We start from the raw sequence: 81,915 nt of genomic DNA, 5'->3' as shown, positions 1-81,915 counted from the left end.
ACATACTTTCTACCTGCACTTGAAAGAAACCGAATTTCGTTTTAATCATCGCCGTGATAATCTCTATCATGAAATTCTTAAATTGTTACGTTTAAACCCGCTTTAACTTCCTAAGACCCTACTTAATTAACTTTATAATAAAAACTGCGAATATAGGGTGAAAGAGCACCATTTGCTTCTCTCGTTTAAGTAACGGGGGCTACAAATATCGAATATAGAGGTTTATCGCCCCGAAGACAATCAGTTAACCCTGTAAGCTGTGCTTTCCAAGCACTCGAATGCAAGGATGGGGTGCGGGCGAGCAGCACTACTGGAAGTTATGCGCGGTTGATATCGAATTATTACTTGCATTGCAGTATTCAAGTTCATTATCGAAACCCAGGACAGCATCAAAATGCCAATTGCAAATTTGCTCAGTAAAATTGAATTTCTCTCGCAGTTCATTACGGGGGGATGCGGGTATGGAATTTTGATTTGCATGGATGCAAAGAATTTATCGTGATTCGGATCACGCGGTTAGAAAAGCGCAAGATTTCGCTATCGGCATTAATTAGTATCTCAATCGCAATATTAAATTCCAATTGGATTACAATCAGACCCATTTCACGGGCGCCGCCGGTGGTGGAGCGAACCGGGCGGAAGAGAAAGTGTTGTTTTCGCGCATGCAAATTGCGTTTTGAGTTGTTTCTTACGGATGCAAATCAACCGGTTTTCACTTTCAGCTTCGGAATGAATGCGCTATAGTGAAATGGTTATGTTCCGGTATCACAGTTTGGTTATGATGCGCGGGCAATTGCATCACATACAAAAAGGAAAACTCATGGCAAATTGGTTTGAAAATAATTCATTATCGATTGGGCGTACCCCGCTGGTGCGGCTCAATCGGGTGACGGATGGTGCGGCAGCGCTGGTGCTGGGGAAAATCGAAGGGCGCAATCCGGCATACTCGGTGAAATGCCGCATCGGCGCGGCGATGATCGATGACGCTGAACGCAGAGGTTTGCTGGGTCCGGGAAAAGAGATTGTCGAACCGACCAGCGGCAATACCGGGATTGCATTGGCGTTTGTCGCAGCGGCACGGGGAATTCCGCTGACTTTGACGATGCCGGAAACGATGAGCGTGGAACGGCGCAAGTTACTGGTTGCGCTCGGCGCCAAACTGGAATTGACCGAAGGTGCGCGTGGCATGAACGGCGCTTTGGCCAAAGCTGAAGAAATCGTCGGTTCTAATCCTGGGCGCTATGTATTGTTGCAACAGTTCAAAAATCCGGCCAATCCGGCCATCCACGAGAAAACCACTGGTCCGGAAATCTGGGACGATACCGATGGCGCTGTCGATATTTTTGTCGCAGGTGTGGGAACGGGCGGCACGATTACCGGTGTTTCGCGTTATCTCAAGCAAACCAAAGGCAAAGCCATTACCTCGGTGGCGGTTGAGCCTACCGCGAGTCCGGTACTGTCGCAAAAGCGTGCAGGCGTGTCGCTGGCACCCGGGCCGCATAAAATTCAGGGGATTGGCGCCGGTTTTGTACCGGATAATCTCGATCTCTCGCTGGTGGACGAAATTGAGCAAGTCAGTAACGAAGAGGCCATACTGTATGCGCGGCGTCTGGCGCGCGAAGAGGGGATTTTGGCGGGTATTTCCTGCGGCGCTGCGGTAGCAGCTGCGGTTCGTCAAGCTAAAAGACCCCAAAATGCAGGTAAAACCATCGTGGTGATATTGCCGGATTCCGCCGAACGTTATCTGAGCAGTATTCTTTTTGAAGGTATGTTTGATGCGCAAGGCTTGGCAACAGAGTGAACAATAGTAAGCAGACAAGAGACCTTTTGCTGCGCAGCACGCAATTGGATGTGGACAGTATCGTAATGGAGCTGCGCGCGCTGCGGCTGGCGTCATTGGAGAGCCGCAACCGGCATGACCGGCCACCCAGATTGCCGTCGCGCAGGATTATGGCCAGTGTTGCGGAAGGCTTGAGCGCGGCTATGTTTCCGAACCGACTGGGTTCGTCGGAGCTGGCGGATGAAGGCATTGATCACTATGTCGGGCATATACTGAATATGACGTTGCGCGAGCTGATGGTGCAAATTCAAAATGAATTGCACTATAACTCGGGATTGGAAATGCTCAGCGATGAAGATCGTGCGCAATCGATTGCCATTACGCAGTCCTTTGCCAAACGGTTACCGCAAATCCGCTCGCTGCTGGAGAGCGATATCAAAGCGGCGTATGAGGGCGATCCGGCGGCGCGCAATGTCGATGAAGTACTGGTTTGTTATCCCGGCATCATGGCGATCATGCACTACCGGCTGGCGCATGTTCTGCATGGACTGGGGGTGCCGTTGATCGCACGTATGATTTCGGAAATCGCGCATTCGGTAACTGGTATCGAAATCCATCCCGGAGCGCAGATCGGAGGCAGTTTCTTTATCGATCACGGTACCGGCGTGGTGATCGGAGAAACCGCGATCATCGGTCAGAATGTCCGGCTGTATCAGGCGGTGACACTGGGTGCCAAACGCTTCCCGGTGGACGAGAACGGCGCCTTGGTGAAAGGGAATCTGCGTCATCCGATTGTCGAGGATGATGTGGTGATTTATGCTGGCGCTACGATATTGGGGCGCATTACCATCGGGCGCGGATCGACCATCGGCGGCAATGTTTGGTTAACGCGTAGCGTGCCGCCGGGCAGCAATATTTCTCAAGCGCAGATGCGGCAGGAAGTGTATGAAAATGGTGCTGGAATTTGATTGGTACGATTTTATTTTAAACAAGGGTAATGATGACGGCTCATAAACTCATACTGACGCTGGATGATGCGAAGAAAATAGCCGCCGGAGCGGAGGCGGAAGCCAAACGGAACGGCTGGCCGGTTGTCATCGCTATTGTCGACGATGGCGGGCATTTATTGCATCTGCAACGCCTTGATGGGACGCAGTACGGTAGTATCCAAGTCGCGATTGAGAAAGCGCGTGCGGCGATTGCATTCCGCCGTCCGACTAAAATTTGGGAAGAAAATATTGCTGAAGGGCATTTGCGCTATTTGAATTTGCCTGGAACACTACCGATCGAAGGCGGCCTGCCGGTTATGGTCGAAAATCAATTTACCGGTGCAGTCGGTGTCAGTGGCGTACGGTCGCATCAGGATGCGCAGATTGCTCAGGCCGGGATTGATGCTCTGTTATCGAATAAGTAAGCCGTAGTATCTGCGGGCTGTTTTTATATCGCACGGAGAAACCGACAGTCATTCAAATCTGCTGTTTATCATCCGCTTGGGTTAGATAAATGAGGATGACGGCAATGATCATTACTAAGCGGAATGCAGCCTGCTGCCCATTGGCTGTTTCCGATTGCCACATTAAAAACCATTCGCCGCCAATCGTCATGAATCCGGTAAACCACAGTAAAAAACCCAGTGTCAGTCCGAGAATTGCCAAACCTTTTGCTTGATTGAAAGCAGCGGGGTCTTGGATGCTCCGGTATAAACGTAAACCGCCCAGCCAGGACAGCGCGGCAATCATGATTTCGGTGCCTATGATGAGGCCGTAAACGGTGTGATGAATAGCCGGAGAATGAATGGCGCGCCATAACCCTTCATTACCGGGAAATGTGGTGTCCATCATCAGCACGTGTGCTACCAGCGTGAAATTCGAGTTGTAATCGGTGAGGTTATTGAATGCCACCAGCGAAGCATATAGTGCGAAAGCCAACACCATGACAAGTTTTGATATTCTCGTAGACATGGCTCTGACTGAAGTGGAAATGCTGAGAATTGATGAGAATTAGAAAAAAGAGATTCTGTTTTTGTTGAAACCCGGCCAGATTATAGTGTCAGAGGCATGTCTGGCCGGGGTTTAATTTACAGTGTTACTTTGCTAAAGAATTACGAAACTTGTTGAATTCCTGACAATAACCAAGTCGCGTTAGGATCTTTCAGATCTTTTTGCACGTGCCAGATTTCATCAAAGGCTTCCGGTTCGCCATTTGGAAGTTCACGCAGCTGGCCGGTGAAGCGCACGCTGGCAATCGCCATATCCTGGGTGGTTTCCACTTCCAGTAAGTTAGCATCGATAAACATGACTTCCGATTTTTGTTGCGTATCGCCTCTTTCCTGCATCTGTTCGCTTAATTTCGCCAGCATTTCTGCAGTTGTGAAATCACGGATTTCATTGATATCGCCACGATCATGCGCGGCCTGTAAGCGGATGAACGAAGCCTTGGCGTTGCGGATAAAAGGCTCTACTTTGAAATCTGCGGGGATATTCGGCTGCTGATATGCGCTTACGCTGTTTTCACCGGATGCAGTTTCTGCCGGTGCAGTGAAAGGTGGCGCATTGAAGCGGTCTTGCGTGTCCGCAGCACCCATGCCGGAATATTGCATTGAAGGAGCGTTCTCCGTCCTCGGTTTTCGCAGCATGCGGATGACGAAGAAAACCACGCCAATTAGTAACGCCATAATCACAAAATCCATCATGTTGATATTTTCAAACGCACCGCCCATGAAGAGCGCAGCCAGTAAGCCGCCTGCTGCCAGACCCGCTAATGCACCGCCCCATTTGCTGCCAGTGGAAGGAGCCGCGGCTGGTGTTGTAGCAGGTGCTGCTTTTTGTGTATTGGGTGCCGGATTGACCGATTGGCGTTGCGTGCCTATGTTTTTACCGCCGCCCATACGTTTTGCTTCCGCATCGAAAGCGAGTAATCCAAAACTAAGAAAAGCCAAAGTCAGAAAGGTGAGTGTCTGCTTCATTGTTTTGTCTCCCAAACTGTTATTAAAAGATTGAGTATAGCATCGTGCTTGTATTGCCAGCTATACAGAATTTTTCGACCTTGGATATCCTGAAAAATTTCAAGTTATTTTGTTACTGCAGGTAATGGATGAAATGCCTTACGCGACTAGCGCAGCAAGACAAGGCGGGGAATTGCGTCACGATCAATCCAGACAATCGCATTTTGGTTAAATTGCTGCCCCAATGATTTTGCGCTGTGTATATCGATTCCGGGAATAAAAAAACTTTTTTCTGCCGGCCATACGCCAGCCGGATCAGTGTGCACACTTTCGATACCTTGATAGGCATGACGCGCCAGGAAATGTCTGAGCGATTCATGCGCTGCTACGTTTTCCTCATCGCTGACTAATTGGCTGTAGGGGTTATAGGCGCTGATGATCGCCGCGCACGATTGATTTAATGTCACCAGGAATTGCACGAGCGGTTCGGAGTATTGATCGATTCTTAGCGTAATGCAGTCAGCCGCGGTGCCGATCCGGTAATCCGCGTGGGTGTAGTTTTCGATCAGTGAACCGGAGATCGTTGAGGAAATCGGATTTTTCCGGTTAATGTTCATGCGCATGGCTATGGTCATGCGCATGATCCTTGGTTGAATGGACGAGCTCATCGTATTGCTCGGGTGTCATATGGCTCATTTTGAGGATGAAGGCCGCCATCGCCCAGATCGAGTCATCGTCGTGACTGAGTCCCCAGGCTGGCATGGCGGTCATTTTCAAACCGTTTTTTATGACCCAGAAATATTTCTTGGCGCGATCCTGTTTTTCGGCTTGATCGATGACCGGTTCGCGCTGATGAAATATCGGCGGCTGGGGGTACAAACCGGCAGAGAGCTCCGTAGGCTTCAAGCCGGGTGCAAGATGGCAGACCGGGCACATGGCATCGTAGTGAACCGCGCCTGTCTGCAGCAGCTTTTCATCATCCAAAGGCGGTACTTCCAGATTCTTGGCGCGTGCTTCAATAGAGCTTTCACGTACCCATTCGATGATTTTTTCAGTAATGGCCCAATGTTTCTCGGTGGCTGCCATATTGTAAGCACCGGAACCAAGAGCGGTTATGATCAGAACGAGTAATGCCAAAAACAAACTCAGAATCTTTTTCATGTTTCACCTCATCAGATGATTGGGCACTAGTTGCTTGGGCCGGATAGCTTTGCGATCATCGTACTTTCAATTCCGGTGAGAATCAACTTGCATTCTCGGGATCGGCGGATTTGCCTCTTTCCAGTTTGCTTTGAATACTGGCGTGATCAAGATGAGGCGCAAACATTTCGATGAAATCAAGAATATAACCACGTATATAGCTATTGCGGCTGATGCCGATGCGTGTGGTGCTGGGTTCAAATAGATGACTGGCATCGATGGATCTGAGGGTTTTATCGCGTTTGGCATCAAAGGCCATGTTGGCAAGAATGCCAACACCCAGTCCCAGCTCCACATAGGTTTTAATCACGTCAGAGTCAATTGCGGTGAGTACTACATTGGGCTCCAATCCGCAGCTTGCGAATGCCTGGTTGATTTTTGAACGGCCGGTAAAAGCCGAATCATAAGTGATGATGGGATAGCGATTGATCGCTTCCAGCGTGAGTTTTTTTAATTTCAGCAACGGATGCTTGGGCGGCACAATGATGCAGCGGTTCCACTGATAGCAGGGCAGCATGACAAGTTCTTTGTATTGTTCAAGCGCTTCGGTGGCGATTCCAATATCCGCTTCACCTGAGGTGACCAAAGCGGCAATCTGTACCGGGCTGCCTTGCCGCAAAATGAGTTTGACCTTAGGGTAACGCGCGGTAAAACGCTTGATTACAGGTGGCAAAGAATAGCGCGCCTGGGTGTGTGTAGTCGCGATGGTTAACGTGCCGCCGGCTTCGTTGGTAAATTCTTGCGCTATTTTCTTCAGGTTGTCAGCATCACGCAGCATTTTGACGGCTGTTTTTATGATCAATTGTCCTGGCGGTGTTATTTTTACAATGCGTTTGCCATTGCGTAGAAAAATATCGACGCCGAGTTCTTCTTCGAGCAATTGAATTTGCTTGCTTATAGCCGGTTGAGAGGTGTGCAGATTTTTTGCCGCCCTAGATAAGTTCATGTCCTGATTGGCGGTTTCGCATAAATAGCGCAGTTGCTGAAGTTTCATAGGTCACGCCTGCTAATAGAAAATGGTGATATATATCTAATATAATATTATTTTGATTTATAAATAGGTATTGATATCATGCCATGCGGTTAAAAGGGAAAAATGCAGTTGCAAGATTTATTCTGTCAGGTTCTCTGGTCAGTTTCATTTATCATACACACTAGAATTGATTGTCGTGACAAGTTACAGGCGATTCCGCTTGGTTTTTTGATAAAATAACAAACTACGCTAAGCTCCAGTAGTAAAAATAATGTGGACAAGAACGGCTAAATACCGGTAACGGCTGATCAATACGATTGCAGTGTGTTCAATTTTAATAGAAGCATAGAAGCTGTTCCGTGCATCAAGCTGACAGATGAGCGGCTGGGGTGGCGGATTGCTGATCCATTGGCAGGTCTCGGCAATTTCCCATTAATGAAACTAGGATTGATTAATGAGTACAAATATTGAGAATAAACCGAAACAAGTAACATGGTTTAATGGTTGTGGCGGACGGATCGGTATCGTGGTGGGTGAAAGCGGTGAGCATGCCTATATCGGCATGGCATTGCGGCATGATGAAGACGATGATGTGGACCATATCATGAAGTATGGCGCCAAATTTCCATTGGATGCGGCCCTATTGCTGCCGGTGTCGAAACGGTATACGCAAGAATCCTAAAGGCATAATCCATTGGGTATCTTTGAATGAATAGGCGGGGAAATTAACGATGTATCGCTATGATGAATATGATCAGCAAATAGTGGATGAACGTGTCAGGCAGTACCGTGATCAGGTGCGCCGCCGTCTTTCCGGTGAATTGACCGAGCAAGAGTTTTTGCCGTTGCGGCTGCAAAACGGTTTGTACATGCAAATACATGGGTACATGTTACGGATTGCGGTGCCCTACGGCCTGATTTCTTCGCAGCAGATGCGTATGTTTGCGCATATTGCGCGTAAGTATGATCGCGATTATGGTCATTTCACCACACGTCAGAACATTCAGTTTAATTGGCTCAAATTGCAGGATACACCCGATATCCTCGCCGATTTGGCGTCGGTGCAAATGCACGGTATTCAAACTTCCGGCAATTGTGTGCGTAACATCACCTCGGATGAATTTGCCGGTGTTGCACAGGACGAAGTGGTGGATCCGCGCCCGTATGCCGAGATTTTGCGCCAATGGAGCACATTTCATCCGGAATTTGCCTATTTGCCGCGCAAATTCAAGATCGCCATCAGCGGAGGTAAAGAAGACCGTGCAGCCATTTATGCGCACGATATTGGATTGGCGGCTATCAAAAATGCGCAAGGCGAAGTTGGTTTCCGGGTTGTGGTGGGTGGCGGATTGGGACGTACACCGATTATTGGCAGTGAGATTTGTGAATTTGTGCCATGGCAGCATATTTTGACGTATGTCGAATCCATTCTGCGGATATATAACCAATATGGCCGCCGCGACAATAAATATAAAGCGCGTATCAAGATTCTGGTCAAGGCGCTGGGGATCGATGAATTCAAACGTCAAGTCGAAGCCGATTGGGCGGATCTGAAGGACGGTCCCGGCACGTTAACCGGCGAGGAAGTCGATCGGGTCGCATCATTCTTTACCGATCCGGTGTATGAAACATTACCCGATCATGATTCGAAGTTGAATGAATTCAAAGCGGACAGCCGCTCGTTCTCGAATTGGCTTTCGCGCAACGTGAAGCCGCACCGGGTTCCCGGTTATGCGATTGTCGTATTGTCATTGAAAAAACCGGGCAATGCCCCCGGCGATGCTACCGCTGAGCAAATGAATTTTGTTGCGGATCTGGCGGATCGCTACAGTTTCGGTGAATTGCGCATCACGCATAAACAGAATCTGGTATTGGCGGACGTCCGGCAAAAGGATTTGATCAGTCTGTGGCAAGAGGCTTCCGCTCAAGAGCTGACGACGCCCAATATCGGTATGCTGACTGATATTATCAGTTGCCCGGGCGCGGAATTCTGCACGCTAGCTAACGCACGCTCGATTCCACTGGCGAAATTGATTGCCGAGCGTTTTGAGAATCTGGATTATTTGTACGATATCGGTGAAATTACGCTGAATATTTCTGGTTGCGTCAATGCCTGCGGGCAGCACCACATCGGCAATATCGGTATCACCGGTGTGGAGAAGAAAGATCACGATGAGTGGTATCAAGTATCAATCGGCGGCGCGGAAGGTAACGATAGCTCGATCAGCAAAATTATCGGTCCTTCCTTTACTTTTCATCAAGTGCCGGAAGTCATTGAACGCTTGATTCATGTCTATTTGCGTGAACGCTTCGAAGACGAAAGTTTTATCAGCACGGTACGCCGCATCGGCCATGCGCCTTTCAAAGAACATGTCTATGCGACCGATTTCGTTGCGCAGGAAGATGAAGCCGCCGGCAAACACGTCGTGCTGCCCGCGCAATATGAGGTGCCTTATTATTCACCTAGGTTTTAATGGATATGATTATCAAAAATAAAGCTATTGTCGCGGATGATTGGACCGTGTTGCGGCTGCAGGAACAAGAAACACCTGAAAATGTTATTGTTGCAGCCGGTAAAGTCATCGTGCCGCTGCAAGTATGGCAAGCGCAGCGCGCAGCATTGCAGGATCGCAAGGAAATCGGCGTATGGCTGGCCAGCGATGAGCGGCCAGAAGAATTGAAAGGCGATATAGAAAAATTTTCCGTGATTGCGGTTGATTTTCCGAAATTCTCGGATGGCCGTGGTTACTCGATCGCCTTTAATCTGCGTGCGCGCTTAGGGTATAGCGGAGAGTTGCGTGCGATTGGCGATGTATTGCGCGATCAGTTGTTTTATTTGCAGCGCGTGGGTTTTGACGCGTTTGCGCCTCGCCCGGACCGGAAAATTGAAGATGTAATAAAAGGTTTGAGTGATTTTTCTGAAGTGTATCAAACTTCGTTTGATCAAAAACTGCCGTTATTCCGGCGTGTACAGCGCAAAGCAAATGAAGCGGCATCCGGTCAATGAGTGATTTGCAACAAAAAATCGAGCAGGTTGTTGCGGTTCTGACCGAAACAATCCGTGACTTTGCGCCGGTGACCTTTGCCAACAGCTTGGGCGCGGAAGATATGGTCTTGACCGATATCATTGACCGCTATCAGCTCGATATCGATATGTTCAGTCTGGATACCGGCCGCTTGCCGCAAGAGACTTATGATTTGATGCAAGTCGTGCGGGAGCGGTACAAAACACCGTTGCGCATCTATTTTCCCAATGTAAAACAGGTTGAGGCCTATGTCGCCGAGCATGGCGTCAATGGGTTTTATGACAGTATCGAGTTGCGCAAGGCATGTTGCCATATCCGTAAAGTCGAGCCACTGCGTCGCGCCTTGCAGGGTAAACGTGCCTGGATCACCGGTATGCGAAGTGAACAAGCATCGACCCGGTCGAATTTGAAAGTATCGGCTTACGACATGGATAATCGCATGCAGAAGGTCAATCCATTACTGGAATGGTCCAATGCGGAAGTTTGGGAATATCTCAAGCACTATGACGTGCCTTATAACAAACTGCATGACAAATTTTATCCCAGTATCGGTTGCGCGCCCTGCACTCGTGCCATTACCCCGGGGGAAGACATCCGTTCCGGGCGCTGGTGGTGGGAAGCACCGGAAAACAAAGAATGCGGATTGCACAGCGGCAAGGTTGTACCCATAAAATAACATCTGCGATTTGTTTGATGTGCCATCGTTGTAAACCGTCTGAGTTCGGCTGGAATCAGCTTGACCGTGTATTGCATGACTCAAAGTCTATTCTTGAAGATCAGTTAGCCTCCATCACCCATACAACACGTAAACGCGGCGGCGAAGGTGTCTTTATCGTTACTGACTGACGGATTGCAGGCCGAACGTGAGTAAGGGATTACCATCGATGGGGCTTACCGCTATTTCGCCACGCCAAACGCAAATTCATCATCGCCGATACACCCGGGCATGAACAATATACTCGTAATATAGTTACCGGCGCGTCGATAGCAAGTCTGGCAATTACGAATAATTGCTGAATGACTGCTGCTGGATCTGAACGAAAATAAAACTGAACTTGTGGTTAATATTGCCGTGTCTTTCCCCTGTAAATTCGGGGGAGATTCATTGCGGCCGTGGTGCGTATTTCCGAGTGATATCAAATCAAGTATGCGATAAATTCGCAGATGCAGGTAGAATATCGACTGGAATCCATCGGGCTGGAAGTGCAAGGAAATATTAAATCAAGCTAACAGTATGAATTTAATAAAAGAACAAGATAAGAGACTGAAAGGATTTACTATCCTGGTGGTGGAAGATAACGAGTTAAACCAGCAAGTTGCAAAAGGCTTGCTGGAATATAATGGCGCGACTGTAGCGATAGCGAATCATGGGAAAGAAGCATTGGAAATGTTAAGTGAATTTCCCTTTGACTGCGTGTTGATGGATATTCAAATGCCTGTGATGGATGGCTTGGAAGCCACGCAATTAATCCGTGCCAACCCGCAGTGTCCGGATACTTTGATCATAGCGGTAACAGCCAATGCAGATCAGCATCACAAAGATTTATGCCAAAACGCGGGCATGAATGATTTTTTGACAAAACCAATTGATCCAGAGCGATTGGTGAATACACTATTAAAGTGGCTGATGCCCAAGCCGGATGTACGGATTTCATGAGCGCTAAGAGATAAAAATGAATGGTTTTTTCTTGCTGAATCGGCGGCATTTGATTGAGTATTAATTTTCTGGATGAATAACGAAAAGCCGATACGTGTGCTGGTGCTCGACGATGACAGATTTATGCTTGAATTTGTCAGTCATTTGCTCAGGGATCTGGGTGTCAGCGAAGTGCTGGTTGCTGAAGATGGCAAGGCTGGTTTATTTGTTATGTCTGCACAAGTCTCTGCGATTGACTTGCTGATTTGTGACATTGAAATGCCGGGTATGGATGGCATTGAGTTTTTGCGCAATATTGCGGATCAGTACTACAGCGGTAAGATTGTGTTATTTTCCGGTGTTAATCCCGATTTGCTCAAAGCAACAGAACGCTTGGCTTCCGTACGCGGATTGAATGTCATTGGCACGCTGGCTAAACCGGTGACGGTCGGTTCGCTGGCAGCCCTTTTGGCGCAACTATCGATACCCATCTCGAGGCGCCCTGATCCTGCCCGGATACGGCAGATTTTCACGGTGGAAGAGATTCAGCAGGCCTTGGCGGCGGATCAGATTGATTTATTTTATCAACCTAAAATCGCCGTTTCCAACCGCCGTGTTACCAGTGTCGAATGCTTGGCACGATGGCGCCATACGCAATACGGATATGTTTCACCGGATAACTTCATACCCGTGATTGAGCAAAGTGGATTGATTAATGACTTTACTCGCGATGTATTAAGAAAATCCGCGCAACAACTAGATTTGTGGCTACAGGAAGGGTTTGATTTAAAAGTTTCTGTCAATGTTTCAATGGAAAATCTGGATCGGTTTAATTTGCCGGAAATTTATGAGGCGGCCGTGCGCGAGTGTTATGTGCCGATTGACCGGATAACATTGGAAATTACCGAAGGCAAGCTGGGAAAGGATTTTGCGCAATCCTTGGATATCCTGACTCGGCTTAGATTGAAAGGGTTTGGATTGTCTATCGATGATTTTGGCATCGGCTATTCATCGATGGAGACGCTCAAACATATGCCCTTTACCGAACTCAAGGTCGATCGGATTTTCGCGCATGGCGCGGCAAAAGATCCGGCGACTCGTGCCATTCTGGAGTCGAGTATAAAATTGGGTAAGGCGCTGGGTTTGAATGTGGTGGTGGAAGGCATTGAAGTCGGAACAGATTGCCAGTTGGCGGTAGAACTCGGATGTGATGAAATTCAAGGATTTTATATTGCAAAACCGATGCCCGGTGGTGAGTTTACCGAATGGCTATCGAAACATGAAAAAACAATCGATGAGCGATTCTAAACCATCAGGGTTTCAGACAATAACCAAATACCGACTGGAAGTACATTCGTATAAAATTAAGCAATAAGAGACTAATTGATTAAGAATATGACAAAAATGGATGCAACGTTGCACACTCAAACAGAAACAATTGCTGATACTTCAAATTTTAGTTTTGGTTTTACTATTGCCGATTTCTACCGGCGTAGCGGCTTGGTAAAGCTGGATCAAGTATTTCTGGATTTTCTTCGCACCGGCGATGAAGCCCTGTATAAACAATTAGAGATTGCGCGCGCACATCCCGATGATTTGCTGCCTAAAGATGAGTCCGCCTTATTGATCGAGATTGCGCCTTGGCTGGAAGATTTCATTGCCCGGTTGTTCAACATTGAGACCGAAGTGCAACAATTGGCGGCGCGGCATCATGAATTGGCGCCGCTGTATTTTTGTAAGCGGCAATTTGTTCAGCGCCGCGCCAAAGGTAAAGTGAGTGATGAAGAGTTGGCAGGCATTGATGGCTTGGCACTGGAAAAAGAGTTGGCGGTGGAATTCGGTGAGGCTTTCTCAGAGCTGGCTTTTGCGACCAAAGTAACGCAGTGGATGGACGCGGAAGCAGAAAACGAGGCGCGCTTGAACAAGGCGTTGCACTATGCCGCTTGGGCGCTACGCACACCGGCGGGCCAGCAGCATACGCATCAGGGTATTTTGTTCAAATCTCCTGCAAAACTGGATTTTCAGCATCTGTTGTCGCTGCAAACGGACGACTCGGCCGGTTATACGATGCACCGGCTCGGGCATTTGCGTGAACGCAACGGTTTTGCATTGACCGATGACGGCACCGATCTGATGGGCGCGCTTGATGAGACCAATTACTGCATCTGGTGCCATGAACAAGGCAAGGACTCGTGCTCCAAGGGGTTGATACAAAAATCCAAGTCTCCGGATGAGCCATCCGCATTCAAACGTAGCGAACTGGGCGCATTGCTGGCGGGTTGTCCGCTGGAAGAGCGTATTTCGGAGTTTCATAAACTCAAATCGCAGGGTGTCGCCGTGGGCAGTTTGGCCATGATTACGCTGGATAATCCGATGTGTGCCGGAACTGGCCACCGTATCTGCAACGATTGCATGAAATCCTGCATCTATCAGAAGCAAGAGCCGGTTGATATTCCGCAAGCCGAGACCCGTACGTTGAAGGACGTATTGGCGCTGCCGTGGGGATTTGAGATTTATAGTCTGCTGACGCGCTGGAATCCTTTGAACCTGCACCGTCCGGTACCGAAACCGGCATCCGGACGCAAGGTTCTGGTGGTGGGCATGGGGCCCGCTGGTTACACGCTGGCGCATCATTTAATGAATGAAGGGCACACCGTCGTCGGTATTGACGGGCTTAAGATCGAACCTCTGCCGGGAAACATCTCAGGTGTTAACCAGAAGGGTGAACGTGTGCCATTTCAAGCGATCCGCCTTGCCAGTACGCTGGAAGAAAATCTGGATCAACGTATGCCGGGCGGTTTTGGCGGGGTGGCGGAATACGGCATTACCGTGCGCTGGAATAAAAACTTTCTGAAACTGATCCGCTTGTTACTGGAGCGCCGGGAAGAATTCGCATTGTTCGGCGGTGTACGTTTTGGCGGCACATTGACGACCGATGATGCTTTTGCCATGGGGTTCGACCATGTAGCCTTGGCTGCGGGTGCCGGGCGTCCGACTGTGCTGGACTTGCCGAATGGATTGGCGCGCGGTGTACGGGCGGCATCGGATTTTCTGATGGGGCTGCAACTGACAGGAGCTGCGCAGAGCGATTCTATTGCCAATATGCAGTTACGCTTGCCGGTGGTGGTGATTGGCGGCGGTTTGACCGCAATCGATACCGCAACGGAAGCACTGGCATATTATCCGGTACAGGTGGAAAAATTCTTGCAGCGCTATGAAATTCTAACGGCGGTGCAGGGGGAAGCGGCAATCCGTGCAGTATGGGATGAGGAAGAACAGCAAATTGCCGATGAATTTCTCGCGCATGCCCGCGCCATTCGCGCCGAACGCGCGGCGGCTGAACAGGAAAAACGCACGCCGCGTATCATCCCTCTGCTGCAATCCTGGGGTGGCGCAACCATCGCCTACCGCAAGCGATTGATCGACAGCCCCTCTTACACGCTGAACCATGAAGAAGTGGAGAAAGCGCTGGAAGAAGGAATCTGGTTTGCCGAGGGAATGACGCCAACGCGGGTCAATATTGATGCTTGGGGGCATACTCAGTCGGTGCAGTTTGCTGTACAGAAACGTGATGAGACAGGGCAATGGCAGGATAGCGGCAAGGTTGAGTTACCGGCGCGCGCTTTGCTCGTTGCTGCGGGCACCCAACCCAATACGGTACTGGCACGTGAAGATGAAAAAATTTATCAACTCGATGGCCGCTACTTCAATGCTTGCGATGAAGAAGGTAACCCCATCAAGCCGACGTATGCCAATCCCAAACCGGATTATCCATCGGTATTGCTGAGCCGCTACAAGGATGCGCAAGATGGCCGTTTCATCAGTTTCTTCGGCGATTTGCACCCTTCTTATTCGGGCAACGTTGTGAAAGCGATGTCCAGCGCCAAACAAGGTTATCCGGTGGTAAGCCGAGTACTGGAGAGGATCAAACCGTCGCTGGATCAACCCGCCGGGCAATTCTTCGCAAACTTGAACAACCGGTTGCGGGCAATAGTTCACAAAGTGGAGAGGCTTGCGCCGAATATTATCGAAGTGGTTGTTCATGCGCCGATGGCGGCAGAGCATTTTCAGCCGGGTCAGTTCTACCGCTTCCAGAATTTTGCCACGCTGGCGACACAGGCCGAAAATACCCGGCTGGCGATGGAAGGTCTTGCATTGACGGGAGCTTCGGTGGACATTGAACGCGGACTGGTTTCGCTCATTGTTCTGGAAATGGGCGGATCTTCCGATCTGTGCATGATGTTGAAACCGGGTGAGCCGGTTGTGCTGATGGGGCCAACGGGAACACCGACAGAAATTCCATCCAATGAAACCGTGGTGTTGGTGGGTGGCGGTTTAGGCAATGCGGTGCTGTTTTCCATTGGCGCGGCGGCACGTGCAGCCGGATCGAAAGTGCTGTATTTCGCCGGCTACAAAAAGCTGGTCGACCGCTACAAAGTGGCGGAAATTGAGGCTGCAGCTGACATCGTGGTATGGTGCTGCGATGAAGCGCCGGGTTTTACGGCGACGCGCCCGCAAGATAAAAGTTATGTTGGGAATATTGTCCAGGCCATGGTGGCTTATGCCAGTGGTGAACTGGGTGAGCAACCGGTGGCCTTGTCCGATGCGGATCATATTATTGCGATCGGCTCGGATCGTATGATGGCGGCGGTCGGGGTTGCGCGTCATCATCAGTTGAAGCCTTACTTGAAAGCAGATCATTTTGCGATCGGTTCGATCAACTCGCCGATGCAGTGCATGATGAAGGAAATCTGCGCGCAGTGCCTACAACCGCATGAAGATCCTGAGACCGGAAAAATTACGTATGTATTCTCCTGCTTCAATCAGGATCAGCCATTGGATCAGGTCGATTTCCCTGGGCTTGCAACGCGCTTGCGTCAGAATACGGTGCAAGAGAAACTGACCAGCCGCTGGATTGATCGTTGTTTAAAAACTGGAGTATGACGGGAAGTGATAAAACAAGTCGAAGCAGGGCCGGATCCGGAGTCGCCGTTGCCGGTTGATATTTCAGTGATGAGTCAGATGTTTCATAACAACCCAGCGTTGGTACGTAAATTCGGCCTCAAATTTATCGAAGTGGCCAATGTACGTTAGTGGAAATGAAAGCCGCGCAAGCTGAAAAAGATTTGCTTGCGCTTGGCCGCTTAGGACATAAATTGAAATCTTCGGCCAGAACAATCGGTGCTGCGAGTTTTGCCGATTTATGCGAAGCCCTAGAGGCAGCGGGTGTCAGTAATGACTGGTCCGGTGCGGAATCGTTACTAACGAAGATCCCACCCCTGCTGGAGCGGATTACGCAACAATTGGAAAACGAATTTAGCAAAATGGATGAGTGACTGCGCGGTAAAAATCGCATGTTTTGCTAGCAGCTTAAGAAAAATGCATTGAGGTGAGTGTCGGAGCAGCCGGTTTCATCCGCTGCTCTGTACGCTTCATGTGTTGTCATTATCACTACAATAAACTGGGTGAGTCATCAAAGAATCCAGTCATATCAAGTTTTTCCTGATCCAATTAATGGCATTGCGCGCAAATTGATTTATAATCCGCAATTCATTAAAAAATTAAGCACAATTTTAGTTTTTATTTGCAAGCAGGTTGGCAAGAAAAGGGAGATTATCAATGCATATAGGCATACCAGCAGAAATTCGCGGCGGAGAAACGCGTGTAGCAGCTACACCGGAGACCGTGAAAAAATATACTGCCAAGGGTGTTCATAAGGTTTCAGTACAATCAGGCGCTGGGGCTGGAGCCAGTATACCGGATTCGGCCTATCAAGAGGCCGGTGCGACGATTGTCGCTGACGCGGCTGAGTTGTATGCGCAAGCGCAAATTGTACTCAAAGTGCGTGGCCCGGAATCCGCCGAGCTGGCTATGATGCGCAAGGATGCGGTATTGCTGGGGTTATTGACGCCGCATCATAAGGAAAGTGTCGATGCGCTGACGCAGCATGGGTTGACTGCATTTGCGATGGAAAAATTGCCGCGTATTTCGCGCGCCCAGAATATGGATGTTTTGTCATCGCAAGCAAACATCGCAGGCTATAAAGCGGTGATCATGGCGGCCAATGTGTATCAAAAATTCTTTCCCATGTTGATGACCGCGGCGGGTACTGTCAAAGCAGCGCGGGTATTGATTTTGGGTGCGGGTGTTGCTGGTTTGCAAGCGATTGCTACGGCGAAAAGATTAGGGGCTGTGGTTGAAGCTTTTGATGTGCGTCCGGCGGTGAAAGAACAAGTGGAAAGTTTGGGCGCCAAGTTTGTGGAAGTGCCGCTCAGCGATGAAGAAAAAGCCAAGGCCGAGACAGCAGGCGGTTATGCAACCGAGATGTCGGATGATTACAAACGGCGCCAGGGTGAATTAGTGCATGAACGTGCGATCGCGGCAGATATTATTATCACCACCGCGCTAATTCCAGGACGACCAGCGCCTGTTCTGATCAAGGAAGAAACCGTTCAGGCGATGAAACCGGGTTCGGTGATCGTCGATATGGCGGTGGAAGCTGGCGGTAATTGCCCGTTATCGGAATTAAATCGAACTGTAGTCAAACATGGCGTGCATCTGATTGGTATTGCGAATCTGCCCGGTTTGGTGGCAGCGGATGCCAGCACTCTGTATGCGCGCAACCTGATGAATTTTCTGAATCTGATGCTTGATCCGGCAAGCGGTGAATTAAAAATAGATCGTACGGATGAGATCATTGCGGGAACATTACTGTGCGGCGGCGGAGAGATCGCCGCTACGTCATAATTTAAAGGAGTAATCATGATTGGTGAAGTCGATCCGGTGATTGTCAATTTAACGGTCTTTGTGCTGGCTATTTTTGTCGGCTACCATGTGGTGTGGAACGTCACACCCGCACTGCATACCCCGCTCATGTCGGTAACCAACGCCGTTTCCGGTATTATCTTGGTTGGTGCCATGCTGGCGGCCGGTCCTGCGGAAACCGACTGGGGTGTCTGGCTGGGCGCCGCAGCGGTTACGTTGGCTGCGATTAATGTATTCGGCGGGTTTCTGGTAAGTCAGCGCATGCTGGAAATGTTCAAGAAAAAAGATAAAAAAGGAAACGCCTAAATGTCAGCAAATCTGGTTGCACTTGCATATTTAGTAGCTTCGGTATTCTTCATACTGGCGTTAAAGGGGCTGAGCTCGCCCGAGTCTGCGCGCCGCGGCAATCTTTTTGGCATGATTGGCATGGCCATTGCTGTTGCCACAACACTGACGCTGACGCAAAACTGGATTTTGATTTTAGGTTGTATCGCCGTGGGCGGTCTAATCGGTGCAATCGTGGCGCAACGCGTGCAAATGACTGCAATGCCTGAGCTGGTTGCATTTATGCATTCGCTGGTTGGTTTGGCGGCAGTTTTTATCGCGATTGCAGCAGTCAATAATCCGGTTTCGTTCGGTTTGCCCGCGGTATTGCCTGCGGGTAGTAAGCTGGAACTATTTTTGGGCACGTTTATCGGCGCCATGACATGGTCAGGCTCCGTCATTGCATTCTTAAAACTGTCGGGGCGCATGAGTGGCACGCCGATCGTATTTAGCGGTCAGCATGCGGTCAATTTGCTGTTGGCGCTCGCGATGGTTGGTTGCGGTTTATGGTTCTTCTTCAGTGAAACGACCAATTGGACCGCATTTATTGCCATGACCGCAATCGCGTTTGTGCTGGGATTCTTGATTATCATCCCAATCGGTGGCGCGGATATGCCGGTGGTGATTTCCATGCTGAATTCCTACTCAGGCTGGGCTGCGGCAGGTATCGGCTTCTCGTTGGGTAATCCAATGCTGATCATTGCCGGATCGTTAGTGGGTAGTTCGGGTGCGATTCTCTCGTATATCATGTGTAAAGCGATGAATCGTCCATTCTTGTCCGTTATTCTGGGCGGGTTTGGCAGCGATGGCGGTACTGCGGCAGTGGATAGCGGCGAGCAAAAAACCCACCGTAGCGGTAGTGCCGACGACGCAGCTTTCCTGATGGGGAATGCCGATAGCGTGATTATCGTGCCGGGTTACGGTTTAGCCGTTGCCAGAGCGCAGCATGCGGTGAAAGAACTGGCCGAAAAATTGCATGAAAAAGGCGTCAATGTGCGCTTTGCCATACATCCGGTAGCCGGACGTATGCCAGGTCATATGAACGTGTTGCTGGCGGAAGCTGAGATTCCTTACGAACAAGTACAGGAAATGGAAGAAATCAACAGTGATTTCTCGAATACCGATGTGGTTTTGGTATTGGGCGCGAATGACGTGGTGAATCCTGCGGCTTATGTTTCCGGCAGCCCGATTTATGGCATGCCGATATTGGATGCGCATAAAGCGCGCACCGTTATGGTGGTTAAGCGCAGTATGGCGGTCGGTTACGCTGGACTTGATAATGACCTGTTCTATATGGATAAAACCATGATGATTTTTGGTGATGCCAAGAAAGTTGTGGAGAGTATGGTCAAAGCTCTATGATGTAACGGATTTTAGAATCTAAAAACAAAAGGCGCAATTATGGTTAATTGCGCCTTTTGTTTTTATCAATACTTAAAAAGCGCTAAGCAACTGACTCAAGATCATTGAATGGATGCGGCTTAGCAATACCAAATCCTTGTGCATAGTCCACGCCAATTTCCCGCAGCTTTGCTGTGATGTCATCCGTTTCAACGAGCTCAGCGATTGTTTGAGTGCCGGCCTTAGTGGCAAATTGGTTAATGCTTATTATTTTTGCTAAGTCATCCTCATCGCGCAGTATGTTGCAAACAATGCTTCCATCAATTTTCAGATAATCGGTTTTGATCTTATCGAGCAGGCTGAATGATTCCGGGGTTTCATTGAAGCTGCATAGTGACACTAGGCACCCTAACTCACGAATTTTATTGATAAACGTGCAAGTGTCATTAGTAAGCGTTTCCGCATCGGAAATTTCAACTTCAAAACAAAGGCTGGCAGCAGGAACTCCTGTTCTCTTTAATAAATCTTGAATGAAACCGGGGAAGGCCTGATCGCTCAAGGAATCTTTGGCTACATTCAAATAAAATACTGAATTGGCATTAGGGTGATCCGACAGCCAATGGATAATATGATTAATGATCCACCGATCCAGCTTGGGCATCATCTTGAATTGATCGACAAGCGGTAGGAACGAGCCCGGGGGCATAAGATTATTCTCTTCTTCGTGCATACGGATCAGAATTTCGTAATGGGAAGACAAAGAAACTGAGGGTTTGATGGGAATTATTTTTTGGCAATATAAATTAAATTCCCCGCCGTCAATGGCCTGAGCGATACGCGCCGCGGTTATGCCTTGCTGTTTAGATGTCTGTGTGCTTGACTGAAAGCTTGCTTCGTTCTTAATAGGTACTGAATCGGATTTCTTGGGTTCCGCTTTTGCTGCGTTTTCTTCTTTGGTATTTTTGGGTAAAACACGGGTTTTTTCTTGTGCCCGAGGTGTGTGCAATGTATAGAAGCCAATTGTTTTGCCTTTATTATCAAGATGCGGGAGGTACTGCTCCGTGAAAATGTAAGGAAAACCCTTGGTGGATTTAAGAACACGTTCGTTATGTATGGTTTTCCCGGTTAAGATTTCTTCAATACGATTTTGAATATCGGAGAAAAATTCTTCATTCGAAAATTCCTTCAGATACCGACCATCAATCTGATCGGGTTTTAGTCCAAACCAGCGGCGGAAAATGCGGTTATGGTAACGGCAACGCATATCGCTATTAAAATAAGCCAGCATGACTGGAATGTTTTCATCGATAAACTGCGATTTTACTTTATTCTCGGAAGCGGTTTTTTCCGCCCACAACCGGTGCTTGATCTCATTACCTAACCTTTCCTTGCTTACAATAAGTTGATCGGAAAGATTCCGGGTATTTTTCTCTGTGCGTGCTATCTGAATGATTGTAATCAATATTATGAAGATTAATGAAAACCATAATGCAGTTTGCCAGTGCGGCGCGATTTCGGCGATCAAGTATGGACCAGCTGCTAGAGTGACTGCCAGCGCGAATGCAGTGCTGATGGCCAAATAAGGCTTAACAATATTAAATAAAGAAGTTTTTTGCACGGTAATTCCTTATTCCTGTTAGCTGAAATTCTTGGTAAAGAGATTGGCTGTAAAGATATCGCAAGAATGTTTGTTCATAATCCGGCTAGTGTTTTTTACTGTGGATGGAAAGCGGTTTGATTATGCGCCAAAATTTCCATAGGTCGGAGCTTGTCAACGAAAAGTTTCGCGATGAAGTCTCATTTAGCGTCGTGATGGTCAATTGATCGATTTTTCCTGCCTTTAATGCTGCATTTAAAGGAGAGAACCAGCTTTGCTCCATATCCTTAAGTGTTTCACGCCAGCCATAAGCATTCCTGTATTGGGCTTTCCCTCGCAATGAATCCAATACTACAAGATGATCACCGTTTGGTTGCGTCATGAGCCATTCATCGGCATCGGCCGGTAACTTTGAATGGCTTGTACCATGGGCGAGTGCTAATGCGCGAGGAAAATCATCGTTACTCCACATATGCGTATAAGGTGATCGGGCAAATTGCGGCATGCTGCCGCCACCCCATAGCCAGATGCTATTTATGGTTAATTCACCACGCGATTCACGCGTTTGATTGACCGAGTGTTCATGCAACAGCATTTGAATTTCATTGAAAATTTTATGCCATAGGATGCTGTCGGCACCGGATGGCAAAAAATTATTGATGTTTTTACAAGTGACCAGGCTAAGCATATGCGTTTGCATGTCTGCTATTGCAGGTAAGCGGATGTACCACCGGTCCGGTTGTAATGACAAAAAAGTGAACCCATCGGGACTGAAATTGTGATTGATATCTTGTATCAATTCATTGGCTTCTTCTTCGGTGATTTGGAAAGCTTGACTATCAGCGAGCATGATATGATTTTGTTCAATGCGAAGGTGAACAGGATCGGCACGCATCCAGAAATCTTTACTGGCTTTTGCTAGATCAGGAGCGTCGGTGTGTAACATGATTGGTGCAATAGGCCAGTTATTTTGTTGTCGTGCGATATTAAACTGTTGGCACAGCCAAGCTTCCATTGTGTGAATTGGATTTGTCGAGGAGATGCTTTTTGATAACAGTGTTTCCAAGTGACGCATCGATAATTCATCATAAATGTTTTGCTGCAATGCATCAGGCCAGAATAGATCGGGTATGAGAAGATTTAAATTCATTATAGTGAATAAATCACACGAGGTGATTTTTTTAATTTGTTGATTTTGCTGAATTGAGTTTGAATGCTGATTTGAATAGTCAGCATTAATAAAGGTTATTGCTGATATTGTCTGTCATGGAAAGGCATCCTCTTTATAACGTATAATGCTCAACGAGTTTAAGTCCATTCCAGTGTAAGAGTGAGAATTTTTCTTGCGGTGCGGTTGGGAAAGGGCAGCCATATAGTTTTGCATAAAAACCCCCGATAATTGGCTCATTATAAATTGTATTTGAATACTTGGAGATGCTATGTATCAGCATGTAAAGATACCCAGTGATGGAGAAAAAATTCGGATTAGTACCGATGGTTTGTTGACAGTGCCTGATAATCCAATCGTTCCTTTTATTGAAGGTGATGGGATTGGTATTGATATTACTCCAGTAATGAAAAAGGTTGTTGATTCGGCAGTTGAAAAGGCCTATGGCGGGAAACGCAAGATTTCATGGGTGGAAATCTTTGCAGGTGAGAAAGCTACGAAAGTGTATGGGGCGGATGTGTGGTTACCGGATGAAACCTTACAGGCTGCAAAAGAGTTTGTGGTATCGATTAAAGGTCCGCTTACAACTCCGGTGGGCGGGGGTATCCGTTCGATTAATGTTGCGTTGCGTCAGCAGCTCGATTTGTATATCTGTTTGCGGCCTGTACGCTATTTTAGCGGCGTACCCAGTCCTGTGAAAAGTCCGGAAAAAACGGATATGGTCATTTTCCGGGAAAATTCCGAGGATATTTATGCCGGCATTGAATGGGAAGCGGAATCTGAGTCTGCTAAGAAAGTAATTGATTTCTTAGTCAAAGATATGGGGGTGACGAGTATACGTTTTCCTCAAACCTCTGGTATCGGTATCAAACCCGTCTCAAGAGAAGGTACCGAGCGTTTTGTGCGCAAAGCCATTCAGTATGCCATTGACAATCAGCGCAAATCGGTAACGCTGGTGCATAAAGGCAATATCATGAAGTTTACTGAAGGCGCATTTAAGAAATGGAGTTATGCAGTGGCAGCCAATGAATTCGGAGCAGAGTTGCTGGATGGCGGTCCATGGATGAAATTACCGCAGGAAAAGGGCGGAATTATCATTAAAGATGTGATCGCGGATGCTTTTTTGCAGCAAATCTTATTGCGCCCGGAAGAATATGATGTGGTGGCTACTTTAAATCTGAACGGTGATTATATTTCTGATGCATTGGCTGCGCAGGTTGGTGGGATTGGTATTGCACCGGGAGCTAATTTGAGTGATTCAGTTGCGATCTTTGAAGCAACGCATGGCACTGCCCCTAAATATGCCGGGAAAGATCAGGTAAATCCTGGTTCGATTATATTATCTGCGGAGATGATGCTGCGTCATATGGGCTGGGTGGAAGCGGCCGATATGATTATCAGAGCGATGGAAGCAACTATTCAGCATAAGATCGTTACATATGACTTTGCGCGATTAATGCCGGGCGCTCAGCAGGTTTCGTGCTCTGCTTTTGGGAATGCGATGATTAAATATCTAGCTTAATAAAGATAGGATTTGAAAAGGAAGGTAAAAAAATGCCTCTTCCTGTAACAGGAAGAGGCATTTTACTATCAGGCTAAAACTTTATTATTGTCAATAAGTCCTAAACCAGTATTTTATAAAAGTTAAGCGGATTGGATGTTAGAGGCTTGTTTTCCTTTAGGTCCTTGAGTGACATCAAAACTCACTTTCTGGCCTTCTTTAAGGGTTTTAAATCCGGACATGTTGATTGCTGAGAAGTGCGCGAATAAATCTTCACTGCCATCATCTGGAGTAATAAAACCAAAACCTTTGGAATCGTTGAACCATTTTACTGTACCTGTTGCCATTTCTACTTCCTATATAAAAACTGGGCCGGAAACCCTAATACTATTTGAATTTCAAGACCATTGACGGATAAAACCAGTACCGCTGAAAACTTGAAGTCAAACGCCATTTGCTGTTTTACGCAAATCAAGGGTTAAAGTCAAGAGGTTACGGGATATTTATGTTTGCGGATTTGGTAATTATCTTAAGAGACTTGAAAATTTTGTCGTAATCGTCAAATATGTCATTACTGGAAGGAAGTATTTTTATGCTAATTATATTTATAATTGGAGTCAGATAGGGAAAGCGTGATGACGGAAAGCAACACAGAAGCCGTTAAACTTGCAGAGGATAAGGTAAAGCATGAACCGCCCCCACTGTATAAGATACTATTATTGAATGATGATTTTACACCGATGGAGTTTGTGATTGAGGTGTTGAAGCTATTTTTTTCTATGAATCAAGAGCAAGCGACGCGAATAATGTTAAAGGTGCATACGGAGGGAGTTGGAGTGTGTGGCATTTACCCGAGTGATATCGCAAGTACAAAGGTTAAGCAAGTGGTTGAATTTGCCAGGAAGAATCAGCATCCACTGAGATGTGTAATGGAGGAAAACTGAAATGATCGCGCCAGATTTGGAAGTCAGTTTGCACATGGCGTTTGTGGAGTCCAGGCAAAAACGCTATGAATTCATTACGGTGGAGCATTTGTTGTTGGCAATGCTGGATAACGCAAGCGCCGCTGAAGTATTGAATGCTTGTCTAGTCGACATTGAAGAGTTGCGGTTGGTATTGCTGGATCATATTTCACGGCATACTCCGGTCATTAAAGGCAGTGAAGAAGTTGACACGCAACCGACCTTGGGTTTTCAGCGGGTGATACAACGCGCCATATTGCATGTTCAGTCATCGGGAAAAAAAGAAGTGACCGGTGCTAATGTACTGGTGTCAATATTCGGCGAAAAAGATTCACACGCGGTTTATTTCTTGCATCAAAGAGGTGTGACACGTTTGGATGTGGTCAATTACATTTCTCATAATATCCGCAAAGTACCGCAAGAGAATGATGCTAAAACCGGGAGTGAAGGAGAGACAGAGCACGAGTCGAATGCCGGTGGATTGCTCGAAAGTTATACAGTGAATCTCAATCACTTGGCGCTAATCAATAAAGTTGATCCATTAATTGGGCGTGAAAAGGAAATCGAGCGTGTTATTCAAACGTTATGCAGGCGCCGTAAGAATAACCCATTGCTGGTTGGTGAAGCGGGTGTCGGAAAAACGGCAATTGCAGAAGGCTTGGCAAAACGTATTGTCGAAGAAGATGTGCCTGATCTTCTGCTAAAGCATCAGATTTATGCACTGGATATGGGAGCATTGTTGGCCGGCACCAAATATCGCGGTGATTTTGAGCAGCGCTTAAAAACATTGCTAAAACAACTCACTGATAATCCAAGTGCAATTCTATTCATTGATGAAATTCATACACTCATTGGTGCGGGTGCTGCATCCGGTGGAGTTCTGGATGCATCGAACCTGCTGAAACCGGTTTTAAGTTCGGGGCAATTACGATGTATTGGCGCAACCACTTTCAATGAGTATCGAGGTATCTTCGAGAAGGACCATGCATTATCAAGACGTTTCCAGCAAATAGAAGTAAATGAACCCAGTGTTGATGAGACAGTGGCTATTTTACGCGGGCTGAAATCACGCTATGAGCAGCACCACAAGGTTAAATATACTGCGGGTGCATTAGTTTCTGCAGCCGAACTATCGGAACGCTATATCAACGATAGGCATTTGCCGGACAAGGCCATCGACGTGCTCGATGAAGCGGGGGCTGCGCAACGATTATTACCGAAATCGAAGAAACGTAAAGTTATCGGCAAAAGTGAAATTGAAAGTGTAGTTGCGAAAATTGCACGAATTCCGCCGCAGAATATCTCGACCAATGATCGCAATAAGTTGAGAACACTGGGGCGTGATATGAAAGCGGTTGTTTTTGGGCAGGATAATGCAATCAATGCATTAACATCCGCGATCAAGATGGCCAGAAGCGGACTTGGTAATCCACGGAAACCGGTAGGCTCTTTCCTTTTTTCGGGTCCAACTGGGGTGGGAAAAACAGAAGTCGCTAGGCAACTGGCCTATGCATTAGGCATTCATTTGCATCGCTTTGACATGTCTGAATACATGGAACGTCATGCAGTGTCGCGCTTGATCGGCGCACCGCCCGGGTATGTCGGATATGATCAAGGCGGTTTGTTGACTGAGGCGATGATTAAACACCCCTATTCGGTTCTATTATTTGATGAGATCGAAAAAGCGCATACGGATGTTTTCAATATTTTATTGCAAGTCATGGATTATGGGACGTTGACGGACAACAATGGCCGCAAAGCTGATTTTCGCAACGTCATTATCATTATGACTACCAATGCAGGCGCCGAGTCTTTGACTAAATCCTCGATCGGATTTACGCAATCGAAGTCTGCGGGTGATGAATTGGTCGATATTAAGAAGCTTTTTACACCTGAATTCCGCAATCGGCTTGATGCCATTATTTCGTTTGCGCCGCTAAATCAGGAAATTATTCTGCAGGTAACCGATAAATTCTTGATTCAGCTTGAAACTCAATTGCATGAGAAGAAAGTGGAGGCCACATTTACGGATAAATTGCGGAATCATCTTGCAAAACATGGCTTCGATCCGCTCATGGGAGCTCGTCCGATGGAACGGCTGATACAAGACACCATTCGCAGCGCGTTAGCCGACGAGTTGTTGTTTGGGCGTTTAGTCAGCGGTGGTAAAGTGACGGTTGACATCGATGGCAACGATAAGGTGGTGCTGCTATTTGAGGAAGAAGCCGCAATTATTTGAATCTATTTGAGTTCCGTTGCAACTAAATAAAAGCGTGATATTGATATTTTACGGAGAATAAATGAAATACTGTTACGCGCTTTTATTTTTGTTCCATCCTTATTACCGCTAATTCAGACGGCGTTTGTGTAGATTTATCAGTGATGATTGGCGTGTATTGGCTGGAAGGCGCGCTAATGTTGCATATCGAAGCAAGGGTTTTGATAGAAATTGCTGAGAAAATCTGGTTGCAAGGCAAGTTTCTGAGAGTTAAAAGCAATTTCCAGGAAAAGCCAAAGAATGATCTAAAATCATAGATGCGCACTATCGGTAATTAAGATAGATTAAACTTTGCATAAAGAATTTCCTTTCTTTTTTGTGCCGCTGCCATGAGATCAGCTATCAGCGTTTCGACAGGTAGTGGTAATATACAAATTTTCTCGGTTCCAAAAAATTTCAAAGGATTGGTATCACCATGTTTTCGCAGAAACACACAATAGAAAATGTCGACCCGGAATTATGGCAAGCGATTCAAGGGGAGATACAGCGTCAAGAAGAATATATCGAATTAATTGCTTCTGAAAATTATGCAAGTCCCGCAGTTATGCAGGCCCAAGGCTCTGTTTTAACGAATAAATATGCCGAAGGTTATCCTGCAAAACGCTATTATGGCGGCTGTATGTATGCGGACCAGGTGGAGCAATTAGCGATTGATCGCTTAAAAGCGCTGTTCGGCGCCGAATATGTCAATGTGCAACCGCACTCAGGATCTCAAGCCAATGCAGCGGTTTATCTATCCGTGCTGAAGCCTGGCGATACCCTGCTGGGCATGTCGCTCGCGCATGGAGGTCATTTAACACACGGTTCCAGCGTGAGCATGAGTGGAAAGATTTTTAATTCGATTTCATATGGTTTGCATCCGGATACCGAGCTACTGGATTATGACGAGGTTGAACGGCTGGCTCATGAGCATAAACCGAAAATGATCGTTGCGGGTGCTTCTTCATACGCTCGAGTCATTGATTGGGAGCGTTTTCGCAAAATTGCTGATGCCGCAGGCGCCTACTTGTTCGTTGATATGGCGCATTATGCCGGACTGGTTGCTGCCGGTTTTTATCCTAATCCCGTTGGCATCGCGGATTTCGTGACGAGTACCACGCATAAAACCCTGCGCGGCCCGCGTGGCGGCATTATCATGGCTAAGCCGGAACATGAGAAAGCACTGAATTCCGCTATTTTTCCGCAAACTCAAGGCGGCCCCTTGATGCATGTGATTGCTGCCAAAGCAGTGGCATTTAAGGAAGCGGCCAGCAAGGAATTCAAGGATTATCAAGAACAGGTGATCGAGAATGCGCGAGTCATGGCGAAAGTGCTGACCAATCGCGGTTTGCGCATTGTGTCCGGGCAGACTGATTGTCATATGTTTTTAGTTGATCTGCGGGCGATGAATCTGACCGGAAAACAGGCGGAAGCATCGTTGGAACATGCGCATATCACCGTTAATAAAAACGCTATCCCTAACGATCCGCAGAAACCTTTCGTGACCAGCGGTATTCGTGTCGGTTCACCGGCGATAACCACTAGAGGTTTTAAAGAACTGGAAGCGGAACAATTGGCCAATCTGATCGCCGATGTATTAGCGGCTCCGGAAGATGCAGTGGTTTTGTCGCGAGTGGCTACTGAAGCAAAAAAATTGTGCGCAAAATTTCCGGTTTATGGATAAGCCTCATCAACCTGGACGGAAGTGAATAATCCTCTGTTCAGGTTGTTATTGCTGGTTTAACTGCGTATGAAATGTCCTTTTTGTAATGCCGATGACACCAACGTCATTGATTCCAGGGTCAGCGAGGATGGTCACAAGATTCGCCGCCGCCGCCGCTGCCCTGCCTGCGATAAGCGTTTCACCACATACGAGACTGTCGAGCTCCGTTTGCCGCAAGTGGTCAAGCACGATGGCAGCCGGACGGAATTTGACCGAAACAAATTGCTTACGGGTTTTAAGCGGGCGCTGCATAAACGCCCGGTTCCTACCAGTTATGTAGACGCTGCGATTGATCGCATTGTGCAGAAGTTTTTAGCGATGGGGGAACGCGAAGTTTCCTCGCGCAGCATTGGCGAAAGTGTGATGGAAGAGCTGTATAAACTCGATGAGGTTGCCTATATCCGCTTTGCATCGGTTTATAAAAGCTTCCAAGATGTGGATGACTTTCGTGATGCAATCAAGGAAGTACAAAAACCGCATCAGCCGTCACCAACCAAGAAAGTATCCTGAATCAATAGAATGGCTCTGGACGTTCTATTGCCAGCACAGCCCATTACTCCACAGCAATAACAGTGCCGATGTTTTCTGCCGCAGATTATGCTTTCATGTCGCATGCCTTGCGCTTAGCCGAGCGGGGGTTGTATAGCACCACGCCCAATCCGCGTGTCGGTTGTGTGGTTGTGCGCGATGGGCGGATTGCGGGCAGCGGCTGGCATGAAAAAGCCGGGCAGCCGCATGCGGAAATTAATGCTTTGACTGCTGCGGGTGCTGCGGCGCGTGGTGCGACCGCCTATGTGACGTTGGAGCCTTGCAGTCATCACGGCCGAACGCCGCCTTGTGCCGATGCCTTGATTGCAGCAGGCATCACACGGGTTGTTATGGCGATGGAAGACCCCAATCCATTGGTATCCGGGCGTGGACAGGCTTTATTGCAGCAGGCTGGAGTTATCGTGCAGATGGGATTGCTGCAAGCCGAGGCGCATGCATTGAATGCCGGTTTTGTTTCTCGCATGACGCAAAAGAAGCCTTGGGTACGTCTAAAAACGGCGGCTAGCTTGGATGGTAAGACTGCATTGAATAATGGTGTCAGTCAGTGGATCACCGGTGAAGCGGCGCGACGCGATGGGCATCGGTGGCGGGCTCGTTCGTGCGCTATCATGACGGGCATTGGCACCGTCAAATACGATGATCCGCAGTTGTCCGTCCGGCATATCAAAACAGACCGTCAGCCCTGGAAAGTTGTAGTCGACAGCCATTTGGCGATACCTTTGGAGGCCCGCCTGCTGCAAGACCGGGAAGAAACATTCATTTTTACCGCCCATGTAGAGAATCTGGAAAAAAAAGCTGTACTGAGTCACATGAATGCACGAGTTATTGTTTTACCGGACGCTAAAGGCGCGGTTGATCTGCAAAAAATGATGACGGTGCTGGCTGAGTCCGGAATTAATGAAGTGCTGGTGGAAGCCGGCAGCGGGCTCAATGGCGCTCTGGTTGAAGCTGGATTAGTGGATGAGTTAATTATTTATTTTGCTCCGCACTTAATCGGTAGCGATGCGCAAGGTATGATTGCATTACCTGAACTGACCAATCTTGAACAAAAAAGAAAGCTTAAGATTCAGGATGTACGCATGATCGGTCAAGATATCCGGATAATTGCAGGGTTTCTATAAGGTTTTTTTGTTATTCACGCAGTGGCCGTTTGGCGAGCTTGCGCTGCAATGTACGGCGATGCATGTTTAAAATTCTGGCGGTGACTGAGATATTGTTGTCGTTCTCAGTCAGGATGCGTTGAATGTATTCCCATTCCAACCGGCCTACGGATAAAGGATGCGCGCTGATCGGAATATTTGCCTCCCCGACCGTGCGTTCAAAAGCCGCCATGATTTCGTTTGCATCGACCGGCTTGGCGAGATAATGCGTGGCGCCGAGCTTAATCGCTTCTACCGCAGTGGCGATGCTGGCATATCCCGTCAACATGACGATGCGGGTGCCCGGATCCAGGTTTCTCAATTTTTCAACTAAGACCAAGCCCGATTCACTGGATAATTTCAGATCGACAATTGCATATTCCGGTGTGGACGTTTCAGCCAGATTCAACGCGTCATCGATCGTGTGCGCGCAGGTGATGCTAAAGCCTCGTTTTGTGAGCGCTTTGGACAATACATCGCAAAAAACTTCATCGTCGTCGACGATCAGTAAACTCGGATATTCGCTATTATCCGTCAATGAGGGTTCAATCATGCTATTCATCCTATTAGCGGTAAAACAACCTGTGTGCAGGCTCCGCCGCCTTCGAGATTAAACAAGCGGACACTGCCGCCAAATCGTTCAATATTGGCATTAGCGAGGAACAAGCCAATGCCAAAGCCTTGCCCCGGTGCCTTGGTGGAAAAGAAAGCTTCGCCGGCACGTTGCATTACTTCCGCAGATAAACCTTTGCCGTCATCGTTAATTTCCAGTTTAAGCTCCAGGTTACTGTCCCAATGACTTTTAATTTCAATGCATTCGGACGATGCATCCGCCGCGTTGTTCAGCAGATTGAGCAGCGATTGGCTTAATAATTGATTGTCCATGATCTTGGGAGCTGGCAGATCACCTGTGCTTTGATAAGTGAACTTAACCGAGGGGCGTATCAGCTTCCATTTATCGAGAATCTGATTAAGAAAGACGTCAACGGGTAATTCGCTGCCATGTTCGGCTCTGGCTTGGCCTGCTTTCGCCAATAACTGCGTTAAAGTTTGTTTGCAGTGCGCGATCTGATCGCGAAGAATATGGATGTTATTCTGGAATTCAGCGTCCTGCGTGTATTCCTGCTGTAACTCTCCCGCTACGACGGCCATGGTCGAGAGTGGCGTGCCGAGTTCATGCGCGGCGCCGGCGGCCAATGTGCCTAGCGCGATGATTTGCTCATTGCGCAATGCATGCTCTCGAGCCTTGGCGAGATCCTGATCCCGTTCGCGAATGGAGGAACTCATTTTTACGACGAACCATGCAATGATAACGGTACTTAACACAAAAGCTAGCCACATCCCCGATACATGCAACGCAAATTCAATCAGATGCTTGTTGTGATCGTGCGGTAACGGTACGTAATTGAACAGCAACAAGGTATAGCAGGCGATTGTAATGATCGCCATGGTCCAGGTGTAACGCCACGGCAGTGTGGCGGCGGCTATCGTCATGGGTAACAAAAAGAATGAGATAAACGGATTTGTTGAGCCGCCGCTGAAATACAGCAATGTGCTGAGTGCCATAACATCGATCAGCAGTTGTAAAAAAAATTCCAGATGAGATACCGGCCAATTGCGATGCAAGCGGATCCATGTCAGTAGATTTAGCAAGGCGAGCAATGTGACCACGGCGATCATTTGCGTCCAGGGAATGACGATATCGATGGTCCAATACACTAAAGCAAAGGTTAGGCACTGTGCGGCAATGGCGATGTTTCGTAGCAGAAACAAACGTTGCAAATTTTTACTGAGGGGCGATTGACTGAGATCACTGAACATTTAGGATGGTGCAGCTTTAATTGCCTAGGAAACTTATAACATTAGCTTAAATTACTCTGTATGGCTATGCGACAAATTGTCTCAGGTATAATTCGATAAAATTAAAATAGCAAATCAGCGGTGCATCATGCTGTACTGCAAACGGCATTGTGAAAGGTATGACGGTACGAACATTTGCCGGAATCGTGGTAAGAGGCGGTTTTTTCGGTTAGAATCGTGGGCTGGTTTTATGGTGGACCGGGAGCTGGCGTTATCTTATTGAAATTATTTTATGATTCTAATCCTTGTTCCCAATACCCGGCCTGATAGCGCGGAATATAAACAGTTGATGGCACACCTGGCCAAATTCCTGGGAATATCGACACGTATTCATACTGAAGCAGGTGTCGAACAAACGCTGACAGAAATCTACCTGATTGGTAATAAACAAAGTGTTGTCCGCTGAGGAAGTCAGTAGTCTGCTTTGTGTTGACAGGATGGTCAGGATTTTCGAGGGAAATCGTGTTTTTGGGCGGCACAAAAGCACAAAGTATCGTACAGGTGCCCTATGGTTGCTGATTGATGGTTAGCAATCAAGCAGCGTAAAAAATAATAGTGCCAAATTTTAATGCCTGATGTTTTTATCAGAGAATGAGTATAGGCAAGCTATCCATTGTTGGAGGATAAATAGATGATCAAAGTACTACTTTCAAACCCGAGGGGTTTTTGTGCCGGTGTTGACCGAGCGATAGAAATTGTGGAGCGCGCATTAACGATGCACGGAGCACCCATTTATGTGCGGCATGAAGTCGTTCACAATCGTTTCGTGGTCGAAAACCTCGAGAAGAAAGGTGCCGTATTTGTTGAAAATCTGGATGAAGTGCCGCAAGACAGCATTCTGATTTTCAGTGCGCACGGGGTATCGCACGCGGTACGGCGAGAAGCGGCGGATCGGAAACTGAAGGTATTTGACGCAACTTGCCCGCTGGTCACCAAAGTGCATGTGGAAGTAGCCAAAATGCGCAAAGAGGGCAAGGAAATTATCATGATCGGCCATCAAGGGCATCCGGAAGTTGAAGGTACGATGGGGCAGATTGACGGCGACGATAAAGGGATGTATCTGGTAGAAACCGAAGCGGATGTTGATACTTTAAAGGTTAAGGACGAAACGAATTTGGCGTATGTAACGCAGACGACACTGTCGGTCGATGATGCTGCACGCATTGTGGATGCCTTAAAAAAACGATTTCCAATGATCACCGGGCCTAAAAAAGACGATATTTGCTATGCCACCCAGAACCGTCAGGATGCCGTTAAGAAAATGGTAAATCAATGCGATCTGGTCATCGTGGTCGGTTCTCCCAATAGTTCAAATTCTAACCGGTTATGTGAAGTCGCGCGGAATGCCAATGTAGAGTCGTATATGGTGGATCGTGCCGAGCAATTACAAGAAGCCTGGTTTGTCGGGAAGAAAATTATCGGTATTACGGCCGGAGCTTCTGCGCCGGAGATTTTGGTACAACAAGTGATTTCTCGGCTTAAGCAAATCGGAGCCGAACAAATCGGTGAAGATGTGACGATCGAAGAATTGAGTGGCGTGGTGGAATCGGTGGTGTTTCCATTGCCGAAGGCTTAGTAACGTTAATTAATACCCCATCCGCTTTGGTATGGCGTGGTATCAAGTGGTTGTGCTGAGCCTGTCAATTGATTTGCAAGGATTTCCGCACTGGCAGGGGCCATCGTGACACCATAGCGGAAGTGGCCGCTATTAATCAGAAGATTGCGAATGACCGGATGTCTTCCAATGATGGGAATATTCTCTAACGAAGCCGGACGTAATCCTGACCAGTGTTGCTTGATGGGCATTTTCTCAAGTGACGGCAGAATGGCCTGAGCCTGCTCAAGCAGGGAATCGCGCGCGGCTATTGTCGTTTGCTTGTCAAATCCAACATCCTCCAAGGTGCTGCCAATGAGCAAATGACCATCGCGGCGAGGGATAAGATACAAGTCATTCTGCACGATAATGGCTGGTATAGGAGGCGTATCAAATTTAAATAGTAGCATTTGCCCCTTTACCGGTTTGATATCCAATTTGAGTGCATGAGTTCCCAAGATTTCTTTACTCCAAGCACCTGCGCACATAATATAGTTATCTGCTGTAAATTCTCCACACAATGTAGCAACGGATTGTATGTGCTGGTCTGTTATTTTTAGATGATTGACCGCGCAGTTCTCAATGATATTCCCACCCAATAGTTCAACTCGGCTTCGCAACGCACGTAAAAGTCTTGGGTTACGGACTTGAGCAACATCCGGCAGGAATAAAGCACAATTCTGAGCTTTCTTTATCTGATCAGTGGTAACGGTATGGGTTGAATGAATATCACAAGCCGTACGCTGCTCTAGTTTGATTCCTCTTATGGAACACCACCGTCGTGCAATTTCTTCATCATAGGGCGGCAAAATCAACATACCGGATATTTCGTACTCCGGGTCAATTCCAGAAGTTTCACGCAATACGGAAACCCAATCTGGAAACTGCAACGCACTGTAGCTGGTAAGACTTGTAACCGCATCGGAATAGCTCCAAGGAAAAAGTGGCGACAAAATACCGCCACCTGCCCAGGATGATTCTTGACCGGCTTTGTTGCGCTCAAGAATCGTAACTTTGGCGCCTTGAACTAAAAGGCGTTCTGCCGTTGCAAGCCCTATGATTCCCGCGCCGATGACGATGACATCTTGTTTCATAATGGCTTGAGGGTTTGTTTTTGCTGAAAAGTAGCAGTCTTGGTAAGGCAAATTCTATTCCCTGCCGATAGTTGGAAAATGCTTTGCACTGAATTCATAGGCTGTGATGGATACTGGATTGTGCTAGAAAAGCTAAAGTTTGTCTAAATTATGGCCGCTAAAATCTAGCCGGTAGATAGCACTGAGTGAGTCTACAGAGATAAAAGAAAAAGTATGGAATATGCAAATGGGAAAGATAAAGTTAGCTAACCGGTTGTACCAAGATGGTTTTACTTTGACTGAGCTGCTGGTCACCTTAAGTGTGGCCAGTATTCTGTTAACCGTTGCCGTACCTAACTATCGCACCTTTGTACAAAACAATCTGCAGTCGACACAGAGCAATAATTTTTACTCCACGCTGGCTTTGGCAAAAAGTGAAGCTATTCGGCGCAGTAGCCCTGTCACGGTTTGCCCTAGCACAAACGGTACAAGCTGCACTGGAGGGGTGATCTGGTCGAATGGCTGGTTGGTTTTTGCTGATACTAATAGCAATGGCGTAGTTGAAGCTGGTGATGAGATTTTGCAGGTTGGGGTAGCTTTTTCGGGCGGAAATACCTTTTCGGGAACCAGGACACGAGTCACTTTCACAGCCAATGGCTTCTCAATGGCATCCAACGATACTTTTACCTTGTGTGACAACCGGGGAGCAGCATATTCCAAAGCTATTATTCTAAATAATCAAGGACGTTTTCGTACTGAGACTGGCACTGGAACATGTGGATGAATAGAGAATCCTTAATGCAACGACAAATTCAAGCTAACGGTTTTAGTTTGATAGAAGTGCTCATTACGATTCTGATTGTGTCTTTTGGGTTATTGAGTATGGCGGCATTGGTTATGTCAGGTGCGCGAGGAAACAATGTCGCATACTACCGTTCGATAGCCAGTAAACAAACAGAGGATATCGCCGATCGCATGCGTGCCAACATAGCCGGTGTAACTGCCGGTGCATATGATGCGCTCACAGCAACTATTCCAAGCAGTCTGGATTGCGTCACAAATACCTGTAGTTCAACACAAATGGCAACTTATGATCACGCTCAATGGAATACGGCAAATGCCAGGTTGCTGCCAGGCGGAGCTGGAGCTGTGAATGGAAGTTTAACCGCAGGGTATACAGTTATCTTGATGTGGACAGAGAAAGAAATGAACGGCGACCCAGATCGTAATTGTCCTGGGGGCGAGGTCAATACTCGATGTTTTGTTACGAGGTTTGCTCCATGATAATTATTTCAACAATCCAGCAAGATAATTTCAAAATTGAACGACGGAATACAGTGCCGAATGTTCAGCATGGCTTTACTCTGGTTGAGCTGATGATCGGAATGACAATCGGCTTGGTATTACTGCTCGTTATTGGTAGCGTTTTTGTCAGTAGCCGCCAAGTGTTTCGTGAACAGGAGGATAACGCCCGTGTACAGGAGAGCGGGCGTTTTGCATTGGAGATTATTGGCCGCAGTATCAAACAAGCTGGGCATGTGGAAATGCCATTTTCTGGACTCAAAGTTGAATTCACAGGTACCGCCATTAGCGGCACCAATGGCGGTACTGGTGTGGCTGATACTCTGACTGTTCAATATGAAGGCACAACCGGAGATAGTGATTGCGAAGGAAAAGGAGTTACTGTAACGGGAAGGATTATTCAGAATTATTTTAATATTGATGCTGCCAATGCTGAATTACAGTGTGATGGTCAGATTTCCGATACCCCAACGGTGCCAGGAGCGGCACCGTTGGGTAAAGTACTGCTAAGTGATGTAGAAGATTTACAAGTTCTCTATGGTGTGGATACCAATGGTGATCAATCCGTCGACCGGTATGTGGAGTCACCTCTGGATTGGGAACAAGTGGTTACTGCTCGCGTGTGTGTTTTGGTTCGTTCTGAAAAAACAAATGTAGTGTCTGCGGGAAATTACCTGAATTGCAGTGGAACATCAATCGCAATTCCAGCCGACAGACGGCTAAGAAGAGCTTTTACAGCAACCTTTAATTTACGAAATCGTATTAATGGTACGCCATGAATATAAATTCATATCTTCATCAGCGGCAGAGTGGGGCTGTATTTGTGACGGGCTTAATTTTTTTGCTGGTTTTGTCTCTGCTGGGTATAACAGCCGCAAAGATGGCAACGATAGAAGAACGAATGTCTGCCAACATACGGGATCGTATGCTCGCAACGCAAGCTGCTGAAATGGCTTTGCGTTATGCCGAACAGCACATTCGTGATAATGATCCATCCACGAACTCACCTAAATCAATTGAAGGGATGAGTGAATTTGATACGAACTGCACCGATGGATTTTGTTATTACGGCTCGGGTGTGGATGCGCCGGCTGTGTCGTCATGGACCACGTATTGCACTCCTGCTTGCCCTATCAGCTACGTTACGGGCAATATTTTTAGAGTTAACGGTGTTGCATATACAGCACCTAATTTGCCTGCTGGGGTGCCAGCGCCGACTTATTTGGTTGAAGGAATTCAGAAGACCCCGCCAGGTAATTTTCTAAGATATTACTACCGCATCACCGTTCGAGCTCAAGGAGCCAAGCAAGGCACTGTAGTGTGGTTACAAGAGGTTTTTAGGCCATAGGTTTACGAGAAACTGTCAGGGATATCAGATCATGAAGAGAATATTTATTGCAGTGAAAAGTGTGATTGGCTTCTTGTTGGCTATCTTGACGGGTAGTGTCCTGGCGCTACCTCCCCTTTCAAATACCCCTCTTTTTCTAGGCGGCAACATTTCTCCCAATGTTATGTTCACACTTGACGATTCCGGATCTATGCATTTCGAGATCATGCCGGAAGATTTGATTCTTCAAGATGTGCGTTATATGTTTCCTCGTGCTTCAGGGGTTTATGGCGCAGCAGATTACAGCAGCTATGTCGTCGATTTTGACCCAACGAACAAATATACCGCTTCATTACGTTCCAGTTATGTCAACAAAATATATTATGACCCAACAGTAAGATATTTGCCTTGGAGTAACTCTGACGGGTCGTTGATGAGTAATGCCACTCCTACCTGCGCTTACCATAATCCGTTCAATACTGCAGCAGGCTGCCGTAATCTTACGGCCAACAATACACAAACTGCTCGTTGGCTTAAAGATGATGGAACTCGCTCATCCAGTTTGTCAAAGACATTCTACCCTGCGGTATATTACAAATATAACAGTGGTAGTATCAATAATGTCAGCAGTTATACAGAAGTCGAAATAAAATCCTCCACTGCGACTTATACCGGCGGGCCGAATCGTCTAGATTGTGCTGCTGCACCTACTTGCACTTATGCTGAGGAAATACAGAATTTTGCCAATTGGTATACGTACTATCGTTCTCGCATTTTATTGGCTCGCGCGGGCATAGGCCGGGCATTTGCTGCACAAGGTAACACTATGCGTGTTGGATTTGCAGCCATCAATAAAAGCTCTACAACGGTCGATGGCGTGGCAACAACGGTGGTGAAAAGTGGTGTGAGACAATTTACCGGCACTGACAGGACGAATTTCTTTACCAACCTTTATGATCATGATATTCCTGCATTGGGTACGCCGTTGCGGGAAGCGGTGTTAGCAGTGGGTGAATATTTCAAGAGAACTGATGATAAAGGTCCATGGGGTGAGACACCGGGTACTACCGGAGGCACACAACACGTTTGCCGTCAAAATTATAATATATTGATGACGGATGGCTATTGGACTGAAGGTTCTGTGTCGGGTCTAGACAATTCTGATAATTTGTCTGGTTCGGCCATCACAAATCATTCTTCGCCAGCAACTCCAGCAACTTATACATATGCTCCGGCGCTTCCTTATTCGGATGCATATAGCGACACACTCGCGGATGCAGCGATGCAGTACTGGAAAAATGATTTGCGTACGGATTTATCCAATAAGGTACCTGTCAATCCCCATGACCCGGCATTTTGGCAGCACTTGGTGACTTTCACCGTCGGTTTGGGGGTAACAGGTACACTAAGCGCATTACCTTCCGGAGCGCAAACTTGGCCTGATCCAACAACGGGTGATGCAGTAAAAATAGATGATTTGTGGCATGCGGCTGTAAATGGAAGGGGGGAATTTTTTAGTGCTGCTGATCCTACAGCATTTACCAATGCGTTAACTAGCGCACTTAAAACGATCGTGGCACGGACCGGCTCAGCATCTGCAGTGGCAGCCAATTCAAACTCATTGACGACAAATGGGCGTGTCTATCAAGCAAAATTCAACAGCGGTGATTGGAGTGGGCAATTATTGTCAATTCCAATTAGTTCTTCTGGCGTATTGGGTACTCCTGAATGGAATGCGGGGGATGTATCGCTTGCATCAAGAACGATTACTCCAACTTCTCGAGTTATTATTACAAAGGGCAGTAGTGACGGGGTTTCATTTGAATATAGTAATCTCACTACGGCACAGAAAACTGCACTCAACAAAAATGCTTCCGGTACTACCGATAATTGCGGTCCCGAAAGAGTGTCATTTTTGAGAGGAGATTCGGCACGTGAAAGCGCAAGTGGGACATTCACATGCGCTAGCTCCACATCTGTCAATAATTTTCGGGTTCGTCCTACCAGTAAGCTGGGTGATATTGTCAACTCCGGTCCGCTCTATGTAGGAAAACCTATCGCGGGTTATTCCGATGTGGATCATCCCGGTTATGCTACATTCAGAAATAGTTATAAGGATCGGACTCCAATGATATACGTTGGCGCCAATGACGGGATGCTGCACGGATTTAATGCTTGCATTGCTGGGGTGACGGCAGGATGTGCAGCTGGTGATTCGGGTAAAGAGCTGTTAGTTTATGTTCCAAGTACGGTTTATGACAATTTAAGTCGATTGACAGACAAGGATTATGTTGCTAACCACCGCTATTTCGTGGATGGATCTCCAATGACGGGGGATGTTTATTCGAGTGCAACTTCAAGCTGGAGAAGTATACTTGTTGGTGGGTTGAATGGCGGCGGTCAAGGCTACTATGCCTTGGATATTACTAATCCAGCGGATGCATCGAAAGCAGCGCCAACTTTTACTGCTGCGAATGCTGCAAATTTACTGTTGTGGGAGTTTACCAATGCTGATGATAGCGATATGGGGTATAGCCACAATCTGCCGCAAGTTAACTCATTCACCGGTCAAGCGACGCAAATTGTAAAGATGGAGAACAATCAATGGGCTGTGATAATTGGTAATGGTTATAACAGCGCAGGTGGTAAGGCGGTTCTTTATATCCTATTTATTTCTGGGGGTGAAGATGGCACCTGGACAGTTGGCACGGATTACATTAAGTTGATCGCCGATGCAGGTACGGGAAATGGTCTTTCGACACCAACACCATTTGATACCAATGGTAATGGCAAGGCCGATGTGATATACGCGGGTGATATCAAAGGAAATTTGTGGAAATTCGATGTGAGCTCTGCTACACCTTCGAGCTGGAATGTGGCTATTAGTCGAACACCTTTATTTGTATCCGGTACGTCAAAACCTATAATTTCTCCGCCTTCTGTGAGTTTCCATCCTAAAGGTGGTCAGCTTGTTTTATTTGGAACGGGGAAATACCTGGAAACAGCTGATACAACAAATACAAGTGCGCAGACTATCTATGGGGTATGGGATAATAATACAGCAGTAACGGTAACGTCGGATGCGCTTGTTCAGCAAGTGAAAACAGATGGAGCAGTTAGAATCGTGACACAAAATGCGGTGTCCTACTCAACCACAGTTAAGGGCTGGTATGTAAATCTGCCCGTTAGTGGTGAAAGACTTACAGGTGTGCCTAGTTTGGAAGATGGGATTTTTGTATTCACGAGTATCGTGCCATCCGCATCACCTTGTGATTTCGGAGGTAGAGGATTCGTAAATGCAGTTGATTTCTTGACTGGCGGGATGCTTTCTTCGCCTGCGTTTGATACCAATAGAAATAGAGTTCTTGCGCTGGACGATGGTTTGTCTGCAGGCATAGAAATTGGATTTTCTGTAGGTGGTGTCACACGTATCAGAGGTCATGCGGATGATGATAGGCTGGTGTATTCAAAAGCTGATGGCACGATAGATCAGACAACAACGGCAAAAGGTGCTGCCGGATTACGCGGCCGAGTTACGTGGCGAGAGCTAATGCATTGATACTAAATCAATGAATATGATAAAAATTAGATTCTAGGAGATTAAAAAGATTATGGATTCAACACCCCGTTTATTTAGAGTGATGGGTTTTACTTTGATTGAGCTCATGATTACAGTCGCAATTCTGGGTATTCTTGCTTCAATTGCTGTGCCGTCTTATCAGAACTATGTGAGGCAATCTAACCGGGCTGTTGCAAAATCACTGCTTTATGAAAACGCTCAATTCATGGAGCGATTTTATTCTCAGAATAATCAGTATGATGCAACAGTGGGGGCGGATGGTATAGCAAATGCTGGTGGAGATGATGTGGCTGTTACTTTACCTATTACGCAATCGCCGAGAAATGGCACACCGCAGTATAATATCTCGCTTCAAGCGGTGGCAAACAATACTTTCATGCTTCAAGCAGTTCCGGTAGGTTCTATGGCAGGCGATGTATGTGGCACACTTACTTTGAGTAATACTGGAGCTCAAGGTGCAGGCGGGGCTGTTGCAGACTGTTGGAATCGATAATTCACATTCCGCTAACCTAGTGAGAAAGCCATTATAAATAGTCTGTTAAAGAAAATGAGGCGGCAGCTTATTCCCTGATTTCCTGTTCGATCTGGTCGGCTGTTACGTGACGAACATCTTTACCTTTGACCATATAAACAACGTATTCAGACATATTTTTTGCATGATCGCCAATGCGCTCGATGGCTTTGGCGACAAATACTATCTCCAGGCAAGTTGAAATTTTCCTGGGATCTTCCATCATAAAAGTAATCAATTGACGCAAGATGGAGCGGAATTCTTCATCGACGAATTCATCCTGCCGCACGATTTGCGCAGCGGCATTCAAATCCAAGCGGGCGAAAGAATCAAGCGCCTTGTGCAGCATATCCATGGCAATACTGGCAACATGCTTAACTTCATTAAAACGCGGAATGTGCATACGATCCGTTGAGTAAATCAATTTTGCCATCCGGGCGATTTTTGCAGCCTCGTCGCCGATGCGCTCCAAATCCGTAATAGTCTTGATTACCATCATGATCATGCGCAAATCGCTTGCAGTCGGTTGTCTGCGCGCAATAATCTGATTGCAGATTTCATCAATCGAAACTTCCATTGCGTTGACACGGTGATCACGGGTAATCACCAGATCAATCAGCTCTTCATTGCCACTGGTCAGCGCATCGATCGCATTTTCGATTTGTTCTTCAACAAAGCCCCCCATTTGCAAAACGCGCGTGCGCACTTCTTCAAGGTCAGCGTCGAACTGCTTGGAAATATGTTCTTTAGTTGCCATGGTCTGCCTTTTGAAGATTTGAAGTATGTGATGCTTTACGGTCTTAATTATCCATGCTTAATACTAATCAGACAGTAATGGTGCGTACACCTTTATCTGTTCCCAATAATAACGTATCTGCCGGACGCCGGGCAAAAAGGCCGTTGGTTACAACACCGGTAATCTGATTGAGCGTTACTTCCAATTCCACCGGATTCATAATTTGCAAACCATGCACATCCAGGATGACATTGCCATTATCCGTGACGAAACCTTGACGTAAGGCCGGATGCCCGCCAAGGTGCACAATCTCACGCGCCACATAGCTGCGTGCCATTGGTATGACTTCAACGGGCAGCGGGAAGTTGCCAAGAATATTCACTAATTTGCTTTGATCGGTAATACAGATAAATTTCCGGGCAACCGCCGCGACAATTTTCTCCCTCGTCAACGCACCGCCGCCGCCTTTGATCATATGTAAATGTTCGGTGATCTCATCCGCGCCATCGACATACACGGGAAGATCGATAACATTATTCAGATCCAGTACTTCGATACCATGCCCTTTGAGGCGTTGTGCCGTTACATCTGAACTGGCAACTGCGCCTTCGATCTTATTTTTAATTTTGGCTAATTCATCAATAAAGTAATTAGCAGTGGAGCCTGTGCCTACCCCAACAATACAACCCACGGGAATATGCTGAATTGCAGCTGCTGCAACCGCTCGTTTTTGTTCGTCTTGTGTCATTTATGGCCCTATCCAGACAAAAATTGATATAGCCCGTCAGGATATCGTTATCTGCGAATTTAGACAATGCTTCTAACGATCCGTGTTATCAATCAGGCTCGGGAAAATCGCCGGGTTTGTAGACGGCAATATGCCTGATCAATCCTTCCGGTGTGAAGTATATGCGTTCCAATCCTTGCCGTTTTACCTGCTCTCCGGAAGAAGCCTCCATACCGGTCATTGTAAACGCGAATTCCACGCCATTATTTTCAATGCCGCGATATCCGGTAGCTTCCCAATGGGCATCAGGAAAGCGATCAAAGAAGCTGACCATCATGGCATGAATGGCCGAGCTGCCTTTGTATTCACCGAAGTAAGCAGAATAATAAGTGGCATCGGCAGCAAATAGGCGCTCGATCTGCACCAGGTCGTGATTGTTGGATAAAGTGACGTAGTTTCTTGCCAGTTCGATGGATTGCCCGGTGTTCATTGATTCTGCTCACATAAATACTTGCTGAAAGTCATGCTGTTTGTGATTCCGCGCGGGTAAAGATCCATTCATCTTTGCTACTATCTTCTTGACTGAAGCGGTAACCCGCCACATCGAAGTTTTTAATGGCCTCGGGGTTTGTGAGTTTGTTTTGGATAATGTAGCGGCTCATCATGCCGCGGGCTTTCTTGGCGAAGAAGCTGATTATTTTGTAAACACCGTTTTTCTGATCCTTGAAAACCGGAGTGATAATCCGTGCGTTGAGTTTGCCGGGCTGGACGGATTGGAAATATTCATTGGAAGCGAGATTGATGAGGATGTCATCTTTTTGTTTGGCCAGATCCTGGTTGAGCGCTTGGGTGATTTTATCGTCCCAGAATTCGTACAAATTATTGCCGCGCGGATTCTTGAACTGAGTGCCCATTTCTAGCCGGTAAGGCTGCATCAGGTCCAGCGGACGCAACACGCCGTACAGTCCCGACAAAATACGCAAATGATCCTGCGCGAACGCCAGTTCGTTTCCGGTCATCGTGTCGGCATCCAAGCCGGTATAGACATCGCCTTTGAACGCGAGGATCGCTTGCTTGGCGTTTCTCAGCGTAAACGGGCGATTCCAAGCGAAGTAGCGGTTGGAGTTCAGCGTGGCCAATTTAGAGCTGATCGACATCATCGCACCGATTTGGCTGGGCTCCAGTTTTCTCAGTTCATCGATCAGCATCGCCGAATCGTCGAGAAAATCCGGTTGTGTATGCGCTTGCGTCAAGGGGGGTGTTTCAAAATCCAGTGTTTTCGCCGGTGAAATAACAATAATCATGTGTTTTCATCCTGAAATAAAAAATACTATCAGATTTAATCACAGCACGAAGGTTACTTGTAATTTGTATCCTCAACCCCAAACTATTGCTGGTCTAATCTATCAAATATTTTTTTGCTGATCGGAGGAGCAAATCATGCTTGGATATCGTAATTTTATTTTGCTATTGACGCTGGCGCTGCTGATGCCGGTTGATTTATTGGCGCAGCAGGGCAATGGCGTAGAAAGTCTGCGCCAAACCAGCAAGGCATTTGCGGAAGTGGCGCGCAAGGTTTCACCATCGGTGGTGTTGATTCAGGTTGAACGGGAAACCGAGGTGGCGCAAATATCGCCGTTTGGCGATGATCTGTTTAAGCGTTTTTTTGGTGACCGCTTTCCGGATATGCCGCGTTTCAACGCACCGGGAGGCAAGCAGCAGGGAAGACAGCGTGCTGTGGTCGGACAAGGTTCCGGCTTCGTTTTTGCCGCCAATAATAACAAAACCTACATTTTGACTAATAATCATGTGATCGAAGGGAACGACAAAATCAGTGTCAAGTTTCTCGATGGCCGTGAGTTTGAAGCAAAAATCAAAGGCACCGACCCCAAGTCCGATATCGCCGTGATCGAAATCGAAGCCAGCGATCTGCCCGTTGTGCAAATCGGCGATTATTCCCAGCTGGAAGTGGGTGAATGGGTGGTTGCCATCGGCAATCCCTTCGGGCTGAGTCATACGCTGACGGTTGGTGTGGTCAGCGCGAAAGGCAGGACTTCCCTGGGTATTAACGATTACGAAGATTTCATTCAAACCGACGCTGCGATCAATCCCGGCAACTCCGGCGGGCCGCTGGTCAATCTGGACGGTGAGGTGATCGGTATGAATACCGCGATTTTCAGCCGCAGCGGCGGTTACATGGGCATCGGTTTCGCCATTCCGATCAACCTGGCCGCGCGTATCGCCAATCAATTGATCGAGAAAGGTGAAGTGGAACGCGGCTATCTCGGCATTATGATCCAGCCGCTGACGGCCGATCTGGCCAGATCCTTCGATTTGAAGAACGACAAGGGCATTTTGATTGCGCAAGTGACAAAGAATTCGCCCGCTGACAAAGCAGGACTCAAAGCCGGCGATGTGATCGTGAACTATCAGGGACGGCCGATGAGCGATACCGGTGACTTCCGCAATCAAGTCGCATTGGCGCAACCGGGCAGTAAAGTGGAATTCGATATCATTCGCGACGGCAAGCAACGCAACATTTCGGTCAAAGTCGACAAACTTAGCGATCACAAACAGGCCGCGCAAGAATCATCGCAAGCCAGCGAGAAATTGGGCATCGTGGTACAAACGATTACCGCCGATCTAGCCAAACAACTGGGTATCAAAGCCGGGAAAGGCGTGATCGTGATCGAAGTGGCGCCGGGATCGGTCGCTACGATGGCGGGTATCGGCCGCGGCAGCGTAATCCTCGAAGTCAATCGTAAAGCCGTCAATACCGCTGCCGAGTTCGATCAGGCGATAAAAAACAGCGTTAATAATAAAGTGCTGTTATTGGTGCGGGATGATGAGGTGTCGCGCTATGTGGTGCTGAGCTGGCGTTGATCCGCGTAAGTTACCGTAAGTTCTTTGGCCGGTGCATGTATGCTATGGCCAAAGAATGACTACAAATCTCTCTTAATTAACTATGAACATTGCCCCGGAAATTCAAGCATTACAGGCCGAAATGCAACGTTGGCGCAGATACATTCACCAACACCCGGAAACGGCGTTTGAAGAAGCCGCAACGGCCCAATTGATTGCCGATCTTCTGCAACAAGCCGGGATCGAAGTGCATCAAGGGCTGGCGAAAACCGGCATCGTCGGCGTACTGCGCCGTGGCAACAGCCGTAACAGCATTGCGCTGCGCGCCGATATGGATGCGCTTTATATCCAGGAACAAAACCGCTTCGATCATGCGTCATGTCACAATGGCAAGATGCACGCCTGCGGCCACGACGGGCACTGTGCCATGCTGCTCGGTGCCGCTCATTACCTGGCCAAGCATGGCCGCTTCGACGGCACGGTATATTTCATTTTCCAACCGGCGGAAGAATGCCGTGCCGGGGCTTTGCAAATGATCGACGAAGGCTTGTTCGAGCAATTCCCGGCGCAGCGGGTGTTCGGCATGCATAACTTCCCGGATGTGCCCGCTGGTCATTTCGCCGTCAAAACCGGTCCGATGATGGCGTCGTTCGACTGCTTTGAAATCAACTTAAAAGGCCAAGCCACCCACGCCGCCATGCCGCATCTCGGTAATGATGTGCTGGTCGCAGCGGCGCACTTGGTCACGCAATTGCAGACCATCGTCAGCCGCCGGATCGATCCCGCCGATTCCGCGGTGGTCAGCGTTACGCAAATACACGGCGGCAATACCTGGAATGCGCTACCGGATGCCGCTGTCATTCGCGGTACCTTCCGCAGCTTCAAGAATGCCGTGCGCGATCAACTCGAACAAGGCATCCGTCAACTGGCGCAAAGCGTCGCGCAGGGTTTTGGGATTCACGCCGACATCCTGTTCAACCCCGAAAACCCCGGTTATCCGGTGACCATCAACAGCCCGGAAGAAACCACCAGCGCCATCCGCGCCGCCATCGCCGTTGCCGGTGAGCAATGCGTCAACACGACACCAACCCCCAGCATGGGCGCCGAAGACTTCGCCTTCATGCTGCAACAAAAACCCGGTTGCTACATCTGGATCGGCAACGGCAGCTCGCAAGGTAATTGCCTGCTGCACAATCCGAACTACGATTTTAACGATGAGATTTTGCCGCTCGGCGCGGCGTATTGGGTCAAGCTGGTAGAGAATGAGCTGCCGGAGTAGGGTAGAAGGTCAATACGGTGTTGGTTGAAAATCCTTCGTGTGACTGAAAACCAGAAAGAGTTATGGCGATAGATTTTGCATTCGATAGAGTTTAATGCCAAGGATTTGGCTCAGCATCAGGAAGTGCTTGTCGAGTGAAAATACTTCGCAGGAATTTTCTGCTGCATTTTGTGCAATGATGAGATCGGGAGTGCCGATGCCGTTTGATCCCGATTTTAAGCACAACCATTGCGATTCGATAATATCGTCCCAATCAATTTTCAACGGGATTCGTTTAATTTCGCTCAATAGTTGGATTACTTTTACTTGGTGCTTCAGTTTCAAGAAAGGAATCAATTCGGCCAGAATCAAATCATTGGTTACGATAATGTCTAGATCGATTAGAACATCCAATTCGGCTGATTGATGACCGGATCGAAAATAATCGATCCAAACCGAGGTATCGACCAGCACCAACATTACCGGCGTGCGCGAATGTTATCGAGATCGATATCCAGCTCGATCTTCCCTTTGAATTGCTTCAACTCGGCAATTTTTGCTTTCCGCACCAATTCCTCCAAGGCCAGCACAATCACCGCTGTTTTGGTTTCAGCTTGAGTGACGCGCATTGCTTCGCTCAACAACTGCTCAGGTAAATCTAATGTGGTTCTCATGATGTTTTCTCCTGCAATGCATAAGAGTGTAGGGAATTATGCATATCGGATCAAGACTGATTATTTGATTTGACTGTTTGTGAAGAGTGAGAATCATCAGCTGATTGATGCGCCTTCTTGCAGTCGGCACATCCTACCGGGCTATCGAGAATGCACGGCAAACCGTGATGATTGAACTAATCGATGCTTCGAACCCCCATTGGGTGCAATACTCGCAAGGGTCTGCGCTTTTTTCCGATTGATTGATGCGCCTCCTTGTGATCGGCACATCCTACCGTGCTTGACTTCATGAGACGTTTTGTTGGAAACTTTGGTCATGCTCGTCATAAGGCGGCAAACAGGCAACTCCTATACCTTCCCCATCAGTGGAAGGTGACGGTCGAGGACCTACCCTCTGAGGTAACTCAGAGGGTGGATAGGTTTTTTTATATCCTCTAATTGCTAGACTTTTTGATTTTTTGCACTTTGAGCCATCTGTTTTCGAAGCGAACCGATTTCTTTGATCGCTTTGCTTGCATGTGGGTAGTTTGTGACTTTGAAGCTGCCGTTTTTCCCTTCAAGATTCTGACGAATTTTTGCAGTAATAACGGTGTTGAGTAGAAGCAATAATTCGTCATCTTTCGATTCGAGTGCAAGGCGACCGTAGTAATCAAGCAGGCGCATGCATTGATCACATCCGGGCGACTTGATATCCCACTGCGTAATCAGATTGATACCTTCCAGAAAAAACTGACGAGTCATTGTCTTTGATGTGTCTTTTTGCTGCTCGAGGAAGAACACTCGTTGTTGTTTCGCCTGATGAAAGGTGAAAAACACGACAATGACAAGCGATATTGAGCTGGCGAATGCGGATATATGGCCACCAAAGAAATCACCAAACTGACCAAGCTCTTCTAAAGTTAGGCCAGATGGTATACCAACACTCAGATTCTCGTGCCCGCTGACGATTAGGCTTGCAATTGGAATGAGTGTAAACAATACAACCATCAAGAACAAGATGATCATCCAACCTGGAGTTTCTCTAAGGTAGTCGTAATGCATATTTATGTGTAGCTGACTAGAATTAGATGTCCGAAATGACGCAATATAATGTGTCAGGAATGAAATTTATTTCAGAATCCAATATGTTACTCCATTCTATGAAAATGCATCACTTTGATTTTTAACATAACGCACACCACTGAAATAATAAGCCGATGTAAGAATCGCCTTCATACATTCTTCCCCAACTTCTGCATCAACTCCTTAATCCTAATTACCCGCTTATTAACATCCTCGATCTGCACCAGAACTTTCAACCTGTCCTGACCGGATAGCGAGTATTCGCGGCTGCTTTGGATCAGTTGGATGATTTTGAGCGGGTCGATCGGTGGATTCGGAATGAATTGCACTTGGATGCTGTCGGCGCTGGCGTCGATGCGGGTGATGCCGAGCGGCTTGGCGGCGATGCGCAGGCGGTGGCAGTCGAGCAGGGCGCGGGCAGGGTTGGGCAGCAGGCCGAAGCGGTCGATCAGTTCGCGTTGCATGTCGTCGAGCTGGTCGTTGTCGGCGCAGTTGGCCATGCGTTTGTACAGCACCAGGCGTTCGTGGATGTCATGGCAGTAATCCTCTGGCAGCAGCGCGGGTACGTGCAGGTTGATTTCGGTGGCAACACCGAGCGGGTGCTGCATGTCGGGTTCCTTGCCTTGCTTGAGCGATTGGATCGCGGTGTCGAGCATGGTGCTGTACAGGCTGAAACCGATTTCCTGCATTTCACCGCTTTGCGATTCGGAGAGTACCGCACCGGCGCCGCGGATTTCCAGGTCGTGCATCGCCAGGTAAAACCCGGAGCCGAGTTCTTCCATCGCTTGAATCGCTTCCAGGCGTTTTTTCGCTTGTGCGCCGAGTGCTTCTTCCGGCGGCGTCAGCAAATACGCGTAAGCCTGATGGTGCGAACGGCCGACGCGGCCGCGCAGTTGATGCAGTTGCGCCAGGCCGAATTTGTGCGCTTCGTTGATGATGATGGTGTTGGCGCTCGGAATATCGATACCGGTTTCGATGATGGTGGTGCACAGCAGGATGTTGAAGCGCTGCTGGTAGAAATCGCGCATAACATGTTCCAGTTCGCGCTCCGGCATTTGCCCGTGCGCAATGTTGATGCGCGCCTCCGGCAGCAGGCCGCTGAGTTTCTCGTACATCAATTGAATACTGCTGACTTCGTTGTGCAGGAAATAAATTTGCCCGCCGCGTTTCAGTTCGCGCAAGCACGCTTCGCGGATGATGCCCATCGAAAAGCTGGTGACGAAGGTGCGGATCGCCAGGCGGCGCTGCGGCGCGGTGGCGATGATGGAAAAATCGCGCAAGCCTTCCAGCGACATTGCCAAGGTGCGCGGGATCGGTGTCGCGGTCAGCGTCAGCACGTCGACTTCGGCGCGCAGTTTTTTCAATTGTTCCTTCTGCCGCACGCCGAAGCGATGTTCCTCGTCGATGATCACCAGCCCAAGATTCTTGAAATGAACGTCTTTCTGGATCAGTTTGTGCGTGCCGATGATGATGTCGATTTCGCCTTTGGCCAGACCGGCAATCGCTTGCGTTTGCTCTTTGGCGGAGCGAAAGCGCGACAATTCGGCGATCCGCACCGGCCATTGATCGGCGATTAGACCGAAGCGGTCGGAGAAATTCTGGAAGTGCTGCTCGGCGAGCAGCGTGGTCGGTACCAGCACCGCGACTTGCTTGCCATCGGCGACGGCGATGAATGCCGCGCGCAACGCCACCTCGGTTTTGCCGAATCCGACATCACCGCAAATCAGCCGATCCATCGGTTTGCCGGAGGTCAAATCCGCGATCACCGCTTTGATTGCGGCGGCCTGATCTGGTGTTTCCTCGAAACCAAAACCTTCGGCGAACGCTTCGTAATCATGCTGCTGCAATTTAAACTGATGGCCTTCACGCGCCGCGCGCTGCGCATACAGATTCAACAATTCTGCGGCGGTGTCGCGTACTTGCTGCATTGCCTTGCGCTTGGCTTTGTCCCATTGGCTGCTGCCCAGCTTGTGCAACGGCGCGGATTCCGGCGCGCCGCCGCTGTAGCGTCCGATCAAATACAGTTGCGACACCGGCACGTACAGTTTGTCGCCGCCGTCGTATTCCAGCGCCAGAAACTCGCTCATTTCTCCCGGTCCGCCTTCGCCGACATCCATGCTGACCAGGCCGAGATAGCGGCCAATACCGTGCTGTTCGTGTACCACCGGGTCACCGGGTTTGATTTCCGACAAGTCGCGCAAGAGGTTGTCAGTCGATGTCGACGATTTGCGCGAATCCCGCTCGCGGCGGCCATGCACGTGCGTGGCGTACAGTTCGCTTTCGGTGATGAACGCAGTGTTCGCGGCTTGATCGACAAAGCCGGTATGCAGCGGCGCGACGCCGAGCATGAACGGTTCCTGGCTGCCCAGAAATGCGGCGAAATCCTGGCAAACCACTGGATGCAGGTCGTACTGCTGCAAATATTCGGCGACCAACTCGCGCCGCCCCATACTTTCTGCCAGCAGCAGCACGCGCCCGCCGGTCATCTTGAATTGCGCGGTGAACACCGCCAGTTTTTCCAGCGGATTTTCCGCGTGGCGGTTGACCTGCACCGAAGGCAGCGGCGTGGTGGTTCTGGGCGCGGCCAGTTTGTAATCCTGCGCATCCGCCAGAATCTCAATGCGCGCGTACGGTTTTAATTGACCGAAGAAGCTATCGCTAGATAAAAATAATTCCTGCGGCGGCAGCAACGGACGGTCGCTATCGCCGCGCAGTAATTGATAGCGCGATTGCGTGTCGCGCCAGAATTCGTCGAGCACCGGACGGACATCCTGATGCAGGCAAAGCAGCGTGTTTTCCGGTAAATAATCGAATAGCGTCGCCGTTTGCGTAAAAAACAGCGGCAGATAATACTCGATTCCGGCGGGCGTCAAGCCTTTGCTGATGTCCTTATAGATTTGTTTTTTAGACGGATCGCCTTCGAATTTCTCGCGAAAATTGCCGCGAAAGCAGGTGCGTCCAGCTTCGTCGAGCGGAAATTCACGCGCCGGCAGCAGGCGGATTTCGTTGACCGGATAAATGCTGCGCTGCGTATCGACATCGAAGGTGCGGATCGTGTCGATTTCGTTGTCCAGCAAATCGATGCGGTACGGCAGCGGGCTGCCCATCGGAAACAGGTCGATCAAGCCGCCGCGCACACTGTATTCACCCGGCGAGAAAACCTGCGTGACATGCGAGTAACCCGCCAACGTCAATTGGCTGCGCAGCGCGGCGACATCCAGCGTTTCGCCCTGCTTGAGAAAAAACGTATGCGCGGCCAGGTATTCGCGTGGCAGCATGCGGTACAACGCGGTGGTGAGCGGTGCGATTAGCACATCGCAAGCGCCGCTCATCACTTGATACAGCGTTGCCAGCCGTTCGGACACGAGATCGTGATGCGGCGAGAACGTGTCGTACGGCAGTGTTTCCCAGTCCGGTAATAAATGTGTCTTGAGTTCGGGAGCAAAATAGGGCATCTCTTCCAGCAGCCGCTGCGCATCCAGCGCATTCGCCGTGATGATGGTGACCGGTTTGGCCTGTCGCGCCAGTTGTGCGAGAAACAGCGCGTCACTGGAGCCATCAAAGTGAGCATAACGTAAAACGGTGCCGGGTGCGGGTAGGGTGTGCTTTTGTTGCATAGTGAATGTGCCAGTTGCCATGCCGGAAAATGGAGCGCGCGCAGAAACCGGCATGAAATCGAAAGCGTCATATTATATGCCAGTTTCAAGATGCCTTTCTTTTAGGAACAAGTTGCGGTGGCAGATTGATTATAAAAGTGCAAATTGTTGTGTTATTTGTCATTTGAAATTGCTTTGGATAGCGCTATTCTTAATACGCCGGTCATAAATGGCTGGTATTTATCGTAGAATGATTGTTAATCAAGAAAATAGCTTAGTTGGCGGAAAGAATATGAGCGCTTTCATGAAACTGAATATGTGGCGATTGGAACAAAAAATAATGCTGTTTACGTACAGGATGATTGCGGTGGCGTGTTTGACGGCACCGGCTTTTGCGCAAAATGTTTCCGCCACGGCATTAACCACCGAAAATCAACAGAAAATTGAATTGGCCGTATGGAAGTACGCCATCGATACCCCCTTATTGTTGAATACCATTGACTGGTTTCGCGACCTGACGCGCAATTCACGCGAATCGGCCGCCGTTGCCGAACTTTCCCGCCTGGAATTTATGCGCGCGCAGCTCGAGCTGGATAAAAACCGCCGCATTCAATTGTTTGAGAACTGCGTTGCGATTGCTAACCAGTCACTGGCGCTGAACGCGAATGACGTGCGCGGACTTTTCTGGAAAGCCGCCGCGATGGGAAAAATGGCCGAGGACAGCGGTATTGTGAATGCGTTGAGAATGATCGGGCCGATGGAAAATTTGCTGCTTAAAGTGGTCTCATTGGACGAGAAATACGAGAACGCCGGGGCGCACCGCGCGCTGGGCCGTATTTATCACAAACTGCCGGGATTTCCCATCAGCTTCGGCAGTAACCAAAAAGCCCTGATGCACATGAAACGGGCGCATGAACTGTTTCCCCGCGATGTCATCACACGCGCTTTTTACGCCGAACTGCTGTACGACGTCGATAGGAAGGAAGAAGCTCGCAAACATGCCGATTTTGTGCTGGCAACGCCGATTGCCGATGAGGATGCGTTGGAATTCGCCGAATATGTCGACATCGCGATGGGTGTGATCAAGAAAACTGGCGGCTCTGAATTCAACAAAGTAGGCAATTACTAGTTTCCACCCGAACACGGATTATCGATCCACTGCGGCGCTACACCCGGTTTTCTTTTTTGATCGAACTCACTTCTCCACTGAGCAAATCAGCTACACTACTGCATCTCTCTAATATCCTGGCAAAGTTTTATGACAGAAACAGTGATCGATTTGATCCGCCACGGGCAGCCTGCTGGCGGACGCCGTTATCGCGGCCACGGTGTGGACGATCCGCTCAGTGAAAAGGGGTGGTCGCAAATGTGGCATGCCGTCGGAAACTATAATGATTGGAACCACATCATCACTTCCCCGCTGCAACGCTGCCAGGCGTTTGCATTCGCGCTCGGAGAACGTCACGGCATCAACGTCACGGTTGAATCGCGTTTCAAGGAGGTCGGATTCGGCGAATGGGAAGGACTCAGCCACGATGAAATCAAAATTGGCCGCGTTACTGAATACCAAGCTTTCCTGCGTGATCCGGTCAACTGCCGTCCGCTCGGCGCAGAACCGCTCGATGATTTTATTCAGCGCGTCAGCTCCGCCTATGAAGAAGCGATCGGCCGCTGCCACCACAGCCATTTTCTGATCGTCGCGCATGCCGGTGTGATGCGCGCGATCATTGCCAAAACCGTGCATGCCTCACCGGCCGGACTGTATCGAATCAAAATCAGCAACGGCGGGATAACGCGCATTCGCCAAACCGAAACCGGCGGCGTACTGGAGCTGTTGAACGGGAAACTGCCAATCTGACGAATTGCTATTGATTCAAGACCGGCAGATTCCTTTTTATTGATTCTTCTCGGATTGACAAAGATTAAATCAAGGTGCGCAGTTCTTGTTGTTATAAAGTGTAGTCATGGCGCTTCTTCTGTCATTGACTAATCGAGTGGCCTCGCCAGCGTCATAATAGGTATAGGCCAAACCTGGCAGCCAAAAAAGCGCGCCGGCAACATTGGTTCCTGTAACCCCTTTTTTTGACTCGATATCCGCTTCCGCCTTATCAAGCTTTGCCAATTCTGCTTTGATGGCATCGCAAGAAAGATTATGATCACCGGGCTGTACTACTTGTATTTTTTGCGATGTTGCACAACCCAACAACAATCCGCTCGTGATAGCAATCAGAACTGCACTTTTTAACGGTAGTGACATTGTTATACTCCATTTGGCCGCCGAAGGTGCGCATTCGTAGTCGAGGCGGAATCCAACTACGCGCAAGAATGATTTTGCTACCAATTGCTATTTTTATAGTCTATAAAGCTTTGCATAAGCGCAGAGAAAGAATCAGGCCGATACCACCCAAAATTACTTTCATCGACGTAAACAAAGTCGTAACTGACCATCTGCTGGACATGATTCATATCGTCACACCACAGTTTCAGCCGTTGCATTTTTAATGGTACATCCAAATCGGCCTGCCCCTTGGTTTCTACGATCACAATTTCATCGCCGTTCTTTTTAACGATAAAGTTCGGGTAATAGTTAGATATATCGCCATTCGCATTGACATAATCAAGCTTGAAATGCACTGCCAGATAGTTCTTTGCGGAGGACATGGCGTCACTGCAAGTTTCTCGGCGTGCGGCTCGTTGTCAGTTAATTTCACAGTCGATTATCCGGTTAGAGCAGAAACAACAATCCAAAGCCAAGCCCGATGGCGGTCGCTAGCAGGCCGGAAACGCATTGCCGCGCCAGTAATTTGCTGCCGATAAAAAAAATCAGGCCGAGTTTGGAGCCGATGTTGGAAATGAATGCCAGCGAGATGGCGGTGATCGCTTGAACCGCTTCCAATTTGCCCAGTTCGTACAGGCGCAGGCTGGAGAGCGTAATGGCGTCGACATCGGTTAAACCTGAGACGAGTGCGACGGCGTACAGCCCGCTGCTGCCGGCAATGTCGGAAAGCCAGGTGGAAAAAAACAGCACGCTGCCGTAGATCAACCCGAAAGCTGCCGCGACGCCGATTTCGGTGGGGTTTTTGATTTCCGGTATCGGTACTTCTTGTTGCTGATTCAGCTGAAACCACCAGTACGCCGCGATGCCTGTCCCAAGCAGGAAGCCACTGCCCAACACGGGTAGCAGCTGAGGCAGAATGGCGGGTGAGGCAACCGCGCTGATGATGGATAATCGTAGCAGTACCGTCAAATTGGCGATCAGAATAACGACCACGGCGAGTTGTGTGAAGTTCTGGTTTTCCGCGGTACGGCGTGCGTATACCAGTGTCGTGGCGGTACTGGATACCAGTCCGCCGAATAAACCCAGTATCACGCCATGCCGCTGGCCGATCAGTTGCAGCGCGACATAACCTGCCAAACTGACGCCGGAGATGAGAACCACCATCAACCAGATTTGGTGCGGATTGATCGCTTCATACGGGCCGTAATTGTGGTTCGGCAGGATCGGCAGAATGATAAACGTCAACACGGCGAACTGCAGCATCGAAATTAAATCGCGCCGGGTGAGCTTTTTCGTAATGCCGTGCAATTCCGTTTTGAAGTACAGCAATACCGTAGTGATAATCGCCAGCATGATTGCCAATGTATCGTTGTCGTACCACACCGATGCGCCCAGACCATAGCAGACAAGAATGGCGGCGATTGTGGTGGTGCCCGGGTCGGCGTTGTCGTCTTTGACACGCGAATACGCAGCCACCATCATCAAGCCGACGACCAATAAACCGCCGAGCAATAGCCAGGGCGTGGCTTTTTCCGACAGCATTGCAGCCAGCGTGCCGAACATCGCGACCAAGGCGAATGTTCTGAGCCCGGCGCGCGATCCCGGGTTGCGTTCGCGTTCCAGTCCGATCAATAAGCCAATCGCAAGGCTGGTCAGGAAATGCGGTAAAGCGGCCAATTCGCCATTCAACGTGAATTCAGTGTGCATCGCCGGTCACCGGGTTATCTGCATGGAACCAATGTTCCAGCAGGAATTGTAAGGATGATTTGCCATTATATTCATTGATCTGCAATCGATAAACCGCATCGATTACATCCGGCAGCGGATCGCTGTGGAAAAACAGAATGCCGTCGTAGGTTTCAGCGGATTTCCGTGCGGCTTGCGCTGCGTCACCGGCGCCTGCGGCGTGCAGTTTTTTTAGCTTCAATTTCAAATGTTTTTCCCCGACGATGCGTTGGCTTTCGACATAAAAGCGCGCATTAAACGACGGCTGCGGAAAACCTTGCCCCCACACCTGGCGTTCGAGTATTTCCGCCAGTTCCAGCTTGATTTCGGAAAGCTCCAGATCACCGTCGGTTTCAATCACGCGGGTTAAGTCGGCGGGTGTCAGCAGCGTTTGCGCAACCTGCTCGAACGCTGCGCGGAATGCTTCAAAAGCATCACTGTGAATGGTTAACCCGGCAGCGGCTGCATGGCCGCCGAATTTGCGGATTAATTCCGGATGATGTTTGGATACCAGATCGAGCGCGTCGCGCAAATGGAAACCGTTGATCGATCGCCCCGAACCTTTGATTTCGCCGTCGTTGCCGGGTGCGAAAATGATTACCGGGCGGTGATATTTATCCTTGATGCGCGACGCGAGGATGCCAATGACGCCTTGGTGCCAATCGGCATCGAACAGGCAAATGCTGTATGCGCTCTGGATGTCCGGCTGGCACGCATTGAGCGTATCTTCCAGCTTGGCGAGCGCGCTTTCTTGCATGGCCGATTCGATTTCGCGCCGTTGCCGGTTCAATTCGTCCAGTTGCTTGGCGATGTCAGCCGCATACGCTTCGTCGTCAGTGATCAGGCACTCGATGCCCAGTGACATATCGTCCAGCCGCCCGGCGGCATTCAACCGCGGCCCCAGCATGAAGCCCAGGTCATAAGTGGAAATTTGCCGGGCATCGCGCCGCGAGACCTGCATGAGCGCATTGATACCAGCGCATGCCTTGCCCTTACGGATGCGCTGCAAGCCTTGCTGCACCAGGATGCGATTGTTGCTGTCGAGCTTGACCACATCGGCCACGGTTCCCAGCGCCACCAGATCCAGAAAACTGGCAAGATTGGGTTCCTGGCCTGCCGCGAAAGCGCCGCGCTGGCGCAACTCGGCGCGCAGCGCGAGCATCAGGTAGAAAATGACGCCTACCCCGGCGATATTTTTGCTGGGAAACGGACAGCCGGGTTGATTGGGGTTGACGATCGTCAGCGCATCGGGCAATTGGTCGCCAGGCAGATGATGATCGGTGATCACCACCGGCATGCCGAGCCGGTTGGCTTCTGCGACCCCGTCGACGCTGGCGATGCCGTTGTCGACGGTGATCAGAATGTCCGGTCGTTTGGTTTCGTACGCCAATCGCACGATTTCCGGCGTCAGGCCGTAGCCGTATTCAAACCGGTTTGGCACCAGATAATCGACGTTAGCGCCGAACTTGCGCAAGATGCGCATGCCGGTGGCACACGCCGTTGCACCATCGGAATCGTAATCGGCAATGATCAGCAGGCGTTTTTTTGCCGCGATGGCATCGGCCAGCAAGGCTGCCGTTGCGGTGATATTTTTCAGTTGACCGAACGGGATCAGGCGCGTCAGTTCGGTTTCGAGCTGGCCGGAATCCTCGATGCCGCGCGCGGCGTAAATGCGCGCCAGTACCGGGGGTAATCCGCTACCGCTGAGTGTTTGGAAACTGTGCGGATCATACGGACGGATGGAGATTTTGGGCATGCGCCTGACTGTAAGAAAAAATTTCGAATGGTATTCTGTAAAAATTCAAAGTTCTAAAAAAGCAAGGCGCGAGTGAAAAATGCCGACGCAGCCTATAAAGGATAGGTGAGGAAGCATTTTTTGCGCGCAACGCAGCATGGTGACGAAATTTGAATTTTTATTCTGCTGGAGTTTCCACGGTTGCCTCAAGCTTTTCCACCTTGAGCACATGCAAGCGGCGGCTATCGGCGCGCTGTACGGTGAATTTAAATGGGCCGATGATGGCCGATTCGTTACGCACCGGTAAACGGCCGAACTTGCTGAGTACCAGGCCGCCAATCGTGTCGAAGTCTTCGTTGCTGAAGTTTGCGCCCAGCACTTCATTGAAATTATCGATCTCGGTAATCGCCTTGACGCGATAGCGTCCGTCGGCTTCCATGACGATATTGTCCTCTTCTTCATTGAAATCGTATTCGTCCTCGATTTCTCCGACGATCTGCTCGAGCACATCCTCGATCGTCACCAGTCCGGCCACACCGCCGTATTCATTGACGACAATCGCCATGTGATTGCGGTTGCTGCGGAAATCCTTGAGCAGCACGTTCAGCCGTTTCGATTCCGGGATGAATACCGCCGGGCGCAGCATGTCACGGATATTGAATTCTTCCGGGTCGGCATAATACCGCAGCAGGTCTTTCGCCAGCAGAACGCCGATGATTTCATCCTCGGAACCTTCGATGACGGGAAAACGGGAATGTGCGGTTTCAATGACGAACGGAATGAATGTTTCCGGTTTCTTGCTGATGTCGACGACATCCATTTGCGAACGCGGCACCATGATATCGCGGGCCTGCATTTCGGAAACTTGCATGACGCCTTCGATCATGCTCAATGCGTCCGAGTCGAGCAGGTTGCGCTCAAAGGCGGAGTGTAACAGGGTAATCAGTTGTTCGCGGTCTTCCGGTTTGCGGATCAGCATGGCGCCTAATCGCTCTAACCAGCCGCTTTTAGGTGAAGGGTCATCCATAGTATTTAAGAAGTTGAATGGGTAAAAATAAAAAAAGGGGATACATGATTATTGTGCTGCAACGGCAGCGGCTGCTTCACTGTAAGGATCCGCGTAGCCCAGCACCGCCAGTATGCGGGTTTCCAGTTGCTCCATTTCCGCCGCATCCGCGTCTTCAATATGATCGTAACCTTGTAAATGCAAAACGCCGTGCACGGTCAAATGCGCGTAATGCGCCAGTAGGTCTTTATGCTGTTGCTGCGCTTCTTGGCTGACAACCGGCGCGCACAGCACGATGTCGCCGGTCAGTGGTTGCATTTCGTCATAAACAAAGGTCAATACGTTGGTCGCGTAATCCTTGCCGCGGAATTGCTGGTTTAGCTCTCGCCCTTCGGCTTCGTCCACCAGCCGCAATACGATCTCGGCTTCTTGCATCAGCGCGGCTTTGACCCAACGGCGGAATTGTGGCCGGGTGGGTACAGTGGAGTTGCCGGTTGCATATTGCACCATCAGTTTGAACGGTTTCTTTGTCTGCAAAGCGAATCAGGGTTCCTGCTTGTGTTTGTCGTGTTTCTCATAAGCATTGACAATGCGTTGCACTAAAGGATGCCGCACCACGTCTTCGGATAGAAAACGGGTAAAAGCGATGCCGCGTATGTCCTTGAGCACCTGTTGCGCTTCCACCAATCCGCTTTTCTGATGTTTCGGCAGATCGACTTGCGTCACGTCGCCGGTAATGACCGCTTTCGAGCCTAAGCCCATGCGCGTCAAAAACATTTTCATCTGCTCCGGCGTGGTGTTTTGCGCTTCATCCAGAATGATGAACGACTGGTTCAAGGTGCGTCCGCGCATGAAAGCCAGCGGTGCGATTTCAATGGTATTGCGTTCAAATTGTTTGGCGGTTTTATCGAAACCCATTAAATCATATAACGCGTCATAGAGAGGGCGTAAATAAGGGTCGACTTTCTGGGTCATATCGCCGGGTAGAAAGCCCAGACGCTCTCCCGCTTCCACTGCCGGGCGCACCAGAATCAAGCGCGACACCAGGCCGCGTTCCAGCGCATCGACCGCGCTGGCGACCGCCAGATAAGTTTTGCCGGTACCGGCTGGGCCGATGGCGAACGTAATATCGTGTTCCTGGATTTGTTGCAGGTATTGTGACTGACGCGGAGTGCGACCATGCAAATTGCTGCGGCGGGTTAACAAGGTGAGCGCGGCAGGTTGTTTGGTGCTGGCGCCGTCGTCGTGGCCGCTGATTCGATCCGGTGTATCGTGCGGATTCAAAACTTCAATCAAGCCGAGCTGGATTTGCTCCAGACTGATATGGTGTTGCGACTGATTATAAAAATTGCGCAGCGCCTGTGCCGCCAGTTGGGTTTGTCCGGACTTTCCCGATACGCTGAAATGTTCGCCGCGCCGGGAGATGGTGACATCCAATGCGGTTTCAACTTGCTTGAGATTCTCATCCAGTGCGCCGCACAAATTGGCGAGACGCTGGTTGTCGGCGGGTGTGAAAGAAATTTCCAGGGGTGTCGGTTTCAAAGTCGGCTGTTGCAGTTACGATAATGCGATTCTCTCAGCGGGCGCGATTCTTTGCAAGTGCAGAACCTTGCCGCGGATGTGTTTTTATCCATGCACAATTTCGCCGCGTAGCGTATGCGAACGTGCTTCGGTGATGCGCACGTTGACAAAACTGCCCACCAGCGCGGGATCGCTGGCCAGATTGACGACGCGGTTGTTATCGGTGCGCCCGAAAAACTCACCGGCATTTTTTTTGGATACACCTTCCAATAACACACGCTGTATCGATCCGACCATCCCCAGACTGATTTTGCGGGCTTGCTGGTTAATTTGCGCTTGCAAGCGTTGCAGCCGTTCCAGCTTCACTTCCGCTGGCGTATCGTCGGGCAGATCGGCGGCGGGTGTGCCGGGGCGCGGGCTGTAGACAAAGCTGTACGATTCGTCGAAATTCATGTCTTCGATCAGTTTCATCGTCGCGTTGAAATCCGCTTCGGTTTCTCCGGGGAAACCAATGATGAAGTCGGAGGACAACGAAATATCCGGGCGGATCGCGCGCACCTTGCGGATGATCGACTTGTATTCCAGCACGCTGTAGCCGCGTTTCATTGCCGCCAGAACCCGGTCGGAACCGGATTGCACCGGCAAGTGCAAGTGGTTGACCAATTTAGGCAGCTGGCTGTAAGCCTGAATCAAACGCGCGGTGAATTCCTTCGGATGGGATGTGGTGTAACGGATGCGTTCAATCCCCGGAATTTCGTGCAGATATTCCAACAGCAAAGCGAAATCCGCAATCTCGCCGTCGTCCATGGTGCCCAGGTAGGCGTTGACATTCTGCCCCAGCAAGGTGATTTCCTTGATGCCTTGATCCGCGAGAATGGCGATTTCGGTCAGCACATCGTTCAACGGGCGCGACACTTCTTCGCCGCGCGTATACGGCACCACGCAGAAACTGCAATATTTGCTGCATCCTTCCATGATCGAAACGAACGCCGTAACCCCTTCGGTGCGGGCAGGCGGCAAATGATCGAATTTTTCGATTTCAGGGAAAGAAATGTCCACTTGCGAACGGCCGGTGGCTTTGCGCGTTTCAATCAGTTGCGGCAGGCGGTGCAATGTCTGCGGCCCGAATACCACGTCGACGTACGGCGCGCGGCTGACAATTGCCTTGCCTTCCTGGCTGGCGACACAACCGCCGACACCGATCAATAAATTGGGATTGTTCTCCTTCAGATGACGCACTCGTCCCAGATCATGAAACACTTTTTCCTGCGCCTTCTCGCGCACCGAACAGGTGTTGAACAGAATGATATCGGCCTGCGCCGGATCGTCGGTGGATTCCATGCCATACGCGGCGTGCAGGACATCAGCCATCTTCTCCGAGTCATACTCGTTCATCTGGCAACCGAAGGTTTTGATATAAAGCTTGTTACTCACGAATGATTTAGCGCTGTGTTAAAAAAAGAAAAAACGTTTTTTCGGTTTCGGTATCTGTTGCCCTTCACTTTCCGCTTCCTTGACTTCATCCGGCGTCAAAATCCAGACCCGGTGCAGATTGCCCATTGTATCCAATTGGAAGCGGATCAAACCGATATAGTTCGCCGTAGACGGCAGAATAATCATATTATCGATCCCGCGGATCTGCCCGCCCGCGCCCATCGTCATTTGCTGCCCGTTGATGGTGAAGTGCGGAAAAGCCACTGCCGTCAGGCTGCCCAATTGACTATTGGGAGGAAATTTCCGGGTTTGCTGGCTAAAAGCGGGGTGCGATAGCATGCTCAATACAAAAATCAATAGCAAGGATATCGCCTGCGATTCTTTCATAGTTTTACTGAATGGCAACAGGATAAAAACAAACGATAAACGGTACGAAACAGAGGGGTGAATCTTGACCGGCGCCTGATGTTTCCGAGGGTCTTATGATACGCTAAAGAGAAATTCCGTATCAACGAATTTGTAGCTTTCGCATTCATTGAAATCAATTATGGGCAATCTCCAGCGAATCTATCAATTGCATCGCATACGCACCCTGCCGGTGTCGCACCAAACGCTCGAACAACTGCTGGAATGTTCCCGCGCCACGGTCAACCGCACCATCGAATCGTTGCGGCTGTATTTCAATGCCCCGATTCTCTATGACCGGGAACGCAACGGCTATTACTACGAATCGCGCGATGCCGGTCTATTTGAATTGCCCGGTGTTTGGTTTGATGCGCAGGAATTGCACGCGCTGCTGACCATGCAGCAACTGCTGGAACAAATTCAGCCGGGCTTGCTTGCCCTGCAACTCAAACCGATGCAGGAGCGGTTGAAAAAGATACTGGCAACTCAGCAACTGAACGATCCGGATGCGGTCAAGCGCATCCGCATTTTGACCATGTTGAGCAGGCAACCGGCCTTGCAGCATTTTCAGTCTGCCGCCAGCGCGGTGTTGCAACGCAAGCAACTCGACATCGTCTACCACAGCCGTGGCCGCGATCAGCAAACCGAACGCATCGTTTCGCCGCAACGGCTCACGCATTACCGCGACAACTGGTATCTCGACGCTTGGTGCCACAAGCGAGAAGCGCTGCGCAGTTTTGCCGTGGAACGCATCGCCGCGTGCCAGATGCTCGATCATGCGGCGCGCGACATTGCCGATAATGAGCTCAACAGCCATTTTGCTTCCAGCTATGGTATTTTTGCCGGTCAGGCAAAACATACCGCGGTCTTGCGCTTCACTGCCGAACGTGCCCGTTGGGTCGCGGATGAACAATGGCATCCGCACCAGCAAGGCCAATTTCTCCTCGATGGCAGCTACGAATTGCGGATCCCTTACGCCAACGAAATCGAACTGGTAATGGACATCCTCAAGCACGGCGCGGCAGTCGAAGTTATCGCACCGGAAGCGTTACGCCAGACTATCGTGCAAAACTTACAGCAAGTGCAGAAGAATTATTTACCCGAAAGGAAGGAAAAATGAAACCCGGACGAAACGACCCTTGTCCTTGCGGCAGCGGAAAAAAATACAAACAGTGTTGTTTGCGGACGGAAGGAGCGCAGCAAGCCGAGGATTTATTGTGGCATCAAATCAGCCGTGCCATTAAAGGATTGCCGGATAAGTTGCTGACATTCGAGCAAAACCGGCGGGGACCGGAAACCTTGCTGGAAGCTTGGGATGATTTCACCCTGTGGGGTGACGAAAAATTCGATCCGGACTTGCCGCAGATGCAGTTATTCATGCCCTGGTTTCTTCATAACTGGCACCCGGATGCTACGCTCAATGGCAGTGACGCCCCGGATACGCGCACAACAGGACAAGCATTTCTCGATCACTACGGCAAGCAACTGGAACCGTTGCTGAAGCGTTACCTCGAGCAATGCAGCGTGACTCCGTTCAGTTTTTACGAGATTGTCACCGTGCGGCCCGGCGATGGATTTGTGCTGCATGATATTTTGCTGGATGAAGAATGCTATGTCACCGAGCGTTCCGGATCGGCTCAGGCACAAGCCGGGCAAATCATTTTCGGCAAGCTGGTTAAGGTGGATCATGTTGCAATACTGGAAGCTTGCGCGCCGATTTTCTTCCCGCCCGCTGAAAAAATTGCCATAGTGGATTTCCGGCAACAGCTTTATAAACTGGAAAACCTGTTAACACCAGCCCTGCTCAGGGAGCATGATGATGAGATGCTCGTGATTTATCATCAAATCAGCAACCGGCTGCTTCATCTACGCATGCCAGAGTTACGCAATACCGACGGCGAGCCGGTGGTCATGCAGAAACTCATCTATGACATTCCGTCCGCGCAAATGGCATTCGCGGCGCTGAAGGCGCTTTGTATCGATAGTATGGAAGATGAACTCCTGGCGGGCGCCAAGTTTACCGCAGCGGGCGAATTACACCATATCGAGTTTTCCTGGCTGAAAAAAGGCAACGCGCAACACAAATCCTGGGACAACACAGTGCTCGGTAACATCAATATCAAGGGACATCAGCTCGCTACCGAAGTCAATTCGGACGAGCGGGCGCAACAATTCCAGAAACTGATCAAAAAATTACTACCGGAAGCCCGCTATAAAACCAGTGTCATCGAATCCCCGCAAGCCATGCTGGCGCACATGCAAGACGAAGGCCAAGACGCCCAAACCAGGCAACGGCGGGAAAAGCAGGAAGAGCTAAACAACCGCCCGGAAGTGCGGGAAACAATCATGGAATTCATGCGCGAGCATTATCGCCAATGGCTGCATGAAAAACTGCCCGCACTAAACGGCAAGACGCCGTTGCAAGCCGTCAAAACTAAAAATGGCCGGGAAAAAGTCGAAGCGCTGTTGCGGGACTTTGAGTTAAGAAAAACAGACGCCAATTTACCGTTTGATCAATCCATTTTCGACGAATTGCGCGAGCGATTGGGTTTAAAAAATCTCGAAAAATAACTTCACAGGCTCAGGTTTTGAGCCTGCTGCTTGGGATAATGCAAAGGTGTCATTTTCAATGGAGAAACACCATGTCCCGGCGCGTATTCCTGCAATCACTCACCGCACTGCTCGGAGGATTTGCCTTTCCTGCGATGCTGCAATCCAAACCGGCATCAAGCCAATGGAAAATCTTGCAAATCTCTCCCGTGGCGGGATTTCAGTACCACCACGGCGAAACCCTCTGGCCGCAACTCGCTACTGGACAATCGCTCACGCTGATTCGCGAACCCGGCAACCGCTTCGACCAACGCGCCGTTCGCATCGACTGGCAAGGTGAGAAACTCGGCTACATTCCCGCAAAAGACAATGCCGCCGTTTCGCAACTGCTGGACCGTGGCGAAACAATGTCGGCTTTGATCGTAGGGTTGAAAAAAAGCAATAATCCGTGGGAACGGATAGAAGTGGAGGTGAGATGGCGGGTGTAATAATGCTTTTTTCTTCGAATCAACCGGATTGCCAGGCGATTCCCAAGCTTTGCGCTACGGCTGATAAGCGGTTATCCCGTGTCCAAATGCGTGCACCTGGTGTGAGCACAGTAGCAGTCAGAAGATGCACGTCGACAAATCCGATACCACGGCCCATTAGCTGCTTATTGTCCATGAACGTCATTGCTTCATCGTGGGTGGCCTCGGAAACATGGGGCAGATGCTGCAATAAAGTCAGGATCTGCAACCGATGATGCAAATGACCGCAAGCCAGTTCACCCCTGATCATCGAATGCATCAGTACCCGGTGCTTGTTAAGCAAAGCAACCAGAAGATCGTCACTCCCGCGAAGGTGGTCTATCCAGACGGAAGTATCCACCAATACGTGGCTCATTCTTTTGCCATGATGGACTGTCTGCGCGATATCGGCATCAAATCCGGTTCTGAACCGCCCAGTAATGCCAAACGCTTGGCGCTTTCCCGCTCAATCAAGGCATGCAAACTTTCACGCACCAGCGCGGTTTTTTCATGCACCCCGGTCAACTCAACCGCTTGCGCGTATAAATCATCGTCAATATTCAGTGTGGTTCTCATGTTTAGTTCTCTCACGCATCAGATTAAGCATCATTATATGGCAATCCCAATGCTTAACAAGTTTCTTGCGATGCATGAGATAAGCAATAATTCGTGGAGGTGAGATGATGGGTATGAATCAACAAAAGGAAACGCAAATCGCACTTGCGCATGTTCGTCAAGATCAAGAAGGTAAATGGATAGAACATGCACTGGAAGAACATCTGCTCGAAGTTGCCCGTCGAGCCGGAGAATTGGCTAAGGCATTCGGTAGCGAAGATTGGGCGCATCTTGCCGGGTTATGGCATGACCTGGGTAAATACCGCGAGAAATTTCAGCAATACATCAAATCGGTGAGCGGTTACGATGCGGAAGCACATATCGAAGGAGCGCCTGGGCGGGTTGATCATTCCACAGCGGGTGCCATTCATGCCATCGAGAAACTCGGATTGCAAGGGCGTATTCTGGCTTATTTGATTGCCGGGCATCATGCCGGTTTGCCTGATTGGAACAATGCGGAAGGTGGCCAATCGGTGCTACTTCAGCGTATACAAAACGGTAAAGGCTATTTGCAAGAGGCACTTGATGCTATGCCACCGGCTGAAATTCTCAATCAATCCCCTCCTGGATCGCTACCGCCTAATGGATCACTGGCATTGTGGCTCAGAATGCTGTTTTCTTGTTTGGTGGATGCGGATTTTCTGGATACGGAAGCTTTCATGGATGATAAAAGGAGCGGCTTGCGCTCCGGGTATCCTTCGATAGTAGAACTGAAAAAAGCATTCGATCAGCACATGGCCGATAAAGCCGCCAATGCTAAAGATAGCGATGTCAATCGCATTCGTGCAGACGTATTGCAGCAGTGCCGGGAGAAAGCAGAATTACCTTCCGGCTTGTTTTCATTGACCGTGCCGACAGGGGGAGGAAAAACACTATCGAGCATGGCTTTTGCACTCGACCATGCTTTCCGTCATGGCAAGAATCATGTGATCTATGTGATTCCCTACACCAGCATTCTGGAACAGACAGCGGAAATCTTTCGGGATATTTTCGGTGTAGAGAATGTGATCGAACATCACAGCAATCTCGATCCGGATCGTGAAGATTCACGCGCCCGGTTAGCAACGGAAAATTGGGATGCACCGATCATTGTCACCACTAATGTGCAATTTTTCGAGTCGCTCTACGGGGCAAAAACCAGCCGCTGCCGTAAGCTGCACAATATCGTCAATAGCGTGGTGGTGTTGGACGAAGCACAATTGCTGCCGCCGGAATTTCTTGCGCCGATTCTGCATGTGATGCAGGATTTGGCAAATGGCTACAAAGTCAGCTTCGTGCTGTCCACGGCAACGCAACCGGCTTTCTCTCCACGTTCAAAATTTACCGGATTAAAGAATGTATGCGAATTGATGGATGACCCGGAGCGGCTTTATGCCGATCTGAAGCGGGTAAAAACCGAATTGCCAGATGATTTTGCCAGTCCCCGCACTTGGGAGTCCATCGCCGGAGAATTGCAGCAATATGAGTCAGTGCTTTGCATTGTCAATTCACGCAAGGATTGCCGTGAATTGCATGGATTGATGCCGAAGGGCACGATTCATTTATCGGCGCTGATGTGTGGACAGCATCGCAGTCAAGTCATCGCCGAAATCAAGCAACGATTGAAAGATGGCATACCAACGCGCGTGATCAGTACGCAATTAGTAGAAGCCGGGGTCGATATGGATTTTCCAGTGGTTTATCGCGCCTTGGCAGGGCTGGATGCCGTCGCGCAAGCGGCTGGGCGTTGCAATCGCGAAGGGATGCTGACACAACTGGGTAAGGTCGTGGTGTTTGTTCCACCTAAACCTGCCGCGCCGGGATTGCTGCGCAAAGCACAGCAAAGTGGGCAAGAAATTATGCGATTATCTAAAGGTGCCCCGCTCACTCGCGAACGTTTTGAAGCCTACTTCCGGCACTATTATGAGAGTCTGAACAGCCTGGATAAAGCAAACATCGTCGGTTTGTTGGATTTACATAACCAAGCCGAAGCAAGAAAAGCAGAGTTTAACTTCCGTACCGCCGCCAGCAATTTCCGCCTGATCGATGAAGAAGGACAAACGGCTGTCATCGTACGCTATGGCGAAAGTACAAGGCTGATTGATGCGCTCGAGAAAAGTCAAAATATGCAACCGCATGAACGCCGGGGTATATTACGCAAATTGCAACGTTATACAGTCAATATTCGCGAGCATGAGTGTAGGAAACTGTTGGAAAATCGAGAAATTCAGGAAATTCCCCCCGGGATATACATGCAAAACACAGATTTACTTTACCATTCGCAGCTAGGATTACTGATGAGCAAAGATGTTGTTTTTGATCCGGCACAAAGCGTGGTTTAAATAGGAGGATGAATGAAAACATATTGCCTCGAAGTCAGCGGCGATTTCGCTTGTTTCACGCGACCGGAAATGAAGGTCGAACGTGTGAGCTACGATGTGATGACGCCGTCATCGGCTCGCGCGGTGTTTGAATCCATCTTGTGGAAACCCGCCATTCGTTGGCATATCGACAAGATCGAGGTGCTCAAGCCGATCCGTTGGGTTTCTGTCCGGCGCAATGAAGTGGGTGTGGTCATTTCAGTGCGCAACGCCCAGGAAGCCATGAACAAGGGCACAGGCTCCCTCGGGTTAAATATCGAAGATGAACGCCAGCAGCGCGCCGGGTTGTTTTTGCGCGACGTGGCTTATCGCATCCATGCGCATTTCGAGTTGCAACCGGATGCCGGAGAAAACAATATGCCAGCCAAATTTCTGGATATGTTCGAACGCCGTGCTGAGAAGGGACAATGCGTCAATCAACCCTACCTTGGTTGCCGGGAGTTTGCTTGCGATTTCCGGCTGATTGATCTAGTGCAGGAACAATTGAATCCTGTTAAGGAAACGCGTGACTTGGGTTGGATGCTGTACGACATGGACTACAGCAATGCAGCCGATCCGCAACCGCGATTTTTCCGTGCCACACTGGAGAACGGCATACTCAATATTCCGGCCTGGAATAGCGAGGAGGTACGAGGATGATTTTGCAAGCGCTTAACGAGTATTATCAGCGCAAAACCCGGTTGCCGGATAGCAACCTGGCGCCGCCCGGTTTCGAGCATAAACCAATCCCCTTTCTTGTCGTGCTGACAGCGGATGGTCACTTTGCTGGCTTGGATGACACGCGGGAAGGTGAGGGCAAGAAAAAAATCGCAAAATCCTATCTCGTACCGCAGACTGTCAAGCGATCTTCGGGGGTCGCGGCCAATTTGTTATGGGATCACTCCGGTTATGTTTTTGGAGTCGACGACAAAGGAAAACCGGAACGTGCTCGTGAACAGCATCTGGCATTCGTTGAAGCCATTCGCTCCCGCTTCGCCGCTTCAAATGATGCAGGTATTCAGGCGGTACTGTCTTTTCTTGAGCGTGGCAGCTTTGAAAAAGTTTTCTTACATTCTTCATGGCCGGAGATTCTGGAAACCGGAGCCAATCTGACATTCCGGCTGGAAGGTGATTCCGGGCCAATATGCGAACGTCCGGCAGTGGCGGCTGCGCTATCGACGAAGGACGATGTCGACTCTGATAAAACCTCACTTTGTTTGGTTTCAGGCGATGAAGATGTCATTGAGCGATTGCATCCTTCCGTCAAAGGCGTATGGGGCGCGCAAAGTTCCGGTGCAAATATTGTTTCGTTCAATCTGGATGCTTTCAGCTCGTATGGCAAATCACAGGGTGAGAATGCGCCGGTCGGAAAACGCGCTGTTTTTTCCTACACCACTGCACTCAATCATTTATTGGCAAAAGATTCGAGACAACGTATCCAAGTGGGCGATGCATCAACGGTTTTCTGGGCAGCAACCCCGGGGCACCCGATGGAGGAAGTGTTTCCCGGATTGTTTAGTGAACCACCCAAAGACAATCCTGATCTCGGCACCGCAGCAGTTGCTGCTTTGTTGAGTGCGCCCAAAACCGGTGCGGGCAGCTTTGAAGCCGATGACACCCGGTTTTATGTGCTGGGTCTTGCGCCTAATGCTGCCCGTATCGCTGTACGCTTTTGGCATGTTAAAACCGTGGGCGAGCTGGCTGTTAATATTCGCCGTCATTTCGATGATCTGCGCATTGTTCATGCACCGCACGAATCGGAAACACTGTCGCTGTTCCGCCTGCTGGTCGCAACAGCGATGCTGGGCAAATCGGAAAACATTCCGCCCAATCTCGGCGGCGATGTCATGCGTAGTGTGATTGAAGGGTTGCCTTATCCGCAAACGCTGCTCTCCGGCGCAATTCGCCGGATTCGAGCTGAACATGAAGTCACTTACCCGCGCGCTTCGATCATCAAAGCGTGCCTTAATCGTCAATCAGGCAAGGAGGAACTCAAAGTGTCACTGGACGAAAACAACACGAATACCGCTTACCGGCTTGGCCGGTTGTTTGCCGTGCTGGAGCGTATTCAGGAACGGGCAAATCCTGGCATTAATGCAACGATCCGTGATCGCTATTACGGAGCGGCTTCAGGTACTCCAGTCACTGTTTTGCCAACGCTGCTTAAGCTTAAGAATCACCATCTAGCTAAACTGGATAATAAAGGTGAAGTCATCAATTATGAAAGAGCGCTAGGACAGATCATGAATGGTATTACCGATTTTCCGGCACAGCTCAATTTGCAAGACCAAGGCCGTTTTGCCATTGGCTATTATCATCAACGGCAAGCCTTTTTCACCAAATCCGAATCCACAATCAAGGGAGAATAATCACATGGCACTCAACAACCGGTACGACTTCGTTTTGTTATTTGACGTAAGAGATGGTAATCCCAATGGTGATCCTGATGCAGGTAATTTACCGCGCGTGGATGCGGAAACCGGTCGTGGTCTGGTGACTGACGTGAGCTTGAAGCGCAAGGTGCGTAACTTTGTCGGCTTGATTAAGGGGGAGCAGCCGCCATTCGAAATCTATGTTAAAGAAAAAGCAATCCTTAATAATCAGAATAAACGAGCTTATATAGGTATCGGCAAAGCGGAGCTTCTCGAAGGTGATGATAAGAAGCGCAAGGGTGGTGATGCCGTTGATGAAGCGAGGCAGTGGATGTGCAAAAATTTCTTCGATGTACGCACCTTTGGTGCAGTCATGTCGACCGGTATCAACTGCGGACAAGTCCGCGGTCCCGTTCAGCTAACCTTTGCACGATCCATCGACCCGATTGTGGCGCAAGAACACTCCATTACCCGCATGGCGGTTGCTACCGAAGCGGAAGCAGAGAAACAAGGTGGCGACAACCGCACGATGGGGCGTAAATTCACCGTGCCATACGGCCTCTATGTTGCACACGGTTTCGTTTCAGCACATCTTGCCAGTCAGACCGGATTCAACGAAGATGATCTGGAATTACTCTGGCAATCGTTGGTGAATATGTTCGAACATGACCGCTCTGCTGCACGGGGTGAGATGGCTACACGCGGCTTGTATGTTTTTAAGCATGACAGTCAATTGGGCAATGCACCAGCCTACAGTCTCTTTGAACGTATCCAGCCAAAACTTAAGAATGATGTAGTCGTACCCCGCTCGTTCGATGATTATCAGGTTGACGTCAATGACACCGGCTTACCATCTGGCGTAACTCTGGAAAGAAAGGCATAACGATAAATAACTTAAATGAATTTGATGACAAAAGAACATCAAAATGACCTCTCCAATCGAAACCCCTGATGAAAAAATTCTATTGCAGCAGATGGTCGACACCATCGTTCGCGAGGTTTCTCCGGAAGCTATCATTCTGTTTGGCTCGCGGGCAAGGGGTGATGCTCGGGCGGATTCCGATGTCGACTTGCTAATTGTAGAAACCGAACCGTTCTCACCGCAGCGCAGCCGCAGGAAAGAAGCGGCGCGTTTGTATATCGCTTTGAAGGGATTGAATATTTCCAAGGATATTTTGCTCTACAGCCGGGATGAATTCGAGCAGTGGAAGAATTCAACGAATCATGTGATTGGCCGGGCGATTCGCGAAGGGAAAGTGCTGCATGGCCGACCTTGATCGGGCGCGCGCGATGTTGCGCATGGCGCATAAAGACTTCAACGCACTGATTGGCATGCAAGACAATCCGCTTTTTGCAGATGAGATTTTCGGATTTCATATCCAGCAAGCGGTGGAGAAAGCATTGAAAGCATGGCTATGCATTCATACCGACACTTATCCCATGACGCATGAATTGGCGAGATTGCTGGCTTTGCTGGAATTGCAAGGCATTGAGGTAAACGCATATTGGCCATTGGTTCAATACACAATATTTGCCGTTCAAGCGCGCTACGAAGAAGGCATTACCGAACTCGACGAACTGATTGATCGCAAGGTGGAAATCCTTAATGTACATACGTTGTTGACTCACGTTGAACACGCCATCGCCGTACATGAATAAACGCTTGGATAACGACGACCCCATCATGCTCTCCGCGTTGCAGCACTATAGTTATTGTCCGCGTCAGTGTGCGTTGATTCATGTCGAGCAGGCATTTGACGAAAACGTGCATACCATGCGCGGTAATGCCGTGCATCAGCGTGTCGATGAGCCGGGTTTTGAGTCATTTGAAGGCGTGCGCAGCGAGAAAGCTCTACCGGTTTGGTCGGAGCGCTTAGGTTTGATCGGTAAATGCGATGTCGTCGAATTTTATCCGGATGGGCGGATTTATCCGGTGGAATACAAGCACGGTAAAAAACGTGCAAAAGCGCATGACGATATCCAACTGGCGGCGCAAGCGATCTGCCTGGAAGAAATGACCGGTAAACCGGTGACGCATGGCGCGATTTATCATCACACTTCCCGTCGCCGCCGTGAAGTGACGATCACCGATTCGCTGCGCCGGCAAGTCGAGGAAACCGTAGCGGCGGTTCGTGCCTTGCTGGCATCCGGGACATTACCGCCACCGGTCAACGATGCGCGTTGCAAGGAGTGTTCTTTGAAGGAAATTTGCCAGCCGCAAGCATTGGCGGATAAAACGCATCAGCATGAATTGCTAGATGGATTGTTTAGCGTGGATGAATAGCGTAATGAAACATGCCGCATACCCCCAGAAAAGCGCGCTCAACGGAAATCATTTCCTCTTCGCCGAGTGTCGCCAAAGGCCCTTCTCCGAATCGGGCGCGATCCAAGGTTCGCGGTTGATCGACAACGATCTGACAATCCTTCAGCAGGCGGTGGCGAGCGGTGACGGTGATGCGCCATTGTTTGAAAGCGGGATAAATCTGCGTTGTCAGTGGCAGGATGATGACCATCGGTGTTCCGATCGCAGTCAGTGCATTGTCCTGAAAAACCAAAACCGGACGGATCTTGCCGATTTCCTTCCCGCGCGGCGGATTCAGGTTGGCGGTCCAAATCTCGCCACGGCGGATTACTTCCACCATTTTCCGGAAGATTCCGTCTGCGGTAAATCGCCGGATATACGGCCCTCAACATTCTCCAGCACTTCATTTTCAATCGGTAGAAATTCCTCGGCAATGGCTCGCGCTTCTTGCCGGATACTTTCGTTTGAGTACGCTGTGCGGGCTTCTTCCAGGAGTTGATCCATGAAACGTTTTTTCTCGATCTCCAATAAATACCAGTTCAATGCATCGCGAGCGATTTCGGAACGGGTTTTATTTTCGCGTTCCGCTTCTTCCGAAAGCCGTTGTTCAATTTGCTCGGTCAGCCGGATATTGAGTGTGGTCATGCTGTATTCCTCGGCATGTTATAAAATGCTACACAGATTGTAATACAAAATGTATCAAATCCTCAACACGCTCTACATTATGACGCCCAATGCCTACGCGCATTTGGAAAACGATACCGTGCGCATCGATGTGGAACGGCAAAAGAAACTTCAGGTGCCGCTGCATCATCTGGGCACGCTCGTTTGCTTTGGCAACATCATGATTTCTCCGGCACTGATGCACCGCTGCGCCGACGATGGCATCGGCTTGGTATTGCTCGATGGCAACGGGCGATTCAAGGCCCGGCTGGAAGGCGCGGTCAGCGGCAATATTCTGTTGCGCCAGGCGCAGCATCGCAAAGCAGCAGAGGAACCGTTCGTACTGACATTAGCCAAAGCCGTGATCGCCGGAAAACTGCGTAATTCCCGCCAGGTTTTGCAGCGCGGCGCGCGTGAAACGACAGACGAACAAGATCAGAAAATACTCACCCAAGCATCGGAAGCATTGGCCGGTTCCATACGCAATCTGGCGGTGGCGGCGGATCTGGACGTGGTGCGCGGCATTGAAGGCGATGCCGCCAAAGTATATTTCTCAGCGCTGTCGAGTTTGGTGCGGCGTAATGTCCGTGAGTATTTCACCATGGACGGGCGCACGCGCAGGCCGCCGCGCGACCGTTTCAACGCGCTGCTTTCGTTTCTCTATGCGATGGTGATGAACGATTGCCGTTCGGCGATTGAAAGCGTCGGACTTGATCCGCAACTGGGTTTCTTGCACAGTGTGCGTCCCGGCAGAGCGGCGTTGGCGCTGGATTTGATGGAAGAGTTCCGGTCGATTCTGGCGGACCGGCTGGTGCTCACGCTGGTTAATCGTGGTCAGATTACCGAAAGGGATATGCAGCTACGCGAAGGCGGTGCGGTGTATCTCGAAAATGATGCGCGGAAAATCGTTGTAGCCGCTTATCAAGAACGCAAGCAGGAAGAAATCACCCATCCGCTACTAGATGCCAAAGTGCCATTCGGATTATTGCCGCAACTGCAAGCGCGTTTCATGGCGCGCACCATCCGTGGCGACATGGAAGCGTATATTCCCTTTCTGGTGAAATAACCATGCTGATTATCGTAACCTACGATGTTTCAACCGAAACCAAGGAAGGCCGCAGAAGATTGCGGCGCGTTGCCAAAATTTGCGAAGGAATCGGACAGCGCGTGCAAAAATCGGTATTCGAGTGCAAAGTCAGTTTGATGCAATATGAAGATTTGGAACGCAGATTATTGGCCGAGATAGACGAAAAGGAAGACAACCTGCGGCTATATCGTTTGACCGAGCCCGTCGATCTGCACGTCAAAGAATATGGAAAATTCAAAGCCATCGATTTCGATGGATCGCTCATCGTCTAACACCCGCGAATCGCAAGCAACGGCAAAACATCGGTTGGTTCGCGGAAAGAACAACCTCATGAAAAATAAAAACTTCCTGAAAGCCCCATTCGCAATCACATCCCAAAATCATTTCCCAAATCGCCAGTTCGCGCGTGAACAAAAAATTTCTTTGTTGTATGATCGGGTTGCAGTTGTACTGTAGCGCCCGGCTCCAAAGCCGGGCGAGGATTGAAACATTTTTAAACACGATCATTTTGCTTCTCCTTTAGGTAGCGCCCGGCTCCAAAGCCGGGCGAGGATTGAAACCCGCGCAACCGGCCAAGCGGCCAGCCGCAACCGGGTAGCGCCCGGCTCCAAAGCCGGGCGAGGATTGAAACTCTATTTTGGAAATAGGCACGCCCTGTTCGATACCGTAGCGCCCGGCTCCAAAGCCGGGCGAGGATTGAAACTTTAACGGCCAAACATGGAAGACATTGGAAAGCGCGTAGCGCCCGGCTCCAAAGCCGGGCGAGGATTGAAACACCTTGGGCTGACCGCCAGCAAGGCCGGGTGTTTTGTAGCGCCCGGCTCCAAAGCCGGGCGAGGATTGAAACGCGCTTCCTGTAGTTTTATAAATTCCTTAATCGTGTAGCGCCCGGCTCCAAAGCCGGGCGAGGATTGAAACACCTTATCCTCTTGCACCACCTTGTTCAAGGCTAGTAGCGCCCGGCTCCAAAGCCGGGCGAGGATTGAAACCTTGGTACGCTACTGCTGTGGTCTCGTCTACTGCTGTAGCGCCCGGCTCCAAAGCCGGGCGAGGATTGAAACTTACTGCCGTTGTGCCGGACGGGCCAACGGATACTGTAGCGCCCGGCTCCAAAGCCGGGCGAGGATTGAAACCATTAGTTGCCCCTTCAGCACTTGCATTTCATGTTGTAGCGCCCGGCTCCAAAGCCGGGCGAGGATTGAAACCTTAATCTGCCCAAGGATAGAATCCTCGACATTGGTAGCGCCCGGCTCCAAAGCCGGGCGAGGATTGAAACAAGGAGCTTGAGATATCGATACGCTCAATAACCAGTAGCGCCCGGCTCCAAAGCCGGGCGAGGATTGAAACCGTTGCCTTGATTCGCAGTGCGATTTGTGCCATTGGTAGCGCCCGGCTCCAAAGCCGGGCGAGGATTGAAACACAACGGGGCCGATGCCGGGAGGTACGTTGTCCTGTAGCGCCCGGCTCCAAAGCCGGGCGAGGATTGAAACTTTCGTGGGCTGTGGCGCAAGGGACACTATATTTTGGTAGCGCCCGGCTCCAAAGCCGGGCGAGGATTGAAACTCAATTGAAGACGGCCCTTCGCACTATCTACCCATGTAGCGCCCGGCTCCAAAGCCGGGCGAGGATTGAAACCCGAAAGGCAAACGGGAAGACAAGAAAGGTAGAAGTGTAGCGCCCGGCTCCAAAGCCGGGCGAGGATTGAAACACCCAACTTCGAAACATGATTGCTAATGTGTCGATGTAGCGCCCGGCTCCAAAGCCGGGCGAGGATTGAAACTTGTTAGTGAATGCACGATTAAGCTGACGTGCAGGTAGCGCCCGGCTCCAAAGCCGGGCGAGGATTGAAACACGACACCCATCCCGCAATTGGATGGCCCCGCGGCTGTAGCGCCCGGCTCCAAAGCCGGGCGAGGATTGAAACCCAGAAAGTCCGTTCATCATTACTGGTACCACTACGTAGCGCCCGGCTCCAAAGCCGGGCGAGGATTGAAACGTCCTCGGCCTGTGCAAGGATATCCTCTCCTATTGTAGCGCCCGGCTCCAAAGCCGGGCGAGGATTGAAACTGTGAGCCTCTGGTGGTTCTTCAGGTTGTAGGTAGTAGCGCCCGGCTCCAAAGCCGGGCGAGGATTGAAACAGTTCAGGTACCTCCGCACTAGCCTTCCGTGACGGTAGCGCCCGGCTCCAAAGCCGGGCGAGGATTGAAACAAACATAAATGGCAGACTCTTTCCGCTATCCTTGCGTAGCGCCCGGCTCCAAAGCCGGGCGAGGATTGAAACAGGCCAAGCAGAAAGGTGTTATCCAGGGATTGCCCGTAGCGCCCGGCTCCAAAGCCGGGCGAGGATTGAAACAGCGGTGTTACGCGCTACAACGTGTTGGCAGGGCGGTAGCGCCCGGCTCCAAAGCCGGGCGAGGATTGAAACTCCAATCGACTGCATAGCCGATTTGCCGTGCGCGGTAGCGCCCGGCTCCAAAGCCGGGCGAGGATTGAAACGCGCAAAAATGCAGTTTCGCGGGCTGCGGCTTCGGCGGTAGCGCCCGGCTCCAAAGCCGGGCGAGGATTGAAACAATCGCATGGAAGCGGCATTGCACCAGCCAACACCGGTAGCGCCCGGCTCCAAAGCCGGGCGAGGATTGAAACCAGTGTTGTTACTGTCCATGCCGACACCCGCCCAGGTAGCGCCCGGCTCCAAAGCCGGGCGAGGATTGAAACGATCCTGCATGTTGCACAAACGAAGAAAAGATGGTAGCGCCCGGCTCCAAAGCCGGGCGAGGATTGAAACCCGCACTGATCGTTCCAGCGAATGCCGCATTGCCGTAGCGCCCGGCTCCAAAGCCGGGCGAGGATTGAAACACCATGCAGTCTGCCATCAAAGAGCATATCTTGAAGTAGCGCCCGGCTCCAAAGCCGGGCGAGGATTGAAACAGTATACGTCCCTGCCGCAGATACCACGGACAGAACGAGTAGCGCCCGGCTCCAAAGCCGGGCGAGGATTGAAACATGTCCCCCTGATATCGATATCGCAACGTCGAGAGTAGCGCCCGGCTCCAAAGCCGGGCGAGGATTGAAACTGCGCACTGATATCTTTTTAATGATCTGGTTGAGGTAGCGCCCGGCTCCAAAGCCGGGCGAGGATTGAAACACGAAGCCTCTCGCCTTCCGAGAGGGAGTAGGAGTAGCGCCCGGCTCCAAAGCCGGGCGAGGATTGAAACTAACGTAACTGTATATTCCTCCTTTGCAATTAAAGTAGCGCCCGGCTCCAAAGCCGGGCGAGGATTGAAACTCTTTCGGGGTATAAATTGCCTTGTGAACTGTGCTGTAGCGCCCGGCTCCAAAGCCGGGCGAGGATTGAAACGCAAACATGACCGGGGGAGCAACACATGGTGTTGGTAGCGCCCGGCTCCAAAGCCGGGCGAGGATTGAAACCCAGTCAACAGCATCGGAAAGCATGGACAACGATGTAGCGCCCGGCTCCAAAGCCGGGCGAGGATTGAAACCTATGAATGGCCGGAATACTGCGTGAATCCGATCGTAGCGCCCGGCTCCAAAGCCGGGCGAGGATTGAAACAAGAAAGATAAAGACAGAATGCGGCAGCAAGCTATGTAGCGCCCGGCTCCAAAGCCGGACGAGGATTAAAACCTTACGCTTGCAGCATAGTTAATTGTTTATCGTTAAGCCCGCTTTCTTCCACTGCCCTATTTAGATATCAGGTTCTAAGCTTTCAAGCGATGCCGGCGCAATTGTACTTATTCCTCAATGCACTCTACATCATGACCTTAAATGGCCAGGGGCGGTGAAAAACAAAAAGGGAGTGGTCTTGATCAAAAGATCGGATTTATATAAGTGCTGCTGATTTTTTGAGGCGGTGTGGAGCTTTGGGGTGGTGGCGAATCAGGGATTTGAACCCCGGACCAACGGATTATGATTCCGCTGCTCTAACCACTGAGCTAATTCGCCATGTGCTAAAACGCAAGGGACGCATTTTGCCTTTGAGGGGGTGGCTTGTCAAGATCAAAAATGTGACTTGACAAGGGTTTATGCGTGTTTTCAGGGGATTCGGCGTTGTTTTCCAATTATTTAACGTGAGCTGGCCATCAGCCGCGTCGTGCTGAAAATGTGCAGCTGCCGGATGAATCAGATAGTCAACCGGTTTCGGCTTTCGATGAAGATGCAGTTTGTATTACCTATCCGCAACAAAGCGACTGTATAATCAATTCCATGAAATTCGATATGATAGTGATCGGTGGCGGACTGGTAGGTGCAAGCCTGGTGGCGGCGCTGAAGGGTAGCGGCTTGAAGATGGCGCTGATAGAGCCGCATGAAACGCCGCCCTTGCCGCAGAATGACAGCTGGGATAGCCGGGTGTATGCAATCAGTCCGGGTAGCGCGGCGTTCCTGCAGGAGTTGGGCGTGTGGCAGTTGATGGGGGCCGAACGCGTGGCGCCGGTATATGAGATGGCGGTGTTTGGCGATGACAATACTGCGCATATTAACTTCAGTGCGTACGAGATCGGTATACCGGAGCTGGCATTTATCGCTGAGAACCGCCAACTGCAAACGGCGGTCTGGGAAGTGCTCAAATCCTCGAATGAAAATCTGCACATTTTTTGTCCGGCGAAATGCACTGCGATAACCTGGCAGGAATCGCATGTCGAGGTGCAACTGGACGACGGCAGCCAGCTTGAGGCCGCTTTGGTGGTGGGCGCGGATGGTGTGAATTCCTGGGTGCGCAAGCAAGCGGAGATTGACGTGTCGCGCCATGCGTACAACCAGATCGGTGTGGTCGCCAATTTCAGCACGGAACGGCCGCATCGGCAGATTGCTCACCAATGGTTCAGGAGGGACGGCGTGCTGGCGCTGTTGCCGCTGCCCGATAAGCGGGTGTCGATGGTGTGGTCGACGACTGAAGATCACGCGGATTTTCTGCGCAATTTACCTGCGGATGAACTTTGCCATCGCGTCGAGGAAGCAGCTTCGCATACGTTGGGTAAATTGCAGTTGATCACGCCGCCCATGGGTTTCCCATTGAATTTTGTGCACGTCGAAAAACTGATCAAACCACGCTTGGTGCTGATCGGCGATGCAGCGCACGGCATTCATCCGTTGGCCGGGCAGGGCGTCAATCTGGGATTGCGCGATACCCGCGAGCTTGCGGCGATTCTCAATGCGCGCGGGATGCGGACGGATTGCGGCGATTTTATGTTGCTGCGGCGTTACGAACTGGCGCGCAAGGAAGATATTCTGGCGCTGGAACTGGCCACCGATGGATTGCAGAAACTGTTCAACAATTCCAACCCGACGTTGGCGCGCTTGCGCAATCTCGGGCTTGAAATCACCAACCGCTTGCCGCTGATCAAGAATCGCTTGATGCAGCACGCATTGAATTAAATTTTATTTTCTAACACTGGAGTCATTATGGCCACGCGCTTAAAGCTTTTCATCTCAATTCTGGTAATCAGTTTTTTCTCCGGACTCGCCTGGGCCGATGAAGAAGCGTTAAGGAAAGCCATTCAACCGCATTTTGCCGGGAGCACTATTGATAGCTTGAAAAAAACACCGTACTTGGGTTTGTATGAAGTGGTTGTCGGTGACGAAGTATTTTATACCGATGATAAAGCGGATTTTTTCTTCTTCGGCCATGTCATCAATACCAAAACCCGGGTAAGCATGACCAACGAGCGCATTCAGGAGATCAAAGCGGCGCGGCGCGTGCCATTGGAATCACTGCCGTTGCAGCACGCCATCAAAATCGTCAAAGGCGACGGTTCGCGCAAGGTGGCCGTTTTCACCGACCCTAATTGCCCGTATTGCAAGCAATTGGAAAAAGAGTTGGTGAACATCAACAATGTGACAATTTATACGCTGCTTTATCCGGTATTGAAAGGCTCGATGGAATTGTCGAAAAAAATCTGGTGTTCCAAGGATCAAATCAAAGCCTGGGATGATTTTATGTTGAAGGGTGTTGCGCCGTCGGGTAAAGATTGCGAAACGCCGTTGGATGCATTGGTAAAATCAGGTCATGAGAATAAAGTGTCGGGCACGCCGACGCTGGTTTTTGCCGATGGCTCGATTGTTGGCGGGATGATTCCCGCTGCGACCATCGAGGAAAAGTTGGAAAGCGCGAGCAAAAGCAAATAAATTCCAAGCAAACGGTTTAAAAAAGCTTGCCGGGGAAATCCGGCAAGCTTTTTTATTGCCGTGAAAGTGCGGGTGGCTTAGGGAAGCGCTGAACAATTAGTGATTTCCAGATTTCCCGGTAATCCTGCCATTTTTTTGAACACGAATTCCCGGCAATTCATTTTTCAGTGGTGTTTTGTAGCCGGATT

Annotated in this window: 79 protein-coding genes, 1 tRNA gene, 3 pseudogenes and 1 CRISPR repeat array; of the genes and pseudogenes, 50 read left to right on the top strand and 33 right to left on the bottom strand. The window is 49.6% G+C overall.

From position 1 onward, the window contains the following. From DU481_RS07385 to DU481_RS07370, 4 genes and pseudogenes are all read left to right on the top strand, one after another. A pseudogene (locus tag DU481_RS07385) lies at positions 1–106 on the top strand (IS1595 family transposase); the annotation flags it as partial. Positions 107–820: 714 nt separating this feature from the next. Then, positions 821–1,801, top strand: a complete 981-nt coding sequence (gene cysK, locus DU481_RS07380) for a cysteine synthase A (protein WP_350133553.1) — start codon at positions 821–823, stop codon at positions 1,799–1,801. A 65-nt stretch (positions 1,802–1,866) separates the two neighbouring features. Beyond that, positions 1,867–2,748 carry a serine O-acetyltransferase EpsC gene (gene epsC / locus DU481_RS07375; RefSeq protein ID WP_258192888.1) on the top strand — a complete coding sequence of 294 codons (882 nt, stop codon included), beginning with the start codon at positions 1,867–1,869 and terminating at the stop codon, positions 2,746–2,748. Positions 2,749–2,777: 29 nt separating this feature from the next. Next, positions 2,778–3,194: a GlcG/HbpS family heme-binding protein gene (locus tag DU481_RS07370; protein ID WP_502889922.1), complete on the top strand. Its 417-nt coding sequence runs from the start codon at positions 2,778–2,780 to the stop codon at positions 3,192–3,194. A 52-nt stretch (positions 3,195–3,246) separates the two neighbouring features. Here DU481_RS07370 and DU481_RS07365 read toward each other — a convergent pair whose 3' ends face one another. The 5 genes from DU481_RS07365 to cysB all read right to left on the bottom strand — a co-directional run bounded on the left by DU481_RS07365 (position 3,247) and on the right by cysB (position 6,918). Next, positions 3,247–3,741, bottom strand: coding sequence for a DUF2165 family protein (locus DU481_RS07365; RefSeq protein WP_350133552.1), 495 nt, complete (start codon positions 3,739–3,741; stop codon positions 3,247–3,249). Positions 3,742–3,881: 140 nt separating this feature from the next. Further along, entirely contained in the window at positions 3,882–4,745 is an 864-nt protein-coding gene (locus DU481_RS07360) for a Tim44 domain-containing protein (RefSeq protein ID WP_350133551.1), read from the bottom strand. Between the two features lie 146 nt (positions 4,746–4,891). Beyond that, positions 4,892–5,359: a DUF3293 domain-containing protein gene (locus DU481_RS07355; protein WP_350133550.1), complete on the bottom strand. Its 468-nt coding sequence runs from the start codon at positions 5,357–5,359 to the stop codon at positions 4,892–4,894. Then, complete coding sequence (locus DU481_RS07350) at positions 5,331–5,885, bottom strand: c-type cytochrome (RefSeq protein WP_350133549.1); 555 nt, start codon at positions 5,883–5,885, stop codon at positions 5,331–5,333. Before DU481_RS07350 ends, DU481_RS07355 begins: the two co-directional genes overlap by 29 nt. Positions 5,886–5,967: 82 nt before the next feature. Then, on the bottom strand, positions 5,968–6,918 hold the full coding sequence (gene cysB / locus DU481_RS07345) for an HTH-type transcriptional regulator CysB (RefSeq protein WP_090314839.1): 951 nt from the start codon (positions 6,916–6,918) through the stop codon (positions 5,968–5,970). Positions 6,919–7,351: 433 nt separating this feature from the next. Here cysB and DU481_RS07340 point away from each other — a divergent pair, with 433 nt between their 5' ends. The 13 genes and pseudogenes from DU481_RS07340 (at position 7,352) to DU481_RS07280 (ending at position 20,010) form a co-directional block, all read left to right on the top strand. After that, positions 7,352–7,579: a hypothetical protein gene (locus DU481_RS07340; protein WP_090314841.1), complete on the top strand. Its 228-nt coding sequence runs from the start codon at positions 7,352–7,354 to the stop codon at positions 7,577–7,579. Between the two features lie 49 nt (positions 7,580–7,628). After that, a complete protein-coding gene (locus tag DU481_RS07335) occupies positions 7,629–9,371 on the top strand; it encodes a nitrite/sulfite reductase (protein WP_350133548.1) in 1,743 nt (580 codons plus the stop codon). Between the two features lie 5 nt (positions 9,372–9,376). Next, complete coding sequence (locus tag DU481_RS07330) at positions 9,377–9,904, top strand: DUF934 domain-containing protein (protein WP_350133547.1); 528 nt, start codon at positions 9,377–9,379, stop codon at positions 9,902–9,904. Then, entirely contained in the window at positions 9,901–10,599 is a 699-nt protein-coding gene (locus DU481_RS07325; protein ID WP_090314846.1) for a phosphoadenylyl-sulfate reductase, read from the top strand. Before DU481_RS07330 ends, DU481_RS07325 begins: the two co-directional genes overlap by 4 nt. 59 nt (positions 10,600–10,658) lie before the next feature. Then, positions 10,659–10,925 (top strand): annotated as a pseudogene (locus DU481_RS07320) (GTP-binding protein); the annotation flags it as partial. A gap of 232 nt (positions 10,926–11,157) precedes the next feature. Further along, entirely contained in the window at positions 11,158–11,580 is a 423-nt protein-coding gene (locus tag DU481_RS07315) for a response regulator (protein ID WP_090314848.1), read from the top strand. A gap of 72 nt (positions 11,581–11,652) precedes the next feature. Then, positions 11,653–12,867, top strand: coding sequence for an EAL domain-containing protein (locus DU481_RS07310; RefSeq protein WP_350133546.1), 1,215 nt, complete (start codon positions 11,653–11,655; stop codon positions 12,865–12,867). A 96-nt stretch (positions 12,868–12,963) separates the two neighbouring features. Beyond that, positions 12,964–16,503, top strand: a complete 3,540-nt coding sequence (locus DU481_RS07305) for an FAD-dependent oxidoreductase (RefSeq protein ID WP_350133555.1) — start codon at positions 12,964–12,966, stop codon at positions 16,501–16,503. 6 nt (positions 16,504–16,509) lie between these two features. Then, positions 16,510–16,653 (top strand): hypothetical protein, encoded by a 144-nt coding sequence (locus DU481_RS07300; RefSeq protein ID WP_350133545.1) that lies wholly within the window; start codon positions 16,510–16,512, stop codon positions 16,651–16,653. A 5-nt stretch (positions 16,654–16,658) separates the two neighbouring features. Beyond that, on the top strand, positions 16,659–16,895 hold the full coding sequence (locus DU481_RS07295; protein WP_350133544.1) for an Hpt domain-containing protein: 237 nt from the start codon (positions 16,659–16,661) through the stop codon (positions 16,893–16,895). A 283-nt stretch (positions 16,896–17,178) separates the two neighbouring features. Next, entirely contained in the window at positions 17,179–18,306 is a 1,128-nt protein-coding gene (locus DU481_RS07290; protein ID WP_350133543.1) for a Re/Si-specific NAD(P)(+) transhydrogenase subunit alpha, read from the top strand. Between the two features lie 15 nt (positions 18,307–18,321). Then, a complete protein-coding gene (locus DU481_RS07285; RefSeq protein ID WP_090314859.1) occupies positions 18,322–18,630 on the top strand; it encodes an NAD(P) transhydrogenase subunit alpha part 2 in 309 nt (102 codons plus the stop codon). Beyond that, the gene (locus tag DU481_RS07280; protein ID WP_350133542.1) at positions 18,631–20,010 is read left to right on the top strand and encodes an NAD(P)(+) transhydrogenase (Re/Si-specific) subunit beta; all 1,380 of its coding nucleotides are present in this window, start codon (positions 18,631–18,633) and stop codon (positions 20,008–20,010) included. Positions 20,011–20,092: 82 nt separating this feature from the next. Here DU481_RS07280 and DU481_RS07275 read toward each other — a convergent pair whose 3' ends face one another. After that, on the bottom strand, positions 20,093–21,607 hold the full coding sequence (locus DU481_RS07275; protein ID WP_350133541.1) for an EAL domain-containing protein: 1,515 nt from the start codon (positions 21,605–21,607) through the stop codon (positions 20,093–20,095). Positions 21,608–21,692: 85 nt separating this feature from the next. After that, a complete protein-coding gene (locus DU481_RS07270; protein ID WP_350133540.1) occupies positions 21,693–22,532 on the bottom strand; it encodes a phosphoglycerate mutase in 840 nt (279 codons plus the stop codon). A gap of 493 nt (positions 22,533–23,025) precedes the next feature. On the opposite strand from DU481_RS07270, the gene icd reads away from it, so the two are divergent. After that, the gene (icd, locus tag DU481_RS07265) at positions 23,026–24,276 is read left to right on the top strand and encodes an NADP-dependent isocitrate dehydrogenase (protein ID WP_350133539.1); all 1,251 of its coding nucleotides are present in this window, start codon (positions 23,026–23,028) and stop codon (positions 24,274–24,276) included. Between the two features lie 122 nt (positions 24,277–24,398). On the opposite strand, the gene DU481_RS07260 is transcribed toward icd, so the two are convergent. After that, positions 24,399–24,602 carry a cold-shock protein gene (locus DU481_RS07260; protein WP_013964362.1) on the bottom strand — a complete coding sequence of 68 codons (204 nt, stop codon included), beginning with the start codon at positions 24,600–24,602 and terminating at the stop codon, positions 24,399–24,401. Between the two features lie 288 nt (positions 24,603–24,890). Here DU481_RS07260 and clpS point away from each other — a divergent pair, with 288 nt between their 5' ends. The 5 genes from clpS to ribD all read left to right on the top strand — a co-directional run bounded on the left by clpS (position 24,891) and on the right by ribD (position 30,867). Continuing rightward, entirely contained in the window at positions 24,891–25,199 is a 309-nt protein-coding gene (clpS, locus tag DU481_RS07255; protein ID WP_090314870.1) for an ATP-dependent Clp protease adapter ClpS, read from the top strand. Between the two features lies 1 nt (position 25,200). Beyond that, positions 25,201–27,456, top strand: a complete 2,256-nt coding sequence (gene clpA, locus DU481_RS07250) for an ATP-dependent Clp protease ATP-binding subunit ClpA (RefSeq protein WP_350133538.1) — start codon at positions 25,201–25,203, stop codon at positions 27,454–27,456. A gap of 454 nt (positions 27,457–27,910) precedes the next feature. Then, a complete protein-coding gene (glyA, locus tag DU481_RS07245; RefSeq protein WP_350133537.1) occupies positions 27,911–29,158 on the top strand; it encodes a serine hydroxymethyltransferase in 1,248 nt (415 codons plus the stop codon). Between the two features lie 66 nt (positions 29,159–29,224). Continuing rightward, positions 29,225–29,707: a transcriptional regulator NrdR gene (gene nrdR / locus DU481_RS07240; protein WP_292667020.1), complete on the top strand. Its 483-nt coding sequence runs from the start codon at positions 29,225–29,227 to the stop codon at positions 29,705–29,707. Positions 29,708–29,775: 68 nt separating this feature from the next. Further along, entirely contained in the window at positions 29,776–30,867 is a 1,092-nt protein-coding gene (ribD, locus tag DU481_RS07235; protein WP_350133536.1) for a bifunctional diaminohydroxyphosphoribosylaminopyrimidine deaminase/5-amino-6-(5-phosphoribosylamino)uracil reductase RibD, read from the top strand. A gap of 10 nt (positions 30,868–30,877) precedes the next feature. Here ribD and DU481_RS07230 read toward each other — a convergent pair whose 3' ends face one another. Together DU481_RS07230 and DU481_RS07225 are read right to left on the bottom strand one after the other, a co-directional pair. Next, complete coding sequence (locus DU481_RS07230; protein WP_121168238.1) at positions 30,878–31,438, bottom strand: response regulator transcription factor; 561 nt, start codon at positions 31,436–31,438, stop codon at positions 30,878–30,880. Between the two features lie 5 nt (positions 31,439–31,443). Beyond that, positions 31,444–32,706 (bottom strand): ATP-binding protein, encoded by a 1,263-nt coding sequence (locus tag DU481_RS07225; protein ID WP_350133535.1) that lies wholly within the window; start codon positions 32,704–32,706, stop codon positions 31,444–31,446. A 271-nt stretch (positions 32,707–32,977) separates the two neighbouring features. On the opposite strand from DU481_RS07225, the gene DU481_RS07220 reads away from it, so the two are divergent. After that, entirely contained in the window at positions 32,978–33,151 is a 174-nt protein-coding gene (locus DU481_RS07220; protein ID WP_350133534.1) for a hypothetical protein, read from the top strand. 225 nt (positions 33,152–33,376) lie between these two features. Next, positions 33,377–34,321, top strand: a complete 945-nt coding sequence (ispH, locus tag DU481_RS07215; RefSeq protein WP_090314884.1) for a 4-hydroxy-3-methylbut-2-enyl diphosphate reductase — start codon at positions 33,377–33,379, stop codon at positions 34,319–34,321. 5 nt (positions 34,322–34,326) lie between these two features. On the opposite strand, the gene thiO is transcribed toward ispH, so the two are convergent. After that, the gene (gene thiO, locus DU481_RS07210; protein ID WP_502889924.1) at positions 34,327–35,433 is read right to left on the bottom strand and encodes a glycine oxidase ThiO; all 1,107 of its coding nucleotides are present in this window, start codon (positions 35,431–35,433) and stop codon (positions 34,327–34,329) included. Positions 35,434–35,659: 226 nt separating this feature from the next. Here thiO and DU481_RS07205 point away from each other — a divergent pair, with 226 nt between their 5' ends. Genes DU481_RS07205 through DU481_RS07180 form a run of 6 tightly spaced genes read left to right on the top strand, consistent with a single transcriptional unit; the run spans position 35,660 to position 42,114 of the window. Continuing rightward, a complete protein-coding gene (locus DU481_RS07205; protein ID WP_350133532.1) occupies positions 35,660–36,196 on the top strand; it encodes a GspH/FimT family pseudopilin in 537 nt (178 codons plus the stop codon). Beyond that, on the top strand, positions 36,193–36,696 hold the full coding sequence (gene pilV / locus DU481_RS07200; RefSeq protein WP_350133531.1) for a type IV pilus modification protein PilV: 504 nt from the start codon (positions 36,193–36,195) through the stop codon (positions 36,694–36,696). The genes DU481_RS07205 and pilV overlap by 4 nt, the downstream gene beginning before the upstream one ends. Beyond that, on the top strand, positions 36,693–37,493 hold the full coding sequence (locus DU481_RS07195) for a PilW family protein (protein WP_350133530.1): 801 nt from the start codon (positions 36,693–36,695) through the stop codon (positions 37,491–37,493). Before pilV ends, DU481_RS07195 begins: the two co-directional genes overlap by 4 nt. Then, positions 37,490–38,062: a pilus assembly PilX family protein gene (locus tag DU481_RS07190; protein ID WP_350133529.1), complete on the top strand. Its 573-nt coding sequence runs from the start codon at positions 37,490–37,492 to the stop codon at positions 38,060–38,062. The genes DU481_RS07195 and DU481_RS07190 overlap by 4 nt, the downstream gene beginning before the upstream one ends. A gap of 31 nt (positions 38,063–38,093) precedes the next feature. Further along, positions 38,094–41,600, top strand: coding sequence for a pilus assembly protein (locus tag DU481_RS07185; RefSeq protein ID WP_350133528.1), 3,507 nt, complete (start codon positions 38,094–38,096; stop codon positions 41,598–41,600). A gap of 52 nt (positions 41,601–41,652) precedes the next feature. After that, positions 41,653–42,114 (top strand): type IV pilin protein, encoded by a 462-nt coding sequence (locus tag DU481_RS07180; RefSeq protein WP_350133527.1) that lies wholly within the window; start codon positions 41,653–41,655, stop codon positions 42,112–42,114. Positions 42,115–42,181: 67 nt separating this feature from the next. Here DU481_RS07180 and phoU read toward each other — a convergent pair whose 3' ends face one another. From phoU to yaaA, 4 genes are all read right to left on the bottom strand, one after another. Next, positions 42,182–42,889, bottom strand: a complete 708-nt coding sequence (phoU, locus tag DU481_RS07175) for a phosphate signaling complex protein PhoU (protein WP_090314902.1) — start codon at positions 42,887–42,889, stop codon at positions 42,182–42,184. A gap of 67 nt (positions 42,890–42,956) precedes the next feature. Then, on the bottom strand, positions 42,957–43,616 hold the full coding sequence (gene rpiA, locus DU481_RS07170) for a ribose-5-phosphate isomerase RpiA (RefSeq protein WP_350133526.1): 660 nt from the start codon (positions 43,614–43,616) through the stop codon (positions 42,957–42,959). Positions 43,617–43,704: 88 nt separating this feature from the next. Next, the gene (locus tag DU481_RS07165) at positions 43,705–44,085 is read right to left on the bottom strand and encodes a nuclear transport factor 2 family protein (RefSeq protein ID WP_350133525.1); all 381 of its coding nucleotides are present in this window, start codon (positions 44,083–44,085) and stop codon (positions 43,705–43,707) included. Positions 44,086–44,116: 31 nt separating this feature from the next. Continuing rightward, positions 44,117–44,899, bottom strand: a complete 783-nt coding sequence (gene yaaA, locus DU481_RS07160; protein WP_350133524.1) for a peroxide stress protein YaaA — start codon at positions 44,897–44,899, stop codon at positions 44,117–44,119. A gap of 136 nt (positions 44,900–45,035) precedes the next feature. Between yaaA and DU481_RS07155 the strand changes: the two genes are divergently transcribed. Then, a complete protein-coding gene (locus DU481_RS07155) occupies positions 45,036–46,478 on the top strand; it encodes a DegQ family serine endoprotease (RefSeq protein ID WP_350133523.1) in 1,443 nt (480 codons plus the stop codon). Between the two features lie 82 nt (positions 46,479–46,560). Continuing rightward, positions 46,561–47,736 carry a M20 aminoacylase family protein gene (locus DU481_RS07150; RefSeq protein WP_350133522.1) on the top strand — a complete coding sequence of 392 codons (1,176 nt, stop codon included), beginning with the start codon at positions 46,561–46,563 and terminating at the stop codon, positions 47,734–47,736. A 60-nt stretch (positions 47,737–47,796) separates the two neighbouring features. Here DU481_RS07150 and DU481_RS07145 read toward each other — a convergent pair whose 3' ends face one another. The 4 genes from DU481_RS07145 to mfd all read right to left on the bottom strand — a co-directional run bounded on the left by DU481_RS07145 (position 47,797) and on the right by mfd (position 53,068). Next, positions 47,797–48,189 (bottom strand): PIN domain-containing protein, encoded by a 393-nt coding sequence (locus DU481_RS07145; RefSeq protein ID WP_350133521.1) that lies wholly within the window; start codon positions 48,187–48,189, stop codon positions 47,797–47,799. 5 nt (positions 48,190–48,194) lie between these two features. Further along, complete coding sequence (locus DU481_RS07140) at positions 48,195–48,389, bottom strand: type II toxin-antitoxin system VapB family antitoxin (protein WP_121166278.1); 195 nt, start codon at positions 48,387–48,389, stop codon at positions 48,195–48,197. 441 nt (positions 48,390–48,830) lie between these two features. Then, complete coding sequence (locus DU481_RS07135) at positions 48,831–49,430, bottom strand: hypothetical protein (protein ID WP_350133520.1); 600 nt, start codon at positions 49,428–49,430, stop codon at positions 48,831–48,833. 170 nt (positions 49,431–49,600) lie between these two features. Beyond that, positions 49,601–53,068: a transcription-repair coupling factor gene (gene mfd / locus DU481_RS07130; protein ID WP_350133519.1), complete on the bottom strand. Its 3,468-nt coding sequence runs from the start codon at positions 53,066–53,068 to the stop codon at positions 49,601–49,603. A gap of 283 nt (positions 53,069–53,351) precedes the next feature. Here mfd and DU481_RS07125 point away from each other — a divergent pair, with 283 nt between their 5' ends. Both DU481_RS07125 and DU481_RS07120 read left to right on the top strand, forming a co-directional pair. After that, entirely contained in the window at positions 53,352–54,176 is an 825-nt protein-coding gene (locus tag DU481_RS07125; RefSeq protein ID WP_350133518.1) for a TRAP transporter TatT component family protein, read from the top strand. Positions 54,177–54,305: 129 nt separating this feature from the next. Next, complete coding sequence (locus tag DU481_RS07120) at positions 54,306–54,905, top strand: histidine phosphatase family protein (RefSeq protein WP_350133517.1); 600 nt, start codon at positions 54,306–54,308, stop codon at positions 54,903–54,905. A gap of 69 nt (positions 54,906–54,974) precedes the next feature. Here DU481_RS07120 and DU481_RS07115 read toward each other — a convergent pair whose 3' ends face one another. The 9 genes from DU481_RS07115 to DU481_RS07075 all read right to left on the bottom strand — a co-directional run bounded on the left by DU481_RS07115 (position 54,975) and on the right by DU481_RS07075 (position 63,133). Continuing rightward, the gene (locus DU481_RS07115) at positions 54,975–55,304 is read right to left on the bottom strand and encodes a hypothetical protein (protein WP_350133516.1); all 330 of its coding nucleotides are present in this window, start codon (positions 55,302–55,304) and stop codon (positions 54,975–54,977) included. Between the two features lie 77 nt (positions 55,305–55,381). Next, complete coding sequence (locus DU481_RS07110; RefSeq protein WP_350133515.1) at positions 55,382–55,708, bottom strand: hypothetical protein; 327 nt, start codon at positions 55,706–55,708, stop codon at positions 55,382–55,384. Between the two features lie 64 nt (positions 55,709–55,772). Beyond that, positions 55,773–57,032: an MgtC/SapB family protein gene (locus DU481_RS07105; protein ID WP_350133514.1), complete on the bottom strand. Its 1,260-nt coding sequence runs from the start codon at positions 57,030–57,032 to the stop codon at positions 55,773–55,775. Next, positions 57,022–58,806, bottom strand: coding sequence for a single-stranded-DNA-specific exonuclease RecJ (gene recJ, locus DU481_RS07100; RefSeq protein WP_350133513.1), 1,785 nt, complete (start codon positions 58,804–58,806; stop codon positions 57,022–57,024). Before recJ ends, DU481_RS07105 begins: the two co-directional genes overlap by 11 nt. A 157-nt stretch (positions 58,807–58,963) precedes the next feature. After that, on the bottom strand, positions 58,964–59,812 hold the full coding sequence (locus tag DU481_RS07095; RefSeq protein WP_090314759.1) for a CorC family transporter: 849 nt from the start codon (positions 59,810–59,812) through the stop codon (positions 58,964–58,966). A gap of 48 nt (positions 59,813–59,860) precedes the next feature. Then, positions 59,861–60,301 (bottom strand): rRNA maturation RNase YbeY, encoded by a 441-nt coding sequence (gene ybeY, locus DU481_RS07090; protein ID WP_350133554.1) that lies wholly within the window; start codon positions 60,299–60,301, stop codon positions 59,861–59,863. A 33-nt stretch (positions 60,302–60,334) separates the two neighbouring features. After that, the gene (locus DU481_RS07085; protein ID WP_350133512.1) at positions 60,335–61,333 is read right to left on the bottom strand and encodes a PhoH family protein; all 999 of its coding nucleotides are present in this window, start codon (positions 61,331–61,333) and stop codon (positions 60,335–60,337) included. An 84-nt stretch (positions 61,334–61,417) separates the two neighbouring features. After that, positions 61,418–62,746 (bottom strand): tRNA (N6-isopentenyl adenosine(37)-C2)-methylthiotransferase MiaB, encoded by a 1,329-nt coding sequence (gene miaB, locus DU481_RS07080; protein ID WP_350133511.1) that lies wholly within the window; start codon positions 62,744–62,746, stop codon positions 61,418–61,420. Between the two features lie 18 nt (positions 62,747–62,764). Beyond that, the gene (locus DU481_RS07075) at positions 62,765–63,133 is read right to left on the bottom strand and encodes a hypothetical protein (RefSeq protein ID WP_350133510.1); all 369 of its coding nucleotides are present in this window, start codon (positions 63,131–63,133) and stop codon (positions 62,765–62,767) included. A gap of 160 nt (positions 63,134–63,293) precedes the next feature. Here DU481_RS07075 and DU481_RS07070 point away from each other — a divergent pair, with 160 nt between their 5' ends. The 4 genes and pseudogenes from DU481_RS07070 (at position 63,294) to DU481_RS07060 (ending at position 66,189) form a co-directional block, all read left to right on the top strand. After that, positions 63,294–64,271: a helix-turn-helix transcriptional regulator gene (locus DU481_RS07070; protein WP_350133509.1), complete on the top strand. Its 978-nt coding sequence runs from the start codon at positions 63,294–63,296 to the stop codon at positions 64,269–64,271. Continuing rightward, positions 64,271–64,336: pseudogene (locus tag DU481_RS15570) on the top strand (SEC-C metal-binding domain-containing protein); the annotation flags it as partial. The gene DU481_RS07070 and the pseudogene DU481_RS15570, both read left to right, overlap by 1 nt. 180 nt (positions 64,337–64,516) lie before the next feature. Continuing rightward, a complete protein-coding gene (locus tag DU481_RS07065) occupies positions 64,517–65,722 on the top strand; it encodes an antitoxin Xre/MbcA/ParS toxin-binding domain-containing protein (RefSeq protein ID WP_502889923.1) in 1,206 nt (401 codons plus the stop codon). 71 nt (positions 65,723–65,793) lie between these two features. Further along, entirely contained in the window at positions 65,794–66,189 is a 396-nt protein-coding gene (locus tag DU481_RS07060) for an HIRAN domain-containing protein (protein WP_350133507.1), read from the top strand. Positions 66,190–66,208: 19 nt separating this feature from the next. Here the strand turns inward: DU481_RS07060 and DU481_RS07055 are convergent, their stop codons facing one another. Beyond that, positions 66,209–66,583 (bottom strand): type II toxin-antitoxin system VapC family toxin, encoded by a 375-nt coding sequence (locus tag DU481_RS07055; protein ID WP_350133506.1) that lies wholly within the window; start codon positions 66,581–66,583, stop codon positions 66,209–66,211. After that, positions 66,580–66,783, bottom strand: a complete 204-nt coding sequence (locus DU481_RS07050) for a type II toxin-antitoxin system VapB family antitoxin (protein ID WP_350133505.1) — start codon at positions 66,781–66,783, stop codon at positions 66,580–66,582. The genes DU481_RS07055 and DU481_RS07050 overlap by 4 nt, the downstream gene beginning before the upstream one ends. Positions 66,784–66,896: 113 nt before the next feature. Between DU481_RS07050 and DU481_RS07045 the strand changes: the two genes are divergently transcribed. Genes DU481_RS07045 through cas4 form a run of 7 tightly spaced genes read left to right on the top strand, consistent with a single transcriptional unit; the run spans position 66,897 to position 73,817 of the window. Then, complete coding sequence (locus tag DU481_RS07045) at positions 66,897–69,143, top strand: CRISPR-associated endonuclease Cas3'' (protein ID WP_350133504.1); 2,247 nt, start codon at positions 66,897–66,899, stop codon at positions 69,141–69,143. 12 nt (positions 69,144–69,155) lie between these two features. After that, the gene (gene cas5c, locus DU481_RS07040) at positions 69,156–69,821 is read left to right on the top strand and encodes a type I-C CRISPR-associated protein Cas5c (RefSeq protein ID WP_350133503.1); all 666 of its coding nucleotides are present in this window, start codon (positions 69,156–69,158) and stop codon (positions 69,819–69,821) included. Continuing rightward, the gene (cas8c, locus tag DU481_RS07035; protein ID WP_350133502.1) at positions 69,818–71,530 is read left to right on the top strand and encodes a type I-C CRISPR-associated protein Cas8c/Csd1; all 1,713 of its coding nucleotides are present in this window, start codon (positions 69,818–69,820) and stop codon (positions 71,528–71,530) included. The genes cas5c and cas8c overlap by 4 nt, the downstream gene beginning before the upstream one ends. 4 nt (positions 71,531–71,534) lie before the next feature. After that, entirely contained in the window at positions 71,535–72,416 is an 882-nt protein-coding gene (cas7c, locus tag DU481_RS07030; RefSeq protein ID WP_350133501.1) for a type I-C CRISPR-associated protein Cas7/Csd2, read from the top strand. Positions 72,417–72,459: 43 nt separating this feature from the next. Further along, complete coding sequence (locus tag DU481_RS07025; RefSeq protein WP_350133500.1) at positions 72,460–72,810, top strand: nucleotidyltransferase domain-containing protein; 351 nt, start codon at positions 72,460–72,462, stop codon at positions 72,808–72,810. Beyond that, a complete protein-coding gene (locus DU481_RS07020) occupies positions 72,797–73,192 on the top strand; it encodes a HEPN domain-containing protein (protein WP_350133499.1) in 396 nt (131 codons plus the stop codon). The genes DU481_RS07025 and DU481_RS07020 overlap by 14 nt, the downstream gene beginning before the upstream one ends. Next, the gene (gene cas4 / locus DU481_RS07015) at positions 73,185–73,817 is read left to right on the top strand and encodes a CRISPR-associated protein Cas4 (RefSeq protein WP_350133498.1); all 633 of its coding nucleotides are present in this window, start codon (positions 73,185–73,187) and stop codon (positions 73,815–73,817) included. Before DU481_RS07020 ends, cas4 begins: the two co-directional genes overlap by 8 nt. On the opposite strand, the gene DU481_RS07010 is transcribed toward cas4, so the two are convergent. Next, entirely contained in the window at positions 73,801–74,175 is a 375-nt protein-coding gene (locus tag DU481_RS07010) for a type II toxin-antitoxin system PemK/MazF family toxin (protein WP_350133497.1), read from the bottom strand. The genes cas4 and DU481_RS07010 overlap by 17 nt on opposite strands. Then, on the bottom strand, positions 74,163–74,480 hold the full coding sequence (locus DU481_RS07005) for a YlcI/YnfO family protein (protein WP_350133496.1): 318 nt from the start codon (positions 74,478–74,480) through the stop codon (positions 74,163–74,165). Before DU481_RS07005 ends, DU481_RS07010 begins: the two co-directional genes overlap by 13 nt. Positions 74,481–74,529: 49 nt before the next feature. On the opposite strand from DU481_RS07005, the gene cas1c reads away from it, so the two are divergent. Continuing rightward, positions 74,530–75,564 carry a type I-C CRISPR-associated endonuclease Cas1c gene (gene cas1c, locus DU481_RS07000; RefSeq protein ID WP_350133495.1) on the top strand — a complete coding sequence of 345 codons (1,035 nt, stop codon included), beginning with the start codon at positions 74,530–74,532 and terminating at the stop codon, positions 75,562–75,564. Positions 75,565–75,566: 2 nt separating this feature from the next. Beyond that, on the top strand, positions 75,567–75,857 hold the full coding sequence (cas2, locus tag DU481_RS06995; RefSeq protein ID WP_350133494.1) for a CRISPR-associated endonuclease Cas2: 291 nt from the start codon (positions 75,567–75,569) through the stop codon (positions 75,855–75,857). A 180-nt stretch (positions 75,858–76,037) separates the two neighbouring features. Next, a CRISPR array of direct repeats spans positions 76,038–79,228; the repeat unit is 37 nt; unit sequence GTAGCGCCCGGCTCCAAAGCCGGGCGAGGATTGAAAC. A 242-nt stretch (positions 79,229–79,470) separates the two neighbouring features. On the opposite strand, the gene DU481_RS06990 is transcribed toward cas2, so the two are convergent. Beyond that, a tRNA-Met gene (locus tag DU481_RS06990) sits at positions 79,471–79,546 on the bottom strand. A gap of 261 nt (positions 79,547–79,807) precedes the next feature. On the opposite strand from DU481_RS06990, the gene DU481_RS06985 reads away from it, so the two are divergent. Together DU481_RS06985 and DU481_RS06980 are read left to right on the top strand one after the other, a co-directional pair. Then, positions 79,808–80,977: a UbiH/UbiF family hydroxylase gene (locus DU481_RS06985; protein ID WP_350133493.1), complete on the top strand. Its 1,170-nt coding sequence runs from the start codon at positions 79,808–79,810 to the stop codon at positions 80,975–80,977. 27 nt (positions 80,978–81,004) lie between these two features. After that, positions 81,005–81,727, top strand: a complete 723-nt coding sequence (locus DU481_RS06980; protein WP_350133492.1) for a DsbC family protein — start codon at positions 81,005–81,007, stop codon at positions 81,725–81,727. The last annotated feature ends 188 nt before the right edge of the window (positions 81,728–81,915 follow it).

It is taken from the genome of Nitrosomonas sp., assembly GCF_040240425.1.
Classification (GTDB): Bacteria; Pseudomonadota; Gammaproteobacteria; order Burkholderiales; family Nitrosomonadaceae; genus Nitrosomonas.
Note: the sequence above shows the minus strand (reverse complement) of the source record. Positions and strands in the feature narration are given on the sequence as shown.

What these genes read in the sequence shown, in the direction of transcription:
- cysK (WP_350133553.1), top strand. Translation starts at nt 821, where the DNA reads ATGGCAAATTGGTTTGAAAATAATTCATTATCGATTGGGCGTACCCCG.
- epsC (WP_258192888.1), top strand. Translation starts at nt 1,867, where the DNA reads ATGGAGCTGCGCGCGCTGCGGCTGGCGTCATTGGAGAGCCGCAACCGG.
- DU481_RS07370 (WP_502889922.1), top strand. Translation starts at nt 2,778, where the DNA reads ATGATGACGGCTCATAAACTCATACTGACGCTGGATGATGCGAAGAAA.
- DU481_RS07365 (WP_350133552.1), bottom strand. Translation starts at nt 3,741, where the DNA reads ATGTCTACGAGAATATCAAAACTTGTCATGGTGTTGGCTTTCGCACTA.
- DU481_RS07360 (WP_350133551.1), bottom strand. Translation starts at nt 4,745, where the DNA reads ATGAAGCAGACACTCACCTTTCTGACTTTGGCTTTTCTTAGTTTTGGA.
- DU481_RS07355 (WP_350133550.1), bottom strand. Translation starts at nt 5,359, where the DNA reads ATGACCATAGCCATGCGCATGAACATTAACCGGAAAAATCCGATTTCC.
- DU481_RS07350 (WP_350133549.1), bottom strand. Translation starts at nt 5,885, where the DNA reads ATGAAAAAGATTCTGAGTTTGTTTTTGGCATTACTCGTTCTGATCATA.
- cysB (WP_090314839.1), bottom strand. Translation starts at nt 6,918, where the DNA reads ATGAAACTTCAGCAACTGCGCTATTTATGCGAAACCGCCAATCAGGAC.
- DU481_RS07340 (WP_090314841.1), top strand. Translation starts at nt 7,352, where the DNA reads ATGAGTACAAATATTGAGAATAAACCGAAACAAGTAACATGGTTTAAT.
- DU481_RS07335 (WP_350133548.1), top strand. Translation starts at nt 7,629, where the DNA reads ATGTATCGCTATGATGAATATGATCAGCAAATAGTGGATGAACGTGTC.
- DU481_RS07330 (WP_350133547.1), top strand. Translation starts at nt 9,377, where the DNA reads ATGATTATCAAAAATAAAGCTATTGTCGCGGATGATTGGACCGTGTTG.
- DU481_RS07325 (WP_090314846.1), top strand. Translation starts at nt 9,901, where the DNA reads ATGAGTGATTTGCAACAAAAAATCGAGCAGGTTGTTGCGGTTCTGACC.
- DU481_RS07315 (WP_090314848.1), top strand. Translation starts at nt 11,158, where the DNA reads ATGAATTTAATAAAAGAACAAGATAAGAGACTGAAAGGATTTACTATC.
- DU481_RS07310 (WP_350133546.1), top strand. Translation starts at nt 11,653, where the DNA reads ATGAATAACGAAAAGCCGATACGTGTGCTGGTGCTCGACGATGACAGA.
- DU481_RS07305 (WP_350133555.1), top strand. Translation starts at nt 12,964, where the DNA reads ATGGATGCAACGTTGCACACTCAAACAGAAACAATTGCTGATACTTCA.
- DU481_RS07295 (WP_350133544.1), top strand. Translation starts at nt 16,659, where the DNA reads ATGAAAGCCGCGCAAGCTGAAAAAGATTTGCTTGCGCTTGGCCGCTTA.
- DU481_RS07290 (WP_350133543.1), top strand. Translation starts at nt 17,179, where the DNA reads ATGCATATAGGCATACCAGCAGAAATTCGCGGCGGAGAAACGCGTGTA.
- DU481_RS07285 (WP_090314859.1), top strand. Translation starts at nt 18,322, where the DNA reads ATGATTGGTGAAGTCGATCCGGTGATTGTCAATTTAACGGTCTTTGTG.
- DU481_RS07280 (WP_350133542.1), top strand. Translation starts at nt 18,631, where the DNA reads ATGTCAGCAAATCTGGTTGCACTTGCATATTTAGTAGCTTCGGTATTC.
- DU481_RS07270 (WP_350133540.1), bottom strand. Translation starts at nt 22,532, where the DNA reads ATGTTACACACCGACGCTCCTGATCTAGCAAAAGCCAGTAAAGATTTC.
- icd (WP_350133539.1), top strand. Translation starts at nt 23,026, where the DNA reads ATGTATCAGCATGTAAAGATACCCAGTGATGGAGAAAAAATTCGGATT.
- DU481_RS07260 (WP_013964362.1), bottom strand. Translation starts at nt 24,602, where the DNA reads ATGGCAACAGGTACAGTAAAATGGTTCAACGATTCCAAAGGTTTTGGT.
- clpS (WP_090314870.1), top strand. Translation starts at nt 24,891, where the DNA reads ATGACGGAAAGCAACACAGAAGCCGTTAAACTTGCAGAGGATAAGGTA.
- clpA (WP_350133538.1), top strand. Translation starts at nt 25,201, where the DNA reads ATGATCGCGCCAGATTTGGAAGTCAGTTTGCACATGGCGTTTGTGGAG.
- glyA (WP_350133537.1), top strand. Translation starts at nt 27,911, where the DNA reads ATGTTTTCGCAGAAACACACAATAGAAAATGTCGACCCGGAATTATGG.
- nrdR (WP_292667020.1), top strand. Translation starts at nt 29,225, where the DNA reads ATGAAATGTCCTTTTTGTAATGCCGATGACACCAACGTCATTGATTCC.
- ribD (WP_350133536.1), top strand. Translation starts at nt 29,776, where the DNA reads ATGTTTTCTGCCGCAGATTATGCTTTCATGTCGCATGCCTTGCGCTTA.
- DU481_RS07230 (WP_121168238.1), bottom strand. Translation starts at nt 31,438, where the DNA reads ATGATTGAACCCTCATTGACGGATAATAGCGAATATCCGAGTTTACTG.
- DU481_RS07225 (WP_350133535.1), bottom strand. Translation starts at nt 32,706, where the DNA reads ATGTTCAGTGATCTCAGTCAATCGCCCCTCAGTAAAAATTTGCAACGT.
- DU481_RS07220 (WP_350133534.1), top strand. Translation starts at nt 32,978, where the DNA reads ATGATTCTAATCCTTGTTCCCAATACCCGGCCTGATAGCGCGGAATAT.
- ispH (WP_090314884.1), top strand. Translation starts at nt 33,377, where the DNA reads ATGATCAAAGTACTACTTTCAAACCCGAGGGGTTTTTGTGCCGGTGTT.
- thiO (WP_502889924.1), bottom strand. Translation starts at nt 35,433, where the DNA reads ATGAAACAAGATGTCATCGTCATCGGCGCGGGAATCATAGGGCTTGCA.
- DU481_RS07205 (WP_350133532.1), top strand. Translation starts at nt 35,660, where the DNA reads ATGGGAAAGATAAAGTTAGCTAACCGGTTGTACCAAGATGGTTTTACT.
- pilV (WP_350133531.1), top strand. Translation starts at nt 36,193, where the DNA reads ATGAATAGAGAATCCTTAATGCAACGACAAATTCAAGCTAACGGTTTT.
- DU481_RS07195 (WP_350133530.1), top strand. Translation starts at nt 36,693, where the DNA reads ATGATAATTATTTCAACAATCCAGCAAGATAATTTCAAAATTGAACGA.
- DU481_RS07190 (WP_350133529.1), top strand. Translation starts at nt 37,490, where the DNA reads ATGAATATAAATTCATATCTTCATCAGCGGCAGAGTGGGGCTGTATTT.
- DU481_RS07185 (WP_350133528.1), top strand. Translation starts at nt 38,094, where the DNA reads ATGAAGAGAATATTTATTGCAGTGAAAAGTGTGATTGGCTTCTTGTTG.
- DU481_RS07180 (WP_350133527.1), top strand. Translation starts at nt 41,653, where the DNA reads ATGGATTCAACACCCCGTTTATTTAGAGTGATGGGTTTTACTTTGATT.
- phoU (WP_090314902.1), bottom strand. Translation starts at nt 42,889, where the DNA reads ATGGCAACTAAAGAACATATTTCCAAGCAGTTCGACGCTGACCTTGAA.
- rpiA (WP_350133526.1), bottom strand. Translation starts at nt 43,616, where the DNA reads ATGACACAAGACGAACAAAAACGAGCGGTTGCAGCAGCTGCAATTCAG.
- DU481_RS07165 (WP_350133525.1), bottom strand. Translation starts at nt 44,085, where the DNA reads ATGAACACCGGGCAATCCATCGAACTGGCAAGAAACTACGTCACTTTA.
- yaaA (WP_350133524.1), bottom strand. Translation starts at nt 44,899, where the DNA reads ATGATTATTGTTATTTCACCGGCGAAAACACTGGATTTTGAAACACCC.
- DU481_RS07155 (WP_350133523.1), top strand. Translation starts at nt 45,036, where the DNA reads ATGCTTGGATATCGTAATTTTATTTTGCTATTGACGCTGGCGCTGCTG.
- DU481_RS07150 (WP_350133522.1), top strand. Translation starts at nt 46,561, where the DNA reads ATGAACATTGCCCCGGAAATTCAAGCATTACAGGCCGAAATGCAACGT.
- DU481_RS07140 (WP_121166278.1), bottom strand. Translation starts at nt 48,389, where the DNA reads ATGAGAACCACATTAGATTTACCTGAGCAGTTGTTGAGCGAAGCAATG.
- DU481_RS07135 (WP_350133520.1), bottom strand. Translation starts at nt 49,430, where the DNA reads ATGCATTACGACTACCTTAGAGAAACTCCAGGTTGGATGATCATCTTG.
- mfd (WP_350133519.1), bottom strand. Translation starts at nt 53,068, where the DNA reads ATGCAACAAAAGCACACCCTACCCGCACCCGGCACCGTTTTACGTTAT.
- DU481_RS07125 (WP_350133518.1), top strand. Translation starts at nt 53,352, where the DNA reads ATGAAACTGAATATGTGGCGATTGGAACAAAAAATAATGCTGTTTACG.
- DU481_RS07120 (WP_350133517.1), top strand. Translation starts at nt 54,306, where the DNA reads ATGACAGAAACAGTGATCGATTTGATCCGCCACGGGCAGCCTGCTGGC.
- DU481_RS07115 (WP_350133516.1), bottom strand. Translation starts at nt 55,304, where the DNA reads ATGTCACTACCGTTAAAAAGTGCAGTTCTGATTGCTATCACGAGCGGA.
- DU481_RS07110 (WP_350133515.1), bottom strand. Translation starts at nt 55,708, where the DNA reads ATGTCCTCCGCAAAGAACTATCTGGCAGTGCATTTCAAGCTTGATTAT.
- DU481_RS07105 (WP_350133514.1), bottom strand. Translation starts at nt 57,032, where the DNA reads ATGCACACTGAATTCACGTTGAATGGCGAATTGGCCGCTTTACCGCAT.
- recJ (WP_350133513.1), bottom strand. Translation starts at nt 58,806, where the DNA reads ATGCCCAAAATCTCCATCCGTCCGTATGATCCGCACAGTTTCCAAACA.
- DU481_RS07095 (WP_090314759.1), bottom strand. Translation starts at nt 59,812, where the DNA reads ATGGATGACCCTTCACCTAAAAGCGGCTGGTTAGAGCGATTAGGCGCC.
- ybeY (WP_350133554.1), bottom strand. Translation starts at nt 60,301, where the DNA reads ATGGTGCAATATGCAACCGGCAACTCCACTGTACCCACCCGGCCACAA.
- DU481_RS07075 (WP_350133510.1), bottom strand. Translation starts at nt 63,133, where the DNA reads ATGAAAGAATCGCAGGCGATATCCTTGCTATTGATTTTTGTATTGAGC.
- DU481_RS07070 (WP_350133509.1), top strand. Translation starts at nt 63,294, where the DNA reads ATGGGCAATCTCCAGCGAATCTATCAATTGCATCGCATACGCACCCTG.
- DU481_RS07065 (WP_502889923.1), top strand. Translation starts at nt 64,517, where the DNA reads ATGCAGTTATTCATGCCCTGGTTTCTTCATAACTGGCACCCGGATGCT.
- DU481_RS07060 (WP_350133507.1), top strand. Translation starts at nt 65,794, where the DNA reads ATGTCCCGGCGCGTATTCCTGCAATCACTCACCGCACTGCTCGGAGGA.
- DU481_RS07055 (WP_350133506.1), bottom strand. Translation starts at nt 66,583, where the DNA reads ATGAGCCACGTATTGGTGGATACTTCCGTCTGGATAGACCACCTTCGC.
- DU481_RS07050 (WP_350133505.1), bottom strand. Translation starts at nt 66,783, where the DNA reads ATGAGAACCACACTGAATATTGACGATGATTTATACGCGCAAGCGGTT.
- DU481_RS07045 (WP_350133504.1), top strand. Translation starts at nt 66,897, where the DNA reads ATGAATCAACAAAAGGAAACGCAAATCGCACTTGCGCATGTTCGTCAA.
- cas5c (WP_350133503.1), top strand. Translation starts at nt 69,156, where the DNA reads ATGAAAACATATTGCCTCGAAGTCAGCGGCGATTTCGCTTGTTTCACG.
- cas8c (WP_350133502.1), top strand. Translation starts at nt 69,818, where the DNA reads ATGATTTTGCAAGCGCTTAACGAGTATTATCAGCGCAAAACCCGGTTG.
- cas7c (WP_350133501.1), top strand. Translation starts at nt 71,535, where the DNA reads ATGGCACTCAACAACCGGTACGACTTCGTTTTGTTATTTGACGTAAGA.
- DU481_RS07025 (WP_350133500.1), top strand. Translation starts at nt 72,460, where the DNA reads ATGACCTCTCCAATCGAAACCCCTGATGAAAAAATTCTATTGCAGCAG.
- DU481_RS07020 (WP_350133499.1), top strand. Translation starts at nt 72,797, where the DNA reads ATGGCCGACCTTGATCGGGCGCGCGCGATGTTGCGCATGGCGCATAAA.
- cas4 (WP_350133498.1), top strand. Translation starts at nt 73,185, where the DNA reads ATGAATAAACGCTTGGATAACGACGACCCCATCATGCTCTCCGCGTTG.
- DU481_RS07010 (WP_350133497.1), bottom strand. Translation starts at nt 74,175, where the DNA reads ATGGTGGAAGTAATCCGCCGTGGCGAGATTTGGACCGCCAACCTGAAT.
- DU481_RS07005 (WP_350133496.1), bottom strand. Translation starts at nt 74,480, where the DNA reads ATGACCACACTCAATATCCGGCTGACCGAGCAAATTGAACAACGGCTT.
- cas1c (WP_350133495.1), top strand. Translation starts at nt 74,530, where the DNA reads ATGTATCAAATCCTCAACACGCTCTACATTATGACGCCCAATGCCTAC.
- cas2 (WP_350133494.1), top strand. Translation starts at nt 75,567, where the DNA reads ATGCTGATTATCGTAACCTACGATGTTTCAACCGAAACCAAGGAAGGC.
- DU481_RS06985 (WP_350133493.1), top strand. Translation starts at nt 79,808, where the DNA reads ATGAAATTCGATATGATAGTGATCGGTGGCGGACTGGTAGGTGCAAGC.
- DU481_RS06980 (WP_350133492.1), top strand. Translation starts at nt 81,005, where the DNA reads ATGGCCACGCGCTTAAAGCTTTTCATCTCAATTCTGGTAATCAGTTTT.